Source organism: Azospirillum picis, assembly GCF_017876115.1.
GTDB lineage: Bacteria > Pseudomonadota > Alphaproteobacteria > Azospirillales > Azospirillaceae > Azospirillum > Azospirillum picis.
This window is the reverse complement of record NZ_JAGINO010000010.1, coordinates 1-109,689: the sequence shown is the minus strand read 5'-3', so window position 1 is coordinate 109,689 and position 109,689 is coordinate 1. Positions and strand designations below refer to the sequence as shown.

115 protein-coding genes, 1 tRNA gene and 1 riboswitch (1 of these 117 only partly in view) are annotated in these 109,689 nt (G+C 70.3%); of the genes, 40 read left to right on the top strand and 76 right to left on the bottom strand.

Translation table 11 applies throughout. The features are described from left to right. The 6 genes from J2850_RS15395 to J2850_RS15370 form a co-directional block, all read right to left on the bottom strand. Positions 1-661: the 5' portion of a ParA family protein gene (locus J2850_RS15395; RefSeq protein WP_209983145.1), read on the bottom strand. Its footprint begins 137 nt before the window's first position; the window shows 661 of its 798 coding nt (coding positions 1-661); it begins with the start codon at positions 659-661; its stop codon lies off the left edge, out of view. 62 nt (positions 662-723) lie between these two features. Beyond that, positions 724-1,338, bottom strand: coding sequence for a 16S rRNA (guanine(527)-N(7))-methyltransferase RsmG (gene rsmG / locus J2850_RS15390; protein WP_209983143.1), 615 nt, complete (start codon positions 1,336-1,338; stop codon positions 724-726). After that, a complete protein-coding gene (gene mnmG / locus J2850_RS15385) occupies positions 1,335-3,203 on the bottom strand; it encodes a tRNA uridine-5-carboxymethylaminomethyl(34) synthesis enzyme MnmG (protein WP_209983141.1) in 1,869 nt (622 codons plus the stop codon). The genes rsmG and mnmG overlap by 4 nt, the downstream gene beginning before the upstream one ends. 172 nt (positions 3,204-3,375) lie before the next feature. After that, positions 3,376-4,704 (bottom strand): tRNA uridine-5-carboxymethylaminomethyl(34) synthesis GTPase MnmE, encoded by a 1,329-nt coding sequence (gene mnmE / locus J2850_RS15380; RefSeq protein WP_209983328.1) that lies wholly within the window; start codon positions 4,702-4,704, stop codon positions 3,376-3,378. 45 nt (positions 4,705-4,749) lie between these two features. Continuing rightward, entirely contained in the window at positions 4,750-5,109 is a 360-nt protein-coding gene (locus J2850_RS15375) for a (2Fe-2S) ferredoxin domain-containing protein (protein ID WP_209983139.1), read from the bottom strand. Beyond that, complete coding sequence (locus J2850_RS15370; protein WP_209983137.1) at positions 5,106-5,357, bottom strand: DUF6489 family protein; 252 nt, start codon at positions 5,355-5,357, stop codon at positions 5,106-5,108. The genes J2850_RS15375 and J2850_RS15370 overlap by 4 nt, the downstream gene beginning before the upstream one ends. Before the next feature lie 170 nt (positions 5,358-5,527). Here J2850_RS15370 and J2850_RS15365 point away from each other — a divergent pair, with 170 nt between their 5' ends. From J2850_RS15365 to J2850_RS15355, 3 genes are read left to right on the top strand one after another with little or no spacing between them, the layout of a single operon-like run. Beyond that, positions 5,528-7,579 carry a thioredoxin domain-containing protein gene (locus J2850_RS15365; protein ID WP_209983135.1) on the top strand — a complete coding sequence of 684 codons (2,052 nt, stop codon included), beginning with the start codon at positions 5,528-5,530 and terminating at the stop codon, positions 7,577-7,579. 16 nt (positions 7,580-7,595) lie between these two features. After that, the gene (locus J2850_RS15360) at positions 7,596-8,108 is read left to right on the top strand and encodes a methylated-DNA--[protein]-cysteine S-methyltransferase (protein ID WP_209983133.1); all 513 of its coding nucleotides are present in this window, start codon (positions 7,596-7,598) and stop codon (positions 8,106-8,108) included. 32 nt (positions 8,109-8,140) lie between these two features. After that, positions 8,141-9,115 (top strand): quinone oxidoreductase family protein, encoded by a 975-nt coding sequence (locus J2850_RS15355; protein ID WP_209983131.1) that lies wholly within the window; start codon positions 8,141-8,143, stop codon positions 9,113-9,115. Positions 9,116-9,257: 142 nt separating this feature from the next. Here the strand turns inward: J2850_RS15355 and dnaQ are convergent, their stop codons facing one another. Genes dnaQ through J2850_RS15330 form a run of 5 tightly spaced genes read right to left on the bottom strand, consistent with a single transcriptional unit; the run spans position 9,258 to position 12,929 of the window. Then, positions 9,258-9,941, bottom strand: a complete 684-nt coding sequence (gene dnaQ / locus J2850_RS15350; RefSeq protein ID WP_209983128.1) for a DNA polymerase III subunit epsilon — start codon at positions 9,939-9,941, stop codon at positions 9,258-9,260. Further along, positions 9,934-10,587, bottom strand: a complete 654-nt coding sequence (coaE, locus tag J2850_RS15345) for a dephospho-CoA kinase (RefSeq protein WP_209983126.1) — start codon at positions 10,585-10,587, stop codon at positions 9,934-9,936. The genes dnaQ and coaE overlap by 8 nt, the downstream gene beginning before the upstream one ends. Before the next feature lies 1 nt (position 10,588). Further along, positions 10,589-11,467 carry a shikimate dehydrogenase gene (locus J2850_RS15340; protein WP_209983124.1) on the bottom strand — a complete coding sequence of 293 codons (879 nt, stop codon included), beginning with the start codon at positions 11,465-11,467 and terminating at the stop codon, positions 10,589-10,591. Next, positions 11,464-12,054, bottom strand: a complete 591-nt coding sequence (locus J2850_RS15335; RefSeq protein ID WP_209983326.1) for a Maf family protein — start codon at positions 12,052-12,054, stop codon at positions 11,464-11,466. Before J2850_RS15335 ends, J2850_RS15340 begins: the two co-directional genes overlap by 4 nt. Positions 12,055-12,089: 35 nt before the next feature. Next, entirely contained in the window at positions 12,090-12,929 is an 840-nt protein-coding gene (locus tag J2850_RS15330) for a pyruvate, water dikinase regulatory protein (protein WP_209983122.1), read from the bottom strand. 484 nt (positions 12,930-13,413) lie between these two features. Here J2850_RS15330 and hemE point away from each other — a divergent pair, with 484 nt between their 5' ends. The 4 genes from hemE to rho all read left to right on the top strand — a co-directional run bounded on the left by hemE (position 13,414) and on the right by rho (position 17,730). Next, entirely contained in the window at positions 13,414-14,439 is a 1,026-nt protein-coding gene (gene hemE, locus J2850_RS15325) for a uroporphyrinogen decarboxylase (protein WP_209983324.1), read from the top strand. Positions 14,440-14,537: 98 nt separating this feature from the next. After that, a complete protein-coding gene (gene hemH, locus J2850_RS15320) occupies positions 14,538-15,632 on the top strand; it encodes a ferrochelatase (RefSeq protein WP_209983120.1) in 1,095 nt (364 codons plus the stop codon). A gap of 38 nt (positions 15,633-15,670) precedes the next feature. Then, on the top strand, positions 15,671-16,099 hold the full coding sequence (hemJ, locus tag J2850_RS15315) for a protoporphyrinogen oxidase HemJ (protein ID WP_209983118.1): 429 nt from the start codon (positions 15,671-15,673) through the stop codon (positions 16,097-16,099). A gap of 374 nt (positions 16,100-16,473) precedes the next feature. After that, a complete protein-coding gene (rho, locus tag J2850_RS15310; RefSeq protein ID WP_209983116.1) occupies positions 16,474-17,730 on the top strand; it encodes a transcription termination factor Rho in 1,257 nt (418 codons plus the stop codon). A 116-nt stretch (positions 17,731-17,846) separates the two neighbouring features. Here rho and secB read toward each other — a convergent pair whose 3' ends face one another. Further along, positions 17,847-18,338, bottom strand: coding sequence for a protein-export chaperone SecB (secB, locus tag J2850_RS15305; protein WP_209983114.1), 492 nt, complete (start codon positions 18,336-18,338; stop codon positions 17,847-17,849). 178 nt (positions 18,339-18,516) lie between these two features. Beyond that, complete coding sequence (locus tag J2850_RS15300; protein WP_209983112.1) at positions 18,517-19,182, bottom strand: FxsA family protein; 666 nt, start codon at positions 19,180-19,182, stop codon at positions 18,517-18,519. Between the two features lie 293 nt (positions 19,183-19,475). On the opposite strand from J2850_RS15300, the gene J2850_RS15295 reads away from it, so the two are divergent. Then, entirely contained in the window at positions 19,476-20,156 is a 681-nt protein-coding gene (locus J2850_RS15295; RefSeq protein ID WP_209983323.1) for a Tim44/TimA family putative adaptor protein, read from the top strand. A 13-nt stretch (positions 20,157-20,169) separates the two neighbouring features. Beyond that, positions 20,170-21,372, top strand: a complete 1,203-nt coding sequence (mltA, locus tag J2850_RS15290; protein WP_209983110.1) for a murein transglycosylase A — start codon at positions 20,170-20,172, stop codon at positions 21,370-21,372. A 186-nt stretch (positions 21,373-21,558) separates the two neighbouring features. Here the strand turns inward: mltA and hslU are convergent, their stop codons facing one another. From hslU to J2850_RS15275, 3 genes are all read right to left on the bottom strand, one after another. Continuing rightward, positions 21,559-22,944, bottom strand: a complete 1,386-nt coding sequence (gene hslU, locus J2850_RS15285) for an ATP-dependent protease ATPase subunit HslU (RefSeq protein WP_246513105.1) — start codon at positions 22,942-22,944, stop codon at positions 21,559-21,561. Positions 22,945-22,949: 5 nt separating this feature from the next. Then, complete coding sequence (hslV, locus tag J2850_RS15280; RefSeq protein WP_209983108.1) at positions 22,950-23,513, bottom strand: ATP-dependent protease subunit HslV; 564 nt, start codon at positions 23,511-23,513, stop codon at positions 22,950-22,952. A gap of 98 nt (positions 23,514-23,611) precedes the next feature. Beyond that, entirely contained in the window at positions 23,612-25,231 is a 1,620-nt protein-coding gene (locus J2850_RS15275; RefSeq protein ID WP_209983107.1) for a serine protease, read from the bottom strand. 134 nt (positions 25,232-25,365) lie between these two features. Here J2850_RS15275 and hisB point away from each other — a divergent pair, with 134 nt between their 5' ends. The 7 genes from hisB (at position 25,366) to J2850_RS15240 (ending at position 29,611) form a co-directional block, all read left to right on the top strand. Further along, complete coding sequence (hisB, locus tag J2850_RS15270; protein ID WP_209983105.1) at positions 25,366-25,989, top strand: imidazoleglycerol-phosphate dehydratase HisB; 624 nt, start codon at positions 25,366-25,368, stop codon at positions 25,987-25,989. Positions 25,990-26,092: 103 nt separating this feature from the next. After that, positions 26,093-26,737: an imidazole glycerol phosphate synthase subunit HisH gene (gene hisH, locus J2850_RS15265; RefSeq protein WP_209983103.1), complete on the top strand. Its 645-nt coding sequence runs from the start codon at positions 26,093-26,095 to the stop codon at positions 26,735-26,737. Between the two features lie 3 nt (positions 26,738-26,740). Next, positions 26,741-27,286, top strand: a complete 546-nt coding sequence (locus tag J2850_RS15260) for a GNAT family N-acetyltransferase (RefSeq protein ID WP_209983101.1) — start codon at positions 26,741-26,743, stop codon at positions 27,284-27,286. A 13-nt stretch (positions 27,287-27,299) separates the two neighbouring features. Next, positions 27,300-28,046: a 1-(5-phosphoribosyl)-5-[(5-phosphoribosylamino)methylideneamino]imidazole-4-carboxamide isomerase gene (hisA, locus tag J2850_RS15255; RefSeq protein WP_209983099.1), complete on the top strand. Its 747-nt coding sequence runs from the start codon at positions 27,300-27,302 to the stop codon at positions 28,044-28,046. Then, complete coding sequence (gene hisF / locus J2850_RS15250; RefSeq protein WP_209983097.1) at positions 28,046-28,834, top strand: imidazole glycerol phosphate synthase subunit HisF; 789 nt, start codon at positions 28,046-28,048, stop codon at positions 28,832-28,834. Before hisA ends, hisF begins: the two co-directional genes overlap by 1 nt. Then, positions 28,827-29,231: a phosphoribosyl-ATP diphosphatase gene (locus J2850_RS15245; protein WP_246513104.1), complete on the top strand. Its 405-nt coding sequence runs from the start codon at positions 28,827-28,829 to the stop codon at positions 29,229-29,231. Before hisF ends, J2850_RS15245 begins: the two co-directional genes overlap by 8 nt. Before the next feature lie 11 nt (positions 29,232-29,242). After that, positions 29,243-29,611, top strand: a complete 369-nt coding sequence (locus J2850_RS15240; RefSeq protein ID WP_209983095.1) for a histidine triad nucleotide-binding protein — start codon at positions 29,243-29,245, stop codon at positions 29,609-29,611. Between the two features lie 132 nt (positions 29,612-29,743). Here J2850_RS15240 and J2850_RS15235 read toward each other — a convergent pair whose 3' ends face one another. From J2850_RS15235 to J2850_RS15090, 30 genes are all read right to left on the bottom strand, one after another. Next, a complete protein-coding gene (locus J2850_RS15235; RefSeq protein ID WP_209983092.1) occupies positions 29,744-30,142 on the bottom strand; it encodes a helix-turn-helix domain-containing protein in 399 nt (132 codons plus the stop codon). 24 nt (positions 30,143-30,166) lie between these two features. Beyond that, on the bottom strand, positions 30,167-30,742 hold the full coding sequence (locus J2850_RS15230; RefSeq protein ID WP_209983091.1) for a Smr/MutS family protein: 576 nt from the start codon (positions 30,740-30,742) through the stop codon (positions 30,167-30,169). A gap of 127 nt (positions 30,743-30,869) precedes the next feature. After that, entirely contained in the window at positions 30,870-31,691 is an 822-nt protein-coding gene (locus tag J2850_RS15225; protein WP_209983089.1) for a shikimate 5-dehydrogenase, read from the bottom strand. Positions 31,692-31,787: 96 nt separating this feature from the next. After that, positions 31,788-33,230 carry a c-type cytochrome biogenesis protein CcmI gene (gene ccmI / locus J2850_RS15220; RefSeq protein ID WP_209983087.1) on the bottom strand — a complete coding sequence of 481 codons (1,443 nt, stop codon included), beginning with the start codon at positions 33,228-33,230 and terminating at the stop codon, positions 31,788-31,790. Next, positions 33,230-33,697 carry a cytochrome c-type biogenesis protein gene (locus tag J2850_RS15215; protein WP_209983318.1) on the bottom strand — a complete coding sequence of 156 codons (468 nt, stop codon included), beginning with the start codon at positions 33,695-33,697 and terminating at the stop codon, positions 33,230-33,232. The genes ccmI and J2850_RS15215 overlap by 1 nt, the downstream gene beginning before the upstream one ends. Before the next feature lie 50 nt (positions 33,698-33,747). Continuing rightward, positions 33,748-34,287, bottom strand: coding sequence for a DsbE family thiol:disulfide interchange protein (locus J2850_RS15210; protein WP_209983085.1), 540 nt, complete (start codon positions 34,285-34,287; stop codon positions 33,748-33,750). Positions 34,288-34,314: 27 nt separating this feature from the next. Beyond that, positions 34,315-36,309 carry a heme lyase CcmF/NrfE family subunit gene (locus J2850_RS15205; RefSeq protein ID WP_209983083.1) on the bottom strand — a complete coding sequence of 665 codons (1,995 nt, stop codon included), beginning with the start codon at positions 36,307-36,309 and terminating at the stop codon, positions 34,315-34,317. A 7-nt stretch (positions 36,310-36,316) separates the two neighbouring features. Further along, positions 36,317-36,781, bottom strand: coding sequence for a cytochrome c maturation protein CcmE (ccmE, locus tag J2850_RS15200; protein WP_209983082.1), 465 nt, complete (start codon positions 36,779-36,781; stop codon positions 36,317-36,319). After that, entirely contained in the window at positions 36,781-37,011 is a 231-nt protein-coding gene (gene ccmD, locus J2850_RS15195) for a heme exporter protein CcmD (protein ID WP_209983081.1), read from the bottom strand. The genes ccmE and ccmD overlap by 1 nt, the downstream gene beginning before the upstream one ends. Positions 37,012-37,016: 5 nt before the next feature. Further along, on the bottom strand, positions 37,017-37,748 hold the full coding sequence (locus J2850_RS15190) for a heme ABC transporter permease (RefSeq protein ID WP_209983079.1): 732 nt from the start codon (positions 37,746-37,748) through the stop codon (positions 37,017-37,019). 259 nt (positions 37,749-38,007) lie between these two features. Continuing rightward, positions 38,008-38,511, bottom strand: a complete 504-nt coding sequence (locus tag J2850_RS15185) for an EVE domain-containing protein (protein ID WP_307354425.1) — start codon at positions 38,509-38,511, stop codon at positions 38,008-38,010. After that, positions 38,508-38,945, bottom strand: a complete 438-nt coding sequence (locus J2850_RS15180; protein WP_209983077.1) for a VOC family protein — start codon at positions 38,943-38,945, stop codon at positions 38,508-38,510. Before J2850_RS15180 ends, J2850_RS15185 begins: the two co-directional genes overlap by 4 nt. A gap of 109 nt (positions 38,946-39,054) precedes the next feature. Continuing rightward, positions 39,055-39,789, bottom strand: a complete 735-nt coding sequence (locus tag J2850_RS15175; protein WP_209983075.1) for a helix-turn-helix transcriptional regulator — start codon at positions 39,787-39,789, stop codon at positions 39,055-39,057. A gap of 226 nt (positions 39,790-40,015) precedes the next feature. Further along, positions 40,016-42,127 carry a polyribonucleotide nucleotidyltransferase gene (pnp, locus tag J2850_RS15170; RefSeq protein WP_209983073.1) on the bottom strand — a complete coding sequence of 704 codons (2,112 nt, stop codon included), beginning with the start codon at positions 42,125-42,127 and terminating at the stop codon, positions 40,016-40,018. 363 nt (positions 42,128-42,490) lie between these two features. Further along, positions 42,491-42,760, bottom strand: a complete 270-nt coding sequence (gene rpsO, locus J2850_RS15165; RefSeq protein ID WP_209983071.1) for a 30S ribosomal protein S15 — start codon at positions 42,758-42,760, stop codon at positions 42,491-42,493. A gap of 16 nt (positions 42,761-42,776) precedes the next feature. Further along, positions 42,777-43,715, bottom strand: a complete 939-nt coding sequence (gene truB / locus J2850_RS15160) for a tRNA pseudouridine(55) synthase TruB (RefSeq protein ID WP_209983068.1) — start codon at positions 43,713-43,715, stop codon at positions 42,777-42,779. Continuing rightward, positions 43,705-44,310, bottom strand: a complete 606-nt coding sequence (rbfA, locus tag J2850_RS15155; RefSeq protein ID WP_209983066.1) for a 30S ribosome-binding factor RbfA — start codon at positions 44,308-44,310, stop codon at positions 43,705-43,707. Before rbfA ends, truB begins: the two co-directional genes overlap by 11 nt. 252 nt (positions 44,311-44,562) lie before the next feature. Further along, positions 44,563-47,403, bottom strand: a complete 2,841-nt coding sequence (gene infB / locus J2850_RS15150) for a translation initiation factor IF-2 (protein WP_209983064.1) — start codon at positions 47,401-47,403, stop codon at positions 44,563-44,565. 21 nt (positions 47,404-47,424) lie between these two features. Next, complete coding sequence (locus J2850_RS15145; protein ID WP_209983062.1) at positions 47,425-48,186, bottom strand: RNA-binding protein; 762 nt, start codon at positions 48,184-48,186, stop codon at positions 47,425-47,427. Between the two features lie 60 nt (positions 48,187-48,246). Next, complete coding sequence (gene nusA / locus J2850_RS15140; protein WP_209983060.1) at positions 48,247-49,830, bottom strand: transcription termination factor NusA; 1,584 nt, start codon at positions 49,828-49,830, stop codon at positions 48,247-48,249. 162 nt (positions 49,831-49,992) lie between these two features. After that, complete coding sequence (gene rimP, locus J2850_RS15135) at positions 49,993-50,493, bottom strand: ribosome maturation factor RimP (RefSeq protein WP_209983058.1); 501 nt, start codon at positions 50,491-50,493, stop codon at positions 49,993-49,995. Between the two features lie 264 nt (positions 50,494-50,757). Further along, positions 50,758-51,468, bottom strand: a complete 711-nt coding sequence (trmB, locus tag J2850_RS15130) for a tRNA (guanine(46)-N(7))-methyltransferase TrmB (RefSeq protein WP_209983056.1) — start codon at positions 51,466-51,468, stop codon at positions 50,758-50,760. Positions 51,469-51,592: 124 nt separating this feature from the next. Next, positions 51,593-52,777 (bottom strand): methionine adenosyltransferase, encoded by a 1,185-nt coding sequence (gene metK, locus J2850_RS15125; RefSeq protein ID WP_211113929.1) that lies wholly within the window; start codon positions 52,775-52,777, stop codon positions 51,593-51,595. Positions 52,778-53,007: 230 nt separating this feature from the next. Further along, complete coding sequence (locus J2850_RS15120) at positions 53,008-53,502, bottom strand: helix-turn-helix domain-containing protein (protein ID WP_209983052.1); 495 nt, start codon at positions 53,500-53,502, stop codon at positions 53,008-53,010. A 130-nt stretch (positions 53,503-53,632) separates the two neighbouring features. Continuing rightward, positions 53,633-55,246: an apolipoprotein N-acyltransferase gene (gene lnt / locus J2850_RS15115; protein WP_209983050.1), complete on the bottom strand. Its 1,614-nt coding sequence runs from the start codon at positions 55,244-55,246 to the stop codon at positions 53,633-53,635. A 284-nt stretch (positions 55,247-55,530) separates the two neighbouring features. After that, entirely contained in the window at positions 55,531-56,487 is a 957-nt protein-coding gene (locus J2850_RS15110; RefSeq protein WP_209983048.1) for a hemolysin family protein, read from the bottom strand. Then, entirely contained in the window at positions 56,484-56,990 is a 507-nt protein-coding gene (gene ybeY / locus J2850_RS15105; protein ID WP_209983046.1) for an rRNA maturation RNase YbeY, read from the bottom strand. The genes J2850_RS15110 and ybeY overlap by 4 nt, the downstream gene beginning before the upstream one ends. Next, complete coding sequence (locus tag J2850_RS15100) at positions 56,987-58,093, bottom strand: PhoH family protein (protein ID WP_246513103.1); 1,107 nt, start codon at positions 58,091-58,093, stop codon at positions 56,987-56,989. The genes ybeY and J2850_RS15100 overlap by 4 nt, the downstream gene beginning before the upstream one ends. Continuing rightward, positions 58,090-59,505, bottom strand: coding sequence for a tRNA (N6-isopentenyl adenosine(37)-C2)-methylthiotransferase MiaB (miaB, locus tag J2850_RS15095; RefSeq protein WP_246513102.1), 1,416 nt, complete (start codon positions 59,503-59,505; stop codon positions 58,090-58,092). Before miaB ends, J2850_RS15100 begins: the two co-directional genes overlap by 4 nt. Before the next feature lie 216 nt (positions 59,506-59,721). Beyond that, positions 59,722-60,420: a GNAT family N-acetyltransferase gene (locus tag J2850_RS15090; RefSeq protein ID WP_209983044.1), complete on the bottom strand. Its 699-nt coding sequence runs from the start codon at positions 60,418-60,420 to the stop codon at positions 59,722-59,724. Between the two features lie 518 nt (positions 60,421-60,938). On the opposite strand from J2850_RS15090, the gene apaG reads away from it, so the two are divergent. The 3 genes from apaG (at position 60,939) to ybaK (ending at position 62,919) form a co-directional block, all read left to right on the top strand. Next, positions 60,939-61,331 carry a Co2+/Mg2+ efflux protein ApaG gene (apaG, locus tag J2850_RS15085; protein WP_209983042.1) on the top strand — a complete coding sequence of 131 codons (393 nt, stop codon included), beginning with the start codon at positions 60,939-60,941 and terminating at the stop codon, positions 61,329-61,331. 293 nt (positions 61,332-61,624) lie between these two features. Next, the gene (folE, locus tag J2850_RS15080; protein ID WP_246513101.1) at positions 61,625-62,329 is read left to right on the top strand and encodes a GTP cyclohydrolase I FolE; all 705 of its coding nucleotides are present in this window, start codon (positions 61,625-61,627) and stop codon (positions 62,327-62,329) included. A 107-nt stretch (positions 62,330-62,436) separates the two neighbouring features. Continuing rightward, on the top strand, positions 62,437-62,919 hold the full coding sequence (ybaK, locus tag J2850_RS15075; RefSeq protein WP_209983040.1) for a Cys-tRNA(Pro) deacylase: 483 nt from the start codon (positions 62,437-62,439) through the stop codon (positions 62,917-62,919). Positions 62,920-62,989: 70 nt separating this feature from the next. On the opposite strand, the gene J2850_RS15070 is transcribed toward ybaK, so the two are convergent. Both J2850_RS15070 and J2850_RS15065 read right to left on the bottom strand, forming a co-directional pair. Further along, positions 62,990-63,066: transfer RNA gene (locus J2850_RS15070), tRNA-Arg, on the bottom strand. A 57-nt stretch (positions 63,067-63,123) separates the two neighbouring features. Further along, entirely contained in the window at positions 63,124-63,921 is a 798-nt protein-coding gene (locus tag J2850_RS15065) for a sulfite oxidase-like oxidoreductase (RefSeq protein ID WP_246513100.1), read from the bottom strand. A 228-nt stretch (positions 63,922-64,149) separates the two neighbouring features. Here J2850_RS15065 and J2850_RS15060 point away from each other — a divergent pair, with 228 nt between their 5' ends. Then, positions 64,150-66,510, top strand: a complete 2,361-nt coding sequence (locus J2850_RS15060) for a mechanosensitive ion channel domain-containing protein (protein WP_209983038.1) — start codon at positions 64,150-64,152, stop codon at positions 66,508-66,510. Between the two features lie 89 nt (positions 66,511-66,599). Then, a complete protein-coding gene (locus tag J2850_RS15055) occupies positions 66,600-67,064 on the top strand; it encodes a low affinity iron permease family protein (protein WP_209983036.1) in 465 nt (154 codons plus the stop codon). Between the two features lie 87 nt (positions 67,065-67,151). On the opposite strand, the gene J2850_RS15050 is transcribed toward J2850_RS15055, so the two are convergent. Together J2850_RS15050 and J2850_RS15045 are read right to left on the bottom strand one after the other, a co-directional pair. After that, positions 67,152-67,718 (bottom strand): DUF2244 domain-containing protein, encoded by a 567-nt coding sequence (locus tag J2850_RS15050; protein ID WP_209983034.1) that lies wholly within the window; start codon positions 67,716-67,718, stop codon positions 67,152-67,154. 53 nt (positions 67,719-67,771) lie between these two features. After that, positions 67,772-68,224, bottom strand: a complete 453-nt coding sequence (locus J2850_RS15045) for a hypothetical protein (RefSeq protein WP_209983032.1) — start codon at positions 68,222-68,224, stop codon at positions 67,772-67,774. A 301-nt stretch (positions 68,225-68,525) separates the two neighbouring features. Here J2850_RS15045 and nth point away from each other — a divergent pair, with 301 nt between their 5' ends. After that, entirely contained in the window at positions 68,526-69,161 is a 636-nt protein-coding gene (gene nth / locus J2850_RS15040; RefSeq protein WP_209983030.1) for an endonuclease III, read from the top strand. 145 nt (positions 69,162-69,306) lie between these two features. On the opposite strand, the gene J2850_RS15035 is transcribed toward nth, so the two are convergent. From J2850_RS15035 to J2850_RS15020, 4 genes are all read right to left on the bottom strand, one after another. Beyond that, positions 69,307-70,236: a polymer-forming cytoskeletal protein gene (locus J2850_RS15035; RefSeq protein ID WP_209983028.1), complete on the bottom strand. Its 930-nt coding sequence runs from the start codon at positions 70,234-70,236 to the stop codon at positions 69,307-69,309. Between the two features lie 104 nt (positions 70,237-70,340). Continuing rightward, positions 70,341-71,036 (bottom strand): EI24 domain-containing protein, encoded by a 696-nt coding sequence (locus J2850_RS15030; RefSeq protein ID WP_209983026.1) that lies wholly within the window; start codon positions 71,034-71,036, stop codon positions 70,341-70,343. A gap of 111 nt (positions 71,037-71,147) precedes the next feature. Then, positions 71,148-72,404 carry a beta-ketoacyl-ACP synthase II gene (gene fabF / locus J2850_RS15025; RefSeq protein WP_209983024.1) on the bottom strand — a complete coding sequence of 419 codons (1,257 nt, stop codon included), beginning with the start codon at positions 72,402-72,404 and terminating at the stop codon, positions 71,148-71,150. Further along, a complete protein-coding gene (locus J2850_RS15020) occupies positions 72,401-72,886 on the bottom strand; it encodes a winged helix-turn-helix transcriptional regulator (protein WP_209983022.1) in 486 nt (161 codons plus the stop codon). The genes fabF and J2850_RS15020 overlap by 4 nt, the downstream gene beginning before the upstream one ends. Positions 72,887-73,070: 184 nt before the next feature. Here J2850_RS15020 and J2850_RS15015 point away from each other — a divergent pair, with 184 nt between their 5' ends. Continuing rightward, positions 73,071-74,078 (top strand): adenosine kinase, encoded by a 1,008-nt coding sequence (locus J2850_RS15015; RefSeq protein ID WP_209983020.1) that lies wholly within the window; start codon positions 73,071-73,073, stop codon positions 74,076-74,078. 90 nt (positions 74,079-74,168) lie between these two features. Here the strand turns inward: J2850_RS15015 and J2850_RS15010 are convergent, their stop codons facing one another. Next, positions 74,169-74,687, bottom strand: a complete 519-nt coding sequence (locus J2850_RS15010) for a hypothetical protein (protein ID WP_307354424.1) — start codon at positions 74,685-74,687, stop codon at positions 74,169-74,171. A 170-nt stretch (positions 74,688-74,857) separates the two neighbouring features. Here J2850_RS15010 and J2850_RS15005 point away from each other — a divergent pair, with 170 nt between their 5' ends. The 6 genes from J2850_RS15005 to J2850_RS14980 all read left to right on the top strand — a co-directional run bounded on the left by J2850_RS15005 (position 74,858) and on the right by J2850_RS14980 (position 79,474). After that, positions 74,858-75,382 carry a hypothetical protein gene (locus J2850_RS15005; RefSeq protein ID WP_209983018.1) on the top strand — a complete coding sequence of 175 codons (525 nt, stop codon included), beginning with the start codon at positions 74,858-74,860 and terminating at the stop codon, positions 75,380-75,382. 100 nt (positions 75,383-75,482) lie between these two features. Continuing rightward, positions 75,483-76,400 carry a sulfite exporter TauE/SafE family protein gene (locus tag J2850_RS15000; RefSeq protein ID WP_209983016.1) on the top strand — a complete coding sequence of 306 codons (918 nt, stop codon included), beginning with the start codon at positions 75,483-75,485 and terminating at the stop codon, positions 76,398-76,400. Next, positions 76,400-77,170, top strand: coding sequence for a TIGR02186 family protein (locus tag J2850_RS14995; RefSeq protein ID WP_209983014.1), 771 nt, complete (start codon positions 76,400-76,402; stop codon positions 77,168-77,170). Before J2850_RS15000 ends, J2850_RS14995 begins: the two co-directional genes overlap by 1 nt. Before the next feature lie 49 nt (positions 77,171-77,219). Next, positions 77,220-77,723: a universal stress protein gene (locus tag J2850_RS14990; protein ID WP_209983011.1), complete on the top strand. Its 504-nt coding sequence runs from the start codon at positions 77,220-77,222 to the stop codon at positions 77,721-77,723. Positions 77,724-77,939: 216 nt separating this feature from the next. Further along, the gene (locus J2850_RS14985) at positions 77,940-78,497 is read left to right on the top strand and encodes a NifU family protein (protein ID WP_209983009.1); all 558 of its coding nucleotides are present in this window, start codon (positions 77,940-77,942) and stop codon (positions 78,495-78,497) included. A gap of 89 nt (positions 78,498-78,586) precedes the next feature. Further along, positions 78,587-79,474: a DUF1848 domain-containing protein gene (locus J2850_RS14980; protein WP_209983007.1), complete on the top strand. Its 888-nt coding sequence runs from the start codon at positions 78,587-78,589 to the stop codon at positions 79,472-79,474. Between the two features lie 57 nt (positions 79,475-79,531). On the opposite strand, the gene ribB is transcribed toward J2850_RS14980, so the two are convergent. The 5 genes from ribB to J2850_RS14955 form a co-directional block, all read right to left on the bottom strand. Next, on the bottom strand, positions 79,532-80,218 hold the full coding sequence (gene ribB, locus J2850_RS14975) for a 3,4-dihydroxy-2-butanone-4-phosphate synthase (protein ID WP_307354423.1): 687 nt from the start codon (positions 80,216-80,218) through the stop codon (positions 79,532-79,534). Positions 80,219-80,355: 137 nt separating this feature from the next. Beyond that, positions 80,356-80,506, bottom strand: a riboswitch (FMN riboswitch). Positions 80,507-80,588: 82 nt separating this feature from the next. Continuing rightward, entirely contained in the window at positions 80,589-80,954 is a 366-nt protein-coding gene (locus tag J2850_RS14970) for a response regulator (protein ID WP_209983002.1), read from the bottom strand. A gap of 157 nt (positions 80,955-81,111) precedes the next feature. Beyond that, positions 81,112-81,732, bottom strand: coding sequence for a nucleotide exchange factor GrpE (gene grpE, locus J2850_RS14965; RefSeq protein ID WP_209983000.1), 621 nt, complete (start codon positions 81,730-81,732; stop codon positions 81,112-81,114). Positions 81,733-81,778: 46 nt separating this feature from the next. Beyond that, positions 81,779-82,819 carry a heat-inducible transcriptional repressor HrcA gene (hrcA, locus tag J2850_RS14960; RefSeq protein WP_209982998.1) on the bottom strand — a complete coding sequence of 347 codons (1,041 nt, stop codon included), beginning with the start codon at positions 82,817-82,819 and terminating at the stop codon, positions 81,779-81,781. Positions 82,820-82,955: 136 nt separating this feature from the next. Further along, positions 82,956-83,702 (bottom strand): creatininase family protein, encoded by a 747-nt coding sequence (locus tag J2850_RS14955; protein ID WP_209982996.1) that lies wholly within the window; start codon positions 83,700-83,702, stop codon positions 82,956-82,958. A 252-nt stretch (positions 83,703-83,954) separates the two neighbouring features. On the opposite strand from J2850_RS14955, the gene J2850_RS14950 reads away from it, so the two are divergent. After that, positions 83,955-85,499: a YifB family Mg chelatase-like AAA ATPase gene (locus tag J2850_RS14950; protein WP_209983304.1), complete on the top strand. Its 1,545-nt coding sequence runs from the start codon at positions 83,955-83,957 to the stop codon at positions 85,497-85,499. A 64-nt stretch (positions 85,500-85,563) separates the two neighbouring features. Here the strand turns inward: J2850_RS14950 and J2850_RS14945 are convergent, their stop codons facing one another. Continuing rightward, on the bottom strand, positions 85,564-87,111 hold the full coding sequence (locus J2850_RS14945) for an alpha/beta fold hydrolase (protein ID WP_307354422.1): 1,548 nt from the start codon (positions 87,109-87,111) through the stop codon (positions 85,564-85,566). Between the two features lie 287 nt (positions 87,112-87,398). Between J2850_RS14945 and J2850_RS14940 the strand changes: the two genes are divergently transcribed. Then, on the top strand, positions 87,399-87,623 hold the full coding sequence (locus J2850_RS14940) for a hypothetical protein (RefSeq protein ID WP_209982995.1): 225 nt from the start codon (positions 87,399-87,401) through the stop codon (positions 87,621-87,623). A 413-nt stretch (positions 87,624-88,036) separates the two neighbouring features. Then, entirely contained in the window at positions 88,037-88,474 is a 438-nt protein-coding gene (locus J2850_RS14935; RefSeq protein ID WP_246513099.1) for a helix-turn-helix domain-containing protein, read from the top strand. A gap of 49 nt (positions 88,475-88,523) precedes the next feature. On the opposite strand, the gene J2850_RS14930 is transcribed toward J2850_RS14935, so the two are convergent. From J2850_RS14930 to J2850_RS14920, 3 genes are all read right to left on the bottom strand, one after another. Further along, positions 88,524-89,180 (bottom strand): pyroglutamyl-peptidase I, encoded by a 657-nt coding sequence (locus J2850_RS14930; protein ID WP_209982992.1) that lies wholly within the window; start codon positions 89,178-89,180, stop codon positions 88,524-88,526. A gap of 27 nt (positions 89,181-89,207) precedes the next feature. Next, positions 89,208-90,206: a tryptophan--tRNA ligase gene (gene trpS / locus J2850_RS14925; protein WP_209982990.1), complete on the bottom strand. Its 999-nt coding sequence runs from the start codon at positions 90,204-90,206 to the stop codon at positions 89,208-89,210. A gap of 92 nt (positions 90,207-90,298) precedes the next feature. Continuing rightward, complete coding sequence (locus tag J2850_RS14920; RefSeq protein WP_209982988.1) at positions 90,299-90,667, bottom strand: cupin domain-containing protein; 369 nt, start codon at positions 90,665-90,667, stop codon at positions 90,299-90,301. 111 nt (positions 90,668-90,778) lie between these two features. Between J2850_RS14920 and J2850_RS14915 the strand changes: the two genes are divergently transcribed. Further along, complete coding sequence (locus tag J2850_RS14915) at positions 90,779-91,648, top strand: LysR family transcriptional regulator (RefSeq protein ID WP_209982986.1); 870 nt, start codon at positions 90,779-90,781, stop codon at positions 91,646-91,648. Positions 91,649-92,061: 413 nt separating this feature from the next. Here J2850_RS14915 and gshB read toward each other — a convergent pair whose 3' ends face one another. The 4 genes from gshB to rsmI form a co-directional block, all read right to left on the bottom strand. Beyond that, positions 92,062-93,009: a glutathione synthase gene (gshB, locus tag J2850_RS14910; protein WP_209982984.1), complete on the bottom strand. Its 948-nt coding sequence runs from the start codon at positions 93,007-93,009 to the stop codon at positions 92,062-92,064. Positions 93,010-93,112: 103 nt separating this feature from the next. Then, positions 93,113-93,967: a SirB1 family protein gene (locus J2850_RS14905; RefSeq protein ID WP_209982982.1), complete on the bottom strand. Its 855-nt coding sequence runs from the start codon at positions 93,965-93,967 to the stop codon at positions 93,113-93,115. A 40-nt stretch (positions 93,968-94,007) separates the two neighbouring features. Then, positions 94,008-94,376 carry a YraN family protein gene (locus tag J2850_RS14900; RefSeq protein ID WP_209982980.1) on the bottom strand — a complete coding sequence of 123 codons (369 nt, stop codon included), beginning with the start codon at positions 94,374-94,376 and terminating at the stop codon, positions 94,008-94,010. Then, entirely contained in the window at positions 94,373-95,221 is an 849-nt protein-coding gene (rsmI, locus tag J2850_RS14895) for a 16S rRNA (cytidine(1402)-2'-O)-methyltransferase (RefSeq protein ID WP_211113928.1), read from the bottom strand. Before rsmI ends, J2850_RS14900 begins: the two co-directional genes overlap by 4 nt. A 299-nt stretch (positions 95,222-95,520) precedes the next feature. On the opposite strand from rsmI, the gene J2850_RS14890 reads away from it, so the two are divergent. Then, positions 95,521-96,576 carry a penicillin-binding protein activator gene (locus J2850_RS14890; RefSeq protein WP_246513098.1) on the top strand — a complete coding sequence of 352 codons (1,056 nt, stop codon included), beginning with the start codon at positions 95,521-95,523 and terminating at the stop codon, positions 96,574-96,576. 124 nt (positions 96,577-96,700) lie between these two features. Here the strand turns inward: J2850_RS14890 and J2850_RS14885 are convergent, their stop codons facing one another. The 5 genes from J2850_RS14885 to J2850_RS14865 form a co-directional block, all read right to left on the bottom strand. After that, complete coding sequence (locus J2850_RS14885; RefSeq protein ID WP_209982975.1) at positions 96,701-97,390, bottom strand: ABC transporter permease; 690 nt, start codon at positions 97,388-97,390, stop codon at positions 96,701-96,703. Between the two features lie 4 nt (positions 97,391-97,394). Further along, positions 97,395-98,099, bottom strand: coding sequence for an ABC transporter permease (locus tag J2850_RS14880; protein WP_209982973.1), 705 nt, complete (start codon positions 98,097-98,099; stop codon positions 97,395-97,397). Positions 98,100-98,196: 97 nt separating this feature from the next. Next, entirely contained in the window at positions 98,197-99,057 is an 861-nt protein-coding gene (locus J2850_RS14875) for a lysine/arginine/ornithine ABC transporter substrate-binding protein (RefSeq protein ID WP_307354420.1), read from the bottom strand. 85 nt (positions 99,058-99,142) lie between these two features. Further along, positions 99,143-99,946, bottom strand: a complete 804-nt coding sequence (locus tag J2850_RS14870; protein WP_209982969.1) for an ABC transporter ATP-binding protein — start codon at positions 99,944-99,946, stop codon at positions 99,143-99,145. A gap of 123 nt (positions 99,947-100,069) precedes the next feature. Beyond that, complete coding sequence (locus J2850_RS14865) at positions 100,070-101,749, bottom strand: putative transporter (protein ID WP_246513097.1); 1,680 nt, start codon at positions 101,747-101,749, stop codon at positions 100,070-100,072. A 540-nt stretch (positions 101,750-102,289) separates the two neighbouring features. Here J2850_RS14865 and ccmA point away from each other — a divergent pair. Next, positions 102,290-103,054 (top strand): heme ABC exporter ATP-binding protein CcmA, encoded by a 765-nt coding sequence (gene ccmA, locus J2850_RS14860; protein ID WP_370878935.1) that lies wholly within the window; start codon positions 102,290-102,292, stop codon positions 103,052-103,054. After that, positions 103,051-103,716 (top strand): heme exporter protein CcmB, encoded by a 666-nt coding sequence (gene ccmB / locus J2850_RS14855; protein WP_209982965.1) that lies wholly within the window; start codon positions 103,051-103,053, stop codon positions 103,714-103,716. Before ccmA ends, ccmB begins: the two co-directional genes overlap by 4 nt. 25 nt (positions 103,717-103,741) lie before the next feature. Here the strand turns inward: ccmB and J2850_RS14850 are convergent, their stop codons facing one another. Beyond that, the gene (locus J2850_RS14850; RefSeq protein ID WP_209982959.1) at positions 103,742-104,317 is read right to left on the bottom strand and encodes a glutathione peroxidase; all 576 of its coding nucleotides are present in this window, start codon (positions 104,315-104,317) and stop codon (positions 103,742-103,744) included. A gap of 383 nt (positions 104,318-104,700) precedes the next feature. On the opposite strand from J2850_RS14850, the gene J2850_RS14845 reads away from it, so the two are divergent. The 4 genes from J2850_RS14845 (at position 104,701) to J2850_RS14830 (ending at position 107,822) form a co-directional block, all read left to right on the top strand. Further along, the gene (locus J2850_RS14845) at positions 104,701-105,081 is read left to right on the top strand and encodes a hypothetical protein (RefSeq protein ID WP_209982957.1); all 381 of its coding nucleotides are present in this window, start codon (positions 104,701-104,703) and stop codon (positions 105,079-105,081) included. Positions 105,082-105,690: 609 nt separating this feature from the next. Beyond that, a complete protein-coding gene (gene motA / locus J2850_RS14840; protein WP_209982955.1) occupies positions 105,691-106,551 on the top strand; it encodes a flagellar motor stator protein MotA in 861 nt (286 codons plus the stop codon). Between the two features lie 29 nt (positions 106,552-106,580). After that, a complete protein-coding gene (locus tag J2850_RS14835) occupies positions 106,581-107,552 on the top strand; it encodes a lipid II:glycine glycyltransferase FemX (RefSeq protein ID WP_209982953.1) in 972 nt (323 codons plus the stop codon). Between the two features lie 96 nt (positions 107,553-107,648). Continuing rightward, on the top strand, positions 107,649-107,822 hold the full coding sequence (locus J2850_RS14830) for a hypothetical protein (protein WP_209982952.1): 174 nt from the start codon (positions 107,649-107,651) through the stop codon (positions 107,820-107,822). A 36-nt stretch (positions 107,823-107,858) separates the two neighbouring features. Here the strand turns inward: J2850_RS14830 and J2850_RS14825 are convergent, their stop codons facing one another. Together J2850_RS14825 and J2850_RS14820 are read right to left on the bottom strand one after the other, a co-directional pair. Beyond that, the gene (locus J2850_RS14825) at positions 107,859-109,238 is read right to left on the bottom strand and encodes a M23 family metallopeptidase (protein WP_209982950.1); all 1,380 of its coding nucleotides are present in this window, start codon (positions 109,236-109,238) and stop codon (positions 107,859-107,861) included. Between the two features lie 211 nt (positions 109,239-109,449). Beyond that, positions 109,450-109,689: hypothetical protein (locus tag J2850_RS14820; RefSeq protein ID WP_209982948.1), on the bottom strand; the 240-nt coding region annotated here is incomplete at its 5' end.

Genomic DNA, 109,689 nt, shown 5'->3' with positions numbered 1-109,689 from the left:
GGATCACGGTGTCGTACACCTTCTCCCCGAAGAAGCCGCGGACGTCCGCTGCCACCATGTCCGACAGGTTGTTGCGCTTGTCGAACATCGTCAGCACGACGCCGTGGATGTCGAGGTTGGGGTTGAAGGTGCGCTTCACCCGCTCGATGGTGCGGACCAGGTGGCTCAGCCCCTCCAGCGCGTAGAACTCGCACTGGAGCGGGACCATGACCGCATGCGAGGCGACCAGGGCGTTCAGCGTCAGCAGGCCGAGCGCCGGCGGGCAGTCGATCAGGACGTAATCATATTCGAGCGCGCTGTTGGCGACCGCCTCGCGCAGGCGGAACTCGCGCCGCTCGGCATCCACCAGTTCGATCTCCGCGCCGGACAGGTCGACCGACGAGGTGATGATCGACAGGTTGGGGACGGAGGAGGGGATCGCCGCGGTCTCCAGCGGCACGTCGTCGAACAGCACGTCGTAGATGCCGACGCGGCGGTCCGAGCGCGGGATGCCGAGCCCGGTCGAGGCGTTGCCCTGCGGGTCGAGATCGATCACCAGAACCCGCTTGCCGATGACGGCGAGCGCGGTGGCGAGATTGATCGTCGTCGTGGTCTTGCCCACGCCGCCCTTCTGGTTGGCGATCGCAACCACACGGGCAAGGGGAGGATTGACGGCGGACATGGCGGCCTCTCGGGAGTCCGGTTGGCGGGAGGAGGGCGGGGGAACGGCGTCAGGCACGGCTGTCACACACGGTCAAGCTCGCTCACGCGCAGGATGGTGCCGGTCGGGTCGGTGCGGCTGTCGAATCGCTCGGCGCGCATTGTCCAATATTGCGTGGTGGCGGTCAATTCGTCGTCCAGCGCCGCACCCTTCAGGAACAAGGCCTTGCCGCGGCCGCCGATGAAGGGATGGGCCCAGGCCAGCAGGTCGGCCACCGGTGCCAGGGCACGGGCGGTCACCACGTCGGCGGCGATGCCGGACACGGCCTCGATCCGCTTGTTGTGGATGGTGACCGGCGCGGCGCAGAGCCTGGCCGCCTCGCGCAGGAACGCGCATTTGCGCGCGTCGCTCTCGATCAGGTGGACCTCGGGCACGCCGAGGATGGCCAGCACCAAGCCGGGGAAGCCGGCGCCGCTGCCGAGGTCGACCAGCACCCTGGTCCCCTCCGGCAGCAGCGGATGAAGCTGTGCGGAGTCGAGGAAGTGGCGCCGCCAGGTCTCCGCCAGGGTGGACGGGCCGACGAGGTTGATCCTCGGCTGCCACTTGCGCAGCAGTCCATCAAAGGCGTCCAGCCGGTCGAGCGTTTCACGTGAAACACCCGTTTCCTTGCGGAACGCGTCGGCGTCGAAGGCGCTCATTCCGCCGCTACCGCGTCGCGCCGCTTCACATGGCGCAGCAGCGCGACCAGCGCCGCCGGGGTCATGCCGGGGATGCGGGCCGCAGCTCCCAGCGTCGCCGGGCGCGACTGCCGCAACTTCTGGCGGACTTCGGCGGACAGGCTGCCGATACCGTCGACATCCAGATCCTCGGGCAGCGCCAGCGCCTCGTCCTTGCGGAAGGCACGGATGTCGGCTTCCTGGCGGCCGAGATAGCCGGCATATTTGCCGTCGATCTCAAGCTGCTCGGCAATCTCCGGGGCGATCGCCGCAAGCTCCGGCCACAGGTGGGAGAGGGCGGCGAGGTCGATGTCCGGATAGCGCAGCAGGTCGGCGGCGCTGCGGCGCACGCCGTCCTGGTTCACCGCCAAGCCCTGGCGGGCCAGCTCGACCGGCGTCGCCTGGAGCGAGGCCACCAAGGCCCGGCCGGCGGCCAGCGCCGCACTCTTGGCGGCGAAGGCATCGCGGCGTTCGCTTCCGACGCAGCCGATCGCGATGCCCTTGTCGGTCAGCCGCTGGTCGGCATTGTCGGCCCGCAGCAGCAGCCGGTATTCGGCGCGCGAGGTGAACATGCGGTAGGGCTCGTTGGTGCCGCGGCCGATCAGGTCGTCGATCAGCACGCCGATATAGGCGTCGGCACGGTCGAGCACGAAGCCCTCGCGCGTGCCGCCGGCGGCGAGCGCCGCATTGATGCCGGCCATCAGGCCCTGCGCCGCGGCCTCTTCATAGCCGGTGGTGCCGTTGATCTGGCCGGCCAGGAACAGGCGCGGCGCCCGCCGGGTCTCCAGCGTCGGCTTCAGCTCACGCGGATCGACATAGTCGTATTCGATGGCATAGCCGGGCCGCAGCATCACGACCTTTTCCAATCCCGGCATGCTGGCGAGGATGCCGAGCTGCACGTCGCGGGGCAGGGAGGTCGAGATGCCGTTCGGGTAGACGGTCGGATCGTCCAGCCCTTCGGGCTCCAGGAAGATCTGGTGGCGCTCCTTGTCGGCGAAGCGGACGACCTTGTCCTCGATCGACGGGCAATAGCGCGGCCCGGTGCCGGTGATCTGGCCGGAATACATCGGCGCGCGGTGCAGGTTGCCGCGGATCAGCGCATGGGCTTCCGGCGTCGTCCAGGTGATGGCGCAGTCGATCTGCGGGGTGTCGATCCGTTCGGTCAGGTAGGAGAAGGGCGGCGGCGGCAGGTCGCCCGGCTGCTTCTCCAGCGCGTCCCAATCGATGGTGCGGCCATCGAGCCGGGGCGGGGTTCCGGTCTTGAGCCGGCCGAGCGGGAAGCCCAGCCGGGCCAGCGTCTCGGACAGGCCAACGGATGGCGCCTCGCCGACGCGCCCGGCCGGGGTCCGCTCCTCGCCGATATGGATCAGGCCGCGCAGGAAGGTGCCGGTGGTCAGCACCACCGCACCGGCGGCGACGGTCTCGCCGGCACCGGTGACGACGCCGGTGATGCGCTGCCCGCCGTCGACGACCAGGTCTTCGGCGCCGCCGGCTTCGATGGTCAGGTTCTCCTGCTCCGCCAGCAGCGCCTGCATGGCCTGCCGGTACAGCTTGCGGTCGGCCTGGGCGCGCGGCCCGCGGACGGCCGGTCCCTTGCTGCGGTTGAGGATGCGGAACTGGATGCCGCCACGGTCGATGGCCTTCGCCATCACGCCGTCGAGCGCATCGATCTCCCGCACCAGATGCCCTTTCGCCAAGCCGCCGATGGCGGGATTGCAGGACATCTCGCCGATGGTTTCGATCTTGTGGGTCAGCAGCAGCGTGCGCGCACCCATGCGCGCCGCCGCGGCAGCCGCCTCACAGCCGGCGTGACCGCCGCCGACAACAATGACATCATAGCGTCGCATGCGCGGGACCATAGCCGAAGGGCGGGACGGATCCAAGAGGCGGGGCAACTAACCCACGCCTCGGGGGAGAGGATAAAGTCTGCGTAGCGGCGGCAGTCCCCTCTCCCGCGACAGCGGGGGAGGGTTAGGGAGGGGGCAATACTCCTCCCGCTGTTTCACGTGAAACGCGCCGTCACTTGCCGATGCAGAAGTCGCGGAAGATCACGTCGAGCAGATCCTCCACATCCACCCGCCCGGTGATCCGCCCCAGCGCCCGGCTGGCGAGCCGCACATCTTCCGCCGCCAGCTCAGGCAATGGCGCATCCAATGCCCGCAGCAGCGACTCCCGGCATTCCGTCAGGGCGGCACGATGGCGGGCGCGGGTGAGGGACGGGGCACTGCCGACGGCGAGGCGGTCGGCGCTGAAGATTGTCAACCGCTCCTCCAGCGCCTTCAGCCCGGCACCGGTGCGGGCGGAAACCGCAACCGCCGACAACTCGGGCCACAGGTCGCTCGCCGGCGCGAGGTCGCTCTTGTTGAACACCACCACGGTGTCGCCGTCGATCAGCGCCAGCGTCGCAGGGTCGAGGTCGGGCAGGGTGGTGGCGTCGAACACGGCGATTTTGACATCGGCGCGCGCGGCCCGGTCGCGGGCCCGGCGGATGCCTTCCTCCTCCACCTCGTCGGCGGCGGCCTCGCGCAGACCGGCAGTGTCGGCGAGCACCACCGGATAGCCGCCGAGGTCCAGATGCACCTCGATGATGTCGCGGGTGGTGCCGGCGCGGGCGGAGACGATGGCCGCCTCGCGCCGGGCCAGCGCATTCAGAAGGCTCGACTTGCCGGCGTTGGGGGCGCCGACGATGGCGATGTGCAGCCCCTCGCGCAGCCGTTCGCCGCGGCCGCCGTCATTGAGGTGGGCGGCGATCTCGTCGGCGAGGCCGGCGACCACCGGGCGCACCGCCTCGGCCACGCCCCCCGGCAGGTCGTCCTCGGCGAAGTCGATGTCGGCCTCGATGTGGGCAAGGGCGCGGGTCAGCCGCTCCCGCCAGCCGTCATAGAGCCGGCCGAGCGCGCCGTCCATCTGGCGCAAGGCCTGCCGGCGCTGGGCGGTGGTCTCGGCATCGATCAGGTCGGCGACCGCCTCCGCTTCGGTGAGGTCGAGCTTGCCGTTCTCGAAGGCGCGGCGGGTGAACTCGCCGGGCTCGGCCAGCCGCAGGCCGGGCAGCGCGCCAAGCGTTTCGATGATGCCGGTCACTACGGCGCGGCCGCCATGCAGGTGCAGCTCGACGACGTCCTCGCCGGTGAAGCTGGCCGGGGCGGTGAAGCGCAGCACCAGCGCATCGTCCAGGGCATCGCCGCTGACGGGATCGCGCAGGTGGGAGAGGACGGCGCGGCGCGGCGCCGGCAGCGGCCGGCCGGTCAGGGAGGCGAGGGCGGATCCGGCGGCCGGTCCCGAAATGCGAACCACCGCCACACCGGAGCGTCCGGGGGCGGTGGCGAGGGCGAAGATGGTCGCGGTCATGGGTGCCGGCCGGTCGACATGGTGGCTGGTCGACATGGCGGCCGGTCAGCCGCGCTGCTCGGGCCGCAGCTCCCGCTGCTCCGTCGCCAGCATCAGCCGTTCGACCCGCCGGCCCTCGACGAGATGGGTCTGCAGGATTTCGTCGACGTCGCCGGTGCTGTGATAGGTGTACCAGACGCCCTCGGGATAGATCACCAGCGTCGGCCCCAGTTCGCAGCGGTCGAGGCAGCCGGCGGAATTGATCCGCACCTTGCCGTCGAAGCCGAGTTCACGTGCGCGGGCCTTCATGTAGTCGCGCAGCTTCTCCGATCCGTGGGCGGCGCAGGAGCCGCGCTTGTGTCCGTCGGGGCGGCGGTTGGTGCAGCAGAAGACATGCGCTTCGAAATACGGCTTGGGATCGGTCACTTTCTTCCTTCCTGGCCCAGGGCGGACGCCATCTGGGACCAAAACATCTTCTGCATCTGTTCCATGCCCTGGAGCCCGGCGGGCAGCCAGGTCTTCAGCATGGTTTCCGGGTCCATCGCCTGGAGATTGGCGTGCATCCTGTCCTGGATCTCGCGCATCATGGCGTCCTGCATCGGCTTGACGTCGGGCAGGCCGAGGAAATGCCGGGCCTCCTCCGGGGTGCAGTCGATGTCGACGGTGATTTTCATGGCTGTCCCCCTTCTGACGGACCGCACCGGCGTCCGGCACCGGCGGCGGCGATTTTTTGGGGTTGAGCGCGGCGGCGGCCCATGCCCCACTATACAGATAGGATGCACTGGCGCAACGCCACCCCGGCGCCACCTATCTTTCATGACACACCAACCGATGGGAAACCGCCATGCCGGCCACACCGTTGGGCGCGAACCTGCTGAGCCGGGAGACGAGCCCCTATCTGCTGCAGCACAAGGACAACCCGGTCCACTGGATGGCGTGGGGGCCTGAGGCCTTCGCCCGCGCCAAGGCCGAGAACAAGCCGGTGCTGCTGTCGGTCGGCTACGCCGCCTGCCACTGGTGCCACGTCATGGCCCATGAGAGCTTCGAGAATCCCGCGATCGCCGCGCTGATGAACGAGCTGTTCATCAACATCAAGGTGGACCGCGAGGAGCGGCCGGACCTCGACACCATCTACCAGTCGGCGCTCGCGCTGCTCGGGCAGCAGGGGGGATGGCCGCTGACCATGTTCCTGACCCCGGACGCCGAGCCCTTCTGGGGCGGCACCTACTTCCCGCCGGCCCCGCGCTACGGCCGCGCCGGCTTCCCCGACGTGCTGCGCGGCATCGCCGGGACCTACGCGCAGGAACCCGACAAGGTCGCCAAGAACGTCGAGGCGCTGACGTCGGCCTTGGCGGGACTGGGGGAGAACCGGTCGGCCGGCGCCGTCGACGCCGGCGTGCTCGACCAGGTGGCGCAGCGGCTGCTGCGCGAGGTCGACCCGATCCACGGCGGCATCGGCAGCGCGCCCAAGTTCCCGCAGGTCCCGCTGTTCGAACTGCTGTGGCGCGCCTGGCAGCGCACGGGCCGCGAGCCCTTCCGCGAGGCGGTCACCCATACGCTGGCCAACATGGCGCAGGGCGGCATCTACGATCATCTCGGCGGCGGCTTCGCCCGCTACTCGGTGGACGAACGCTGGCTGGTGCCGCATTTCGAGAAGATGCTCTACGACAACGCCGAGCTGCTCGACCTGATGACGCTGGTCTGGCAGGAGACGCGCGATCCGCTGCTTGAGGCACGGATCCGGGAGACCGCCGGCTGGCTGCTGCGCGAGATGGTCGCCGACGGCGGCGGCTTCGCCGCGACGCTCGACGCCGACAGCGAGGGAGAGGAAGGACTCTTCTATATATGGAGGGAGGAGGAGGTCGACCGCCTGCTCGGCCCGGCGCTCGGCGAGGACGGGCTTTCCCTCTTCAAGCGGGTCTACGAGGTGCTGCCCCAGGGCAACTGGGAGGGCGTCACCATCCTCAACCGGCTTGGCGGCCTGACGCTCGCCGACGACGCCACCGAGGCGACGCTGGCCCGCGGCCGCGACCTGCTGCTGCGGGCACGGGCCAAGCGCGTGCGCCCGGGCTGGGACGACAAGGTCCTCGCCGACTGGAACGGCCTGATGATCGCAGCGCTGACCCATGCCGCCCTGGCGCTGGACGAGCCGGACTGGCTCGACGCCGCCGGCCGCGCCTTCGCCTTCGTCCGCGGCCGCATGGATGCCGGCGGGCGGCTCTGCCACAGTTGGCGCCACGGTCAGGGCAAGCATTCCGGCATGCTGGACGACTACGCCCACATGGCGCGGGCGGCCCTGGCGCTGCACGAGGCGACCGGGGATCCGGCGGCGCTCGACCAGGCGGAACGGTGGGTGGCCACGCTCGACGGGCATTTCTGGGACGATGCCGGCGGCGGCTATTTCTTCACCGCCGACGATGCCGAGGGACTGATCGTCCGCACCAAGAGCGTCCACGACAACGCCACCCCCAGCGGCAACGGCACCATGCTGGCGGTGCTGGCCACCCTGTTCCAGCGCACCGGCAAGGATGCCTACCGCGAGCGGGCCGATGCGCTCGCCTCCGCCTTCTCCGGGGAGCTGACCCGCAACTTCTTCCCGCTGACGACCTTCCTGAACGCGGTGGAGCTGATGCAGGCGCCGCTGCAGGTCGTCGTCGTCGGGCCGCCCAAGGCGCCGGAGACCGCGGCGCTGCGCCGGACCGTGCTCGACCATTCGCTGCCGAACCGCATCCTGACGGTGCTGGCGCCCGAGGCGGATCTGCCCGGCGATCATCCCGCGCACGGGAAGGGCATGCGCGACGGAACGGCGACCGCCTATGTCTGCCGCGGCATGACCTGTTCCGCTCCGGTGACGGCGGCGGCGGATCTGGCCGGGCTCCTGGCCTCGAAGACCTGATCACCGGGAGGAAACCATGCTTCGCACCGCTTCGCGTCTCAGCGTCGACAGCCCGCTCGGTCCCCTGATGCTGACCGGCGACGGGACCGCGCTCACCGGCGTCGGCTGGGGACGCTTCGACCGCGACGACCCGGACGCGGTGCTGGAGGAGACGGCGCGCCAGCTCGCCGCCTACTTCACCGGCCGGCTGCGGGTCTTCGACCTGCCGCTGAAGCCGGCCGGAACCCCGTTCCGCCGGAGCGTCTGGGACGCGATGCTGGCGATCCCCTACGGCGGCACCGCGACCTACGGCGGGATGGCCAGGCTGCTCGGCAGCGGCCCGCGCGCCGTCGGCGGCGCCTGCGGCGCCAACCCGATCCCGATCGTCGTCCCGTGCCACCGCGTGCTCGCCAGCGGCGGGGCGCCCGGCGGCTATTCCGGCCATGGCGGACTGGACACCAAGGCGTGGCTGCTGGCGCTGGAACGCCGGCACGCACCGGCAGAGGCGACGGCGACGGCGGAGCAGGCCGGACAGCTCGCGCTGCTTTGAACCAACCAGAGAAAAGAGGAAACCGATCAACGATGGTTCACGCGATCCGCATCCATGAACATGGTGGGCCCGAGGTTCTGCGCTGGGACGAGGTCGAGGTCGGCGAGCCCGGCCCCGGACAGGTCCGCCTCCGCCAGACCGCGGTGGGACTGAACTACATCGACACCTATCACCGTTCCGGCGCCTACAAGCTGCCGAACCTGCCGGCGGTCATCGGCATGGCGGGCACCGGCGTGGTCGAGGCGCTCGGCCCCGACGTGACCACCCTGAAGGTCGGCGACCGCGTCGGTTACGCCATGTCGATCGGCGCCTATGCCGAGAGCCGGCTGATCGCCGCCGACCGGCTGGTCCCGCTGCCGAGCTGGCTCGACGAGCAGGCGACGGCCGCCACGCTGCTGCAGGGCATGACCGCGCAGTACCTGCTGCGCAGCACCTATGTCGTCCAGCCCGGCGACACCATCCTGGTCCAGGCCGCCGCCGGCGGGGTCGGGCTGCTGCTGTGTTCGTGGGCGCGGCATCTCGGCGCCACCGTCATCGGCACCGTCGGGTCGGCGGAAAAGGCCGAGCTGGCGAAGGCCCATGGCTGCCACCACACCATCGACTACACCCGTGAGGACTTCGTCCAGCGGGTGAAGGACCTGACGGACGGGCAGGGCGTGCCGGTGGTCTATGACGGTGTCGGCAAGACCACCTTCCTTCCCGGTTTGGACTGCCTGCGCCCGCGCGGCCTGATGGTGCTGTTCGGTGCCGCCTCCGGCGCTCCGGCGCCGTTGGACCTCGGCCTTCTGTCGAGCAAGGGCTCGCTCTACGTGACCCGCCCGACGCTTGCCACCTACACCGCCAAGCGCGAGGACCTGATGGCGTCGGCCGCGGATCTGTTCGATGCGGTGAAGAACGGCGGGGTGACCTTCACGGTGAACCAGCGCTTCGCGCTGAAGGACACCGCCGAGGCGCACCGGGCCCTGGAATCGCGGGCGACCACCGGCTCGACCGTGCTGGTGCCGTAAGGTCCGGCTGCCCCCTCCTAACCTCCCCCGCTCTCGCGGGAGAGGGACTGCCGCCGCTCTGCTGATCGGTTCACGCCGACGAGCATCCTGCCCCCTCTCCCGCGAAGCGGGGGAGGGATGGGGAGGGGGAAAGCGGCGACCGCTACTCCATCGCCCAGAGCGGGTTCTTCAGCTTCTTCACCAACTCCGCATGGGCCGCCGCCTCCTCCTCGCTGACGGCGAAGACGCGGGCCTCGCGGAAGGGGCGGTCGATCCGCAGCGCGGCGGCGGATCCGGCCTTCGCCGCCGGGCCGCCGGCAAGCGCCAGGCCGGTCTGCCGGCCGCCCAGCAGCTCCAGATAGACCTCCGCCAGCAGCTGGGCGTCGAGCAGGGCGCCGTGCAGGGTGCGGTTGGAATTGTCGACGCCGAAGCGCTTGCACAGGGCATCGAGGGTGGCCGGCGAGCCGGGGAACTTCTGCCGGGCCATCAGCAGGGTGTCGACGGCGCGATCCTTCGGCATCACCGGATAGCCGGCGATCTTCAGTTCCCAATTCAGGAAGTGCATGTCGAAGGCGGCGTTGTGGATCACCAGCGGCGCATCGCCGATGAAGGCGACGAAGTCGGCGGCGACGTCGTTGAAGACCGGCTTGTCCGACAGGAACTCCGCGCTCAGCCCGTGGACGGCGAAGGCCTCCGGCGGCATGTCGCGCTCGGGATTGATGTAGACGTGGAAGCGCTCCCCGGTGGCGAGATGGTTGACCAGCTCGATGCAGCCGATCTCGACCAGCCGGTGGCCTTCCTCAGGCTTGAAGCCCGTGGTTTCGGTATCGAGGACGATTTCACGCATGATCGACTTGTCCAATCTGGCCCGGTTGATAGCCACGCGGCGGCCATTGTCGGCCCGGCCGCCGCGCCACGTCGCGCACAATGCCCTGAAGCGCCCGCCGCGTCACCAGCCGTCCCGACCCGGTCGGCACGACATAGTCGGCGCGGCGGCGCTTCTCGGCGTCGGGCATCTGGCGGGCGAGGATGCCGGCGAACTTCTCCGCCGTCATGCCGGGCCGGGCCATCACCCGCGCGCGCTGCACCGCAGGCGGGGCCGAGACGACGACGGTGGCGTCGACCCGCCGCTCGCCCCCGGTTTCGAACAGCAGCGGGATGTCGAGCACGGCGATCCCGGCGCCACGCCGTGCCGCCCGCGCCAGGAAGTCCCGCTGCGCCGCCTGCACCATCGGATGCAGGATCGCCTCCAGGCGCTTCAGCGCCGGCGGGTCGCGGAACACCGCCGCCCCCAGCGCCGCCCGGCTGACCGCGCCATCGACGACCGAGCCGGGAAAGGCGGCACCGATCGCCCCGACCGCGCGGCCGCCCTTGGCGAGCAACCCGTGGACGACGGCGTCGGAATCGCAGACCGGCGCCCCCATCGCCTTCAACATGCGGGCGGCGGTGCTCTTGCCCATGCCGATCGAGCCGGTCAGGCCCAGCACGATCATCTCAGCCTTCCAGGACGTAGCGGGTCAGGTCCGGCGTGACCTGCGGCTCGACGCCGAACCAGGCCCTGAATCCGGGACGCGCCTGGTGCAGCAGCATGCCAATGCCGCTCGCCACCGGGTTGCCGCGCGCCCGCGCCGCCGCCAGCAGCGGCGTCTCCAGCGGCACATAGACGATGTCGTTGACCAGGGCGGAGACGGGCAGGGCGCCGAGGTCGAGGTCGAGTGCCGGTTGGCCCGCCATGCCCTGCGTCGTGGTGTTGACCAGGAGTCCCGCCCCGTCGAGCGCCGTTTCACGTGAAACCCACTCGACCACCACAACCCGGCCGGCGAAGTCGAAGCGGGCCAGATCCGCCGCCATCTCCTCGGCGCGGGCACGCGTGCGGTTGACCAGACGGACCTCCGGGATGCCGGCGTCGAGCAGGGCGACGACCACCGCCCGCGCCGCGCCGCCGGCCCCGATCACCACCGCCGGGCCATGGCCCCCGCCTTGGCTGCCGCCTTCGCCGCCATTCCACTCCGGACACTCCGCACGCAGGTTCTCCAGGAAGCCGAAGCCGTCGGTGTTGCCGCCGACCAGCGCGCCGTCCTCGGCGACCACGATGGTGTTGACCGCACCGATGCGCCGCGCCGTCTCGTCCAGCCGGTCGACGCTGCGGTAGGCGATCTCCTTCAGCGGCACCGTGACGTTGCAGCCGCGGAATCCCAGCGCCGGCAGCGCCCGGATCGCCTGCTCGGCGCGCTCCGGCGCCACGGCCAGCGGCACATAGGCGCCGTCGATGCCGTACTGGTCGAGCCAGCGGTTGTGCAGCCGGGGCGAGCGCGAATGGCCGACCGGCCAGCCCATCACGCCGGCGAGCTTCGCCTTACCGGAGATCGTCATTCCCTGCCCACCCCATGCACCCGCAGGAACCCGAGCAGCGGCAGCAGCGGCAGCCCGAGAATGGTGAAGAAGTCGCCCTCGACCCGATGGAAGAGCTGCGCGCCGAGCCCTTCGAGCTGGTAGGCGCCGACCGATTGCAGCACCTCGTCGCCGGCACGGTCGAGATAGTCGTCGAGGAAGGCGTCGGAGAAACTGCGCATGGTCAGGCGGGCGCTGTCGATCCGGTGCCACATCCGTTGGCCGTCGCGCACCACGACGGCGCAGCTTATCAGCCGGTGGGTCCTGCCCCGCAGGGCCAGGAGCTGGTCGCGGGCGCCGGCGCGGTCGGTCGGCTTGTCGAACCAGCGGCCCTCGCACTCCAGCATCTGGTCGGCGCCGACCACCAGCGCGCCGGGATGGCGCCGGGTGATGCGCTGGGCCTTCAGCTCCGCCAGGGCTTCGGCCACGATCTCGGCGGTGACGTTTTCGGCGCGGCCGGCGGCCTTCACCTCGTCCTCGTCGACCGCCGGCCGGTCGAGCAGGGCGGTCAGGCCGGCGCGCTCCAGCATCGCCGCCCGCGTGCGCGAGCCGGAGGCCAGAACGAGCATCGGGGCGGGCGGAGAATCCGGATGGGAGAGGGTGCTCACGTCTTCTTTCCCTCGGGGCTGAACTTCGCGCTCTGGCGGCGGGCGAGCAGCATCATGATCTCCGCCGCCGTCTCCTCGATCGACCGTCGGGTGACGTCGATCACCGGCCAGCCGCGGCGGCTGAACAGGCGGCGCGCCTCCTGCACCTCCGAGCGCACCAGCTCGGGGTCGGCATAGCTGGAGCTCTCGCCCTGGTTCAGCAGCTTCAGCCGGTTGCGGCGAATCTGGACCAGGCGGTCGGGGTCCTTGGTCAGCCCGACGATCAGCGGCCGGGTCAGCAGGTCGACCTCGGCCGGCAGCGGCGTGCCGGGGACCAGCGGGATGTTGGCCGCCTTGATGCCGCGATTCGCAAGATAGATGCAGGTCGGCGTCTTGGAGCTGCGCGACACGCCGATCAGCACGACGTCGGCCTCGTGCAGGTCCCAGTTCGACTGGCCGTCGTCGTGCGACAGCGCGAAGTCGACGGCGTCGATGCGGCTGAAATACTCGGCGTCCAGCACATGCTGGCGGCCGGGCTGCCGCTGCGATTCCACGCCCAGGAAGACGGCGAGCGCGTTGATCAGCGGATCGAGCACCGGGATGCAGGGCACCTGCATCTCGCGGCAGAAATCCTGCAGCCGCCGGCGCAGCGTCTCGTCGACCAGGGTGAACATCACCAGCCCGTGGTTGTCGCGGATTCCCTCCAGCACGAGGTCGAGCTGGCGGTCGGTGCGCACCAGATTCCAGAAATGCTCGATCGGCCGGACGTCGTCGAACTGGATGACGCAGGCGCGCGCGACGCTGTTGATGGTTTCGCCCGTCGCATCGGATACGAGATGTAGATGGAACTCTTTCATCGGTCCCCAACATGCTGTGGAGAACCCGGCCCAGATCTGTGGACAACCGGATCCGCCTGCGTTTCACCCCAAGCGGCGGACTCCTCCTCCCCGCTACGGCCCCCTGCGGAACAACTCCGCCGACCGCTTCGGAAGACGGGCAGATCCGCCCCCGTCCGCCCTGTTATCCACGGGACTCCCGTTCGTACAGCTATAGCATTTCCGCCATTTCGGACGGTAGTGCTCCGAATCGTCCACAGATCCGCACACATGCCGCAAGGCCGTCCGGACTCTGTGGATAGATTCTCAAGAATCGGGGATCACCGTTATCCACAGGCACCCACCACCTCCTCTTCCTTTCTTCCTATAAAAAATATAGTGAAGAAGAGGGGAGAAACCCGACCCGGAATCTCGGCGTCGGACCCGATCAAAGCAACCCGACCAAGGGGAAGGCATCGTCTTGTCCGTCACCAGCACGTCCGACCGGAAATCCGCCCGCAAACCGATGCTCGCCGCCCTGGCGGGGGAGGCCTGCTCCCGTCCGCCCTTCTGGCTGATGCGTCAGGCCGGCCGCTACCTGCCGGAATACCGTGAGCTGCGGGCGAAGGCGGGCAGCTTCCTCGACCTCTGCTACAATCCCGACTTCGCGGTCGAGGTGACCCTGCAGCCGCTGCGCCGCTACGGCATGGACGCGGCGATCCTGTTCTCCGACATCCTGGTGGTGCCGCATGCGCTGGGCCAGCCGCTCGCCTATCTCGAAGGCGAGGGGCCGAAGCTGGATCCGGTGCGCGGCGTGGAGGACCTGAAGCGGCTGTCGCGCGACCGCTTCCACGAGACGCTCGCCCCGGTCTACGAGACGGTGCGCCGGCTCTCCACCGCGATCCCCGGGCAGACGACGCTGATCGGCTTTGCGGGGGCTCCCTGGACCATCGCCTGCTACATGGTCGAGGGTGCGGGCTCGAAGGAGTATGCCCACGTCAAGCGCTGGGCCTACGGCGACCCCGCCGGCTTTGCCCAGCTCATCGACCTGATCGTCGAGGTCACGGCCGACTATCTCTGCCGCCAGATCGAGGCGGGCGCCGAGACCGTGCAGCTCTTCGACAGCTGGGCCGGGGTCCTGCCGGTCGGCCAGTTCCGCCGCTGGGTCATCGAGCCGACGCGGCAGATCGTCGCGCGCGTCAAGGCGAAGCATCCCGACACCCCGATCATCGGCTTCCCGCGCGGGGCCGGCCATGCCTACGAGGATTATGTCGCCGGGGCCGGCGTCGACGCCGTCGGGCTGGACACCACGGTGTCGCCGGTGTGGGCGGCGCGGACGCTGCAGTCGAAGCTGCCGGTGCAGGGCAACCTCGACCCGATCATGCTGGCCGCCGGCGGCAGGGCGATGGCGGACGCCACCTGGGAGATCCTGGAGGCGATGACGCCGCGACCCTTCATCTTCAACCTCGGCCACGGCGTCATCCAGTCGACCCCGCCCGACCATGTGGCGGAGCTGACCCGGCTGCTGCGCGAGTGGCCGAACCGCGGCTGAGGCGGACGGGCCGCAGCCGGCCGAAAAGGCACGGTCCTGAAAAAGCCTTGGCGGGAGGTCTGGACAGAGAGGCTGCGACGCTCCAGTTTAGCGGCACCATGAGCCAGCAGCTTTCCCAGGCCTCCGCCGCACCGCACCACCCTCCGCGTCGCGTCGCGGTCGTCCTGTTCAACCTCGGCGGTCCCGACGCGCCCGAGGCGGTGCGGCCCTTCCTGTTCAACCTGTTCAACGACCCGGCCATCATCCGGCTGCCCAATCCGTTCCGCTTCCTGATCGCCAGCCTGATCAGCGGCCGGCGGGCCAAGCCGGCGACGGCGATCTACGCCCATCTCGGCGGCCGCTCGCCGCTGCTGGAGAACACCGAGGCCCAGGCGGCGGCGCTGGAGGGCAGGCTGGAGGCGGATCCGGCCCTGCCGGGGGCGGAGACCAGGGTCTTCATCGCCATGCGCTACTGGCACCCGATGAGTGCCGAGACGGCGGCGCGGGTGAAGGCGTACGATCCGGATCTGGTGGTGCTGCTGCCGCTCTACCCGCAATTCTCCACCACGACGACGGCGTCCAGCGCCAAGGTCTGGAACGAGGCGGCCCGCATGGTCGGGCTCGACGTGCCGACCAGGCTGGTCTGCTGCTATCCGACGCTGGCCGGCTTCATCGACGCCACGGCGGATCTGGTCCGGCCGCTCTACGAGGCGGCCAGGGCCCACGGCACGCCGCGGATCCTGTTCTCCGCCCACGGCCTGCCCAAGAAGGTGGTCGCCGGCGGCGATCCCTACCAGTGGCAGTGCGAGCGCACGGCGGAGTCGATCGCCGCGGCGATCGGCGTCGACCAGCTCGACTGGGTCGGCTGCTACCAGAGCCGCGTCGGCCCGATGGAGTGGATCGGCCCCAGCACCGACGCCGAGATCCGCCGGGCCGGCCAGGACGGCGTGCCGGTCCTGGTGGTGCCGATGGCCTTCGTGTCTGAGCATTCCGAGACGCTGGTGGAGATCGAGATCGAGTACCGCCACCTGGCGAAGGAGGCGGGCGTCCCGCATTTCACCCGCGTGCCGACGGTCGGCGCCCATCCCGGCTTCATCGACGGGCTGGCCGGGCTGGTGCGGCAGAGCGTCGCGGGCAGGGCGCCCATCTGCTCGCAGAAGGGCGACCGGATCTGCCCCGGCACCCAGTCCGGCTGCCCGCAGCCGCGCCGCTGAGCCCGGCGGCATGACGAAACCAAGGAGGGGAACCCCCGGTGCTGTATGAATGGATCAAGGCGCTGCACGTCATCAGCATCATCGCCTGGATGGCGGGGCTGCTCTACCTGCCGCGGCTGTTCGTCTACCATTGCCAGGCCGCCGCCGGATCCGAGGCGTCGGAGACCTTCAAGGTGATGGAGCGCCGCCTGCTGCGCGCCATCATGAACCCGGCGATGATCGCGGCCTACGTCTTCGGCATCGCCATGATCGTGCTGACGCCGGAGTGGATGAAGCAGGGCTGGCTGCACGCCAAGATCCTGTTCGTGCTGCTGCTGACCGCCAGCCACATGATGATGGCCCGCTGGCGCCGCGACTTCGCCGAGGACCGCAACACCCGGCCGCAGCGTTTCTACCGCATCGCCAACGAGGTGCCGACGCTGCTGATGATCGGCATCGTCATCTTCGTGATCGTGAAGCCCTTCTGAGAACCGGCGGGGGGTGGGATTTCCACCGGTCGAAAAAGCCGGGTTCCGCCACTTTCCCGCTTTCGCTTTCGTTTGACTTGCACGTGACGATCCGATAACCATGTCATGAACGCGGGGTTTTCTGCCCCGCGGCTTCCCACGCCCACATCTGCCGATCCGACGCTCTGCCCATGAGCCGGGCCTGGTGGCTGGCGATCCCGTTCCGTGCGTCCATCATCCGGCTGCCCGCGAACCCGTCGTCCGAACGCCACCCGCTGCCCACCCGACGCGGCCATCCACACTCCGCCGTCGGCAGGGATTCCAGGCACTTCCCCCGGCCGCTCGGCCAACCCCCAAGGTCTATTTCCCCGCATGACGATCTCACAGGCATTCCCATGCATCTCCAAGAGCTGAAGTGCAAAAGCCCCGCCGAACTGCTGGCGTTCGCGGAGGAGTTGCAGATCGAGAACGCGAGCACGCTGCGCAAGCAGGACATGATGTTCGCGATCCTCAAGCAGTTGGCCGAGAACGACATTCCGATCTTCGGCGACGGCGTGCTGGAGGTGCTGCAGGACGGGTTCGGGTTCCTGCGCTCGCCGGAAGCCAATTACCTGCCGGGTCCCGACGACATCTACGTCAGCCCCAGCCAGGTGCGCCGCTTCGGCCTGCGCACCGGCGACACGGTGGAAGGGCAGATCCGGTCGCCGAAGGACGGTGAACGCTATTTCGCCCTGCTGAAGGTCAACACCATCAATTTCGACGCGCCCGACAAGGTCCGTCACCGCATCAACTTCGACAACCTGACGCCGCTCTATCCGGAGGAACGCATCCGGATGGAGGTCGAGGACCCGACCAAGAAGAACCTCACCGGCCGCATCGTCGATCTGGTGGCGCCGCTGGGCAAGGGGCAGCGCGGGCTGATCGTGGCGCCGCCGCGCACCGGCAAGACGGTGATGCTGCAGAACATCGCCCACTCGATCGCCACCAACCACCCCGAAGCCTACCTGATCGTCCTGCTGATCGACGAGCGCCCGGAAGAAGTGACGGACATGGCCCGCTCGGTCCGCGGCGAGGTCATCAGCTCCACCTTCGACGAGCCGGCCACCCGCCACGTCCAGGTCGCCGAGATGGTGATCGAGAAGGCCAAGCGCCTGGTCGAGCACAAGCGCGACGTGGTCATCCTGCTGGACAGCATCACCCGCCTGGCCCGCGCCTACAACACCGTCGTTCCGTCATCCGGCAAGGTGCTGACCGGCGGCGTCGACGCCAACGCCCTGCAGCGGCCCAAGCGCTTCTTCGGCGCCGCCCGCAACGTCGAGGAGGGCGGCTCGCTGACCATCATCGCCACCGCGCTGATCGACACCGGCAGCCGCATGGACGAGGTGATCTTCGAAGAGTTCAAGGGCACCGGCAACTCCGAGATCGTGCTGGACCGCAAGCTCTCCGACAAGCGCACCTTCCCGGCCATCGACATCTCCAAGTCGGGCACCCGCAAGGAAGAGCTGCTGGTCGACAAGGGCACCATGTCGAAGATGTGGATCCTGCGCCGCATCCTGATGCCGATGGGCGTGACCGACGCGGTCGACTTCCTGGTCGACAAGCTGAAGCACACCAAGTCCAACGGCGAGTTCTTCGAAAGCATGAACCAGTAGTCGCCCTGGACCCGGATCCGGCCGCCTGTCGCCGGATCCGGGTCCAGATCCGGGCATGAAAAAGGGCGGGGGCCTGTCGGCCGCCCGCCCTTTTTATGGCTTCTTGTCCTGGCGGATCAGAACGGCGGCTGGCTGTTGGCCGGCTGCTGGCCCTGCGGGGCGGACTGGCGATGGTACAGCTCGGCGAAGTCGATCGGGTTGATCATCAGCGGCGGGAAGCCGCCCTCGCGCGTCGCGCTGGAGACGATGGCGCGGGCGAAGGGGAAGATCATCCGGGCGCCTTCGATCATCAGAACCGGGCGGTGATGCTCCTCCGGCAGGCCGGGGAACTGGAACAGCGCGCCGTAGGCCAGCTCGACGATGAAGGCCACGGCCTCACCCTGGCGGGCCTCGCAACGCAGGTTCAGCGTCAGCTCGTAGATGTCGTCGCCGACCTTCTGGCCCTGGACGTCGACGCCGATGTTGACCTGCGGCTGCGGCTGGTTGGGCAGCAGGCTCTGCGGTGCGTTGGGGTTCTCGAACGAGAGGTCCTTCACGTACTGCGCGAGGACATGCATCGGCAGCGAGGATGCCTGCTGCTCGGCGCCGTTGCTCATCTGATCGGACATAACGGACTCCTGAATGGCCGTCCCGGCCGGACCGGTCCCGGAAAAGGAACCGATCCGGCGAGCCGGCCCGGACATGGGGTGACGGGGGGTTGGTTCGCGACGGTCGTGCCTTCGCCCAGCGGGCTGGCTATCATGGATCGACCGTCCTGCCAACGGAAACCGCGGACGGAAAGGCTCCTCAGCGCCGCTCATCGGGGCTGGGCTTCCCCCATTGGGAGTCGCTCAGCCGCGGGGCTTCGCCGTCCGGCCGCCGGCCGCCGTTTTCGCGGCCATTGACCGGGCCGTCATCCCGACCGTTTTCCGGTGTGACGTCCTGGTAGTCGCCGTCGATCACGCCGGGCTGCGCACGGAAGGGATCGCCGCCGCGCGGACCGCCCCCCGCGCCGAAAGCGCCGCCGTCGGCGGTACCGGCTCCGCCCATCCCGCCACTCATGCCACGGCCGAACCCGTTCGGCCGCCCGAAGCCGGGATTGCCGGCGGTGAAGACCTGCAGGCCGCCGCCGAGCCGGCCCAGCAGCCAGCGGCCGATGCCACGGCGCAGGGCGGGGACCAGCAGCGCCAGCCCGAGCAGGTCGGTCAGGAAGCCGGGAATGATCAGCAGGATGCCGGCCAGCACGGCGCAGAAGCCGTCCAGCACCGTGCCGATCGGCGCCTCGCCGCGGGCCGCCGCCGCCTGCGCCCGCGTCAGCGAGGCCAGCCCCTGATGGCGCACCAGGAACACGCCGACCACCGCCGAGAGCGCCAGCAGGCCGATGGTCGGGCCGGCGCCGATCCAGTCGCCGACCTGGATGAACCCGACGATCTCCAGGATCGGCAGAAGAAGGATCAACAGCAGGGGATTCATGGTGTCCTTGCTCTTCGGGCCTGCTGGCCCTATCTAGGTTCGGATAGGTCGACCGGTCGAAGACCGGCCGTTCCACCCTTTGGGCGATTTGGCAATCGGCGTTTGGTCGGATGGGCAAGCAACACGTAATGCCGCTCGGCCGTGAGGTCCAGGGGTAGGGCGCCGCTTGAAGGTCTGGTAATCGGCGCGCCGCGTCGCCAAATGCACCCATGAGGCCGTGGCGCAAGCCCCGCTCCGGCCCGGGAAGCCGGGTCCGGTCATTCACCGCAAGTTCGTTTGGGAAGGAATTGATGATGGGAGACGGGTTCGTGTTCATCGAGATCGTCATCTTCGCGGCGATCGCGGCGTTCCTCGTCTACCGGCTGCGCAGCGTCCTCGGCCGCCGGACCGGCGAGGAGCGCCAGCGTTCCAACCCCTTCACCGCGGCACCGGGTCCGGCCAAGCCGGACAATGTGGTGACCCTTCCCGAGCGCGGCCGGCCGCGTCCCGATGCCGCACCGGCCTCCGACGAGCCGCTGTCGCTGGCCGCCTCGATCGACCAGATCCGCGCCGCCGACCCGACCTTCGACGAGAAGCATTTCCTGGAGGGCGCCAAGGCCGCCTTCTCCATGGTCGTCGACGCCTTTGCGCGCGGTGACACCGCGACCCTGCGCCCGCTGCTGTCCGACAGCGTCTATGACAGTTTCGCCCGCGTCATCCGCGACCGCCAGGCCGCCGGCGAACAGCACGAGGCCAGGATCGAGCAGGTCCGCGAGGCCGAGGTCGTCGAGGCGAAGCTCGACGCCGGCCGGACCGCGCTGGTGACGGTCCGTCTCGTCAGCGATCAGGTCAACGTGGTGCGCGACCGGGACGGCACGGTGATCGACGGCGATCCCAAGGCCCTGGTCGAGAATGTCGACGTCTGGACCTTCGCCCGCAACATCCGGGCCCGCGACCCCAACTGGGCGCTGGTCGAGGTCCGGCCGGTCCAGTGACGACGCGGTTGCGATGATGCGGTTCCGGCGTTTCGATTTCCGCGCCACCGCCCTTCTCGGGGCGGTGGCGCTGCTGTTTTCGGCCTGTGCGCGCAAGGAGGAGGCGCCGGCGCTTCCCGACGCGCTGACCCTGGCCCCGGTGTCCTTCGGCGACCTGCCGGGATGGAGCACCGATGCGGTGGCCGGGGCGGTGCCTGCGCTCGCCAAGTCCTGCGCCCGGTTCGGCACCCAGCCGCCCGGCCGCCCGGTCGGCCCCGGCGGTGTCGGCGGCACCGTCGCCGACTGGCAGGCGCCCTGCGCCGGTCTTGCCGCCCTGGCACCGGGCGACGATGCCGCGGCCCGCGCCTTCTTCGAGGCGAACTTCACCCCCTATGCCGCCGGCAACAACGGCAAGCGCGAGGGCCTGTTCACCGGCTATTACGAGGCCGAGCTGGAGGGCAGCGTCCGGCCGGATCCGGCCTATCCGGTGCCGCTCTACCAGCGGCCGCCGGATCTGGTGATGGTCGACCTCGGCGAGTTCGCCGACCGCTGGAAGGGCGAGCGGACCGCCGGCCGGGTGGTCGGCGGCCGGTTGAAGCCCTACGAGGACCGCGCCGCCATCGTCGGCGGCGCGCTGAAGGGCAAGGGGCTGGAACTGGTCTGGGTCAAGGACCCGGTCGGCGCCTTCTTCCTGCAAATCCAGGGGTCGGGGCGGATCCGGCTGGCCGGCGGCGACGAGATGCGCGTCGGCTATGCCGCGCAGAACGGCCACAAATACGTCGCCATCGGCAAGGAGCTGATCGACCGCGGCGAACTGAAGCGGGAGGAGGTGTCGCTCCAGACCATCCGCGACTGGCTGCTGGCCCATCCCGACCAGGCGGCGGCGCTGATGAACAGCAACCCGTCCTACGTCTTCTTCCAACGCCTGGAGGGCGACGGTCCGAACGGCGCCCAGGGCGTGGCGCTGACCCCCGGCCGCAGCCTCGCGGTGGACTCCAAGTTCATGCCCTACGGGGTGCCGGTCTGGCTGGATGCCGAGGACCCGCTTGACGCCTCGCAGCGCCTGCGCCGGCTGCTGGTGGCGCAGGACACCGGCGGCGCCATCCGCGGACCGGTGCGCGGCGACGTCTTCTGGGGGCATGGCGGGGAGGCGGAGCGGCGGGCCGGCGTCATGAAGAGCCGCGGGAGCTACGTGCTGCTGCTGCCGAAGACGGTGAAGGTGGCCGCGGCGGGGTAGGGGCCGGCACCGGACGCGGCAGGGCAGGGGAATGTTTCACGTGAAGCAGCGCAGTCTGCGCTCGCCCCCTCCCTGACCCTCCCCCGCGCTTGGCGGTGGAGGGAATCCGTTCCCCTCTCCCGCTTTCGGCCGACCGAAGGCCGGTCCGACAGCGGGGGAAGGTCGGGGAGTGGGCAAGCGCATCCCTTACAGGATGAACTTCGACAGGTCGGCGTTCTTCGCCAGGCCGCCGACCCGCTCGCGCACCAGGGCGGCGTCGATGGTGATGGTCTCGCCGGCGCGGTCGCTGGCGGCGAAGCTGATCTCCTCCAGCAGCCGTTCCAGAACGGTGTGAAGGCGCCGGGCGCCGATGTTCTCGACCGAGCCGTTGATCTCGGCGGCCAGGCGCGCCAGCTCGTCGATGGCGTCCTCGCTGAACACCAGTTCGACCTCCTCGGTCTTCATCAGCGCCTTGTACTGGCGGATCAGGCTGGCCTCCGGCTCCGTCAGGATGCGCCTGAAATCGTCCTGGCTCAGCGCCTTCAGCTCGACGCGGATCGGCAGGCGGCCCTGCAGCTCCGGCAGCAGGTCCGACGGCTTGGCGATGTGGAAGGCGCCCGACGCGATGAACAGGACGTGGTCGGTCTTCACCGGCCCGTGCTTGGTCGACACCGTGGTTCCCTCGATCAGCGGCAGCAGGTCGCGCTGCACGCCCTCGCGGCTGACGTCGGCGCCGCGGGCGTCCGAACGGGCGGAGATCTTGTCGATCTCGTCCAGGAAGACGATGCCGTTCTGCTCGACCGCGCGGATGGCCTCCGCCACGACCTTCTCCTGGTCCAGCAGCTTGTCCGACTCCTCGGCCATCAGCACCTGATGGCTTTCCGCCACCGTCATGCGCCGGGTCTTGGTGCGGCCGCCCATCATCTTCCCGAACATCTCGTTCAGGTTCATCATGCCCATCTGGGCGCCGGGCATGCCGGGGATGTCGAAGGTCGGCATGCCGGCGGTGCCGGTGTCGGCGACCTGCAGCTCGATCTCCTTGTCGTTCAGCGTGCCCTCGCGCAGCATCTTGCGGAATTTCGCCCGGGTCTCGGCACTGGCGGTGTCGCCGCACAGCGCGTCGAGCACGCGCTCCTCCGCCCGCAGCTCGGCCTTGGCGGCGACCTCCTTGCGCAGGCGCTCGCGGGTCATGCCGATGGCGGCCTCGACCAGATCTCGGACGATCTGCTCGACGTCGCGGCCGACATAGCCGACCTCGGTGAACTTGGTGGCCTCGACCTTCAGGAAGGGCGCCTGGGCCAGCTTGGCGAGACGGCGCGCGATCTCGGTCTTGCCGACGCCGGTGGGGCCGATCATCAGGATGTTCTTCGGCAGGACCTCTTCGCGCAGGCCCTCGGGAAGCTGCTGGCGGCGCCAGCGGTTGCGCAGCGCGATGGCGACGGCGCGCTTGGCGTCGTTCTGCCCGACGATGTAGCGGTCCAGTTCCGACACGATCTCGCGCGGGCTGAAGGAGGCCGTGTCGGTGGAGGCGTCGGCGGACCCCGGCTTGCCGGGGGCGGGGCTGGCGGAAGCGGAACCGGTCTGGGTGGTCATGGCGCTCACAGCTTTTCCAGGGTGACGTTCTCGTTGGTGTAGACGCAGATGCCGGCGGCGATCCTCATCGCCTTGCGCGCCACCGCCTCCGCATCCATCCCGTCGATGTCGATCAGCGCGCGCGCCGCCGACAGGGCGTAAGAGCCGCCGGAGCCGATGCCGATCAACCCGTCCTCGGGCTCCAGCACGTCGCCGTTCCCGGTCAGCACCAGGCTGACGGTCTTGTCGGCGACCGCCATCATCGCTTCCAGCCGGCGCAGGTAGCGGTCGGTGCGCCAGTCCTTGGCCATCTCGACGCAGGCGCGGGTCAACTGGCCGGGATACTGCTCCAGCTTGCCTTCGAGCCGTTCGAACAAGGTCATCGCGTCGGCCGTTGCCCCGGCGAAGCCGGCCATGACCGTGCCGCCGGCCAGCCAGCGGACCTTGCGCGCGTTGGCCTTCATCACCGTCGGGCCGACAGAGACCTGCCCGTCGCCGGCGATCACCACCTGACCGTTCTTGCGCACCGACAGGATGGTGGTGCCGTGCCACTGGATGGGATCATGGGGATTGGACGCTGGGTAGGTCATGCGGAAACCACGTCGGTAATGGGAAAGCCGCCCGCACCGCAGCGGGCGCACCGCCCGCGAGGCCGTCGTCACCGGATCGTTGCGGCCGGGCATCCGGTCTATGTGGGAGGGGCACCGTCGCCGTCAAGCGTCCCGCCCGGCCCGCCGTCCGGCTCCTCCTCCACCAGCCCGCGGCCGGCGGGTGCGGCACGGCGCGCCCCGCTCCCCACCGGATCCGCCCCCAGCCGGTCCAGCAGCGGACCGATCGGCAGGAAGTCGACCAGCCCTTCCGGAACGGCCGCCCGGGCCCCGGCGGAGCGGCCGGGCGGCGGCGCCACCCCGGCCAGGGCACCGCTTGCGTCCAGCAGCGGATCTCCCGCCTCGGTCGTGGCGGCGAACAGGGCGGCAGTGCCCAGATCCGCCCGGATCCGGGCCGGATCCGGGGGCACCCGGCCGGCGCCACCGCCCGGACCGTGGTTGCCCACATCGTCACCGCCCACATCGTCACCGGTGATCCCGCCGACGATGCCGGCAATCCCGCGCCCTCCAGCGCGCGGAGCCGCCAGCACCGGCTCGCTCACCCGCAACGCCGACAGGCGCAGCGGCAGGGCGGGAAGCCGCGCCGGCACCCGCAGCAGGGCGAAGCCGCTGGCGGCGTCGCGGCCGACCACCCGGCCCGTCAGTTCGACGCCGCGCGCCGGCCGCACGGCGACGGTCGGGTCGGATCCCGGGACCTGTGCCAGCACCACCGCCTGGCTCTCGCCCTCGACCAGGGTGTCGCCGACCACCAGCCCATAGCCGTCGCCGACGCGCAGCCGCGCCGACGAAACCCGGACGGCCGCGCCGCCGGCGTTCAGCAGCAGGCGGCCCGCGCCGGGGCCGGCGGCCGGCGGCGAGGCGGCCGGCAACAGCGCCACCGGGGCGGATCCGGCCCCCGCCTGCACCGGTATCGGCATCGGTGCCGGCATCGATGCCTGAACCGGCGCCGGCTCCGCCATGGGCAGCCGCGGCGATGTCGACGACGATGCCGGTGGCGATGCCGGTGGCGATATTGGCGGCGATGCACCGGACAGCAGGGCGCGGAAGCCGGGATCGGCGGCGAAGGACTCGGCCGCCGCGGCGAAGGCCTCTTCGACCAGCAGGGTATCGCCCTGCGGTACGCCCCGGTCCTGCTGCACCGCGCCGCTGGTGACCGCGCGGTGGACCATCCCGCCGCCGCGCGCGTCATAGACCGTCCACTCGACCTTGACGCTGCCGATGCCCGACGACCCCTTGTCGCCGCCGGTCAGCCAGTTGGTGCGGTGGCACAGTTCCAGCTGCACGTCGCGCAGGTCGCCCAGCACGGTGTAGCGGGCGCGGCTGCGGTTGCCGTCCGGGCTGTCGGGACCGCCGGGCCGGCCGACCACGTCGAAGCCGGCGGCGGTCATCACCTCGCTGAAGCGTTCCTCAAAGGTCGAGCCGCGCCGCATGTTGACGCCGCTGGTCCAGTGGACGTCGTCATAGGGCGGGGCGCAATCGAATCCCCAGACATAGCGCCCGATCTGCATCCCCCGGCGCATCGACCCGGTGGTCAGCTCGCCGAAGCGGAACGGCACGGTGCTGCCGGTGGCGACGGGCGGCGCCGTCCTTGCCGGCGGGGGAGGCGGCATGTCGGCGCAGGCGGCCGGCAACAGCGCGGCAGGCAGCAGGGCGACCAGGACGAGCGCCGGCGCGGCGGAAAAGCGCAGGTCGGTCTTCATATCGGGCTATGCAGTCAATGGTTGCAAAACATTCTACCCTGCACATCCCTGTACGACAATCGTCGGAATCGACAAGCGGCCGCCGCTCATGCCGCGCGCTGGCGCGTGCGCGTGCTTCCTGCTACAAAACCGGCATGGACCAGACCCCCACCAACGGCGGCCGCCGCGCCTCGATCGAGCGGAACACCACGGAGACCCGGATCCGGGTCGCGGTGAATCTTGACGGCAGCGGCGTCTACGACGTCAAGACGGGGATCGGGTTTCTCGATCACATGCTGGAGCAGCTGTCGCGCCACAGCCTGATGGACCTCACCGTCGTGGCCGACGGCGACCTGCACATCGACCAGCACCACACCACCGAGGACACCGGCATCGCCATCGGCATGGCGGTGGCGAAGGCGCTGGGCGACCGCAAGGGCATCCAGCGCTACGGCCATTCCTATGTCCCGATGGACGAGACGCTGACCCGCGTGGCGCTGGACTTCTCCAACCGGCCCTACCTGATCTGGAAGGTCGCCTTCACCCGCGACAAGATCGGCGACTTCGACACCGAGCTGTTCCGCGAGTGGTTCCAGGCCTTCGCCATGGCGGCCGGCGTGACGCTCCACGTCGAGACCCTGTATGGCGAGAACAACCACCACGTCGTGGAAAGCTGCTACAAGGCGCTTGCCCGCGCGCTGCGCGCCGGGGTGGAAATCGACCCGCGCAAGCGCGACGCCGTTCCCTCCACCAAGGGCACGCTGGGCGGATCGCTCTGACGGCCGGCTCCGCCACCCGCTGCCATCCGCCGCCGCCCGCCCGCCGCGCCCCGCGGGTCGTTCTTCTCGAAGAGCCGTTCTTTCTCGAAGGTTTGTCACGTCCATGGAAACGGTCGCGCTGATCGATTACGGCTCCGGCAACCTGCGCTCCGCCGCCAAGGCGATCGAGCGGGCCGCCGGTGAGGCCGGATCCTCCTTCTCCGTCCTCGTCACCTCCGATGCCGACGCCGTCCGGCGGGCCGACCGCGTGGTGCTTCCCGGCGTCGGCGCCTTCGCCGACTGCAAGCGCGGCCTGTCCGACGTTCCCGGCATGCTCGACGCGCTGGAGGAGGTGGTGCACCGGCGCGGCCGGCCCTTCCTCGGCATCTGCGTCGGCATGCAGCTGATGGCGGAGCGCGGGCGCGAATACGGCGTCACCGAGGGGCTGGGCTGGATCGGCGGCGAGGTGGTGAAGCTCGAGCCGGCGGATCCGGCCCTGAAGATCCCGCACATGGGCTGGAACGAACTGGACGTCCGCCGCCCGCACCCGGTGCTGGCCGGGCTGCCGCAGGGCGCGCACGCCTATTTCGTCCATTCCTACCAGTTCCGGCTGGCGGATCCGGCGGCGCTGATCGCCTCGGCCGATTACGGCGGACCCTTCGCCGCGGTGGTCGGGCGCGACAATCTGGTCGGCACCCAGTTCCATCCGGAGAAGAGCCAGGCGACCGGCCTGGCGCTGATCGCCAACTTCCTGCGCTGGAAGGCCTGAGCGATGGCCGAGATCGCCATCGAGAAGGTCGAGACGCTGAAGACCGCCGACCTGCACGACCTGTGCGACGCGGCCGACGACGCCATCCGCGCCGGCGGTGGCTTCGGCTGGGTCGAGCCGCCGCCGCGCGACGTGATGGAGCGCTACTGGAAGGGCGTGCTGGTGGTGCCGGAACGCATCATGTTCATCGCCCGCCTCGACGGCGTGGTGGCCGGATCCGCCCAGCTCGTCAAGCCGCCGCGCAACAACGAGGCGCAGGCCCACTCGGCCCAGCTCACCACCAGCTTCGTCGCCCCCTGGGCGCGCGGTCACGGCCTGGCGCGGCGCCTGACGCTCGCGGTGGTGGACGCGGCGCGCGACGCCGGCTTCCGGGTGCTGAACCTCGACGTCCGGGCGACGCAGGAGGCCGCCATCGCGCTGTACGAGTCGCTCGGCTTCAGGCGCTGGGGCACCCATCCCTTCTACGCGCTGGTGCAGGGCCAGCCGCTTGCCGGACATTTCTACTGCAAAGACCTTCAGCCCGCTCCGCAACAGCCAGCCACGCCATAGGACGACGCCCGCGATGATCATCTATCCCGCCATCGACCTCAAGGACGGTGCCTGCGTCCGCCTGCTGCGCGGCGAGATGAGCCAGGCCACGGTCTTCAACACCGATCCCGGCGAGCAGGCCCGGCTGTTCCAGGGCCAGGGCTTCGAATGGCTCCACCTGGTCGACCTCAACGGCGCCTTCGAAGGCAAGCCGGTGAACGGCGCTGCGGTGGAAAGCATCCTGCGGTCGGTGACCATCCCGGTGCAGCTCGGCGGCGGCATCCGCGACCTGAAGACCATCGCCATGTGGCTGGAGAAGGGCATCAGCCGCGTCATCCTGGGCACGGTGGCGCTGCGCGAGCCGGAGCTGGTGAAGGCGGCCTGCCGGGAGTTCCCCGGCCGGATCGCGGTGGGCATCGATGCGCGCGAAGGCTACGTCGCGGTGGCCGGCTGGGCCGAGACCTCCGACATCAAGGCGCTGGACCTGGCGCTGAAGTTCGAGGACTGCGGCGTCGCCGCCATCATCTACACCGACATCAACCGCGACGGCGCCATGGGCGGCGTGAACGTGGAATCGACCTCCGACCTCGCCTTCCACCTGACCACCCCGGTGATCGCGTCCGGCGGCGTCTCCTCCATCGACGACCTGAAGGCGCTGAAGGCCGAGGAGGACACCGGCATCGAGGGCGTGATCTGCGGCCGGGCGCTCTATGACGGCCGCATCGACCCCGAGGAGGCGCTGGCCCTGCTTTCCGCTCCTGCCGTCGAGGACGCCGACTGATGCTGAAGATGCGCGTCATCCCCTGCCTGGACGTCAAGGACGGCCGGGTGGTGAAGGGGGTCAACTTCGTCGACCTGGTGGACGCCGGCGATCCGGTGGAGCAGGCCCGCGTCTACGACCGCGAAGGCGCCGACGAGCTGACCTTCCTCGACATCACCGCCAGCCACGAGAACCGCGACACCATCTTCGACGTGGTGCGCCGCACCGCCGAGCAGGTGTTCATGCCGCTGACCGTCGGCGGCGGCGTCCGCACCGTCGACGACATCCGCAAGCTGTTGCTGGCCGGCGCCGACAAGGTGTCGATCAACACCGCGGCGATCCACCGCCCGGACTTCGTGCGCGAGGGCGCCGAGAAGTTCGGCGCCCAGTGCATCGTCGTCGCCATCGACGCCAAGAAGGTGGCTCCCGGCAGGTGGGAGGTCTTCACCCATGGCGGCCGCAACGCCACCGGCATCGACGCGGTGGAGTGGGCCAGGCGGATGGAATCGCTGGGGGCGGGGGAAATCCTGCTGACCTCGATGGACCGCGACGGCACCAAGAGCGGCTTCGACCTGGAACTGACGCGCACCGTCGCCGACAGCCTGCGCATCCCGGTGATCGCCTCCGGCGGCGTCGGCACGCTCGACCATCTGGTGGACGGCATCCGCGAGGGGCACGCCACCGCGGTGCTCGCCGCCTCGATCTTCCACTTCGGCACCTACACCATCGGCCAGGCCAAGGCGGCGCTCGCCGCCGGCGGCATCCCGGTGCGCCCGGCCGGCCAGCCGGCGGAGATCGTCCATGGGTGACAAGAAGGCGGCAGAGAAGGCGGCAGAGAAGGCCGCCGAGAAAGCTGCCGACAGGAGCGCGGCCGTCCCGTCCGCCGAGGTGCTGGACCGGCTGTTCGCCACCGTCCAGTCGCGCAAGGGGGCGGATCCGGAAAGCTCCTACACCGCCAAGCTCTACAGCCGCGGCACCGCCAAGATCGCCCAGAAGGTCGGCGAGGAGGCGGTGGAGGCGATCCTTGAGGCGGTGCGCGGCGACAAGGCGGCGCTCGCGTCGGAATCCGCCGACCTGCTCTATCACCTGATGGTGCTGTGGGCCGATGCCGGGCTGGATCCGGCCGAAGTTTGGGCCAAGCTCGCCCAGCGCGAGGGCACCAGCGGCATCGACGAGAAGAAGTCCCGCAAGCGGGACCCCAACTGAGGACGCACGCGATGGCCAAGAGCTACGACGACAGCAACGTGTTCGCCCGCATCCTGCGCGGCGAGATCCCGTGCAAGCGGGTGTACGAGACCGATCACGCGCTCGCCTTCCACGACATCGAACCCCAGACGCCGATCCATGTGCTGGTGATCCCGAAGGGCGCCTATGTCGACCTGGACGACTTCACCGCCCGCGCGTCGGACGCCGAGATCGCCGGCCTGTTCCGGGCGGTCGGCGAGGTCGCCCGCATGGTCGGCGCCGACGGACCCGGCTACCGCACCCTGTCCAACTGCGGCGAGGCGGCCCACCAGGAAGTGCCCCACCTGCACATCCACATCTTCGCCGGCCGCGACCTCGGCCGGATGATCGGCAAGGCGTAAGGCGCGCCCGGTCTTTTCCCCCTCCCCGACCCTCCCCCGCTTCGCGGGAGAGGGGGCCTTCTGCGAAGCGGCGGCAGTCCCCTCCACCGCCAAAGGCGGGGGAGGGTTAGGGAGGGGGCAGCGGTGTCCCGCCTACCGCCGCCGTCCCGCCGTCCGCCGCCGTCCGCCCTTCGGCGGCGGGACCGTGTCCAGGATCGCCAGGATGGCGGCGATCCCGTCCTCGTCCAGGTCGCCGATGCGCTCCGACAGACGGTTCGCCAGTTCGGTCGCCCGGGCGCTGAGGCCGGAGGTGTCGACCGTGACGCGCGGGTGGGACAGATCCGCCAGCCGCTCCAGCTCCTCCGCCTCGTCCCAGATGATGCCGAAATAGGCGCAGATCTGCCGGACGAGCTGCGGCGACGGCTGGCCGCGCTTGCCGTGTTCCAGCGCCGACAGGTAGGCGGACGAGATCGACAGGTCGGTCGCCATCTGCTTCAGCGTCACGCCCTTGGCGTCGCGCAGCGACCGGACCCGTGCGCCGAACGGGGTCATCGGAAAAGGTCCCTGAGGTTGGACTCAGTCCTTACGGTCGCGCCGCCGTTTGATCAAGACATAGAGCGCGCCGTCGCCGCCGTCCTTGGGGCGGGCCGGCTGGATCGCCAGCACCATCGGCCGCAGGGCCGGATCCGCCAGCCAGCGGGGGGTCGCCTGCCGCAGCACGCCGAGGCCGCCGAAGCTGCCCTTGCCGGTGATGACCAGCACGCAGCGCCGCCCCTCGTTCCACGCCCGGTGGACGAAGCCCGCGAGCGCGTGGTGGGCCTGCGCCTGGGTCATGCCGTGCAGGTCGATGCGGCCGTCGATCTCCAGCTCGCCGCGGCGGAAGCGGTCGCCGGTCCGGCGGTCGATGTTGGCGGTGGATCCGGGGGTCAGCGGGGCCGGATCCGGCTGGCTGCGCGGCAGTGGGGAAGACGGTCGCCTGGCCGACGGCGGCGGGGCGAGGCTGGTCGCCACCGGCTCCTCCACCAGCTCGGCCATGCGGGCGGCCGGCTCCGGCTCCGCCTCCAGCGCCCGGCCGGGCAACGGCTCGGCGTCGCGCATGGCGAGCCGCCACAGGCGCCGCTCGTCGGGCGTCGGCAGTCGTCTGCGGGTCATCGGCGCGGAACCTTCTGCGGGGCGGAAATCGGGGCGATGCCGCCGGATAAAGCCCGACGGCACGCCTGTGGTCAATGTGTGTCGCCGCCCGGCGAAGAAAAAGGGCACCGCCGGCGGGAATCGCGGCTCATGCCCGGGAATGGGCCGCCGCCGCGGCGACCTGCTCGTCGCTCGGCCGCACCCCGGTATAGAGCACGAACTGTTCCAGGGCCTGCAGCGCGATGACCGCGGCACCGGTGATCACCGGCTTGCCGGCGGCACGGGCGGCACGGATCAGCGGCGTCTCGGCCGGCATGGCGACGACGTCGAACACATGCGCGGCGGCCTCGACCAGCGCCGGTTCGAACGACAGCGTGTCGGCATCGAGTCCGCCGGCCATGCCCAGCGGCGTGACGTTGACCAGCAGCGATCCGGCGGGGATGCCGGCGGTGTCCGGCTGCCAGGGCAGGCCGTACTCCTCGGCCAGCCGGCGCCCGGTCCGCTCGTTGCGGGCGACCACCCTGCCGTCGGCGAAGCCGGCGTCGCGGATCGCGCACAGCACCGCCCGCGCCATGCCGCCGCTGCCGCGCAGCGCGAAGGGCAGGGAGCGCGGAACGGCGTGGCTGTCCAGGAGCGCGCGCACCGCGCTGTAGTCGGTGTTGTAACCGCGCAGCCGGCCACCGTCGTTGACGATCGTGTTGACCGACTGCAGCCCGGCGGCGGAGGGATCAAGCTCGTCGAGGAAGGGGATGCAGGCTTCCTTGAACGGCATCGAGACGCCGCAGCCGCGGATGCCGAGCGCCCGGATGCCGGTGATGGCACCCGGCAGGTCGTCCGTGGTGAACGCCTTGTAGACGTAGTCCAGGCCGAGCGCCTCGTAGAGGTGGTTGTGGAAACGCGTGCCGATGTTGCTGGGACGGCCCGACAGCGAGATGCACAGCCGGGTGTCCTTATTGATCCTGTTGGGCAACGGGGGCTCTCCTTCGGCCGTCCATGGGGGCGGCGAGGATAGCGGCCGCCCGCCTCCGGCGGGAAGCCCCGATGAGGTGCCCCGGTCGGGACCCGATCAGCCTCCCGCCTTCAACGCGTCCAGGCGCCCCTTCAGCAGACCGTATTCCGGCTCGTCGGGCTTGAACTGGGTGATCAGCCGGTCCCAATGGGCGACGGCCTCCTGCCTCTGCCCGGCGATCATCGCGTTGAGGCCGAGCAGCCACAGGGCGTCGCGGTTGTCCGGGTCGGCCTTCAGCGCCTGCTGCAGGGCGGTCGTCGCCTCCGCGGGGAAGGGCTTGGGCGTCTCGCTGCGCGGCTGGCCCTGCAGGACGGCGTTGGCGTAGACGACCTGCACGTCGGCGCGGTCCGGCGCCCGGTCGCGCGCCTTGCCGGCGGCCTCCAGCGCCTTGCCCGTCTCGCCCAGCACGCCGTAGGAACGCGCCAGCTTCAGCCAGCCGTCGATGTCGGAGGGGTCGGAGGCCAGCCGGGCGGCCAGGCCGTCGACCATGCCGCGGATCATCTCGTCCTGGCTCTGGCCGCTCCCCTGGCCGGTTCCCTGCCCATCCCCCTGGGCCATCGGTCCGGCTGGTGCGGCGTCCTTGCGTTCGGCCGGCAGCGGCTGCGGCGTCACCGCGGCGGGATCGAGATTGAGGGCGACCGCGGCCTCGCGGATCTGGTCGCGCAGCACCGGGACCCAGGGCGCGTCGGCCGGCGAGTCCGTCATCAGCGCGCGCCAGCGGTCCAGCGCCTCCTGCTTGTCGCCGGCCTGGAAGCGGGCGAGGGCGGCGAAGAAGCGGGCGCGCGCGTCCTTCGGGTCCTTGGCCAGCACCGCGTCGAAGGCGCGGGCCGCCTCCTCCGGCACCATGCCGTCGCCGGCGGACACCAGGGTCTCGCCGAACAGGCCCTGCAGTTCCGGATCGTCCCCGTTCAGGGCGACGGCATGGCGCAGGGCGTCGGCGGCATCGGCGTTGCGGCCCATCTTGACGTAGGCCTGGCCCAGGATGGTCCAGCCCTGGAGGTCGTTCGGAGTCTCGGCGAGCTGCGCCTTCAGCTTCTCGATGGCGGCCAGCACGCTTTTGGGCGGCCCGCCGCGCTCCTGTTCCAGGTTGCGCGAGGCGAGCGGCTGGGCCGGCAGGCCGGGACGGCCCATCGTCCCATAGACCGCGAGTGCCCCGACCGGCACCAGCAGGGCCAGCAGCACGGCCAGCAGCCTGGCGCTGCGGTGGCCGGCGCCGGCGGGCGCCGCCTTGGCGCCGTCCGCGCCGTCGCGCTTCTCGGCGGTCGCCAGCATGCGCCGCGCGATCTCCGCCCTGGCGGCACCGGCCTGCGCATCGTTGATCAGGCCGCGGGCACGGTCGCGCTCCAGCTCGTCCAACTGGTCGCGGTAGACTTCGCGGTCGAAATCGTCGCGGCCCGGCACGTCCGGCCCGGAGGCGGATCCGGCCTGCCGCAGCAGCGGCGGGACGATCAGCAGCAGCACGGCCGCGGTCATGACGGCGGCGAGGATCCAGAACAGCATCAGTCGTCTTTCCGCAGCAGGGCATCGAGCCGCCGCTGCTCATCCGCGCTCAGGGGAGCGGTGTCGGCGGTGGCGGCCGCGCCGCGCCGCCCGCGCAGGAACAGGAAGGTGCCGACGGCGCCGAGCGCCAGGACGGCGAAGGGGCCGAGCCACAGCACCAGCGTCGTCGCCTTGAAGGGCGGGCGCAGCAGCACGTAGTCGCCATAGCGGTCGGTGACGAACTCCATCACCTTCTCGTCGCTGTCGCCGGCCTTCAGCCGGTCGCGCACCAGCAGGCGCAGGTCGCGGGCGAGCGGGGCGTTGCTGTCGTCGATCGACTGGTTCTGGCAGACCAGGCAGCGCAGCTCCTGGCTGATGGCGCGCGCACGATGCTCCAGGCCCGGATCCGCCAGCACCTCGTCCGGCTGGACCGACAGGGCGGGGGAGGCGGCGGACAGGGCCAGGATGCCGCCCAGCACAACGCCCATGGCGCCGCCCAGGACACCTCTGCGGAGGCCGCCGGAAAGGACGCGCGTCATCAGCCCTGCCTCAGATGCTTGACCATGGGAAGGATCTGCTGGTCGATCACCTCGGGCGTCAGCGGGCCGACATGCTTGAAGCGGATCCGGCCCTGGCGGTCGATCAGGTAGCTTTCCGGCACGCCGTAGACGCCCCAGTCGATCGACACCCGGCCGTCCTGGTCGGCGCCGATGGCGGCATAGGGGTCGCCGTTGCGCGACAGCCAGGTCCGCGCGTCCTCCGGCTTGTCCTTGTAGTTGATGCCGAAGACCGTCACCCCCTTCTCGCGCGAGAGCCGGGTGATGACCGGATGCTCCGCCTTGCAGGGGATGCACCAGGAGGCGAAGACGTTCACCAGCGTCACGTCGCCGGTCAGCCTGGCCGAGGACAGGCCGGCGCTGGCCGGCAGGCCCTCGATCGGCGGCAGCTCGAAGACCGGTGCCGGCTTGTCGATCAGGGCCGACGGGATGTCGCGCGGATCACGCTCGAATCCCAGGTAGAAGGCGACGCCCACGCCGATGAACAGCAGGAAGGGCAGCAGATAGAGAAGACGGCGCATGGTCGTGTTCGTCCTTGTTCCCGCCGCTCACTCGGCGGGCAGCGGGGCGGTCTTGCCGGCGGCGCGGCGGCGCTCCGGCGCGCCGATGCGGAAGCGGCGGTCGGTCAGGCTGACCAGCCCGCCCAGCATCATCCCGACGCCGCCGATCCAGATCCACGGCACCAGCGGGTGGTGGTAGATGCGGACGATCCAGGCGGTGCCGTTCTGCGTCGGGTCGCCCAGCGCCACGTAGAGGTCGGAGAAGACGGTGGTGTGGATCGCCGATTCCGTAGTGGTCATGCGGGTGGTGCTGTAGCTGCGCCGCTCCGGCTCCAGCGTCGCGACCGGCTTGCCGTCGCGGGTGACGGTGAAGACGCCGCGCTCGGCCTGGAAGTTGGGGCCGGTCACCAAGCCGACGCTGTCGAAGCGGAACTCGTAGCCCGCGACCTCGGCACGGTCGCCCGGCTTCATCGCGGTGATCGACTCCGTCTGCCAGGCCGAGGTGCCGGTCATGCCGAGGATCGACAGGCCGAGGCAGGCATGGGCGATGGTCATGCCCCAGGCGCTGCGCGGCAGGTGCACCGCCCGGTTCCAACTGTTCCGGAACGAGGTGCGGAACAGGCCGATGCGCTCGGCGAACTCCGCCAGCGAGCCGACGAAGGCCCAGGCGGCGAGCGCCACCCCGACCAGGGCCAGCAGCGGCCCGCCGCCGGCCTTGACGTAGGCGGTGACGGCGACGGCGACCACCACGGCGACGCCGGCCGCCCACAGCCGGGTCAGCGCCGAGCCCAGATCCGCCCGCTTCCAGGACAGGAAGGGGCCGACCACCATGGCGACCACCATCGGGATGGCGACCGGCACGAAGGTGGCGTTGAAGAAGGGGGCGCCGACCGACACCTTGCCCAGCTTCATGATGTCGAGGAACAGCGGGTAGAGGGTGCCGATGAACACCGTCGCCGTCGCGGTCGACAGCAGCAGGTTGTTCAGCACCAGCGCGCCCTCGCGGCTGATCGGCGCGAACAGGCCGCCGGCCTTCAGCGTCGGTGCCCGCAGGCTGTAGAGCAGCAGCGAGCCGCCGGTGGCGATCGCCAGCAGCACCAGGATGAAGACGCCGCGCTTGGGATCGACCGCGAAGGCATGGACCGAGGTCAGGATGCCCGAGCGCACCAGGAAGGTGCCCATCAGCGACAGCGAGAAGGTGACGATCGCCAGCAGGATGGTCCAGCTCTTCAGCGCGTCGCGCTTCTCCACCACGATGGCGGAGTGCAGGAGGGCGGTGCCGGCCAGCCAGGGCATGAAGCTGGCGTTCTCCACCGGGTCCCAGTACCACCAGCCGCCCCAGCCGAGTTCGTAGTAGGCCCACCAGGATCCCATGGCGATGCCCATGGTCAGGGTCGACCAGGCGGCGAGCGTCCAGGGACGCACCCAGCGCGCCCAGGCGGGATCGACCCGGCCCTCGATCAGCGCCGCGACGGCGAAGGAGAAGGCCATCGAGAAGCCGACATAGCCGGCATAGAGGAAGGGCGGATGGAAGGCCAGCCCCGGATCCTGCAGCAGCGGGTTCAGGTCGTTGCCGTCGAGCGGCGCCGGCATCACGCGGATGAAGGGGTTCGAGGTGATCAGGATGAACAGCAGGAAACCGACCCCGATCAGCCCCTGGACCGCCAGCACCCGCGCCTTCAGCGTCGGCGGCAGGTTGCGCCCGAACAGGGCCACGGCGGCGCCGAAGATCGTCAGCATGACGATCCACAGCATCATCGAGCCCTCGTGGTTGCCCCAGACGCCGGAGACCTTGTAGAGCATCGGCTTCAGCGAGTGGCTGTTCTGGACCACGTTCAGGACGCTGAAGTCGGACACCACATGGGCCCAGGTCAGCGCGCCGTAGGCGATCAGCACCAGCATCATCTGGGCGAGGGCGGCGGGGACCGCCACGTTCATCCAGGCGGCGTTGCGGGTGGCGGCGCCGATCAGCGGCGGCACCGACTGCACCAGCGCGACGAACAATGCCAGCACCAGGGCATAATGGCCGAGTTCGGGGATCACGGTCCCGCTACTCCTTCTTCGCGGTCTTCGTCTCGGACTCGGCGGGGTTCTTGTAGACGCCGGCCTGCTTCAGCGCCTCCGACACCTCCGGAGGCATGTATTTCTCGTCGTGCTTGGCCAGGACCTCGCGCGCGACGAAGACGCCGTTGGCCATCCTGCCCTCGGCCACCACGCCCTGGCCCTCGCGGAACAGGTCGGGAAGCTGCCCGCGGTAGCTGACGTCGACGGTGTGCGCCGTGTCGGTGACGCGGAAGGCGGTGGTGACGCCGTCCGGCTGCTTGTGCACGCTGCCTTCCTCGACCAGGCCGCCCAGGCGGAAGTTGCGGTCGCCCACCTGCTGCGTCTGGAGCTGGCTCGGGCTGTAGAAGAAGACGATGTTGTCCTGGAAGGCGGTCAGCGCCAGGGCGGTCGCCGTGCCCAGCCCGAGAAGGGCGAGGCCCAGCATGGTGAGGCGGCGTTTCTTTCGGGTCATCACTCGCTCGCTTCCGCCGGGGTCCCGGCGCTCTTGTCGGACGGCCGCTGGCCGGCCGCCCGTGCGCGGCGGCGTCCGGGATGGGCGCTTTCCAGCGCCTTCAGCGTCGCCTCGGCGTCGCGCAATCCCTTCCAGGTGGCGGCCAGCAGCCCCAGCAGGACGATGGCGGCGATGCCATAGGCCGGCCAGACGTAGGCGGCGTAGCCGCCCATGTGGAAAAACTCGCTCATCGTCCTTACCCCCGCGTCCCGTCGGCGGCGGCCGACAGCCGCAGCGTCTGGATCTTGCGCTGATTGATCTCCGTGCGCAGCCGCAGGAAGACGACCGACAGGAAATAGGCGGTGAAGGCGCCTGCCATCGCCAGCAGCGGCGCCAGCATGCTGGGATCGATGGATGGTCCGCCCATCCGCATCACGCTGGCCGGCTGGTGCAGCGTGTTCCACCAGTCGACCGAGAACTTGATGATCGGCACATTGACGATGCCGACCAGCAGAAGGACGTTCCCGGCCTTCATGCCGCGCTGCGGATCGTCGAAGGCGTTCACCAGGGCCATGTAGCCGAGATAGAGGAAGAACAGGATCAGCACGCTGGTCAGCCGGGCGTCCCACACCCACCAGGTCCCCCACATCGGCGCGCCCCACAGCGACCCGGTCACCAGGCACACGAAGGTGAAGCCGGCGCCGATCGGTGCCGCGGCCTTGGCGAACAGGTCGGCGAGCGGGTGCTTCCACACCAGCCCCACCGCGGCGGCGACGGCCATGTTGGTGTAGACGAACAGGCTCATCCAGGCGGCGGGGACGTGGATGTACATGATCCGCACCGTTTCGCCCTGCTGGTAGTCGGGCGGCGAGCCGAACAGGCTGAGCCATAGCCCGAGAATCATCAGGATCACGGTCGCTCCGGCGCACCAGGGCAGCAGCGCGGCCGAGAGGCGCAAAAAGCGGGCGGGATTGGCGAAGCGGTGCATAGAACGATGGCCCCGGTTCTGGATGACCTTGGTCAGGCTTGCGGACGATATAGGCTCATGTATGGCGGACTGCGAGGGCTTTCGCCTTGATCTCGGTCATGGAGCCTCGCCATTCATTCGTACTCTTACACCAAGGTATCAGGCGGCCCGACACGTGCCTGTCGCCGTCTCCCGCCGTCCTCTCGACGCCGGGAGCGGGGCTTTTCATCCCCGCCTGCCGCGCCGTCCGCTGGCCCGCCCGCCGGTGACTTTATCGGGATCAGGCCGCCGTCGCGGTCGGCGGGGCCGCCCGCATCGCCCCGGCGATCAGGTCGAAATCGCCAGGGGTGACGGGCAGGATGCCGAACCGGAAGCGATACCCCCAGTTCCGCACTCCCGCGGTCAGTTCCAGCCGGTCGAGCAGCGGCCGGACCGGGGCCTCCTCGGCCGGCCACCAGGACACGTCGCGCCGGAAGGGGACGAAGCCGCCGGCCATCACGGCCTGGTAGGGCTCGCCCGCCAGGACGGTGCCGATGGCGGTGAAGGACTTCAGCCCGTCCGCCGCGCCGAATCCGTCGGTCGGGGAGTAGTAGACGACCCGGTCGCCCGGCCGGATCCGCCGCAACGGGGCCGCCTTGCCATGGCAGACCTGCATGAAGCCGCCGGCCCGGCCGAGCCGGACATGCTCGGCGCCGGCGACCGCGATCCAGGTTTTCGTCCGGGCCGCCTCCCGACCCCCCGCCAGGTCCGCGGACCCGGCGCCGGCATGGTTGCCGCCGCTCACGACCGCACCTCTTCCGGGCGCACCTGTTCCGGCTGGGCTTCGTCCTGGCTGGGGGCGAACACCCGGAGGCGATGGCCGTCGGGGTCCTGTGCAACGAAGGTATGACCGAAATCCATCCTGGTCGGCGGCTGCAGGATGGCCAGGCCGCGGGCGCTCCAGTCGGCGTGAAGGTTGCGCACCGCCGCCTCGTCGGCGACGCTGAAGGCGATCTCGCTGCCGCCGGGCGCGGTCGCCGCCGGTTCGACCGTGTGCCGCGACCACAGGCCGAGCATCAGCCCGTCGCCGGCCTTGAACAGGGCGAAGGTCGGCGACTCCTCCACCGGCTGCCGTCCAAGCAGGCCGGCATAGAAGGCGGCGCTGGCGGCCGGGCTGTCGACATGGAGCAGGACGAAATTGAGGGCGAGGGCGGCAGTGGCGGCGCTGGCGGCGGTCATGGCGGGCTCCGGTCTTGACGGGGAAGGGTGGGGCGGTCGATCCGTTCGCCGCCCTCACCGGCACAGCCAAGGCTAGGCCCTCATGCTGACAGTTTCCGTCAGCATGCCGTCAGCGCTGCGGGATGCCCTCGGCCGTGCGCCATTCCTTCAGCATCGCCTGGCGGCGGCGGGGATAGCGGCTGTCGCTCGCGGTCAGGGCGAGGATGCGGTCGGTGCGGAAATGCCGGAAGGACTGGCGCAGCTCGCACCATGCCACCACCACCCGCACCCGGTCGAAGAAGCCCAGCGCGAAGGGCCAGACGATGCGCCGGCTTTCCGATCCGTCGCGGTCGCGATAGGCGATCTCCAGCTTGCGCTCGCTGCGGATGGCGCTGCGGATGGTCGCCAGTTCCGCATCCCCGGCGGCCCCCTTCGCATCGCTTCCGACGATGGGCGTTCTATCGCCTGCGGCGATGGGGGCACCCGGTCCGACCAGAAGGGTGGAGCCGTCCAGCCCTTCCCGCTTGTCGGGCGGCAGCACCGCGGCGATCTTGGCGAGCGCGTCGCGCGCCGCACCGCCCAGCCGGCTGTCGCCCCGCTCCACCACCCAGCGCGATCCCAGCACCAGCGCCTCCACCTCCTCCTCCGTGAACATCAGCGGCGGCAGCAGGAAACCGGCGCGCAGCAGGTAGCCGACCCCCGGTTCCCCCTCGATCATCGCGCCCTGCGCCTGCAGCGTGGCGATGTCGCGGTAGAGCGTGCGCAGGCTGACCCCCAGCCCGTCCGCAAGCGACTTGCCGCTGACCGGCTGGCGATGGCGCCGCAGGACCTGCATCAGATCGAGAAGACGTTCGGCGCGCGACATCGGGTTGGGGAGGATCGTTGTTGAGAACGGCCTTCATAGCATGGGGCTTGAAGGTATGGATGCCGATCGGTGGTCATCTCGGATCGGGGAGCGCGGGGCGGGCTGCCGCCTCATGCCGACCGCACCCGCCCAAAAGAAAAAGGCGCCTTCCCCAGGGGGAAGACGCCTTTTTCCCGACCCCGGCGGGGGAAGGGCCGAAGCCCGTCCCGCCGCCGGTTCCGGCAGATCACTCCGCCTTCTTGGTCAGGTCCTCGCCGGTGGCCTGGTCGACCTGCTTCATCGACAGCTTGACCTTGCCGCGGTCGTCGAAGCCGATGACCTTGACCTTCACCTGATCACCTTGCGACACGACGTCCGACACCTTGCCGACGCGCTGCTGCGCCAGCTCGGAGATGTGGACGAGGCCGTCGCGCGAGCCCAGGAAGTTCACGAAGGCGCCGAAATCGACGACCTTCACCACCTTGCCGGTGTAGACGACGTTCATCTCCGGCTCGGCGACGATGCCCTTGATCCACTCGATGGCGGCATCCGACTTCTTCTGGTCGACCGCCGACACCTTGACGGTGCCGTCGTCCTCGATGTCGATCTTGGCGCCGGTCTGCTCGACGATCTCGCGGATCACCTTGCCGCCGGAGCCGATCACGTCGCGGATCTTCTCCTTCGGGATGTTGATCACGGTGATGCGCGGGGCGTTCTCGTTGACGCCTTCGCGGGCGCCGGTCAGCGCCTTCGACATCTCGCCCAGGATGTGCAGGCGGCCGTCCTTGGCCTGGCCCAGCGCGATCTTCATGATCTCCTCGGTGATCGAGGTGATCTTGATGTCCATCTGCAGCGCGGTGACGCCGACCTCGGTGCCGGCCACCTTGAAGTCCATGTCGCCCAGATGGTCCTCATCGCCGAGGATGTCGGACAGGACGGCGAAGCCGCTGTCTTCCTTGATCAGGCCCATGGCGATGCCGGCGACCGGACGGGCCAGCGGCGCGCCGGCGTCCATCAGCGACAGCGAGGTGCCGCAGACGGTGGCCATCGAGGAGGAGCCGTTGGACTCCGTGACTTCCGACACCACGCGCAGCGTGTAGGGGAAGTCTTCCTTCTTCGGCAGCAGCGGGTGGATGGCGCGCCACGCCAGCTTGCCGTGGCCGATCTCGCGGCGGCCCGGGCTGCCCATGCGGCCGGCTTCACCCACCGAATACGGGGGGAAGTTGTAGTGCAGCATGAAGTGCTCGCGGTACTCGCCTTCAAGCGCGTCGATGATCTGCTCGTCCTGGCTGGTGCCGAGCGTGGTGACGACCAGCGCCTGGGTTTCGCCGCGGGTGAACAGGGCCGAGCCGTGGGCGCGCGGCAGCACGCCGACTTCCGACACGATCGGGCGCACGGTCTTGGTGTCGCGGCCGTCGATGCGGCGGCCGGTCTTCAGGACGGCGCCGCGCAGGATGTCGGCCTCAAGCTCCTTGAACTCGAAGCCGATCGACTGGGCGTCGAATTCCTCGGCCAGCGTCTCGAGCGCCTTCGCCTTGGCGGCGCCGACCTTCTCGTAGCGGACCTGCTTGACCGTCTCGGTGTAGGCGGCCTCGACGTCCGGACCGACGGTCGCGCGGAGGCGGGCCTTCAGGCCGGCACGGTCATAGGCCGGCTCCGGCAGATCCCACGGCTCCTTCGCGGCTTCCTCGGCCAGGTCGATGATCATCTCGATCACCGGCTGGAAGTTCTTGTGGCCGAACATGACGGCGCCGAGCATGACCTCCTCGGTCAGCTCCTTGGCCTCGGACTCGACCATCAGCACGCCCTCGGTCGTGCCGGCGACGACCAGGTCGAGGTCGCTGTCGTCGATCTCGTCCATCAGCGGGTTCAGCACATACTCGCCGTTCCGGTAGCCGACGCGGGCGGCGCCGATCGGACCCAGGAAGGGGATGCCGGAAATGGTCAGCGCGGCCGACGCGCCCACCATCGAGACGATGTCCGGATCGTTTTCCAGGTCATGGCTCAGGACGGTGCAGATGACCTGCGTCTCGTTGCGGAAGCCATCGGCGAACAGCGGACGGATCGGACGGTCGATCAGGCGGCTGACCAGCGTTTCCTTCTCGGTCGGACGGCCTTCGCGCTTGAAGAAACCGCCGGGAATCTTGCCGGCCGCGAAAGCCTTTTCCTGGTAGTTGACGGTCAGCGGGAAGAAATCGATGCCCGGCTTCGGCGCCTTGGCAGCGACGGCGGTGCACAGGACGGTGGTGTCACCATAGGTGACCAGGACCGCGCCATTCGCCTGACGGGCGATCTTGCCCGTCTCCAGGACCAGCTTGCGCCCGCCCCATTCGATTTCTTTGCGATGAACAGTGAACATTGAGTCTTTCCTTCCATCCGACACCCTGGTTCGGCCGGATTGCCGTCCAAGGCCGGGGTCATCGGTCGTAGAACCCCGCGAGACTGGGTTTGATGTGGTCTTCGACAACAGCAGTAAACGAAGCAAGATAGAGGCGCGGCGGATGCAAAAAAGGCCGGTCCCCGAATGACCGGGCCGGCCTGTCCGTCACGAAACGCTCGAGATCGAGTTTCTATTGCCAGTAACCAATGAGATTTTCCGAAACAGACAGGTGAGGAAGCCGGATGGTGCCGGCGATCGTGCCGGGAGCCGAAGCCCCGGCCGGATCGCCGGCCGGGGCTTCGGTTCCGTCACCGGAACGGCACGCTCATCGGCAAATGCCGATCAGCGGCGCAGGCCCAGGCGCTCGATGAGCGCGGCATAGCGGCTGTTGTCCTTCTTCTTGAGATAGTCAAGAAGGCGACGACGCTGGCCGACCATCACCAGCAGGCCACGGCGGGAGTGGAAGTCCTTCTTGTGGCCCTTCAGGTGTTCCGTCAGGTTGCTGATGCGCTCCGTCAGGATCGACACCTGGACCTCGGGCGAACCGGTGTCGTTGGTGCCACGGGAAAATTCCTTGATCAGCTCCTGCTTGCGCTCGGGCGTAATCGACATCGGGGTCTCCTGATATTCAAAGGTTGAGGACGCGCACCGGACGGACCTCCGCCCCCTCGACACGGGCAAGCGCCACCGGCGTTCCGCCGAAAAGCGCAATGACGGTGCGATCCCCGCCGTCAGGTCCCTGGACCGCCATCAGGCGGTCACGGTCCTGCCGGGTGAGGAGAGCCACCGTCTGGCCATGTCTCAGTCGGTGCGCTTCCGCTTCCGTCAGGGCCAGCGCCGGGATGTCGTCCAGCGCGGTCTCTATCGGCAGCAGAAGTCGTTCGACCGCCGCACCTTGCTCCATGGCGGCAAGTTCGTCCAGGGAAATCGCGCGGTCGAGCGTGAAGGAGCCGACGCGCAGGCGCCGCAGCAGCGCCACATGGCCGACCGTTCCCAGCGCCTCGGCGAGGTCGCGGGCCAGCGACCGGACATAGGTGCCCTTGCCGCAGTCGACCTCGAAGACCGCATGGTCGGCGTCGGGCTGCTCGACCAGCTCAAAGCGGTCGATGCGCACGGTGCGGGCCGCCAGATCCACCGCGTCGCCTTCGCGGGCGATGTCATAGGCGCGTTCGCCCCCGACCTTGATCGCGCAGAACTGCGGCGGAACCTGGTCGATCTCGCCGAGGAAGGCGGGCAGGGCGGCGCGGATCGCCTCGGTGGACGGCCGCAGGTCGGAGCGGTCGATCACCTCGCCCTCGCGGTCGTCGGTGCTGGTGCGCTCGCCCCAGCGGACGGAGAAGCGGTAGGTCTTCGACCCGTCCATCGCGTAGGACACCGTCTTGGTCGCCTCGCCCAGCGCGATCGGCAGGATTCCGGTCGCCAGCGGGTCGAGCGTGCCGCCATGGCCGGCCTTCTCGGCGTTCAGCAGGCGGCGCACCCTCGACAGCGCCTGGGTGGAGGTCACCCCTTCCGGCTTGTCCAGCACGACCCAGCCGTGGATCGGCGTGCCCTTGCGCTTACGAGCCACGACGGTGGCCCCGGTTCCCGTCCTCATCCCCGTCGTCGGGCACGGCGTCGTCGTCGAGGTCACCGTCCTCGTCACCATCCATGTCGGCGTCCTCCTCGCCGTCCTCCTCGCCGTCCTCCTCGCCGTCGTCGTCCTCGTCCCAGGCATCGTCCTCGTCATGGTCGTCGTCGCCATTGACGCGGCCCAGCGGGTGCCCGCTCAGGTCGCGGGCGACCTCCGGGCTGTGCAGGATGCTGTCGATGCGGTGGGCGTAGTCGAAGGAGGTGTCGCCCTCGAAGGTCAGGGTCGGGGCATGGCGCAGGTTGACCATGCGCGCCACCTGCCCGCGCAGGAAGGCGGCGGCCCGCTTCAGCGCGACCTGCGCCTCCTCCATCCGCTCGCCGCCCAGCGTCGAATAGAAGACGGTGGCATTGGACAGGTCGGGGCTGATCCGCACCTCGGTGACCGTGACGTTCAGCGAGGCCAGCTCCGGATCGTGGAAGTCCCCGCGGCGGAACAGGTCGGCAAGCGCGTGGCGCAACTCCTCGCCGACGCGCAGTTGCCGTTGGGACGGGGGCTTGCCGGCGATGAACGCGCCGCGCTTCTTGCTGGCCATGGTACGTGTCTTTCGTCGATGTCACTGGGCCGGGCCGCTTCAGCTCTCCGGCCGATCACACACAAAGGGGAGCTGCCGAGGGAGCTTCGAGAGTCTCCCATCCTGACCACTGCCCGCCGGGCAGAGGCAAGGCGGTGGCGATCACCCCAATATAGGAACAGGGCGCAGGACAGATCCCGCGCCCTTCAAAGCGAAAAAGGTCACCCGATCCATCCCGGCGGGTGCCGGAAGGGATCGGGTGAACCTGAAAGGTCAAAGCTCGCGAGCGATTTCCTCGATCTCGAAGGCTTCGATCTGATCGCCGGCCTGGATGTTGTCGTAGTTCTCGAAGGCCATGCCGCACTCGTAACCCTCGCGCACTTCCTTGACTTCGTCCTTGAAGCGCTTGAGCGTCTTGAGCGTGCCCTCGTGAATGACGACGTTGTCGCGCAGCAGGCGGACGCCGGCGCCGCGCTTGACGGTGCCCTGCGTGACCATGCAGCCGGCGACCTTGCCGACCTTCGTGATGTTGAACACCTCGCGGATGGTCGCGTAGCCGATGAAGCGTTCCCGCAGCGTCGGGGACAACAGACCGGTCAGCGCCGCCTTCACGTCGTCGATCACGTTGTAGATGATCGAGTAGTAGCGGATCTCGACGCCGTCGCGCTTGGCGAGGTCGCGGGCCTGCGGGTTGGCGCGGACGTTGAAGCCGATGATCATCGCGTTGGACGCATTGGCCAGCGTGATGTCGGATTCGTTGATCGCACCGACCGAGTTGTGCAGGACGCGGACCTTGACCTCGGTGTTCTCGGCCGTGAGCTTCTCCAGCGAGCTGGCGATGGCTTCGATCGAGCCCTGCACGTCGCCCTTGATGACGACCGGCAGTTCCTTGGCCTCGCCGGCCTGGATGCGGCTGAACATGTCCTGCAGCGAGCCGCGGGCCGAGGCCGCCACCGCCGCTTCGCGCTTCTTGCGCTGGCGGAACTCGGCGATCTCGCGGGCACGGGCCTCGGACTCGACGACGGTGAAGTCGTCGCCGGCCATCGGCGTGCCGTTCAGGCCCAGCACCTCGACGGGAACGGCCGGGGCCGCCTCGTTGACGGTCTGGCCGCGGTCGTTGATCAGGGCGCGGACACGGCCCCATTCGGCGCCGGTCACGAACACGTCGCCGACCTTCAGCGTGCCGCGCTGGACCAGCACGGTGGCGACCGAACCGCGGCCACGCTCCAGCTTCGCCTCGATGACGACGCCTTCGGCGGCCCGCTCGGAGTTGGCCCGCAGCTCCAGGATTTCGGCCTGGAGGAGGATGGCCTCTTCCAGCTTGTGCAGGTTCAGCTTGGCCTTGGCCGACACCTCGACGTCGAGCACGTCGCCGCCCATCTCCTCGACCACCAGCTCGTGCTGGAGCAGTTCCTGGCGGACGCGCTCCGGACGGGCGTCCGGCAGGTCGCACTTGTTGATGGCGACGATGATCGGAACCTTGGCCGCCTTGGCGTGGCGGATGGCCTCGATCGTCTGCGGCATGACGCCGTCGTTGGCGGCGACCACCAGCACGACCACGTCGGTGACGTTGGCGCCGCGGGCACGCATCTCGGTGAAGGCGGCGTGGCCCGGCGTGTCGATGAAGGTGATCTTCGCACCCGACGCCAACTGCACCTGGTAGGCGCCGATGTGCTGGGTGATGCCGCCGGCCTCGCCCGACACCACGTCGGTCTGGCGCAGCGCGTCGAGCAGCGAGGTCTTGCCGTGGTCGACGTGGCCCATGATGGTGACGACCGGCGGACGCGGCACCAGGATGGCGCCCTCTTCCTCGGTGGCACGCAGGCCGATCTCGACGTCGGACTCCGACACGCGGCGGACGCGGTGGCCGAACTCCGTGATCAGCAGCTCGGCGGTGTCGGCGTCGATGGTCTGGTTGATGGTCGCCATCACGCCCATGCGCATCAGCGCCTTGATGACGTCGGCGCCACGCTCGGCCATGCGGTTGGCCAGCTCCTGGACGGTGATGACCTCCGGCAGGACGACGTCGCGGGTGACCTTCGCCGTCTCCTGGCGGCTCATCTGCCGCATGCGCTCACGCTCGCGGGCACGGCGGACGGCGGCGAGCGACCGGGTGCGGTCGGTGCCGTCGTCGCTGAGCGCCTGCGAGACGGTCAGCTTGGTGCCCTTGCGGCGGTCGGCGCCGGCAGGAGCCTTGGCGGCCGGCCGGGCCGGCGCGGCCTTGGCGGGGGCGCCGCCGCGGCCGCCCTTGCGGCGGTTGTCGTCCTCTTCCTCGACGCGGGCCGGCGGGGCTCCGGCACCCGGCAGGGTGCGGCCGGGAGCGGCGTCGGCGGCCGGGCGGGCGGCGGCGCCGCCCGGGCGCTGGTCGCCGCCCGGACGGGCACCGGCGGGGCGGGCGCCGTCGCGGGCGGCGCCATCGCGGCCACCGTCGCGACCGCCGTCACGGCGGGCGGCCGGCTCGGCCTCGCGGCGCTTGGCGTCCTCGGCTTCCTTGCGCTTGGCCTCTTCCTCCTTGCGGCGGCGTTCGGCCTCCTCGGCGATCTTGCGATCCTCCTCCTGGATGGCGCGCATCTCCTCCAGCTCGCGCTGGCGGAGGGTTTCGGCGTCCAGGATGACGGGGGGCATGTCCGGCTCGGGCGCGGCGGGCGCGGCGGCCGGCGCATCGGCTTCGGCGGGAGGGGGCTCGTTGGCGGCGCGTTCGGCCGCCTCGGCGGCGCGGGCATCGGCCCGTGCGGCTTCTTCCTCGGCCTCGATCCGGCGCTGCTCTTCCATCGCGGCGGCGCCGCGAAGCGCGCGCAGGCGCGATTCCAGCTCCTCGCGGGTCAACTGGCGGCCGGCAGGCGCTCCGCCGCGCGGACGCTGGCCGGAGTTGCCGCGCATGGGCAGTCCCTGGGCGGCCTGACGGGCGGCGGCGCCACCGTCGGCCACGCCGGGGACGGCGCCCTTTTCGACATGACGCTTGCGCTTGACCTCGACGGTCACCGCTTTTGACCGGCCATGGGAGAAGCTCTGCCGGACCTGGGTCTCGACCGGCTTCTTCGACTCCAGCTTTCCTTTGCTGGCGCCGGTTAGGTGCAAGACTTTCTTCTGGTCCTGGTCGTTGCTATCGGTCATCGGTTCCCGAATGGTCAGACGTTACATCGCAGGCCGGCCGGCCGTATTGCCGACTCCCCAGCCCTTATCAGATGACTCGCTCCCCGGGGAGCCTGCGGGCGCATCGCCCTTCAGCCCCTTGAGACGAGCCGCGTCGCGGGCCAGCCCGTTGGCCAGCCTGCCCCGCGCCACCACGGCATGCACCGCGTGATCGCGCCCCAGCGCCGCGGCGAGAGCCGGGGACGCGAAGAGGTCGATCACCGGCAGCGACGGCGCGAGCGCCGTCACCTTGCCGCGCTGGTCCAGCGAGCCGTCGGCGGCCTCGACCAGCAGGGCCGGCGGGGGACCCGCACGACCGACCTGGTTGGCCTTCAACGCCTCGCGCACCTTCTCGTATCCCGCCAGGACGTGGCCGGCACGGCGGGCAAGGCCCAACGCGTGCAGACACCGCCGTTCCAGCAGCCGTTCCAGCCTTTCGGCCAGATCGGGCGGTACTTTCACCGCCCGGCGGGCCGCCTTGGCGAAAACGGATTTGCCCATGGCCTTCGCCAGGGCGGTCCTGTCGGCCGTGACCCAGAGGCCACGGCCCGGCAGACGTTCCTCCAGGTCGGGAACGACCTCGCCGTCGGGGGCGATCACGAAGCGGATCATGCCCTCCTTCGGCTGGACCGTGCCGGACGCGATGCAGCGGCGCAGGGGCCCCTTCTCGTCGTCGGCCGGCAGTCGTTCCGTCTCCGGCATCTCCTCGTCCGGCACCGCCTCCGCGGTGGCGGTCGGTGTCCGTTCGTCGTTCCGTTCGGTCATCCGATCGTCATCCGCTCACGCGGTCCCAGACCATTGTTCCTGTCGGCATCCCCGGCCCCATCAGGCCTGGGCGCCGCGCCCCTCGGCGGAGCCGTCGCCGGACCCGCCCGCCTGGGCCGAGCCCGCGGCGGCGTCCCCGCCTTCTCCACCTTCCTCACCCTCGAACCAGTGGGCGCGCGCGGCCATGATGATCGCGTTCGCCTCCTCTTCCGAGGGAGCGTCCTTGGCGCCGTCCTTGCCCAGGATCTCGACCAGCTCGTCGCCGGCGAGGTCGGCCAGGTCGTCCAGCGTCTTGACGCCGTTCTCGCCCAGCTTGACAAGCTGCGTGGCGCTGAAGCCGGTCAGCTCGGCGACGATGTCCTCGACGCCCAGTTCCAGCCGGCGCTCGTTCGCCTGCTCGTCCTGCACTTCCAGGAAGGCCAGGGCGCGCTGCTTCAGCTCGTCGGCGACCGACTCGTCGAAGCCCTCGATCTCGGCCAGTTCCTCGGTCTCGACGAAGGCGATCTCCTCGACTGAGGTGAAGCCTTCGGCGACAAGCAGGTGGGCGATCACGTCGTCGACGTCCAGTGCCTGCATGAACAGGCCGGAGCGGCTGTGGATCTCCTCCGACCGGCGCTCCGACTCCTCCTGCTCGGTGAGGATGTCGATGTCCCAGCCGGTCAGCATCGAGGCGAGGCGGACGTTCTGGCCGCGGCGGCCGATGGCCAGCGAGAGCTGGTCGTCGGGCACCACCACCTCGATGCGGTGGTTGTCGTCGTCGAGCACCACCTTGGCGACCTCGGCCGGGGCGAGCGCGTTGACGACGAAGGTCGCCGCCTCGCCCGACCACGGGATGATGTCGATCTTCTCGCCCTGCAGCTCGCCGACGACCGCCTGGACGCGGCTGCCGCGCATGCCGACGCAGGCGCCGACCGGGTCGATGGAGCTGTCGTGGCTCAGCACGGCGATCTTGGCGCGGCTGCCGGGATCGCGGGCGACCGCCTTGATCTCGATGATGCCGTCGTAGATTTCCGGCACTTCCTGGGCGAACAGCTTCGCCATGAACATCGGATGCGTGCGCGACAGGAAGATCTGCGGCCCGCGGGGCTCCTCGCGGACGTCGAAGATGTAGGCGCGGACGCGGTCGCCGTTCTTGAAGTGCTCGCGCGGCAGCAGCTCGTCGCGGCGCAGGATCGCCTCGGCGCGGCCGAGATCGACGGTGACGTTGCCGTACTCGACGCGCTTGACCAGGCCGTTGACGATCTCGCCGTTGCGGTCCTTGTACTCGTTGAACTGGCGCTTGCGCTCGGCGTCGCGCACCTTCTGGACGATGACCTGCTTGGCCGTCTGCGCGGCGATGCGGCCGAAGTCGATGGGGGGCAGCGGGTCGATCAGGAAATCGCCGAGCTTGGCGCCGGGCTTGCGGCGCTGGGCATAGGCCAGCGACACCTGCGTCGCCTCGTTCTCCACCTCCTCGACCACCTCGAGGAAGCGGCTGAGATGGATGTCGCCGCTCTTGCGGTCGATGCGGGCGCGGATGTCGTGCTCGTGGCCGTACTTGGAGCGGCCGGCCTTCTGAATCGCCTGCTCCATCGCCTCCAGGACCTCGTCCCGGTCGATGTTCTTTTCGCGGGCGACCGCGTCAGCGACTTGCAGCAGTTCCATCCGTTACACTTCCTGGGTCGGTCTAGCGTGATGCCGGTCTGGCGTGATGCCGGTCCGGCGTTTGGCCCGGGCGGGTCGGCGGGGTCGGCGAAGGAACGTTCGGCCGGACCATGGTTCCGGCCCGTCGGTCGTGCCGGGAGGCTGTCCCGGCCGGCCGGACCGTCAGTTCTGCGGACCCTCCTGCTGCTCCTGGCTGGCACGGATCAGATCGTCCGTCAGCACCAGCTTGGCGCGCAGGATGTTGTCGAACTCCAGCCGGGCGGCTCCCTGTTCGGTGTCGATGCAGACGAGGCCGTCTTCCACGCCCCGCAGCAGCCCCTTGAAGCGCTTGCGGCCGTCGAGGGCCTGCCGGGTCTCCAGCCGGGCTTCGAAGCCGGCGAAGCGCTCGAAATCCTTGAGGCGGGTCAGCGGCCGGTCGATGCCGGGCGAGCTGACCTCCAGCGTGTAGGCGTCGCGGATCGGATCTTCGACGTCCAGCAGGGCGGATACCGATCGGCTGATGTCGGCGCAATCCTCGACGGTCATGGACGCGCCGTCGGCGCGTTCCGCCATGATCTGGAGTATCGCGCGTTGGCCACCGGAGATCTGGACGCGCACGACCTCGTAGCCCATGGCTTCGACCGACGGCGTGATGATCTGTTCGATGCGACCTGTAACGTCCATTCCACCTGACCTGAGCCTGCGGCCGGGATCGAACCGGACGAGGTTACGACTACACGAGGTTTCAAAAACGTGTGTCGCCACACGCCGATAAAAAAATAAGTGGGCAAAAGCCCACCCGCAAAGCGTCTCGCCGGCCCGGTTTCCCGGGCCGCCGATCCGTATGGGTTCACACCGGGTGAATATAGTCATTCCGTCCGATGCCGCAAGCCTTTTCCGGGATGCGTCATGCACGGCCGCGCGATCGCCTGCGCCGGCGGGTGGCCGTCAGCCCCTCGGCTTGCGGACGAAGCGCAGGAAGACGGGCTTGCGCCCGGCGGCGATGGCCTTCTCCTCGTAGCGGGTGGGCGGCCAGTCGTCGGGGCGGTTGCGCCAGTCCGAGGGCCCGCGCGCCGTCCATTCGAAATCGGGATGCCGTACCGTATGTTCAAGCATCCAGCGCACCAGTCCCATGTCGTCGCTGGCCAGCCGCAGCTCCGCGCCGTCCTTCAGCACGCGGGCCAGCCGCGGCAGGTTCTCCGGCCCGACGAAGCGGCGGTCGGCGTGGCGCTTCTTCGGCCAGGGGTCGGCGAACAGCACGAAGGCGCGGCCGATCGAGGCGTCGGGCAGGGCGTCCAGCAGGGGCCGGGCGTCGTCGGGAAGGACGCGCACATTCTCCAGGCGGTCGTCATCGACCATGCCGAGCAGGGCCGCGACGCCGTTGACGAAGGGTTCCGCGCCGATGATGCCGACGTCCGGGTTGCGGCCGGCCTGCCAGGCGAGATGGTGGCCGCTGCCGAAGCCGACCTCCAGCCAGACGTCCGTCACGGCCCCGCCGAACAGGCCGGCCGGGTCGACGCGGTCGCCCGGCTTGGGCACCGGCAGCTCGAGGCGCGGCAGCAGGCTGTCAATCAGTTCCGTCCGGCGCTTGCGCAGCGGCCGGCCCTTGCGGCGCCCGAACAGGCGGTTGGAGCTTTCGGGGGCGGGCTGGTCGGTCATGGTGGGGCGCTGTGTCGATGGGGAGGGAGGCGTCAAAAGAAAGCAGGGGCCGTCGCCGGCCCCTGCGGTACCCGCTTGTCCGGACGGCGCGGGACGCCCGACGGCCTCCCGCGCCGGACGGCGCTTACAGGAAGGCGCTGCGCAGGTCGCCGACCAGGTCGGTCTTCTCCCACGAGAAGCCGCCGTCCACCTCCGGCTCGCGGCCGAAATGGCCGTAGGCGGCGGTGCGGGCATAGATCGGCCTGTTCAGGCCGAGATGCGTGCGGATGCCGCGCGGGCTGAGGTCGACGAGCTGCTGCAGCACGTCCGACAGGCGGTCCTCGTCGACCCGGCCGGTGCCGTGGGTGTCGACATAGACCGACAGCGGCTTCGACACGCCGATGGCGTAGGACACCTGGATCGTGCACTTCTCCGCCAGCTCGGCCGCGACGACGTTCTTGGCGAGGTAGCGGGCGGCATAGGCGGCCGAGCGGTCGACCTTGGTCGGGTCCTTGCCGGAGAAGGCGCCGCCGCCGTGCGGGGCGGCGCCGCCGTAGGTGTCGACGATGATCTTGCGGCCGGTCAGCCCGGCGTCGCCGTCCGGGCCGCCGATGACGAAGCGGCCGGTCGGGTTGACGTACAGGTTCTTCGCCTCGCACATCCAGCCTTCCGGCAGGCAGTTGACGATGTGCGGCAGCACGATCTCGCGCACGGCGTCCTGGTCCAGCCCCTCGGCATGCTGGGTCGACAGCACGATGGCGGTGGCGCGGGTCGGCTTGCCGTCGACGTACTGCAGGGTGACCTGGCTCTTGGCGTCGGGGCCGAGCTGCGGGGCGGCGCCGGAATGGCGCGCCTCGGCCAGCGACTTCAGGATGGCGTGGGAATAATAGATCGGGGCCGGCATCAGCGCCGGGGTCTCGCGGCAGGCATAGCCGAACATGATGCCCTGGTCGCCGGCGCCTTCATCCTTGTTGCCGGCGGCGTCGACGCCGACCGCGATGTCGGCCGACTGGGAGTGGACGAGGCACTTGACGTCCATCTTCTCCCAATGGAAGCCGTCCTGCTCGTAGCCGATGTCCCTGACCGCGGCGCGCGCGGCCTCGACAAGCTGGTCGGCCTTGACGCTGTCCGGCCCGCGGACCTCGCCGGCCAGGACGATCTGGTTGGTGGTCGCGAGCGTCTCCACCGCCACGCGGGCGTAGGGGTCGTGCGAAAGATACAGATCGACGATGGCGTCGGAAATACGGTCGCAGACCTTGTCGGGATGACCCTCCGACACGGACTCGCTGGTGAAGACGTAGTTCAGCTTTGCCACGGGAAACCTCGGCATTCGGCGGCACGCTATTTCATGAGCCGAAACGGCAGACCGGTACAGCGGCCGCAGACACCGGTCCAAAACCGGTTTTGACAAGGAATCACACCGGGGTCAAGCGCGCTACCGGCGGTGGGGGGACTTACAGGACGGAGGCGGTGCCACCCGAAGGGGGAGCGCGGTCGAGCCGCGCAGTCCCCGTTCGGTGGGCATTCGCGTCCCGGGCGGCGGATGCCGCCCCGGCGGGATCACTCGGCCGCGTCGGCGACGGCGGCGCTGGCAACGGCCTTGGTCAGCTCGAACAGGCGCTTGCGCACCGACGGGTCGCTGATCTTGTAGTAGGCGCGCACCAGTTCCAGCGTCTCGCGCTTGGCCATCGGGTCCGGCTCGTAGGCGCTGCTGGACCGCTCGTCGGAGGCGGCGCCCTCCTCGTCGTCGTCGACGCGGGCGGCGGCGGCCTCGGCCGGCATGTCGTCGAAGAAGAAGGACACCGGGACGTCCAGCACGCGGCTAAGGTCGAACAGGCGCGACGCGCCGATGCGGTTGGCGCCGCGCTCGTACTTCTGCACCTGCTGGAAGGTCAGGCCGATCGCCTCGCCCAGCTTCTCCTGGCTCATGCCGAGAAGGGTGCGGCGGAGACGGACGCGGGATCCGACATGCACGTCGATCGGATTCGGCTTTCCGGTCTTCGGACGGCCGGCGCCCGCACGGCGCCCGCGCGGCGCTCCTGTTTCAGTCTGCATCTCGTTTATCCCTGTAACGGTTGTGCAACCTAGTTAAGACATATCCACGTATGCAGTCAAGCCCGGTTGGTTCATACCCGAAGCAAGAATTTGTTCTGCAGGTGGAGGGCGCAAAGCCCGTACTGGTGCCTTAGGAGCGGTGTCGCGAGGCCATCGACGCCAGGAAGCCGGCCAGAAGCATGATGCAGAAAATCCAGTCGCCCATACGGGCATAGGGTGTGACCCCTTCCGGCGCTTTCGGCAACGTGGTATCGATGAAGCCTCTCTCACCCAGGCCGAGCAAGTGTTGCACACGGCCGTATGCATCCACCACCCCGGAAATTCCCGTATTGGCGGCACGCACCAGCGGCACACCTTCCTCGACGGCGCGGACCTGGTTGATCGCGAAATGCTGGTGGGGGCCGGCGGTGCGTCCGTACCAGGCGTCGTTGGTAAGGTTCAGCAGCCATTGCGGGCGGTCGGCGTGGTCGACCACCGCGGCCGGGAAGATGCTCTCGTAGCAGATGAGCGGGCTGAAGGCCGGGATGGCGCCCAGGTGCAGGGTGCGCGGCCCGGGGCCGGGCGAGAACTCGGCGCCGTTGCCGGCGATGGCCCCGACCGGCAGCCAGGCGCGCAGCGGCATGTATTCGCCGAAGGGCACGAGGTGGAACTTGTCGTAGCTGGCGACCGCCGTGCCGCTGCCGTCCACCGCGACCATGCCGTTGTAGTAGCGCCGTTCGCCGTCGGCCCCGAGATCGGTGCGCGGCGCGCCGGTGATCAGCAGGCCCCCGGTCGGGATGACCGAGGCGATGGCCTGGCGGACGCGCGCATCGTCCTCCACGAAGAAGGGGACGGCGGTTTCCGGCCAGATGATCAGGTTGGGCGGCGGGGCCGGCCGCCCCGACGGCAGATCGGTCGGCGGCGCCGCGGACAGGGCGAGGTGGCTCTGGAAATTCTGCATGCGCTCGCTCGGCGCCCATTTCAGGCGCTGGTCGATCGCCGCCTGGACCAGGCGCAGGCGCAGCCCGGGCACCGGCTCGTCCACCGCGCCGGCCAGCCGCCAGGCTCCCCAGCCGCCGAGCACCGCCAGCAGGGCCAGGCCGGTGGCGAAGCCGGTCCAGGCCCGGCGGCGGGTGGTGTCGGGATCGGGCAGGGCGGCGGGAAGCGACGCCACCAGCACCGTCACCAGCGTCAGGCCGTAGATGCCGACCAGCGAGGCGGTCTGCAGCACCGGCAGCACCCCGACCCAGCCATAGCCGATCAGGTTCCACGGGAAGCCGGTGAAGACATGGCCGCGCAGCCATTCCCACAGGCACCAGCAGGCGGCGAACAGCAAGGGCCGCGCCAGCCCGGCGCCGATGCCGCGCCGGCGCAGCAGGTGGAAGGTCAGGGTGGCGCCGCCGCAGAACATCGCCATCAGCACCGGCAGCCCGGCCGCCGACAGCGGCAGCGCCCACCAGAACCGCTCGATGTCGGTGAACAGCGCGGCGCTGACCCAGTAGAGCCCGAGCAGGTGGTGGCCGAAGCCGAAGAACCAGCCGACGGCGAAGGCGCCCTTGCGGGTCCGGACGCCGTCCAGCAGCCAGATCAGGCCGGGAAAGGCGACCAGCAGCACCGGCAGCAGGTCCGCCGGGGGCAGGGCGAAGGTGGCCAGGCCCCCCAGCGCCGCGGCCGCGGCCAGCCGGCGCCAGCCGCCCAGCGCCGCCAGGCGCAGGGAGACACGGCCCAGCCGGGCGGGGACGGGCAGCGTGTCGGTGGCGGTCAAGGCGTGAACTCCGGCAGCGGAAGGCAGGCGGCGCCATACGTAGTGCGGCCGGGCAGGGGCGCCAAGGTGCTTATGGGCGGGGCTGTGTTGTGGAACCGGGAAATCGGGTCCTGCCGCTCCCGGTGTCTTGCCCTGCCGTGCCCCACGCCGGCCGGCAGGCGGACTGCGGGCCCGCCGGGAGAGGATCGGCACAGGGGCCAGCGATCCGTCCCTGGCGAACCATCCCCGGCAAACCAGGGCGACCGGACGGCAGCGGGCGGACCGGAAGGAACCGGCGCCGGCCGCTACGCCGTCTCCGCCAGTTCCGTGCTGTTGGCCGGGACGTTGTGGACGCGCAGCCGCTTCAGGCGGCGGGAGTCGGCATCGACGATCTCGAACTCCAGGCCGGACGGATGGCTCAGCCGTTCTCCGGGACCCGGCACGCGGCCGGCGATCGAGACCACCAGCCCGCCGAGCGTGTCGATGTCCTCGCGTTCCTCGTCGGTCAGGACCGGGCCGACGCGCACCTCGAAATCCTCGATGGGCAGGCGGGCGTCGGCGATCAGGCTGCCGTCGGGGCGCTCGACCAGGCGCGGCGCCAGCGTTTCGTCGTGCTCGTCCTCGATCTCGCCGACGATCTCCTCGACCAGATCCTCGATGGTGACGAGGCCGTCGATGCCGCCGAACTCGTCGACCACCAGCGCCATGTGCTGGCGGGTCTGGCGCATCTGCACCAGCAGGTCGAGCACATGCATGGAGGGGGCGACGATCTTCGCCTCGCGGATGATGCCGGTGAGGTCCGGCTTCTGCCGCAGGCCGGCGGGCGACGCGGCCTGCGCGGCCAGCATCGTCAGCACGTCCTTGATGTGGATGATGCCGACGACGTCGTCGAGCGTCTCGCGGAACACCGGCAGGCGGGAATGGCCCTCTTCGGCGACGCGCTGGACCAGGGCCGGGAAAGGGGTGTCGATATCGACGGCGACGATGTCGGCGCGCGGCACCATGACGTCGGCGACGCTGCGGTCGCGCAGCTTGAGGATGTTGGTGAGCAGCGCCCGCTCGCCGGCCCCCAGCGCATCGCCGCCGTCATCGCCGGCGGCGTCGTCCAGGCCGGCGATCAATTCCTCGATCGTGCCGCGCAGCGAGGTGTCCTCGCGGCCGCCCCAGACGGTGCGGAGCCAGCCCTTGAACAGGTGGCCCAGGGAATGGTCTTCGGCCCCGTGGTCTTCACGGGGCGTGCGACTGTCGGATATATCGCTCATCGGTCCGGCGGTTGGTGGTTGGCGGCATAGGGGTCGGCGATGCCGAAGGCGGCGAGCAGCCGGGTTTCCAGCGCCTCCATCTCCTCGGCCTCGTCGTCCGTCTCGTGATCATAGCCCAGCAGATGCAGAACGCCATGCATCACAAGGTGAGTCATGTGGTCTTTGAGGCTTTTCCGCTGCTCGGCAGCCTCGCGGGCGACCGTCTCCCAGGCCAGGATGACGTCGCCGAGCATCACCGGCACGCCCTCCTCGGGCTCGGGCTCCTCGGCTTCGGTCAGGGCGAAGGACAGCACGTTGGTCGGCTTGTCCTTGCCGCGGTAGTCGCGGTTGAGCTGCTGCACCAGCGCGTCGTCGGCCAGCACGACCGACAGCTCCGCCGGTCCCTCGCCGTCGTCGTAGGCGGCGCCCAGCGCCGCCAGGGCGGCGCGCTCCGCCAGCCACTCGGCGTCCTCGGCCCAGTCGCCGGCTTCACGTGAAACAGTCACATCGACGGCGCTGGTCATTCCGCCTCTCCAACGATCGGCTGCGTCCCAGCGGTCGTTTCGGCTGCGGCATCGATGTCGGTATCCGCCACCGCCTCGACGCCCCGGCGGCGGGCGTCGGCGCGGGCATCGGCGCGATCGTAGGCGCGGATGATGCGGGCGACCATCGGATGGCGGACCACGTCGGCGTCGGTGAAGCGGACGAAGCGCACGCCCTCGACCCCGCGCAGGATCTCCAGCGCGTCGCGCAGCCCCGAGCGGGTGCCGGACGGCAGGTCGATCTGCGAGATGTCGCCGGTGACGACCATCCGCCCGCCCTCGCCGAGGCGGGTGAGGAACATCTTCATCTGCATCGGCGTCGTGTTCTGCGCCTCGTCCAGGATGACGAAGGCGTTGCCGAGCGTCCGGCCGCGCATGAAGGCCAGCGGCGCGATCTCGATCTCGCCGCTCTCCAGCCGCTTCTTCACCTGCTCGGCCGGCAGCATGTCGTGCAGCGCGTCGTAGAGCGGCCGCAGGTAAGGATCGACCTTCTCCTTCAGGTCGCCGGGCAGGAAGCCCAGCCGCTCGCCGGCCTCGACCGCCGGCCGCGACAGCACGATGCGGTCGACCTGGCCGGTGGTCAGCAGCGCCACCGCCTGCGCCACCGCCAGATAGGTCTTGCCGGTGCCGGCGGGTCCCAGCCCGAAGACCAGCTCGCTCTCGGCGAGCGCCTGGAGATAGGCCGCCTGGGTCGGCGTGCGCGGGGTGATCGGCCCGCGCCGGCGGGTGCGCAGCGAGATGCCGGCATGGGTGATCGCGGCTTGGCCGCCCTGGCCGCTTTGGCTGTCGGCCGGCGTCTCTCCGCCAGCGTCGGCGTTGGCCATGCGGACGGCGCCGTCGACCTCGCCGCTGTCGATCGCCTGGCCGCGGGTCACCCGGTCGTACAGGCTGCGCAGGGCCGCCTGCGCCGTCTCGGCGGCGTCGGGCGGGCCGGAGATGGTCAGCGTGTTGCCGCGCGAGATCAGCGACACGCCCAGAAGGGATTCGATGCGCGAGAGGTGGCGGTCATGCTCGCCATACAGCATCGGCAGCAGCCGGTTGTCGTCGAATTGAACGTCGATTCGCCGTTCGGGAAGACCGTTCAAGCGCTGGCCTCCAAGGTTTGGGCAAGCTGGAAGGAAGGGGAGGGCGCGTGGCCGCCGGCCGTGACGGCGCCGTCCACGGTCGCCACCGTGCCGGCGAGGCTGTTGGCGAGGGCCGCGTCGACCCTGACCTCGACGATGCGGCCGAGCAGCCGCGGGTTCGCTTCGGCGTGGACCGACTGCATCCAGGGGCTGCGGCCCAGCAACTGGCCGTCGCGGCGGCCGGCGCGGTCGAACAGCACCGGCACGCTGCGGCCGATGAAGCCGTGGTTGAAGGCGACCTGCTGGGCGTTCAGAAGCTGCTGCAGCGCCGACAGGCGGTCTTCCTTGACCTCTTCGGAGAGCTGGGCGCCGTCGACGGCCGCCGGGGTGCCGGGACGCGGGCTGTATTTGAAGGAGTAGGCCTGGGCATAGCCGACGTCGCTCACCAGCTTCAGCGTCGCGGCGAAGTCGGCGTCGGTCTCGCCGGGGAAGCCGACGATGAAGTCGCCGGACAGCGCCAGGTCGGGCTTGGCGGCGCGCAGCCGGTCGACCAGGCGGCGGTAGTCGTCGGCGCTGTGCTTGCGGTTCATCGCCGCCAGGATGCGGTCGGACCCGGACTGCACAGGCAGATGCAGGTAGGGCATGAGCTGCGGCACCTCGGCATGGGCGCGGATCAGCTCGTCATCCATGTCGCGCGGGTGCGAGGTGGTGTAGCGGATGCGCTCCAGCCCGTCGATCTCCGCCAGCGCGCGGACCAGCCGGCCGAGGCCCCAGGTCCCGCCGGCCGGCCCCTCGCCGTGCCAGGCGTTGACGTTCTGGCCCAGCAGGTTGATCTCGCGGGTGCCGGCGGCGACCATCCGCCGGGCCTCGGCGATGATCTGGGCCGCCGGACGGGAGAATTCGGCGCCGCGGGTGTAGGGGACGACGCAGAAGGTGCAGAACTTGTCGCAGCCCTCCTGCACCGCCAGGAAGGCGGACACGCCCTGGCCGTCGGCCTCCTCGGGCAGGAAGTCGAACTTGGATTCGGCCGGGAAGTCGGTGTTCAGCACGCTGCCGGCGGCCCGGCTGGCCTTGGCGACCATCTCCGGCAGGGTGTGGTAGGTCTGCGGGCCGAAGACCATGTCGACGAAGGGGGCGCGGGCGACGATCTCCTCGCCCTCGGCCTGGGCGACGCAGCCGGCGACCGCCAGGATCATCCGGCCGTCCTCGGCCTCGGCCTTGCGGTCCTTCATCTGGCGCAGCCGGCCCAGCTCGGAGAAGACCTTCTCGGCCGCCTTCTCCCGGATGTGGCAGGTGTTGAGGATCACCATGTCGGCGCCATCCGGCTCCTCGACCGGCCGGTAGCCCAGGGGTGCCAGGACGTCCGCCATGCGGGCGGAGTCATAGACGTTCATCTGGCAGCCCCAGGTCTTGATGAACAGCTTCTTGGTCAACCCGCACCCTTCCACTCAGAAAGACCGGCGCCGCGGACCTCTCCGGGCACCCCTGACATAAACGAAGATCCGGCAAAGACGAACAGCGCGCTCACGGCATCGGCGTGGCGCGCGGCACGCCGTCCGGCCGGCGTCGCTCCTGGAGAGATGGTATCGCGTGCGGGGCGAATCGAGTCAATGCCGCTTCGCCCCGCCTTTCTGCACGCTTCCGGCGGATCACGCCGTGCCGGCCTGCAGCCCGCCGCGCCAGAACCAGTCGGTCCTTACCCGGTCGGTCCAAACTCGCTCACTCCCCGTCCGCCTGAACAGCACGCCGAAAGGGGCGGCGGCGTCTCCCGTCCAGGACGGAGCGGAAAGGCCCTGGGGGGCCAAGCCCTCCGGCACCGGCACCGCGGAGGCGAGGGCGTCGGCCCGGGCCGCCCGGCCGATCATGCCGGTCACGCCGTCCAGCGCGCCGTCGACCAGTTCGAGGGCGAGGAGCCGGTTCATGTCGACCGGACCCGGCATCTCCATGCCCAGCGTCAGCGCGCGGGAGAAGCCGAACCGCTCGTAATAGGGGGCGTCGCCGACCAGGATGACCGACTGGTGGCCGAGCGCCACCGCCTTGTTCAGGCTCATCCGGATCAGCTTGCTGCCCAGCCCGCTGCCCTGCAGGTGCGCGGCGACGGCGATCGGGCCGAGCAGCAGCGACAGGGTGGCGCCGCCGACCAGGATCGGCCAGTAGCGGATGGTGCCGACCACGATCTCCTGGCCGTGCTCGTCATGCTCGATGGCGACGAGGTTCAGCGCGGGAATGGAGTCGACGCCGTCGCGCAGCCGGTAGGCGGTCTTGCCGAAGCGGTCGGGGCCGAAGGACATGTCCAGCAGGGCTTCGATGGCGGCGGCGTGCTTGGGCTCTTCGACGGTGATGATCATGCGTGGGGCTCCCGGCGGGAAAAAGACTTCGGTGAAGCGTCTTTTGAGGGCGGATCGCGCCGCCGCCGGAAGGTCCGGGGTGTCAGGTTCCCGGAAGGCCTCTGGCGTCCGCACGCGACCCAAGGACGGCCGCAACCGCAATGCGCGGTGCGAGGCTCCGTCGTCGGATGCGAAGAGCGTGCGAACGAGACATGGAGGAGGCTCATGAGCCGTTTCAGATGACTTGCGCATATATCATCGACCCTCCCCCCTCGCAAGTCCATGGAGCCCCCGGGTGACTGCATGACTGTATCCATCACAATGCGTGCAGGTCATGGGAATGCCCGGCCCGCCTTTCCGGTTCGTGCAGGCGCGGTTTGTGCGGCCCCTGCCCCGGCGGGGATCGCCGTCCCGCGGGGCGCAGGCTCCAGGTCCCCCCGGTTCTGGACAGTCAGCGGGGGTGACTTTATCCTGCCCCGATCCAACCGACCGGCTGCCGGAAGCCGGTCGCCGGACCGTCTGCAACCGGATCCCGCGCCATGTACACCGCCGTCACCAACGATATCCGCGTCACCGTCCAGCCCGTGTTCCTGGAGGACCAGTCCGCCCCGGCGGACGGGCGCTATGTCTGGGCCTACCATGTGCGGATCGAGAACGAGGGGCGGGAGACGGTGCAGCTCCGGACCCGCCACTGGCGCATCACCGACGCCATGGGGCGCGTGCAGGAGGTGCGGGGGCCGGGCGTGGTCGGCGAACAGCCGGTGCTGGAGCCGGGCGGCCATTTCGAATACACCAGCGGCACGCCGCTCGGCACGCCGTCGGGCATCATGGCCGGCAGCTATGGCATGGAAGGGGCGGACGGCCGCTCCTTCGATGTCGCCATCCCGGCCTTTTCGCTCGACAGCCCGCACCAGCCGATGCGCCTGAACTGAGCCGCACCCCGGCTTCCTCCGGCCCCGGCCGTCTTTGACAAGCCGCATGGCTGCCCCTACCTTGAAGGCCATAGGGCGGGAACCATCTTGCGACTTCCGGAGGGCCGGTGCCGGCGGGCAAGAGGCCCGGCAGGGTGCCGCCATCCGGCTCACGGGCCGGTTGCACGGGCCGGCTGCACGGCCGGTCGGTTGATCCGTCCATGCCCCGGCTCCGTACAGCCTCTACCCACAGACGGGCGCGTTGCGCGAACGCCGCCTGAAGGCGCCGCCCAGCCATGGAAAGGATGTCTCCCTTGACGGCCAACAAGACCCCGCTTGCCGGAACCGTGCTCGACGCCGGGCAGAATGGCGCCGGGCAAGACGGCGGCGGGCAGACCCGGTCCGCTGCTTCCGTCTCTCCCTCCGCGGGTGCCCGCCCGTCGCGCGCGGAGGCCGAGGACGCCGTACGCACGCTGATCCGCTGGGCCGGCGACGATCCGGGGCGCGAGGGGCTGGCCGGCACGCCGGACCGCGTCGTCCGGTCCTACGAGGAGTTCTTCGCCGGCTATGCCGTCGACCCCGTGGAGATCCTGTCGCGCACCTTCGAGGAGACCGACGGCTACGACGAGATGGTCGTGCTGCGCGACATCCGCGTGGAGTCCTACTGCGAGCACCACATGGTGCCGATCATCGGCAAGGCGCACGTCGCCTACCTGCCGAGGCGCCGCGTCGTCGGCATCTCCAAGCTGGCGCGGCTGGTCGAAGCCTACGGCAAGCGCCTGCAGATCCAGGAGAAGATGACGGCGCAGATCGCCAACACCATCGACGAGGTCCTGCAGCCGGAAGGCGTGGCCGTGGTGGTCGAGGCGCAGCACCAGTGCATGACCACCCGCGGCGTGCACAAGACCGGCGTCACCATGGTGACCAGCCGCATGCTGGGCGCCTTCCGCACCGACCCCTCGACCCGCCGCGAGTTCCTGACGATGATCGGCAACCCGACCTCGCGCGGGATGGAGTGACGGCCGAAGGGGCCGGCCTCCCGGCCCCGCCCGCTCCCCGGGGCTTTACACCCCTTGCGCCGGCTGCCAAGCTCGCGGCCGCTATTTGTCAGTGAGCGGTGCGGGACATGGCGGCGAAGGTGACACCGGCGGTGAATGCGGCGAAGGCGGCGGGCGTGGCCTTCCGGCTGCTGGAATACGCGTACGACCCCTCGGCCGACGCCATCGGCCTGCACGCCGCCGAGTCGCTGGGGCTCGACCCCGCCATCGTCTACAAGACGCTGATCGTGCAGCTCGAGCCCAGGGGACTGGCCTGCGCCGTCATCCCGGTCGCCGCCAAGCTCGACCTGAAAGCCATCGCCGCGGCGGCCGGGGCGAAGAAGGCCGATCTGGCCGATCCGGCGCTGGCGGAGAAGACCACCGGCTTCCTGGTCGGCGGCATCAGCCCGCTCGGCCAGAAGAAGGCGCTGCCGACCTTCATCGACGCCAGTGCCGGCGGATTGCCCGAAATGGTGGTGAATGGCGGGCGGCGCGGCCTGCAGATCGTGCTGGCGCCGGCCGACCTGGCGACGGCGGCGAAGGCGACGGTCTGCGCCATCGTCGCGCACTGACATCGTCGCGCACTGACCTGGTGCGCGCCCATCGGTTGCGCACCCGTACCCGATGAACAGGGGCGGACGGTGGTGACCCCGGCAGGACTCGAACCTGCTGCCTCAAGTTTAGGAAACTCGCGCTCTATCCTGATGAGCTACGGGGCCACTTGCGCCGCACCTTAACGGTTTCGTCCGCGCCGTGAAAGGGGCTTTCGCCGCCGGTCAGTCCGAATAGCGCTCCTCCAGCCAGGGGTCGGCGTGGTTGTTGTAGCCGCGCACCTCCCAATAGCCCTTGCGGTCGCTGTCCAGCAGCTCGATCCGCTTCACCCACTTGGCGCTCTTCCAGAAATACAGCTTGGGCAGCACGACGCGCACCGGCCCGCCATGGTCGCGGCTGATCGGCTGGCCTTCCCAGCGCGTCGCCAGCAGCACGCCGTCGTCGTCGAAATCCGACAGCGCCACGTTGGTGGTGTAGCCGTCGAAGGAATGGAAGACGACGAAGCGGGCTTCCGGCTTCGGCCGCGCCAGCTCCAGAAGCCGGCGGGCGCCGACCCCGTCCCAGCGGTTGTCGTAGCGCGACCAGGTGGTGACGCAGTGGATGTCGGAGACGAAGCGCTCCTGCGGCTGCGCCTGGAAATCCTCCCAGCGCCAGGACAGCGGGGTCTCGACCAGCCCGTCGACCGTCAGCGTCCAGTTGCCGGTCGTCACCTTCGGCGTGACGCCGAGGTCCAGCACCGGCCATTCGGTGACCAGCCGCTGGCCCGGCGGCAGCCGGTCGCGTGCCGGGTCGCCGGCATGGCCGGTCAGCGCGCGGCCGTCGCGCGCCCACTGCTCCTTGGTGGCCACCAGCTTGTCGCGGACCGCGCCCTCGCGCTCGATCCCGCTCCCGGCCTCGCTTTCGATCCCGCCTTCGATCTCGCCTTCGATCTCGCCTTCGATCTCGCCTTCGATCTCCGGGCGGGGCTCCGGCCCCTTGCCATCGCCGGATCCTGTCGGCGTGCCGGTCGGTGTATCGTTCATGGCATATCCTTGTCTCAGCGGTTCGGGCGGCGGCTGCGTTTAAAAAAGGTTCGGGCGGCCGGGTTGGCAAGCGCAAGCGCGAGAACTAACTTCCCGAAGCCCCGCTTGTTGGAGCCGCGGTCCCGCGACATAGTCGGGCAACCCGGCTCCGGGCCGGCCGCCCAGGCCGGTCCGCCCAAGCCGCTCCGCCCCCGCCCGATTGTTCAAGACCACCCGAGTGATGAGTCGATGATCCGGTCCGTTACGTCCGTCGCACGAGCCTGGCGCTTCCTGCTTTCCACCGGCCTTGCCGTTCTGCTGCTGGCCGTGGTCGCCGCCGGGCCGGGCGGGCCGGCCCTGGCCGCCGCCCCGGTCCCCGGTGTGGCGGCTCCCGCCGCCGCCCCCGCCGGAGGTGACGCCGCGGGGACCGCCGCCCCGGTGGTGGTCGACGAGGCGACGGTGCAGCAGCTCGAGGCGCTGGTCGGCACGCTGGAGAACCAGGACGCGCGCACGCAACTGGTGACGCAGTTGCGCAACCTGATCACCGCGCAGCGCGGGCTGGCCCAGGCCAAGGCCGACGAAGGCGAGGCGGCGCTGCCGCAGACCATCGGCGCCCGGGCGCTGGCCTTCCTGGCGGCGCGGATGGACGTGGTCAGCCGCCAGCTCGTGCAGGTCGCCAACGTCTTCTCCGACCTGCCCGGCGCCCTGTCCTGGGTGCAGCGGCAGGCCAGCGACGACACCGCGCGCGAACGCTGGGTGCAGATCGCCATCCAGCTCGCCATGATCCTCGGCATCGGCGCGGTGGCCGCCCGCGGCATCACCTGGCTGCTCAGCCGGCCGCGCCATGCGCTGGCGGCCCGGCATGTCGGCTCGGCGCTGCTGCGCATCCCGATGCTGCTCGGCCGCGCCGTGCTGGAGCTGGCGCCGATCGTCGGCTTCATCGTCGTCGCCTACGCCATCCTGTCGGTGACGGAGCCGGCGCCGCGCGTGCGGCTGGTCGCGCTGGCGGTGGTGAACGCCACCGTCATCACCCAGGCGCTGCTGATCGTGGTGCGGATGCTGTTCGCGCCGGATGCCGCCAACCTGCGGCTGGTCCACACCAGCGACGCCGGCGCGCGCCGCTGCTACGTCTGGTCGCGCCGCCTGATCGCCGTCGCCGTCTACGGCTATTTCCTGGCGGAAGGCGCCTATGTGCTGGGCCTGCCGCTCGGGGCCTACGGCGCGCTGCTGAAGCTGCTGGGCGTGGTGATCGCCGGCATGCTGATCGCGCTGATCCTGCAGAACCGCGTCGGCGTCGCCGAATGGATGCGCGGCAACCCGCTGTCGGGCGACGGCGACCCGCTGGCGACCGCGCGGCGCGAGGCCGAGGGGCAGGGCGCCGTCCTGCGCACCGCCCGCCGCCGCTTCGCCGAGATCTGGCACGTGCTGGCCATCCTCTACGTCGTGGTGACTCTCGGCGTCTGGGTGCTGAACGTCTATGGCGGCTTCGAATTCCTGGCCCGTGGCACCGCGGTGACCATCGTGGCGGTGGTGGTGGCGCGCCTGCTGGTCGGCGGCCTCAACCGCGCGCTGCGCCGCGGCCTGACCATGAACCGCGAGCTTGCCGGCAACCTGCCGCAGCTCCACACCCGCGCCTTCCATTACCTGCCGATCGTGCAGCGCATCGGCAAGGCGATCATCTGGCTGGTGGCGCTCGGCGCCGCCCTGAACGGCTGGGGCATCGACACGCTCGGCCTGGTCGAATCCACCGCCGGCCGCCGCATCGTCGGCAGCACCATCTCCATCGGCCTGCTGCTGGCCGGCGCCATCGTCGCCTGGGAGGTGGTGAGCGCGCTGATTGAGCATTTCCTGCGCACCACCGACCGCAACGGCACCCGCATCGAGCGCAGCGCCCGCATGCGCACGCTGCTGCCGCTTCTGCGCAACGCCTTCCTGATCCTGCTGGTGACGATGGTGTCGCTGATCACCCTGTCGGAACTGGGCGTCAACATCGCGCCGCTGCTGGCCGGTGCCGGTGTCGTCGGCCTGGCCATCGGTTTCGGGTCGCAGACGCTGGTCAAGGACATCATCACCGGCCTGTTCATCCTGTTCGAGGACACGGTGTCGGTCGGCGACGTGGTGGACGTCGGCGGCGGCCATTCCGGCACGGTGGAGGCGATCTCCATCCGTTCCATCCGCCTGCGCGACGGCGCTGGCGCCGTGCACTCCGTGCCCTTCAGCGCGGTGACCACGGTGAAGAACATGAGCAAGGACTTCTCGGTCACGCTGTTCAACGTCACGGTGTCCAACCGCGAGGATCCCGACCGCATCATCGCCGTCCTCAAGGAGACGGGGGCCGAGGTGCAGGCCCAGCCGCAGTTCGCCGCCGACATCCTCAACCCGCTGGAGGTGCTGGGCGTCGACAAGCTGTCGGACACCGGCATCAACATCCTGGCCCAGTTCAAGACCCGGCCGACCCGCCAGTGGGGCGTCAGCCGCGAGTTCAACCGCCTGCTGAAGAAGCGGTTCGACGAGCTGGGCATCAGCATGCCGACCCAGTCGATGCAGCTCGTCGTCGGCCAGAACACCCACGACCGCGCGCTGGCCGAGGTGTTGAGCCAGGGCTCCTGACGCGCGGGAGGGCAAGCGGACTCAGGTGGAACCGCCCGGCTCGGCCGGGCGTTTCCCTTCCGGGGGGCCCGAACCGGAGTTCGAGACCGATGATCAGCGACGCCTTTTCCCGCTTTGCCCGCTGGATGGAGCGGCAGTCCGGCCGGCCGGGCGCTTTCGTCACCGCCTTCGCCGTGGTCCTGGTCTGGGCGGTGACCGGACCCCTGTTCCACTTCTCCGACACCTGGCAACTCGTCATCAACACCGGGACCACCATCGTCACCTTCCTGATGGTGTTCATCATCCAGAATGCCCAGAACCGCGACACCCAGGCCATCCACCTGAAGCTGGACGAGCTGATCCGCGCCACCCACTCCGCCCGCAACGGCATGATCGACCTGGAGGAGATGTCGGAGGCCGAACTGGCCAAGGTGAAGAGCAGCTTCGAGAAGCTCGCCAAGGCCGCCGACTGCCTCGACCACCGCATCGACGAAAAGGTCGAGCGGGCGGTGGAGCGCGAAGTCGACGAGGAGCTGGACGAACGCGGCCTGTCGGACGCCAAGGCGTCGCGCTGACCTCGCCGGGCGATCGGCAGGCGCCCCCCACCCCGCGGTCTGCCGCCATCATGCCGCCGCCCTCATCCTGCCGTCATCCAGCCGCCGTCATCCCGCCGGTGCCGGCGGGCAGGGTGGACGGCGCCAGTCGCGCAAGGCGTCGCCGAGCGCCCGCGCAAAGGTGGAGCGCTCCTGCGGCGACAGGAAGGAACCGACCCCGACCGACTGGCCGTGCGAGGTCAGCGTGACCTGACCGGCCGGGCCGCGGCGGGCATGGTCGGCCCGTTCGTCGTGGCTGATCCGCAGCCAGTAGGGATGGAAGCTCCAGCGCCGCTCCGGCACCTTCCAATGGACGCGCTGGACGGTCAGCGCCCGGTCGGTCAGCCGCACCCGCTCGTACTGGCGGGCCGAGCGGTAGCTGACCCGGAAGGCCAGCCACAGGGCCAGCACGTCGAGCCCGCAGAAGGGCACCACCGGCCAGGCTCCGTTGGCGACGAAGATGCCGGCGACGATCAGGTTCATCAGGATGACGACGCCCATCAGGATCCGGAACCCGGCCCGCCCCAGGCTGCGGTGCGGGTGGAGGATGGCGTCGAAGAAGACGCGCACGGCGCCGGGCTCGCTGCCGGCGTCGCCGCCGGTCCCGGTGGGATCTTCGGGGGCACGGATGGGCATGCCCCCCAGTCTAGCGGACCCGGAGGCCCCTGCAAATGGCGGGAAAGGCTGGGTTATGCCGCCTTCGAGACCATCGGCACCGCCCCGCCGTGGAGAACCCAGGCCATGGCGCCGTCCAGCCCGGACAGGTCCTCCCGGCCGTGCCCGCCGTCCGCCCGCCGCACCGCCTGGACGAAGATGCGGACCTGATCGTCGGTGCCGGCGGTGATCATGGCGTCGGCCATCGCCGAGGCCCAGTGCCAGTCCGTCATCACCACGGCGCTGCGCTGGTGCCCGCAGCGGCGGGCCAGCCGCATCAGCGCCACCACCATCTCCGGCCGGAAATCGTCGGCCTCGAAATGGTCGAACTCGATCAGGCTGCTCCACGGCTCGTTGCCGACGGCGAATTCGGCGCAGTGGTCTTCGATCCGGCGCACGATGCCGTCGCGCTGCTCGCGCGCGAGTGCTCCCTGCAACCTGACATGCAGGCCCCACTCGGCCCTTTTCACGAAATAGGACGCCGTCATCCCCCGTAACCCCATGTGGCGGGCCGTCGCCGCCATTGACGCCGGCAAGGCCCTATTGCAGGCATAGCGTTCTTTTTTGAATTGGAGATAAATCATAGCGTGGGCCTGGCCGTCAGAGAAGTCGCAAACGGTGGTCTTCTTCAACCTGAAGACGGCCATTTTCTTGTCTGTCTGCAGCAATTCGCGTCTATTCATTGCATTTGGCGCCGACAGCGGCCGGACCGCCGGGCCGGGACAACCTCCGCGGTCGCCCGCAGGCTGCCACTGGCGCCATGCCGGCGGTTGCGGCTATGGTGGCGCGATGAAGCCCGCCGCCGTCCAGGAATTCTTCCGCCGCCTGTCCGCCGCCAATCCGGAGCCCCGGAGCGAGCTGGAATACGTCAATCCTTACACGCTGCTGGTCGCCGTCGTGCTGTCGGCCCAGGCGACCGACGTCGGCGTCAACAGGGCGACCGGGCCGCTGTTCGCGGTCGTCACCACGCCGCAGCAGATGGTGGCGCTGGGCGAGGAAGGGCTGCGCGGGTACATCAAGACGATCGGCCTGTTCAACACCAAGGCGAAGAACGTCATCCGCCTGTCGGAACTGCTGATCGAGCGCCATGGCGGCGAGGTGCCGCGCGACCGCGAGGCGCTGGAACAATTGCCGGGCGTCGGCCGCAAGACGGCGAACGTGGTGCTGAACGTCGCTTTCGGCGAGGAGACGATCGCCGTCGACACCCACATCTTCCGGGTCGGCAACCGCACCGGCCTCGCCCCGGGCAAGACGCCGGACGCGGTGGAGGCGAAGCTGCTGAAGGCCGTGCCGAAGCTCTTCCGCCGCCATGCCCATCACTGGCTGATCCTGCACGGCCGCTATGTCTGCAAGGCGCGCAAGCCCGACTGCCCGATCTGCCCGGTCGCCGACCTCTGTGCCTACAAGGACAAGGTGATCGCCTGAGACAAGGCGATCGCCCGGCCGCCGTCGGTTCCCGCCGGGGCCGGAAGACGGACGGCCTCAAAATGGCCTGCCCGGAAATGGAACGCCCGGCGCGGCGGCAGCCGGCCGGGCGTCCTTTCGGGCGTCCTTCTGGAGCGGGTGCCGCTCAGACGGCTTCTGCCGCCGGTGCGGGGGCCGGCTCCGCCGCGACCGGCGCCGGGGCGGCCGGACGGGCCGCGGTGGCGGCGGCGGAATAGAGCTGGATGTCGCCGATCAACTGGCCGCCGGCATCGACGGCCAGTTCGCCGAAGCGGATGGAACCGGTGATCTTGCCGGTGGCGCGCACGGTCAGGCGGCCGCGGACGATGATGTCGCCTTCGAAGCGGCCGGCGATGTCGGCTTCCTCGATCTCCACCGATCCCTTGAACAGGCCGGTTTCGGCGATCTCGACCGAGCGGCCGTCGCGCAGCTTGGCTTCCACCGTGCCCTCGACCACCACCACGTCGCAGGACCCGATCTCGCCCGACAGCGAGATGTCGCGGCCGACGATCAGCCGGCGCTGCTCCGGCATCGCCGGGACATGGGCGGCCGGCTGGACCGGGGCGGCGGGCACCGGGGCGGCCTGCATCCCGGCGGCCTGCATCCCGGCGGCCTGCATCCCGGCGGATGGGATCGGGGCGGCGGGCTGGCGGACGGCCGAACCCGGCAGGTCGACGACGCGGCGCGGCACGTCGGGCTTGAAGCCGGCGCCGGGCACGCTCGGTGCGGACGGGGGCTTGGGAATGCTGTTCATGTCGGGTCCCTTCGAGGCGGAAGGCATATCGGGATAGGCCGGGTAGGCCGGCTGCGCGTCGGACAGGGCCTGGGCCATGGTTGGGGCCATGCTGCTGGGGGCCGGGATTCCGGCCGCGGCGGCCGGCGCATGGGCGCCGGTCGGCGGCCCGCTCATCGGGCCGCCGGGCTGCGCGTTCAGGGAGGCAAGCGGCGACATGGAATTGCCCGCTTCGCCGGCAGTGAACGGCCGGGCGCCCGGCTGCGGTGGGGTGGGGCTGTCGGCCTTGGGAGCGGCGGGCGGAGTCTTTCGTCCGAACAGCATTAGCGGTTCCCCCAATCTGGACTTACGGGTGGCGGGATGGGCCGGATGGCGAGAGGTCCGGTGCCGCGAGGGTGCCGCCGGGCAGGCGGGTGCGGCCGTGCCGCCTAGCGGCGTATCACGGTCGTCCGGCCCGCCGCAAGGGGAGCCGACATGGACTGTAGGACATGAACCATGAAGGCGCTGGCGACGACCGGGACCAGCAAATTGACGAAGGGGATGGTCGAAAGAAAGGCAATGGCGACGCCGGCCAAAAAAGGTTTCAGCGGCCGCGCCCGCCGCAGCGCCCGCGCTTCGCCGCGGCCGAGACGCCGGTGCGCCACCATCTCGAAATACTCCCGTCCGAGCAGGTAGCCGTTGACGGTATAGAAGACGGCGAGGTTCAGCCCGGGTGCGAAGATGTAGAGCGGAAGCGCCGCCAGATTGATCGCCAGCACCAGCAGCAGGAAGCGCAGCGCGGTCGCCAGCTCCTCGATCCAGCCGACATGGCGCGGCGCCGGAAGGGCCGGGTAGTGACGCGCCTCCACCCGTTCCACCACCTCGTCCAGGAAGAAGCTCGACACCGTGCCGACGGTGGCCGGGAACAGCAGCCAGGCCAGGACCAGAATGCCCAGCCCGCCCATCACGTCGATGATGCCGTCGAGCCAGCCATAGCCGGTCATCGGCGTCACCGCCAGGATCCACCAGACGCCGCCGGCCAGCAGCAGGTAGGCGAGGATCGAGGCGAGCACCCCGATCCAGACCACCCGGCGGACGCGCGGATCGGAAAGCTGGGCGAAGGCGAGGACGAGGGCGCGGATCATCGGCGGGTCCGTGGCGGGGAGGCGACGCCCGCATATCTACGGTGCCTCGCGCCCCGCTTCCAGCCCCCGGCGGGAATGGCGCTGCGGCCGGCCGGAAAGGACGCAGTCCGGTCAGGGCGCCGGGCTGAAGACCAGCGCCGCGTTGGTGCCGCCGAAGCCGAAGCTGTTGGACAGCACGTGGCGGATGCGCCGCTCCTTGGGCTGCAGCGGCACGAGGTCGAGGTCGCAGCCCTCCGACGGCGACTCCAGGTTCAGGGTCGGCGGCGCCACCTGGTCGCGCAGCGCCAGGATGGCGAAGATCGCCTCGACCGCGCCGGCCGCCCCCAGCAGGTGGCCGGTCGCCGACTTGGTCGAGGACATCGACAGGCCGGCGGCGGCCGGCCCGAACAGCCGCTTGACCGCCGCGATCTCCACCGGGTCGCCGGCCGGGGTCGAGGTTGCGTGGGCGTTGACGTAGTCGATGGCGTCCGGCGCCAGCCCCGCCCGCTTCAGCGCCGCCTGCATGGCGCGGCGGGCGCCGTCGCCGTCCTCCGCCGGGGAGGTGATGTGGTAGGCGTCGCCCGACAGGCCGTAGCCGGTGACCTCGGCATAGATGCGGGCGCCGCGGCGCCTGGCATGCTCCAGCTCCTCCAGCACCAGCACGCCGGCGCCCTCGCCCATGACGAAGCCGTCGCGGTCGCGGTCCCAGGGGCGCGAGGCGCGGCCCGGCTCGTCGTTGAAGCCGGTCGACATGGCGCGGGCGGCGCAGAAGCCGGCCAGCCCCAGGCGGCAGACCGCCGCCTCGCTGCCGCCGGCCAGCATGACGTCGGCGTCGTCCAGCGCGATCAGCCGCGCGGCATCGCCGATGGCATGCGCGCCGGTGGCGCAGGCGGTGACCACGGCATGGTTCGGCCCGCGGAACCCGTAGCGGATCGACACATGGCCCGACGCCAGGTTGATCAGGATCGACGGCACGAAGAAGGGGGAGACGCGGCGCGGCCCCTTCTCGTTCAGGGTCAGCGCGGAGTCGGCCAGCCCCGGCAGCCCGCCGATGCCGGAGCCGATCATCACGCCGGTGCGCTCCAGCGCCTCCTCCTCGGTCGGACGCCAGCCGGCGTCGCCGACCGCCTCCTCCGCCGCGGCGAGCGCCAGCAGGATGAAGCGGTCCATCTTGCGCTGGTCCTTGGGCGGCACCACCGCGTCGGCGTCGAAGGCGTCCTCCCCCGTCACCGGAACCTGTCCGGCGATGCGGCAGGGCAGGTCGGCGGCGTCGACGTCCCGCAGGGCGCGGATGCCGCTCCGCCCCGCCAGCAGGGCGCGCCAGCTCGGGGTGACGCCGGCGGCAAGCGGAGTGACCGCTCCCAGCCCGGTGACCACGACTCGTCTCATTCGGGATGTTCCTCGGAAGTGGGGGCGGCGGCGGGCGGTGTTCCTGCGGCCGGCATTTCGGAGCGGATGCCCTCCAGCCGGATGGCCCGGCCGGTGTTGCGGTCGATCAGCAGCGGGTCGACGGTCCTGCCGGTCTCGCGGTCGACCAGCCGGAAGGCGCCGTCGGGCATCAGCCAGCGGTTGCCCCAGTCGGCCATGGCGACCAGCACCGGCAGGAAGTCGCGGCCCTTGGCCGTCAGGTGATAGGCGTGGCGCGGCGGCCGCTCCTGGTAGGGCCGGCGCTCCAGCAGCCCGGCCTCCACCAGCGTCTGCAGCCGGCGGGCCAGCATGTTGGTGGCCAGCCCGATGCTGCGCTGGAACTCGTCGAAGCGGGTCAGGCCGCGCATGGCATCGCGCAGGATCAGCAGCGACCAGGATTCCGCGACCTCGTGCAGGCCGCGGGCGATCGGGCAGGGGGCGTCGGTCAGCCGGGTGCGTCGCATGGCGGCGACTGTCGCACGGTGACTTTCATCATGCAAGCCACTGCCATCATGCAAGTCACTGCTGCCAAGTCACTGCGGCGCGGGCATCCGGATTGCCCACCGGGGCGGCGCTTGTGAAGCGGCCGGCGGCGGCTATACTCGCGCCGCGACAATCCCCTCGCCGCCAGACCTGTCAGGAGAGCCCATGGCCACGTCCATCCACGATGCCGCCTACGACGTCACCGGCATCGGCAATGCCATCGTGGACGTGATCGCCCACGCCGACGACGCCTTCCTCGCCGCCAACGCCATCGAGAAGGGGGCGATGACGCTGATCGACGCCGCCCGGGCGGAGGAGCTCTACGGCCGCATGGGGCCGGGCGTGGAGATGTCGGGCGGCTCGGCCGGCAACACCATGGCGGGCATCGCCATGCTCGGCGGGCGCGGCGCCTACATCGGCAAGGTGGCGAGGGACCAGCTCGGCGACGTCTTCCGCCACGACATCCGGGCCGCCGGCGTCGCCTTCGACAGCCAGCCGCTGACCGGCGGCGCCCCGACCGCCCGCTGCCTGATCCTGGTGACGCCGGACGCCCAGCGCTCGATGAACACCTATCTCGGCGCCTGCGTCGAGCTCGGTCCGGAGGACATCGACGAGGCGGTGATCGCCGGCTCGCAGGTGACCTACCTGGAGGGCTACCTCTGGGATCCGCCGCGCGCCAAGGAGGCTTTCCGCAAGGCGGCGGAGATCGCCCACGCCGCCGGCCGCAAGGTGTCGCTGTCGCTGTCGGACAGCTTCTGCGTCCACCGCCACCATGCCGAGTTCGTCGAGCTGGTGGAGGCCCACGTCGACATCCTCTTCGCCAACGAGCACGAGATCGGCGCGCTCTACGGCACCGACCGCTTCGAGGACGCGCTGGCGGCGGTGACGCGGCTGGGCAAGACCGCGGCGCTGACCCGCAGCGAGAAGGGGGCGGTGATCGTCGACCGCGGCACGGTGGTCGAGGTGGCGGCCGAGCCGGTCGAGCGGGTGGTCGACACCACCGGCGCCGGCGACCTCTACGCCGCCGGCTTCCTGTTCGGCCACACCCGCGGCCTGGAGCCGGCGCTCTGCGGCCGGCTCGGCGCCATCGCCGCGGCGGAGATCATCAGCCATGTCGGCGCCCGCCCGGAGGTGGACCTGCGCGCGCTGGTCGCCGCCAAGGGCGTGCTGTAACCGCGTTTCGCGCGTCAATTTGCGAAACCGGAGAGGCGCCGGCGCATTCTGCAACGGCGTCCTCCCCGACCGGCCAGGCCGGACGGGGTGTCAGTCGAGCTGCCCGTTCAGCGCCGGGCGTTCCGGTGACGGGACGGTTTTGGCCAGAAGCGCCATAGCCGCCCCGCTGTCGGCCGCCGCCACCGCCCAGCAGTCCGGCCGGTCGTCCTGCGGGCCGGTGCGCGGGCCGGTGCGCGGGATGGTGAGCAGAAACAGCCGGTCGCCGTCGCCGAAGCGTTCGCTCAGCAGCCGGTACTCGCGCGGCCCGTCGAGCTTGAGCTTTTTCAGCGTCGCCTGCAGGTCGGCGACCTCGGCCTGGCGCACCTCCAGCGACTGCGCGGTTTCCTGCAGCTCGCCTTCGATCCGGCGTTGGTCGCCGCGCAGCGACTCGATGGCCGTCGCCGTCTCGGCGCGGTCCCGGTCCAGCTTCCGGCGGCAGCGGCCGACCGTCGCCACGCGCCGGCCCGCCTGGATCGCCGACAGCGCGGTCCAGCTCAGGAGCGCGATCAGGATCACCAGCTCGATCAGCAGCAGCAGCGGGTTGTTCGTCGGCATCGGAATGATCGTCACGCTGTCCCCGTCCCCCCGGTCATTACGCCGCCCCATGGCGCCGCCCCATGGCGTGATCCGGCATGGTCCTTGCTGGATCGCAGGCGTCGATGATGAGCAACCGCCGTGCCAGCGTGCCAGCGTGCCAGCGTGCCGGCCGCCGGGGGACGTGAAGGGAGGAGACGAGGGTGATGGAGTCGGTTCACGCCATTCTGGGATCGGCGGTGCCCCTGGCCGGGGCGGTGGCCGTCCTGCTCCACCTCTGCTGGGTCGGCGTCCGCCGCGGCTGGGGCAGCCTCACCGGCCTCGACCGGATGAAGAAGACGATGCAGCCGCTGAAGGATCGTCGGCGCCAGGAGGAGGAGGCCCTCGCCGACGCCGCCTGCCGCCTGGACGAGGCGAAGGAAAAGCTCGGCGCCGCCGAGAGGCGCATCGAGCAGCTCCGCAAGGAGATCGCCACCCTGGAGCGGGCGCCGCCGGTCTTCCATCACCGGCTCGCCGCCGCCGGCAATGCCGAGCGCCGCTTCCGGGCCGAGGTCGCCTTCGACGCCACGGCGGCGCGGGCCGCCGGGCGGCCCGTCAACCCGGCCTGGCGCTACGCCAACCGCCTGACGGTCCATGCGATGGACCTGGCGGCCGCCCGGCGCGAGGCCGACCACATCTTCCCGCAGAAGGCCGGCTATACCGTCTATTTCCACGGGCCGGCCGGCCACTGACCGCGGACGGGGCGGTTGCGGGCTTCCGCCGCTGCGGTGGCTCGGGTAAGCTGCCGCTCCCGCCGCCATCCCGCCGCCGCAGCCGACGACACGTCCTCCCATGCAAGTCTACCTGCCGATTGCCGAGATGTCGGTCAACGCGCTGCTTGTGCTCGGCATGGGCTGGCTGGTCGGCTTCCTGTCGGGGATGTTCGGGGTCGGCGGCGGCTTCCTGATGACGCCCCTGCTGATCTTCATCGGGGTTCCGCCGGCCATCGCCGTCGGCACCCAGGCGAACCAGCTCGTCGCCGCCAGCGTGTCGGGCGTGCTCGCCCACTGGCGCCGCGGCAACGTCGACGTCAAGCTGGGCGTGGTGATGCTGGGCGGCGGCGTGCTCGGCACGGCGGTGGGCGTGTGGATCTTCAACATCCTGCAGCGGCTGGGCCAGATCGACATCGCCATCACCCTGTCCTACGTCTTCTTCCTGGGCACCATCGGCGGCCTGATGCTGGTCGAGAGCAGCCGCGCGATCCTGCGCCGACGCGCACCCACCGCCAAGCGCGGCAAGCTGCACCGCCACATCTGGCTGCACGGGCTGCCCTTCAAGATGCGGTTCCACCGCTCCAAGCTCTACATCTCGGCCCTGCTGCCGGCGGGGATCGGCGCGGTCGGCGGCATGCTGGTGGCGATCATGGGCATCGGCGGCGGCTTCCTGCTGGTGCCGGCGATGATCTACCTGCTGAACATGCCGGCCGGCCTGGTGGCCGGCACCTCGCTGTTCCAGATCATCTTCACCACCGCGGCGGCCACCCTGCTGCAGGCCGCGACGAACCAGACCGTCGACGCCATGCTGGCGCTGCTGCTGCTGGTCGGCGGGGTGATCGGCGCCCAGTTCGGCACCAGGGCGGGCAGCCGGCTGCGCGGCGAGACCGCGCGGCTGGCGCTGGCGCTGATCGTGGTGGCGGTGGCGCTGAAGCTGGCCTGGGACCTGTTCTCCCGTCCCGACGACCTGTTCACCCTGACGATGGGGCTCCGGTGATGGCGATGCCGTCGAAGCGCCGGCTGGCGCAGGGAATCGCGGCGCTGGCCGGGCTGCTGGCCGGTGGGACGCTGGCCGCCACGGTCTGGGCGCAGCAGCTCGTCGCCGACCTGTCCAGCCATCTGGTCGCCATCACCACCGGCTTCACCGGAACCGAGGTGGTGCTGTTCGGCACCACCGACGGACCGGGCGACGTCGCCATCGTCGTCACCGGTCCGCGCGGCACGGCCACCGTCCGCCGCAAGCAGCGGGTGGCCGGCATGTGGATGAACACCGACAACGTCCGTTTCGAGCAGGTGCCGAGCTTCTACACGGTGGCGGTCAGCCGGCCGCTCGACCAGCTTCTCGGCCGCGGCGTGCTGGAACGCCACCAGCTCGGCCTGCCGCAGCTCCAGTTCCCGGCCGACGTCGGCCTCCTGCCGCCGGAGGAGCAGGCCGCCTTCCGCGCCGCCCTGATCCGCAACAAGCAGCGCGAAGGACTCTATGCCATCAGCCTGGGGCAGGTGGCCTTCCTGGGCGAGCGGCTGTTCCGCACCAACATCTATTTCCCCGCCAACGTACCGACGGGGCTTTACAATGTCGAAGCTTTGCTGATTCGTGATGGCGACGTGGTCAGCGCCCAGACCACGCCGCTGGTGGTGTCCAAGATCGGCTTCAGCGCCGAGCTGTCGGACTTCGCCCGCAATCGCCCGATCACCTACGGGGTGGCAGCCGTCGTCGGCGCCATCGCGGCCGGCTGGGCGGCCGGCGCAGCGTTCCGCCGGGTTTGAGAGGCCGCCGGGATCCCCCGCGCGGCCGGCCGAGCCGAAAGGGGCCGAGATGACCGACACGACGCAAATCCCAGACTCCCAGCCGGCCAAGCCGGTCCGCATCTTCCTGGTGGTGGTCGACGACAGCGAGGAACTGAAGGTCGCCCTGCGCTACGCCTGCCTGCGCGCCCGCAAGTCCGGCGGCAAGGTGGCGCTGCTGTCGGTCATGGAGAAGGGCGAGATGCAGCACTGGCTGGCGGTGGAGAACCTGATCCGCGAGGAGCAGCGCGCCGAGGTGGAGCAGAAGCTCCAGAAGCTGGCGCGCGAGGTCAACCAGATCACCGGCACCCTGCCGGCGCTCTACGTCCGCGAGGGCAACCGGACGGAGGAGGTGCTGGGCCTGATCGCCGAGGAGCCGAGCATCTCCATCCTGGTGCTGGCCGCCGGAACCGACCCCGAGGGACCCGGTCCGCTGATCTCCTACTATACCGGCCGCGGGCTTGGGCGGCTGCGCATCCCGCTCACCATCGTGCCGGGCGGCCTCGGCGACGAGGAGCTGGACGCCATCACCTGAGCGGCGATCGCCGGAATGCGATTACCTGAGTTGCGCGCTGTGGAATGCCCGCACGGATCGGGTCCTTGATCCGGCCGGCGTTTCGGCCCAAATTTGGCTCAATCGTGCAAAAGCCCAATCCCGGGCGCGCCGGCCGTTCCGCGGATGCCCGTACGGGTATCCGCAGCGATATCCGCAGGCGGGCATCCGCCGCCGGCGCCGATGGAGGACCAGACCATGTTCATCCAGACCGAGCAGACGCCCAACCCGGCGACTCTCAAGTTCCTGCCGGGGCGTGACGTGCTCGGACGCGGCACCGCCGACTTCACCGGCGCGGTGGAGGCCGCCCGCTCGCCGCTCGCCCAGCGCCTGTTCGAGATCGACGGCGTGACCGGCGTCTTCCTCGGCGCCGACTTCATCACCATCACCAAGTCCGACGCGCGCGACTGGTTCCTGCTGAAGCCCTCGATCCTCGGCGTCATCATGGAGCACTTCACCGCCGGCCGCCCGGTGCTGCTGGAGGACGGCGGCGACGGCCATGCCGCCGCCGCCAGCGCCGACGACGAGGAGATCGTCGAGCAGATCAAGGAGCTGCTGGACACCCGCGTCCGCCCGTCGGTCGCCCAGGACGGCGGCGACATCACCTTCCAGGGCTTCGAGAAGGGGGTGGTCTATCTGGCGATGAAGGGGGCCTGCTCCGGCTGCCCCAGCTCCACCGCCACGCTGAAGCACGGCATCGAGAACATGCTGCGCCACTACATCCCGGAAGTGGTCGAGGTCCGCGCGGTCCAGTAACCCGCGCCGCTGTTCGCCGGCCATCCTTACACGCCCGTTCCCGCCGGCCCGCCCTTGATGGCGCGGGCCGGCGTTCCCATCTGGGCGCGGTGATCATCTCCGCCAGCTACAAGACCGACATTCCCGCCTTCTACGGGCGCTGGTTCCTGAACCGGCTCGCCGCCGGCCATTGCCGGATGGTCAATCCCTATGGCGGCCAGACCTACCGCATCGACCTGAGCCGTCCGGCGGTCGACGGCTTCGTGTTCTGGACCAAGAATCTGGGTCCCTTCCTGGACGCGCTCGACCATGTGTCGGACCGCGGCCATCCCTTCGTCGTGCAGTACAGCGTCACCGGGCTGCCCACCCTGCTGGAACGCTCGGTCCCCGCCTGGGAGACCGCGGTCGGCCACATGGCGCGGGTCCGCGACCGCTGGGGACCGCGGGCCGCGGTGTGGCGCTACGACCCCATCGCCGTCACCGACGCGACCCCGCCCGGCCATCACCTCGCGGCCTTCGCCGCGATCGCCCGCGCGCTGCGCGGCGTGACCGACGAGGTGGCGGTGTCCTTCCTCCAGCCCTACCGCAAGACGGCGCGCAACCTCGCGGCCGCCGGCATCGGCTGGCGCGACCCGGAGGCGGAGGAGAAGCGCGCCCTGCTGGCCGACCTCGCCGCCGTCGCGGCGGGGGAGGGGATGGCGCTGACCCTGTGCACGCAGCCCGAACTCGCCGGCATCCCCGGCACCGCTCCGGCCCGCTGCATCGACGCCGCCCGCCTGTCCGACGTGGCCGGGCGGCCGGTGGGGGCGCGGGAGAAGGGAAACCGTCCCGGCTGCCTGTGCGCGGAAAGCCGCGACATCGGCGACTACGACAGTTGCCCGCACGGCTGCGTCTACTGCTACGCCGTGGCCGACCGCGCCACCGCGCAGCGCCGCTTCGCCGCCCACGACCCCGAGGGCGAATTCCTCGTGGCGCGGCCCGGCCATCCGCAGCGCTGAGCTCCGGTCCGGCGAGGCGGGCGTCCCCCCTCGCCGGGCCGCTGGCCTCGGGCGGCCTCAGGCGACGGTGCGCAGCCGGTGGTCGCCGGCAAGGTCGGCGATGCTGACCACCGGCATGCCCTGTTCCAGGGCGAACGCCACCAGCTCCGGCAGGCGGGCCATGGTGCCGTCCGGGTTCATCACCTCGCACAGGACGCCCGCCGGCTTGCGGCCGGCCCGCCGCATCAGGTCGAGGGTGGCCTCGGTGTGGCCGCGGCGGACGGCGAGCCCGCCGGGGTTGGCGCGGATGGGGAAGACATGGCCCGGCCGCGCCAGATCCTCCGGCCGGCAGCCGTCGGCGATGGCGGTGCGGATGGTGGTGACGCGGTCGGCCGCCGACACCCCGGTGGTGACGCCCTCGCGCGCCTCGATCGACACCGTGAAGGCGGTGCCGAAGCGGGCGCTGTTGGCCGCCACCATCGGCGGCAGGTCGAGCTGCCGGAGGCGGTCGTCCGGCAGGATCAGGCAGACGATGCCGCTGCAGGTGCGGATCATCAAGGCCATCTGCTCGACGGTGATGGCATCCGCCGGATAGATGATGTCGCCCTCGTTCTCGCGGTCGTCGTCGTCGACGACGATGACCCCGCCGCCCTGGCGGATGCGGTCCAGCGCCCGGGCGACGCGCTCGTCCGGCGTGCCGAAGCGGGAAAGAAGGCTGTCCTGGGTGGTGGGCTGGGTGGTGTGCTGGGTATCGGTCTGATTCACGGTTCTCACTCCAAGGATTGGGCGAGCCTGAATCAGGGCGCAAAAGAGATCCCGCGGCGCGGCGGCGGCGAAGCCCCCGGCACCGGCGCAGGCCGACGCCGGCGTTCCCGCAGTCGCGGGGACGCTGGTGGCGGCCGGCTCATTCTCTTCCATCCGGACTGTAACCGTCGGCCCCGGCCTCTCACCGGGTCTGCTGTCCCCGCGGCATGGGCCGCGGGCGCTCGCGGGCTCCCCTTCCGCAGAAGGGATACCGCCGGTCGGGAGTTTCACCCTGCCCTGAGAACAAGCATGTGCTGCCGTCCCGGTCGGGACGGCACGCCCAGCTTCGGCAGCGGACCGGGCGCTGTCAAGCGGCGGCTTGCGGGACGGCTTACGGACAGACCTTGCGGACCGTCTCCACCAGCTTTTCCGGGTTGAAGGGCTTGACCAGCCAGCCGGTGGCTCCGGCTTCGCGGCCGGCGGTCTTCTTGCTCGGGTCGGCCTCGGTGGTCAGCAGCAGGATCGGGGTGCTGCGGTTGGTGGCGGAGCCGCGGATGGCGCGGGTCAGGGCCAGGCCGTCCAGGCCGGGCATGTTCAGGTCGGTGATGATGCAGTCGAACTTGCGCTGGTTGACCAGGGCCAGTCCGGCATTGCCGTCGGCCGCTTCCGCCACGTCGTAGCCGGCGCTTTTCAGCGTGAAGCCGACCATGTCGCGGATGGTCTTGGAATCGTCGACGGTCAGGATGCTTCTGGGCATGGCAGGCGGCTCCGGTTGCTCGGCCGAAAGGATTGCTTCAAAGGCGTAGGGGCTTTCCCGTCGCGCGTCAACCGGTGGCCACCCTGAGGCGATGCATCGGCAACGCTCCCGGCCTGCCGCTGTGCGCGGGGCCGGGAGCGTTGCCGGTCAGAGACCGTTACGCCTTCGTATCGACGTGCTGGCCGCCCGTCTCGCCGCCGCCCTTGGCGACGCCGACCATCGCCTCGCGCAGCAGGCGGCCGTGGATGGTGTAGCCGGGCTGCAGCACCTGGACGACGGTCCCGGCGGCCTTGCCGGTGTTCTCGATCTCGAACATCACCTGGTGGAAGTTCGGGTCGAAGGGCTCGCCGGTCGGGTCGATCTTCTTGATGCCGGCGCGGTCGAAGGCGGCGAAGAGCTGGCGCTCGGTCGCCTCGACGCCGACGGCGAGGCCCTTCAGCATCTCGTCCTGCTCGCGGCCCTCGGCCGGGACGGCCTCCAGCGCGCGGCGCAGGTTGTCGGCCACCGACACCAGCTCCTTGGCGAAGCTGGAGACGGCGTATTTGCTGGCGTCCTCGCGGTCGCGCTGGGCGCGGCGGCGGGTGTTCTCGGTCTCCGCCATCGCGCGCAGGAGCTGGTCCTTCAGGCCGGCGACCTCGGCTTCCAGCTTGGCGACGCGGTCCTCCCCGGACGCGGCGTCCGGGGCGGCGGCCTGATCGGCGGCCTGGTTGGGCGTCTGGGTGGCGGCCTCAGTCGGCTCCACCGTGGCGTCGGCGGGCTTGTTGTGCTCTTCGCTCATGGCTTTCTCAATTCTTGCTTCGTCGATTGAGGCGGGGGAAGGGCGCTCAGCCGATCAGGCGGCTGACCACCTTGGCGGTGTAGTCCACCAGAGGGATGATGCGGGCGTAGTTGATGCGGGTCGGGCCGATGACGCCGATGGCGCCGATGACCTGCTCGCGGCTGTTCTGGAAGGGGGAGATGATCATCGAGCAGCCCGAATGGCTGAACAGGACGTTCTCGGCACCGATGAAGATCTGCACGCCGTCGCCGCGGCCGGTGGCGTCCAGCATGCGCAGCATGGTCTCCTTGGTCTCCAGCGCCTCGAACAGCGAGCGCACGCGCTCCAGGTCCGACAGGGCGGTGACGTCCTCCAGCAGCTTGGACTGGCCGCGGACGATCAGTTGCCCGGCGTTCGACCCGGCGCTGCCGGCCCAGGTGGCCAGGCCGGCGGAGACGACCTTGCGCGACAGCTCGTCCAGCTCGGTGCGCTGCTCCTCGATCTCCTGCAGCACCTCCTGGCGCGCCTCCTCCAGCGTGCGGCCGGCCAGCCGGGCGCTGAGGAAGTTGGACACCGTCTGCAGGGTCGAGGCCGGCAGGCCGACCGGCACCTCGATCACCCGGTTCTCGACCAGCCCGGTCTCGTTGACCAGCACGACCAGCGCCCGGCCGGGACCGAGCGACACGAACTCGATGTGCTTGAGCGGCCGGTCGCTCTTGGGCGCCAGCACCAGCCCGGCGCAGTGCGACAGCCCGGACAGCATGGTCGAGGCCTCGCTCAGCACGTCGGAGAAGGCGCGGCCGGACGCCGAGCATTTCGCCTCGATGGAGGCGCGCTCGTCCTCGGTCAGCGACCCGATCTCCAGCAGGCCGTCGACGAACATCCGCAGCCCGGCATCGGTCGGGATGCGGCCGGCGGAGGTGTGCGGGGCGTAGAGCAGTCCCTGTTCTTCCAGGTCGGCCATCACGTTGCGGATGGTCGCCGGCGACAGGGCCATGCCAAGCCGCCGCGAGATCGTGCGCGAACCGATGGGTTCGCCGGATGCCACATAGGCATCGACGATCAGCCGGAAAATCTCGCGCGATCGCTGGTTCAGCTCGTTGATCATGGACTGGCGGCCGGTTCTGACTGGGCCGGCGCGGTCGGGTGACCGCGCCGCCGGGTCCGAATTTAGGCAGGTCCAACCGCCGAATCAACGTGCGGGGCGAAGAAGCCCGGTCGGACTGCGACCGGGACGCGCTTGCTTACGGTTCCGCCAGGAAGCTGCGGTACTGGGCGGAAATGGCGGCGACCGCCGCCTCGTACAGGCGCTGGCCGTGGTCGGGCCGGGCCAGCCCGGGGGCGGAGCCGATGCGGCCGTCGGGATAGCGGCGCCGGAAGTCGCGGGCATCGTGGAAGCCGCCGGCCGGGGCCTGCTCCGGCTCCAGCGCCGCCGTCTTGATGTGGTCGGGATAGGCGTACTGGGTCAGCGACACCTCGCTGGGGGTGGCGTGGGATCCCTCCTTGCCCTGGTACAGCTCGCGCGACAGCCGGGCCACCTCGGCGTTCTCCCACCAGCTCACCAGGGCGCAGCGCAGGTCCGGCGCGTCGCGGCCGCGCAGCGCCCGGTTCTCGGCATGGATCTCGTAGAAGGCGGCGCGCACGGTGGCGATGTTGCCGCCATGGCCGTTGACGAAGAAGAAGCGCTCGAAGCCGTGCTCGGACAGCGAGCCGACATAGTCGCGCAGCAGCGCGATCAGCGTCGACGGCTTCAGCGTCATCGAGCCGGGGAACTCCATGTGGTGGACGGCCATGCCGACCGGGATGGTCGGGCCGACCAGGGCGCCGGTGGCGTCGCCGACGCCCCGCGCGATCACCTCGGCGCAGATGGCGTCGGTGCCGACCAGCCCGTTCGGCCCGTGCTGCTCGGTCGAGCCGATCGGCAGGATGACGCCCTTGGAGGACTTCAGGTAGGTCTCGACCTCGGGCCAGGTGCTCAGGTGAAGCTGCACGGTGGCGGATCCTCTTCGATAAACAGGATTGGGGCCGGGGGGCCGGCCAAGGGGACCGGGCCGGCATGGTCCGGGCGCTCCCGCCGGCCGGCCTTCATGTTAGGCGCCCCGCCGGCGCCGACAACCGCTCGCTGCGCCGGGCGGGCATGACGCCGCGCCGGGACGCCTCATCCCAGGCTGGCGCTGGTGCGAGGCAATGACTACAATCGCGTGTATCTCTTCTTCTCCGTTGTCCGTTCCGGGGTGTTCTTCGTGGTCGCACGCGTCAGCACGGTGGCGTTCCAGGGCATCGAGGTGCTGGGGATCGACGTCCAGGTCCAGATGTCCGGCGGACTCGTCGCCTTCACCGTCGTCGGCCTGCCCGACAAGGCGGTGGCGGAAAGCCGGGAGCGGGTGCGGGCGGCGCTGCACGCGCTCGGGCTGGCCCTGCCGGCCAAGCGCATCACCGTCAACCTCGCGCCGGCCGACGTGCTGAAGGAGGGTAGCCACTTCGACCTGCCGATCGCGCTCGGCCTGCTGACGGTGATGGGCGTGCTGCCGGATGCCGAGATCGCCCGCTACGTGGCGCTCGGCGAACTGGCGCTCGACGGGATGCTCAGCCCGGTGGCCGGCGTGCTGCCGGCGGCGATCGACGCGCTGGCGCGGGACCGCGGGCTGATCTGTCCGGGACCCTGCGGCGGCGAGGCCGCCTGGGCCGGACCGGGGCTGGAGGTGCTGGCGCCCGTCAACCTGCTGGCGCTGATCAACCATTTCAAGGGCACCCAGGTGCTGACCCCGCCCAGGCCGCGGATGCAGGAGCCGGAGGCGCCGCCGCCCGACCTGCGCGACGTCAAGGGCAACGAGACCGCCAAGCGCGCGCTGGAGGTCGCCGCCGCCGGGTCGCACAACCTGCTGATGATCGGGCCGCCGGGCTCCGGCAAGTCGATGCTGGCCGCCCGGCTGCCCGGCCTGCTGCCGCCGCTCGACCCGGCGGAGGCGCTGGAGGTGTCGATGATCCACAGCGTCGGCGGCCTGCTGGAGGACGGCCGGCTGCTGCGCCGGCGGCCCTTCCGGGCGCCGCACCAGTCGGCCAGCCTGCCGGCGCTGGTCGGCGGCGGCTCCCGCGCCCGGCCCGGCGAGATCTCGCTGGCGCACCAGGGGGTCCTGTTCCTCGACGAGCTGCCGGAATTCCCCCGCGCCCTGCTGGAGGCGCTGCGTCAGCCGCTGGAGACCGGCAGGTCGGTGGTCAGCCGCGCCAACCACCACGTCACCTATCCGGCGCGGGTGCAGTTGGTGGCGGCGATGAACCCCTGCCGCTGCGGCCATCTCGACGACGCCGCGCTGGCCTGCGCCCGCGCGCCGAAATGCGCGGCGGACTACCAGTCGAAGATCAGCGGCCCGCTGTTCGACCGCATCGACCTGCACATCGACGTGCCGGCGGTCAGCCCCGCCGACCTGAGCCTGCCGCCGCCGGCGGAGGGCAGCGCCGACGTCGCCGCCCGTGTCGCTCTCGCCCGCGCCATCCAGGCGGAACGCTACGCGGCGCCGGGCCACCACTCCTCCGGCCAGCCCCCCGGCCATCCGGTGCGGACCAACGCCGAGGCCGACGGCGAACTGCTGGAAAGGGTCGCCGCACCCGACGCCGCCGGCCGGGCGCTGCTGACCGAGGCGGCGGAGCGGCTGAAGCTGTCGGCGCGCGGCTACCACCGCGTCATGCGCGTCGGGCGCACGCTGGCCGACCTCGACGGGGCGGACGGGGTGAGGCGCCGGCACATCGCCGAGGCGCTGAGCTACCGGCGGATCGCCCCGGGACGATGAGCGTTCAGGCGGAGAGCGTCATCGTTCACGGCCCCCGCTCCCGGCCCCCGCTCCCGGCCCCCGCTCACGGTCCCTCGAACACCGGCGGCTTGGCCGCACCCGGGCAGACGGTCACCGGCACCGTTTCCTGTTCCACGAAGCTCACCGCCGCGGCCATGGCGCAGTCCTCGCTGGAGGTGACGATGTGGCTGGCGGCGCGGAAGACCAGGTGGCGGCTCTTCGGCAGGGTGGCGGCGGCGCGGTCCCCCCATTCGGCCGGGGTCACCGGGTCGTAGGCACCGGACAGCAGCAGGACCGGCGCCTGGCTCGCCACCGGCAGGCGTTCGGCCGGCTCCTGCCGGCCGGCCGGCCAGCGCCGGCAGATGCGCCGGCCGGGATCGTCGGCGGAGACCATGCCGTAGGGGGGGAACCGGCGGGCGCCGTCGGCACGCTTGGCCGGGTCGGCCGGATTGACCGACTCGCGGCATTCGATGGAGAAGGCCAGCCCGTCGGCGATCTCCGGATCGCCCAGCCAGCTCACCGGCGCCCACTCGGCCAGCGCGGCATATTGGCCGCGGGCGGCGCGGTCGATCAGCGCCGGCACCGCCGGGACCGCCTCGCTCACCGCCATCGCCTCCAGGCCGGCCGAGATGACCGAGGTCCCGGTCAGGCGCAGGGGGCGGCGCGTCTCGTGGTCGCCGACCACGATGTTGACCGGGTTGCGCTCCAGCCGCTCGACCAGGTCCAGGAAGCGCTTTTCCAGGTCGGGATAGGCGGCGCGGCAGGCGCGGTTCGCGGCACAATCGTCGAACAGGCGGCGATAGGCGCGCTGGGCCAGCCAGGCCGCCTCCTCCTGCGCGTTCACGTCGGGCGGGTAGACGCTGTCGAACACCGCGGTGCGCACCCGGTTGCCCTGGCGGTGCAGGATCTCCAGCCCGACCCGCGTGCCGTAGGACACCGCGAACAGGTTGAAACGCTCCGCACCCAGTGCCGTGACGACGTCGACCGCGTCCTCCGCCGCCACGGGGGTGGAGAACTGGGTGGTGTCCAGCCCGGCGGCTTCCAGCCTCGCGGCGCAGGCGGCGACCGCCTCGCCTTCCGCCGCCGCCTGCTGGTCGCGCGTCGGCGGCCGGGCTTGGCGGTCGGCGCCGAGGGCGTCGAACTCCGGGCAGTCGGTGTCGGGTTCGGCGCGCCCGACTCCGCGCGGATCGAAGAGGATGAGGTTGCGAGTGCGGCGGAAGGGGGCCGACAGCTCCCACCACACCTCCATCCGCTCCTCCGTCGCCGGGCCGCTGCCGAACGAGGAGGCGCCCGGCCCGCCCTCCAGGAACAGCACGGGATCGGGCGCGGGCTGGCGCGCGGTGCTCAGCAGCACGGCGACCGGGAGGCGCAGGCTGCGGCCGGTCGCCCGGTCGCGGCGTTCCGGCACCGCGACCGTGCCGCACAGGGCGGCCTCGCCCTCCGGCACGGTGAACCAGCAGGGGCCGGGGGTGAAGCGCGCCGCGGCGGCGGCCGGCATCGCGGCCAGCCCGGCCGTCACCAGCCCGGCCGCCATCACTCCCGCAGCCATCAGCGCCTGGAGGAGGGCACGGGACGCCCGCGGGGGCCGCGCGGTGTGGGAGGGAGTCTGCACGGGTGCTCGGAAGAAAGGGGCGGAGTACCGCCGATGGCCTTCTTTGACCGACTCGTCCCTGGTTGTCCAGAACAGCCGGGGCCGGCCCGGCCTCCGGGCGAAACCATGCGGGACCGATGCCGATCTGCAACAGATGTTGGGCTTTCGCCACGCTCGGCGTCGGCACTCACGCGAACCCGGTGCGGAAATCCGGATCGGCGGCTTGACGGAACGCATCCGCATACGGAAATATTTCGGCACTGGAGGCTTGGCCATTCCGGCCGGCCGAGGAGAAAGGACACTGACCCATGCCGACCTTGTGGACCGCGCTGCGGTGCCGCTGGCTCGACGCCGGCGGGCGCACCGGACCGGATCGCCTGAGCGACCGTCTGCGGCGCGATATCGGGCTGGATGGCGGGCTGGAGGAGGCCGAAGGGCCGTCCGGCCCGTCGCACCGTCCGTCACCCGAACACATCCGCCTTCGGAACCTATCGGACGCGCGGACATTTTTGACCTTGCAACCGTATCGCTGAACGGCGATACCGGATCCGCCGGCTTCCAAGCCGGCTCACTTCAATTCTGGAGAGTTTCGATGAAAGCCATCGTAGCCACCGCCTGGACTCGCCGATCGGGCGATCCGGCCATGTCCGCCCGCCATCCGGCCGCCAATCGCACCCCGGCCCAACCGAATCTTGGCCGTCCTGCATCTTTCGAACGTGAATTCCGGATAGGGAGAGGATCCCATGTGTGTCTTTCTGGGCTTTTGCGGTCATCGCCTCTTCGTTGAACACGCCCGCTGGGCCTCGCCGGCCGGGTCCTTCGACCTGCGGCGTGAAAACGGGGAAATCATCCTATGGCTCGGACGCCTGAACATCATCTACACACCGGCCCGCTGGGGACCACCTTCCCGCGCTGCATAGCGCGCGGCGCCGCGGAGACCTGCTGAATGCCGGCCCGCGTCCGTCACGACGAGGTGCTCACCATCGTCCAGGTGCTTGAGGCGTTCCGCAAGCTCGACCCCGACCTGCCCATCCAGTATGCGCTGAGTTTCATGACCATCGCGCAGAGCGAAGGCATCTCCATCGGCGAACTGGCGGAACGCCTGGGCATCGCCCAATCCTCGGCATCGCGCAACGTCGCCGCGCTCAGCCGCTGGCACAGCTTCGGCAAGGCAGGGCTCGACCTGGTGCAGGCGCAGGAAGACCCGCGCGAACGGCGCCGCAAGGTCGTCACCCTGACCGACAAGGGCCACGCGTTCCTGGCAGACCTGCGCGCCATCATCAATCCGGCCGCCCAAACCGCCCAAACCCAGCTTCCCCGGGTTTCCCAGGCCCCGCAGGATGCGGCCCCGGTCGCCCCGCGCCGCGCCACCGGATCGGCCTAGACGCGCCATCCTTACCTGCCCATCACCGGCCGGCGACGGTCGAGCGCCGTCAGGCGATCCCGTCCAGCGCGTTCTGCAGCATCCTTACCAGCGTGCGCACCGCCAGCTCCTGCCGTTCCAGCGCCAGCCCGCCCCTCTTGCGCAGGCTTTGCGCCCGCTCGGGCAGCGGCGGCATGTGGAAGAAGCCGAAGGGCACGTCCAGCCCGGCGCTCTCGATGTGGTGGCGGGCGCGGTAGAACAGGTGGTTGCCGAGATAGCCGCCGGAAAAATCGCCGAAGGTCACCGGCAGCCCGGCCATCGCCAGCTCGCGCATCACCCGCGGCACCGGCAGGGTGCCGCCATGGGCGGCCGGCCCGCCGGGAACGATGTCGGCGGCGTCGCGCACCGTGCCGGCGGCGTCCGGCAGCGGGCTCTCGTCGCGGTTCCAGGCCAGCCGTTCGACCTGGATCGAATCGCTGGACTCCAGATAGCCGAAGGCGAGCGCCGCCTTCGGCCGGTGCCGTTCCAGAAGTTCGGCGAACGCGTCGCCGCACGCGTCGTAGAGGGGGGGAAGGGTGGCGGCGACGACCCCCGGCTCGCCGGCCAGCCGGTCCATCAGCAGGGCGGTGGGATCGCCTGCCCAGGGATGGTCGGGCATCCGGTCCGGCCCGCCGTCCGGGAGGGTCCCGAACGGCGCGAAGCCGGTGAGCAGGATGGGAGCCGTCACGGACAGGGCATCCTTGCGGCCGTGTCCCTACGGCCGCAGCAGGCCGATGATGTCCTTGACGTCGTTCAGGTTCTTCTCGGCGATGGCGGCCGCGCGCTCGCCGCCCTTCTTCAGCAGCCGGTCGATCTCGGCCTTGTCGCCCAGCAGTTCCTTCATGCGGCTGGTGATGGGCGCCAGCTTGTCCACCGACAGGTCGACCAGCGACTTCTTGAAGTCGGAGAACTGGGCTCCGGCGAACTGCGCCAGAACCTGCTCGCGCGACTGGCCGGCGAGCGCGCCGTAGATGGTGACGAGGTTGTCGGCCTCGGGCCGCGCCTCCAGCTCGGTCACCGTCTCCGGCAGCGGCTCCGGGTCGGTCTTCGCCTTGCGGATCTTCTGGGCGATGGTGTCGGCGTCGTCGGTCATGTTGATGCGCGAATATTCGGACTCGTCCGACTTCGACATCTTCTTCTTGCCGTCGCGCAGGCTCATCACCCGCGTCGCCTCACCCAGGATCTGCGGCTCGGGCAGCGGGAAGAACTCGGTCTCGTAGCGGCGGTTGAAGGCGCCGGCGATGTCGCGCGCCAGCTCCAGATGCTGCTTCTGGTCCTCGCCCACCGGCACGTGGGTCGCCTTGTAGAGCAGGATGTCGGCGGCCATCAGCGTCGGGTAGGCATAGAGGCCGAGGTTGGCCATGTCCTTCTGCTTGCCGGCCTTCTCCTTGAACTGCGTCATGCGGTTCAGCCAGCCGAGCGGCGTGTGGCAGGACAGGATCCAGCTCAGCTCGGCATGGCCGGGGACGACCGACTGGTTGAACAGGATGTTCTTGTCCGGGTCGATGCCGGCGGCGATGTAGGCCGCGGCGACCTCGCGGATGTTGTTGCGCAGGACCTCCGAATCCTGGTCGATGGTCAGCGCGTGCAGGTCGACGACGCAGAAGATGCACTCGTAGCTGTTCTGCAGGTCCACCCAGTTGCGCAGCGCCCCCAGATAGTTGCCGAGGTGAAGCTGCCGGGTCGGCTGCATGCCGGAGAAAATGCGGTTCACGGGTGGTCTCGCTCGAAAACTCTGGGAGGCGGCAGTTATCGCCCCCCCACGCCCACCGGTCAAGGCACGCCGCGCCGCAGCCGCGCCCGCCGTCAGGCCAGTTGTTCGGCGATGGACCGGCTCCTCGGCGTCTCGACGTCGCCGGTGTGCTTGGTGGTCACCGTCTCGACCAGCAGGATCGCACACTCCTCCTCGGCAACCGGGCGGTGCATCACCCCGCGCGGGATCACGCACAGCTCGCCCGGCTCCAGCACCGTCTCGCCGCCATCCTCGAACTGGAGGCGCAGCCGGCCGCGGACGACCTGGAACAGCTCGTCCTCGTCGTCGTGGCGGTGCCAGACGAACTCGCCCTTCAGCTTGGCGACCTTCACATACTGGTCGTTCACCCGGGCGACCACCTTGGGCGACCAGTGGTCGGTCAGGGCGGCGAGCGCCGCGTCGATGTTGATGGCGGGGATCATGGGTGCGTTTCTCCGGTCGGGATCGTTGCGGTGCCGACCGGGATAGCGCCGGTGCGGGACCCGTGAAACCTAATTCTGGAGATATCGCGGATTAGCATCGATAATGGAGGGATGGCCCGGAACCTCGACACCACCCTCCTGCGCAGCTTCGCTGCGGTCGCCGACCACGCCAGCATGACGGCGGCCGCCCAGGTCCTGAACCTCACCCAGGGGGCGGTCAGCCAGCAGATCGCGCGGCTGGAGGCGCTGGCCGGCGGCCCCCTGTTCGTGCGCGACCGCAGCGGCCTGCGCCCGACGGCGCTGGGCGAGCGGCTGCTCGGGAAATCCCGCCGGCTGCTGGCGCTGAACGACGAGATCTGGGCCGACATCACCGGCGGCGCCGTCGACGGGCCGGTGCGCATCGGCGTGCCCTACGACCTGGTCGGCCCCTGCGTCGCCCCGCTGCTGCGCAGCTTCGCCGCCGCCTGCCCGCAGGTCGAGCTGTCGCTGGTCTGCGCCTCCTCGCCGGAACTGGCGGCCCGCGTCGCCGACGGCAGCCTCGACCTGGCGGTGGTGGAGGAGCCGGCGGAGGCGGCCCGCGGCGAGCATCTGATGACCGACCGCCTGGTCTGGGTCGGCGCCCGCGGCGGCACCGCCCATGCCGCGACGCCGCTGCCGCTGTCGCTGGTGGTCGAGACCTGCGTCTTCCGTCCGGTAGTGACGGCGGCCTTGCACCGGCAGGGGCGGGACTGGCGCAGCATGTTCGAGAATGGCGGGCTCGATGCCACCTTCGCCACGGTGCGGATGGATCTCGCCGTATCGGCGTGGCTCGCCTTCACCGTGCCGCCCGACCTGGAAATCCTGCCGTCGGACAGCGGCCTTCCCGAGCTGCCGTCCTTCGCGGTCACCCTGCACCAGCCGGCCCGCCCGCCCTCGCTGGCAGCGGCGGAACTTGCCCGCCACCTCCGCGACGGTTTCGTCCGGCTCAGGCGGACGGGCTGACCATTCCCGCGGCATCGGCGACGGCGGAGCGTTCCGCGCGGATCGTCGCGGATGAAGTGGTTTGGTTGTATTGAATGCGACCGTGTGCTACCGCCACGATCGTGTGGTTGGGAGGGGGCGGACAGGCCGCCCCCTCCCAACCACACAAGAAGGTGATGAAGGATGAAAGAGATCCTTACCCTTCTGGTCCTGATCCTGGAGATCATCAAGCGGCTGCTTGATATCCTCCGCGGTTAGGCTGGACCAGGGAGCGGCGGGGTACCAGCCAGTCGCTCCCACGGTTCAAGATAAGCCCGATCCTGCTCGCCCGCAAGGGCAGGCGGCGGTCGTTTTCCCGGAAGGAGTGCAGAACCCCCGTCACGCTCCCGCGCGGCGGCGCCGGTTTTTATTTTCCCGCGCGGCGGCGCCGGTTCTTATTTCCCCGCGCGGCGGCGCTCGATGGCATCCCACAGCAGCGATTCAAGCTGCACGCCGTCCAGGCGGTTGATCTCTTGGATGCCGGTGGGGGAGGTGACGTTGATCTCGGTCATGTAGTCGCCGATCACGTCGATGCCCACGAAGACCAGGCCCTTCTCGCGCAGCACCGGGCCGATGGCGGCGCACATCTCGCGCTCGCGCGCCGTCAGCTCGGTCTTCTTCGCGCTGCCGCCGGCGTGGAAGTTGGCGCGGGCCTCGCCGTCCATCGGCATGCGGCTGACCGCGCCGGCCGGCTCGCCGTCGATCAGGATGATGCGCTTGTCGCCCTGGCGGATCTCCGGCAGGTAGCGCTGGACGATCACCGGCTCGCGGTAGAGCTGGGTGAACAGCTCCAGCAGCGAGCCGAGGTTCTCGTCGTCCGGCTTCAGGTGGAAGACGCCGGCGCCGCCGTTGCCGAACAGCGGCTTGACGATGATGTCCTTGTGCTCGGCGCGGAAGTCCAGGATGGCCTGCCTGTCGCTGGTGATCAGCGTCGGCGGCATCAGGTCGGGGAACTTGGTGATGAACAGCTTTTCCGGCGCGTTGCGCACCTCGGCCGGGTCGTTGAGCACCAGCACCTTGGGCTGGACATGCTCCAGCAGGTGGGTGGAGGTGATGTAGGCCATGTCGAAGGGCGGGTCCTGCCGCAGCAGGATGACGTCCATCGTCGACAGGTCGGTCGCCACCGGTTCGCCCAGCGTGTAATGGGCGCCGCGCTGGCGCACCACCGTCATCTCGCGGACGCGGGCGGTCAGGCGGTTGCCGGTCAGGATCAGGTCGCGCGGGTGGTAGTGGTACAGGCGATGGCCGCGCTTCTGCGCCTCCAGCGCCATCATGAAGCTGGAATCGGTGTCGATGTTGATCGACTCGATGGGGTCCATCTGGAACGCGACGGCGAGGCTCATGGCGGGTCTCCGGCCCTCCAACAGGGCGTTCGGTTCAGGGGCTTGCAGTTCAGGGGCTTGCAGTTCAGGGTTTTGCGGTTCTGGAGCTGGCGGTTCGGGGCACTCAGTTCAGGCGGTTCTTCAACTGCTGGATCAGCGCCGCGGTCTGGTGGCGCTGGCCCTCGTCGCCGGTCAGCGCCATGAAGGTCTCCAGCGCGGTGACGGCGTCCTTCAGTTTGCCGGCATGGGCCTCCAGCAGGCCGGTCTCCCGCCACAGCGACGGCTCGTGCGGGGCGAACAGGCGCATCGCCTCCAGCACCTCCAGCGCCTTCGGCACCTCGTGCGCCGAGAGGTGGCGCAACTTGATGTTGTTCTGCAGGCGCAGCAGCACGTCGCGGTTCGACACCGGCCGGTAATGGCCGGGCTCCAGCTCGGCGGCGCTGCCGGCGGTGGCCTTCAGCAGGTCGCGCAGGTCGACGACGCTGCGGGTCTGGCCGTCGTTGAAGGGGTCGAGGATGGCGCGGGCGCCGTCCTTCTCGATGCGGACCAGGAAGTGGCCGGGGAAGTTCAGCCCGACCATCGGCCAGTCCTGCGACCGCGCCAGGTGCATGTAGAGGATGCCGAGCGCCACCGGCAGGCCGCGCCGGCGGTCGATCACGCGCAGCAGGTTGGCGTTCTGCAGGTCGTCGTAGGTGTCGTGGTCGCCGGAATAGCCGTGGCGGTCGCCGATCACCGCGTGCAGGTGCGCGATGCGCGCCTCCAGGCCGTCGTCCGCGCCGGCATCGGCCCCTGCCCCTGCGGCGACCCGTGCGGCGAGGTCGTCCTTCAGTGCCTGCAGATGGGCGCGGTAGGGCGCGAGGTCGGCGTTCGGATGCTCCAGCGCGCCGAGCGCCAGCGCCGCCTCGGCCATGTCGATCTCGTCGTCGGGCTGGTCGCCGATCCGGCTGAGGATCTCGCGGGCTTCCGCACGGTTGCTCAACTGCTCAGGTCCTTTCAGGTCCGACCTTCGGATCCGCCCTTCAGATCCGCCAGGCGTCGACCAGGTGGCGGGGCCAGGCCCAAGGGGTAACCAGCATCACGTCGAAGCGCAAGACATAGCCGGCATAGTGCGGGTTGGCCGCCAGGAAGGCGTGGGCCGCCCGCGCCAGCCGTCCGCGCTGGCGGGCGCTGACCGCCTCGTTGGCGGTGTCCCAGTCGCCCCGCGCCTTCACCTCGACGATGGCGATGGTGCGGCGGCGGCGGGCGACGATGTCGATCTCGCCCATCGGCGTGCGCAGGCGGCTGGCCAGAATGCGGTAGCCGCGCAGCCGCAGCGACAGGCGGCACAGCGCCTCCGCGCGGCGGCCCAGGCTCTCGGCGCGCAGGCGCCGCGCATCCAGGTCGGTCATCGCCCCTCGTCCTCCCGGCCGGCCCGTTCCTCCCGCGACAGCTCCAGCGCGCGGGCATAGACGGTGCGCTTGTGCTGGCCGGTGCGGGCGGCGACGTCGGCGGCGGCGTCGCGCACCGACAGGCGGGCCAGCGCCTCGCGCAGCAGGGCGTCGACGTCGGCCTCGCCGGGCGTGGCCTCCTCCCCCGGCGGGCCGATGACCACCACCACCTCGCCCCGCGGCGGGCCGGACTCGGCATAGTGCGCGGCCAGCTCGGGCAGGGTGCCGCGCCGCACCTCCTCGTACAGCTTGGTCAGCTCGCGCGCCACCGCGGCCTCGCGCGGGCCGAGGATGTCGGCGAGGTCGGCCAGCGACTCCGGCAGGCGCTGCGGCGATTCGAAGAAGACCAGGGTGGCGGGGACGCCCTTCAGCTCGCCGGCGGCGGCGCGCCGCGCGCTGCTCCTGTTCGGCAGGAAGCCCGCGAACAGGAAGCGGTCGGTCGGCAGGCCGGACAGCACCAGGGCGGCCAGCGGCGCCGAGGCGCCGGGCAGGGTGGTCACCGCCACGCCCTCGGCCACGCACTCCCGCACCAGCTTGTAGCCGGGGTCGGAGACCAGCGGCGTGCCGGCGTCGGTGACCAGCGCGATGGCCTCGCCCTTTTTCATGCGGTCGATCAGGACCGGACGCATCCGTGCGGCGTTGTGCTCATGGTAGGAGACGAAGGGGGTGTGGATGGCGTGGATGCCCATCAGCTTGGCGGTGACCCGCGTGTCCTCGCAGGCGATGGCGTCGGCGCGCTTCAGCGTGTCGAGCGCGCGCAGCGTGATGTCCGCGGCATTTCCGATCGGAGTAGCCACCACATACAAGCCGGCCGCGAGTTTACTTGGCGCGGCGAGGGGGCTACCTTGAGCGCCACTTTGGTCCGCGCCGCCCCGGGCCGGGCCGGCCTGGGTCATGTCCCGGCTCTCGCCTTCGGTTCCGGCGGCTGTTTCAGCAGATGTGGAGACGATTGGTGGCACGCTTGGCAACAGCTTTCTCACAGGGTCTGAAACGTCACGGCGTGGCAGCCTTGCTGGTCGCCGGCCTGTTGTCGGCCTGCTCGACTGTAAGCGCGCCGCAGCAGACGGCACAAGGCCCGCAACCGGCCCCCGCTCCGGTGGCGCCCATGCCCGAGGCGCAGGGCCCGGTGAAGGTCGCCGTCCTGGTGCCGCTCAGCGGCCAGGCGGCCCCCGTCGGCCAGGCGATGCTGGACGCCGCGCAGATGGCGCTGTTCGATATGGCCGGCGACCAGCTCCAGCTCCTGCCGCGCGACACCAAGGGCACGCCCAACGGTGCCGCCGACGCGGCGCGCCAGGCGCTGGCCGAGGGCGCGCGGCTGATCATCGGCCCGCTGTTCGCCGCCGACGTCGCCGCGGTGCGGCCGATCGCCCGGAACGCTGGCGTCGACGTCCTCGCCTTCACCAACGACAGCAGCCAGGCCGGCGACGGCACCTACGTCATGGGCTTCGTGCCCGGCGACCAGGTCGGCCGCGTCGCCGGCTTCGCCCGTTCGCAGGGCGTCACCCGCTTCACCGTCCTGGCGCCGCGCTCCCCCTATGGCGACGCCGTCGTCGGCGCCATGCAGTCGATCGCCCCGACCCTCGGCGGCGCCACCGCCCAGGTCGAACGCTACGATCCGGCGGTCACCGACCTGACGCAGCCGGCCAGGCAGGTGGCGCAGGCGGCGCCGGCGCCGCAGGCCGTGCTGCTGGCCGAGGGCGGGCAGCGCGCCCAGGGGATCGCCCAGGCGCTGGCCGCCGGCGGCCTGCAGCCGCAGCAGGTCAAGCTGCTGGGCACCGGCCTGTGGGACGACACGTCGCAGGCGCAGGTCCTCGGGCAGGAGCCGGCGCTGGTCGGCGCCTGGTACGCCGCCCCGGCGCCGCAGAACCGCGCCCGCTTCGAGTCGCAGTTCGAGCAGGTCTACGGCCGCAAGCCGCCGCGCATCGCCACGCTGGCCTATGACGCCACCTCGATCGCGGCGGTGCTGGCGCGGACGGGCGGGCCGGTGCCCTTCGACCGCATGGCGATGACCAACCCCAACGGCTTCGAGGGGCTGGACGGGCTGTTCCGCCTGCGGGCCGACGGCCAGGTCGAGCGCCGCCTCGCGGTGATGGAGATCACCCCGGCCGGCGCCCGCGTCGTCGACCCGGCCCCGCCGACCTTCGAGACGCTGGGCCAGTAAGGGCCCCCGCGCCCACGCCTAGGCGCCGGAATTGCCCCCACCTGACCTCCCCCGCTGGGCGGGGGAGGTCAGGTGGGGGGCCGTCTTGCCCAGGTCGCACGCCCGCCGTAGGGCGCCCGAGTCCTTACGCCCGCGCCCGCAGGTAGGGGGTCAGGCGCCATTCGGCGAACTTGATCAGGCGGGACGCGATGAAGTTCAGCACCAGGTAGATCGCCCCGGCGACGATGAACAGCTCGAAGACCGCGAAGGTCTGGGCGATCATGCGCCGCGCGATGCCGGTGACCTCCATCAGCGTGATGGTGCTGGCGAGCGAGGTCGCCTTGACCATCAGGATCACCTCGTTGCCGTAGGCCGGCAGCATCTGGCGGATCGCCACCGGCAGCACGATGCGGCGGAAGGCGAGGGGCCGCGACATGCCGCAGGCGCGGGCCGCCTCGACCTGCCCCAGCGGCACCGACAGGATGGCGCCGCGCAGCACCTCGCTGGTGTAGGCGCCGGTGTTCAGCGTCAGCGCCAGGATGGCGCACCAGTAGGGCTCGCGCAGGAAGGGCCACAGGAAACTGTCGCGGATCAGCGTGAACTGGCCGAGCCCGTAATAGATCAGGAAGATCTGCACCAGCAGCGGCGTGCCGCGGAAGACGAAGACGTAGGCCGCCGACAGCCATTCCGCCACCCGGTTGCCCGACAGCCGCAGCAGGGCGACGGCGAAGGCCACCACCGCGCCGAGCGCCAGCGAGCCGACGATGAGCTGGAGCGTCAGCGACAGCCCGCCCAGCATCCGGGGCAGGCTGTCCCACATCAGTTGCCAGTTCATCGCCTCAGGCCCTCCGGACGCCGCGGTTGGCGGACAGTTCGGCGCGGTTGAACAGCGCCGTCGAGATGGTGGTCAGCAGCAGGTACAGCGCCGCCGCGGCGCTGTAGAACAGGAAGGGCTCGCGCGTGGCGCCGGCGGCCAGATGGGTGACGCGCATCAGCTCGGCGAGCGCCGTCACCGAGACCAGCGCCGTGTCCTTCAGCGTCAATTGCCAGACGTTGCCGAGGCCGGGCAGGGCGAAGCGCATCGTCTGCGGCACCAGCACCCGGCGCAGGATCAGCCAGCGGCTCATGCCGCAGGCCTTGGCCGCCTCGATCTGGCCGAAGGGGACCGACTGCACCGCGCCGCGGATCACCTCGGTCGAATAGGCGCCGGAGATCAGCCCGACCGCCAGAACGCCGATGGTGAAGGCGTCGAGATCCACCCGCCCGTCATAGCCGAAGGCGCGGGCGATCGCCGTCGCGACCCCGCTGCCGCCGAAGAACAGCAGGTAGATGACCAGCAGCTCGGGCACGCCGCGCACCACTGTGGTGTAGACGTCGGCGATCGTGTTCAGGACCAGGCTGTGGCTCAGCTTGGCCGAGGCGCCGAGCGACCCGACGACGATCCCGAAGGCGAAGGCCGACACGGCGACCGCGACGGTCATCGCGGTACCCAGCAGAAGCTGGCCGCCCCAGCCGTTGGGGCCGAAGGAAAGAAGTTCCAGCATTGGCACGCCCGGAAAAAGCGCCGGCCGGATGCCGAGGCACCCGGCCGGATCCATTCAGACCGGCGCCCGCCCGGTCAGGGGCGGGCCGCCGTTCCACTCACTTCGGGGAGATGTCGTACCCGAAATGCTGCGTGCTCAGCTTCTTGACGGTGCCGTCGGCCAGCGCCTCGCCGATGGCCTTGTCGAACATCGCCTTCAGGTCGGCGTTGTCCTGGCGCAGGCCGACGCCCATGCCCTCGCCGATCACCCCGCCGATGAAGTTGGGGCCGACGACGCTCATCTTGCCGGCATCGTTCTTGACGATGGCCTCGACCACCGACCGGTCGCCCAGGACGGCGTCGACGCGGCCGGACGTCAGGTCGATGCCGGCGTTGTCGATCTTGTCGTAGGTGCGCATCTCCACCTTGGGCAGATGCTTGTCCATGAAGTCGGCCTGGATGGTCGACACCTGGACGCCGACGGTCTTGCCCTTCAGCGCGTCTGCCAGCTTGTCCAGCGTCGGCTTGGCGGCGGCCTGGTCGTTCAGGTCGACGCGGTCGGCGCCGAGGTTGAGCGCCTTGCCCAGCGGCGAGCTGTTCAGCACCGCGAAGACCGACGGCTCGGTGCCGTAGGGGACCGAGAAGGCGATGACCTTCTTGCGCTCGTCGGTGATGGTCATCGCCGACATGATGGCATCGTACTTGCCCTGCTGCAGGGCCGGGATGATGCCGTCCCAGTCCTGGGCGACGAACTCGCAGGTGACCTTCATGCGCTTGCACAGGTCATTGGCGAAGTCGACCTCGAAACCGGTCAGCTTGCCCGAGGTGTCGGTGGAGTTCCACGGAGGATAGGCGCCCTCGCTGGCGATGCGGACCGTCTTCCATTCCTTGGCACCGGCGGTGCCGGCGGTCGCGACGGCTGCGGCGGCCATCATGGCGCCGAGCGCCAGGGCCGAAACGATCTTCTTCAACGAACACACTCCTCTGTTCGGTTTGCCCTTTTGGCACCCTCGCGCGGGGCGGGCTGGTTTGGACGGGTCCGGTACCGCTCCCTGCCGCTTCCCCTCACGCCGCACCGGACAGGTGGCGGGAGAGGAACTGCCGCACCCGGTCGGAGTCCGGATCGGTCAGCACCTTGTCGGGTGACCCTTCCTCCTCGATCCGGCCCTGGTGCAGGAAGACCACCTTGGACGCCACTTCGCGGGCGAAGCCCATCTCGTGCGTCACCAGAATCATCGTGCTGCCCTCGTCGGCGAGCTGGCGGATGACGCGCAGCACCTCGCCGACCAGCTCGGGGTCGAGCGCCGAAGTCGGCTCGTCGAACAGCATCACCTTGGGCTGCATCGCCAGCGCCCGCGCGATGGCGGCGCGCTGCTGCTGGCCGCCCGAAAGCTGGACCGGGTAGGCGTCGGCCTTGGCCAGGATGCCGACCTTGTCCAGCAGCATGCGGGCGCGGTCCACCGCCTCGGCCTTCGGCACGCCCAGCACGTGGACCGGCGCCTCGATGACGTTCTGCAGGATCGTCATGTGGGTCCACAGGTTGAAGCTCTGGAACACCATGCCGAGCCGCGTGCGCAGGCGCTCCACCTGGCGGGCGTCGGCCGGCACCGTGTTGCCGCGCTTCTTCTTCAGCGCGATGGCCTCGCCGCCGATGACGATGCGGCCGTCGTCCGGGATCTCCAGCATGTTGATGCAGCGCAGGAGCGTGCTCTTGCCCGAGCCGGACGAGCCGATCAGGGTGATGACGTCGCCTTCCCGCGCTGTCAGCGAAACCCCCTTCAGCACCTCCAGCTCGCCGAACCGCTTGTGAAGATCCTCCACGACGACGGCGGCGGTGGCGGTGTCGCTGACGGGCGGGTGGCGATTCATGCGGGAAAACCGGGGGGTTGTGGGCTGACCGATGCGGCACAGGCTAGACCGGCGCGTGTGGGTTCCGCAACGCGGATTTCACAGCCGGCGCCGGTTGTGCGTGTTGTGTCGGCGGGCAATCGCCTACCACAACAAAAGTACCAGAATCTGCGGCCCCAGGATACGCAGGCACATCGCCAGCGGGTAGACGGTGGCGTAGGCGAGCGCCGGCGCCTCCGACGCGACCAGCGCGTTGGCGTAGGCCAGCCCGGGCGGGTTGGTCTGGGCGCCGGCCAGGACGCCGCAGATGGTCAGGAAGTTCAGCTTCATGACGCCGCGGGCGACCAGGCCGGTCAGCAGCAGCGGCACCATCGTCACCAGCACCCCCCACAGCATCCAGGGCCAGCCGGCGCCGCTGGCCAGCGTGTCGACGAAGCGGTCGCCCGACGCGATGCCCAGCACCGCCAGGAACAGCACGATGCCGATCTCGCGCAGCGCCAGGTTGGCGGCCGGCGGCATGAACCAGACCAGCGGCCCGACATGGCCGACGCGGCCGAGCACCAGCGCCACGATCAGCGGGCCGCCGGCCAGCCCCAGGCGCAGCGGCGCCGGCATGCCCGGCAGGTAGAAGGGGATGGCGCCCAGCGCCGCGCCCAGCGCGATGCCGATGAACAGCGGGATCATCTCGACCTGCTGCAGGCGGCGGGTGGAGTTGCCGAGGATGCAGCCGACGGCGATCAGGCTCTCCGGCCGGCCGATGACGGTCAGGATGTCGCCGAACTGCAGCTTCAGCGCCGGGGTCGGCACCAGCTCGACGCCGGCGCGGTTGACGCGGCTGACCACCACGTCGTGGACGTCCTGCAGGTTCAGCGCGGCGATCGACTTGCCCAGCACCCCGTTGCTGGTGACGACGATGCGCTCCCACTTCAGGTCGGTGCCCTTGGTGGTCAGCGGCCGGTCGAACTCCTGCCCGAGCAGGGCGCGCACCTGCTCCAGCTTCGGCCGCGGCCCGACGACGTGCAGGACGTCGCCCAGCTTCAGCAGGGTGTCGTCGTGCGGGACGCACAGCGTGCCGTCGCGCAGCAGGCGGGACGCGACGATGCCCAGGCCGCACATCGGGGCGATGGTCCCCAGCGCCTTGCCGTCCAGCTCCGGGTTGCGGACCGCCAGGTCCATGGTCTCCAGCGTCTGCACCTCGGCGCGGCGGCAGGCCTCGAAACGGGCGGCCTCGGCCTCCGGATCGATGCGGAACAGGATGCGCACGGCGGCCATGGCGAACAGGTTGCCGGCGATGCCGAAGGGATAGGTGACGGCGAAGGCGAGGCCGGGCAGCGCCATCACCCCGGCGCCGGCGCCGACCTCGGTCAGCACCTGCTGGGTGGCGGCGAGCGCCGGCGCGTTGGTGACGGCGCCGGCGAAGACGCCCAGCGAGGAGCCCAGCGACACCGCCCCCGACGACACCAGCGCCGCCGTCAGCAGGATGCTCGACACCACCATCAGCAGCGCCAGCGCGTTCAGCGCCAGCCCGGTGCGCCGCAGCGCGGCGAAGAAGCCGGGACCGACCTGGATGCCGATGGTGTAGACGAACAGGATCAGGCCGAAGTCGCGGATGAAGTCCATCATCTCGGGATTGAAGGCGATCCCCAACTGGCGGGCGACGTGGCCGCCGGCGATGCCGGAGAACAGCACGCCGCCGATGCCGAGGCCGACGCCGCGGATCTTGATGTGACCGAGCGCGACCCCGGCCGCGGAGACCAGGCCGAGCATGAGGACCACGCGCGCGATCGGCGGCATGGCCTGGAGGACGTCTGCAAAGGCCGACATGACGAACATTTCCCGAACAGCATGGGCAGATCACCGGCACGCCCGGGGAGGGCGCGCCCGCCTTCCCATGGGAAGGTGGTGCCACACTGCCGCAAGCCGCGGCACAACGCGTTGATTCAGAACAACTGGCAACCGCGAGGCCGTGACATCGGCGGTCCTGCCGCCGCCTTTCATGGAGCCGGCGGCCAAGGCCGGCCACCTGCCCCGGGTAATGCCCCGGCGCGCGGCCGATGCGAACTCCATCCAAATTTTGCCATTTTTGTTTCCTATACATGGTCTCAAGCAACCGGCCCCACCGGTCGCGCAGCCGGCGCCCCCCCTAGCGCCGACGCCGCGACGGACAAGGGCCGTTCGACCGAGCATCGTCCGGCCGGACCCGGCTGAGCGAGAGGCCATCGCGAGAACCCCCTCGCGGTGGCCTTTTCTTTGTCCGCCGCGCGGCCTTCGGTGCTTTCCTTACGCGACCTTCGGCGCTTCCTTACGCGACCTTCGGTCGCGGCCTCCGCCATTCTTGTTCCGGCATCGCCGCCGCCTTGTGCTATAGCAGCGCCTCCCTCAACCGGATCGCGACCTGCCGCCATGCCCGTTTTCACCGGAACCGAGCTGACCTGCCTGCGAGGGGACCGCCTGGTCTTCACCGGGCTGGACTTCCGCATCGGCCCCGGCGGCGCGCTGGTGCTGCTCGGCCCCAACGGCAGCGGCAAGTCCAGCCTGCTGCGGGTGATGGCCGGCCTGCTGAAGCCGATCCGCGGCCAGCTTGCCTGGGACGGGGTGCCGGTGCCGGAGGATCCCGACGGCCACCGCGCCCAGGTCCAGTATGTCGGCCATCTCGATGCGGTGAAGCCGGTGCTGACGGCGGCGGAGAACCTCGCCTTCTGGGCGGCGCTGGCCGGTGCCGCGGATCCGGCCGCCAACGCGCTGGCGGCGCTCGACCGGCTGGGGGTGCCGCACATCGCCGGGGTTCCCGGACGCTACCTGTCGGCCGGGCAGAAGCGCCGGCTGAACCTGGCGCGCCTGCTGGCGGCCCCGGCCGCGCTCTGGCTGCTCGACGAGCCGACGGTGGCGCTCGATCGTGCCGCCATCGCCCTGTTCGAGGGGCTGATCGCCGAGCACCGCGCCGAAGGCGGCATGGTGGTGCTGTCCACCCACACCGACATCGCCACCCCCGGCGGCGACGAGCTCCATCTCGACGAATTCGCGCCCTACGGCGAACCTTACGCCGAGGATGACGGGGCAGAGGGCGGCGAACCGGACACCGCCCCGGACCTTGCCCCGGATACCGCTGGAGAGAGGGCCGCGCCATGAGCCGTTTCCTGCGACTGGTCGGGCGCGACCTGCGGCTGGCGCTGCGCCAGGGGTCCGACGCCACCATCGCCGTCATGTTCTTCGTGCTGTGCGTCGTGCTGTTCCCCTTCGGCGTCGGGCCGGAGCCGAACATCCTCGCTCGCATCGCCGCCGGCGTGATCTGGGTGGCGGCGCTGCTCGCCTCGCTGCTGTCGCTGGAGCGGCTGTTCCAGACCGACTACGAGGACGGCTCGCTGGAACTGCTGTCTCTGTCGCCCCTGCCGCTGGAAGCGGCGGTGCTGGCCAAGACGCTCGCCCATTGGCTGGTGACCGGCGTGCCGCTGATCGTCGCCGCCCCGTTGCTCGCCGTGCTGCTGAACATGGATGCCGCCGGCTTCGGCGTGCTGGTGCTGACCCTGGCGCTCGGCACCCCGATCCTCAGCCTGATCGGCGGCATCGGCGCCGCGCTGACGCTGGGGGCCAGGCGGGGCGGGGTTCTGCTGTCGCTGCTGATCCTGCCGCTCTACATCCCGGTGCTGATCTTCGGCGCCGGCGCCATCGATGCGGCGCTGAACGGGCTGACCCCGCGCCCGCACCTGCTGCTGCTGGCCTGCATCCTCGCCGGCGCCCTGCCGCTGGCCCCGTGGGCCGGTGCCGCGGCCCTGCGGCAGGCGGTGGAGTAGGCGAGGGGGGAGCGCATGCCCCGCCTCAGGACTTCGGGGGCGCCGGCTGCGGCAGCAGTTCCTCGATCGCCTCGCGCACCCTCTCGGCTTCCGGGTCGGTGATGGTCGAGAACCACGAGACCAGCCGTCCGTCCGGGCCGATCAGGTATTTGTGGAAGTTCCAGCGCGGTTGGGCCAGGACGCCCAGCTCGTCGGCCGCCCAGCGGTAGAACGGGTGGGCGCCGCTGCCGGAAACCACGGTCTTGTCGGCCATCGGGAAGTCGATGCTGTAGTTGACCTCGCAGAAATCCTTGATCTGGGACGCGTTGCCGGGTTCCTGCCCGCCGAAATCGTCCGACGGCACGCCCAGCACGACCAGCCCGCGGTCGCGGTAGCGCTGCCACAGCGCCTCCAGGCCTTTGTATTGCGGGGTGAAGCCGCATTGCGAGGCGGTGTTGACCACCAGGACCGTCTGGCCCCTGAACTGGGACAGCGGCAGCGGCTTGCCGTCGATGCCCTGGAACGTGAAGTCGTAGGCGCTGGCGGCCATGGCGGAGACGGCGCCCATCATGGAGATGGCCGCCGCCGCGGCGGCTGCGATGTATCGGTTGCGCAGGCTCATCGGGCGGCTCCTCTCCGGGGGCGGGATTGATGGCGGCGGTGGGCGGCGGCTGGACCGCGACCGTTCCCCCGATGATACGCCCTGCGGCGGCGTTCGGATCAGCGATGCCGCGGCAGGCCGGATCCCTGCCCCGCAGGCTTGCGGCTGCTTCCGGCCTACCCCCATCGGATGGATAGCCTTGGCGGCTTGGCATCAACAGTTTCAGGAGGAGGCGGCCGGCGACCCGGCACCGCCGCCCGGTCCGAACTGACGAAAGCGCCCGAAAAATGTCCCACCCGGTTCAGCGTCAGCCTGAGCATAAGAGCCGGCACGATCGATATGGGTACCGGCAGGCCGGCCGCGTCCGGCAGTCCGCCGCCACCCAGCCTCAGGAGAACAGGCCGATGACCTCCGGTTCCGCCATGCAGGACCTTCCGTTCGCCGCAACCCGCCGGCATGGGATGGTTTCCCTGGCTGGCAAGGCTGCGGGCATCGCCCTGTCGGCTCTGCTGCTGGGCGCCGCGCTGTCGGCACCGGCGGCCGCCGACCCCGGCGGCCATGGCCGCGGCCATGGCTGGGGCCATCACAAGCATCACGATCGCGACCAGCCGCCGGTCGTCGTCTACGAGGCGCCGCCCCCCGTGGTGGTCGTTCCCGCGCCGCCGCCCCGTGTCGTCCATGTTCCGCCGCCGGCGGTCGTCTATGCCCCGCCGCCCGCCGTCATCTACGCCCCGCCGGCCCCGCCGCCGGGCGTCAGCGTCCAGATGAACATCCCGCTCCGCTGAGCGCGCATCCGGTCGACGTCCCTCCTCCCGGCCACGGCAATCGCATATGGCAATAATCGCCCTCTCCCGCCCTGGGAGAGGGAGGGGACCCACGAAGTGGGGAGGGTGAGGGGTGTTCCAAGACCCCAGAACCGCAGGGTTTCTTGCATCACCCCTCACCCTTCCCATGCTCCGCATGGGCCCCGAGGTCGCTCGCAAGGCTCGCGACCGCATTCCACCTACGACTGCCTTGCAGTCGTCCGGCCTGCGGCCGTCGGTTCCATGCCCTCTCCCGGGGCGGGAGAGGGAGCCATATGCGATGGCCGTGTCCCCCCGGCCGGGGGCCTGTAACCTTCCTGTGTCCTTGCCGGGACCCATGCCCGCTTTTTCTGCGCCGGCGTCCGGGTGTCCCGGCGCCGCGCGGTTCCCATCGGGGGTGGGACGTGGCTGGAAACCCTGACTCTTCAGTCCTTTCGTGACACGAACCCGCCCTAGCGGATAGGATCGCTCGCCCCGTCGCGGAGGCGGTAGGCCGTTCGGGTGATTCACGGAAACTAAACCGGCGTCCGGCCATCTGTCGGCCGGGCGGCGAAGGTGCCCGGGGTCGGTAGCGGGGAAGGGAGAGACCGAATGTTCGTGATCGTCGGCTTCGGCATCGTGGTTTTCAGCGTGTTCGGCGGCTACATCCTGGGTGGCGGCCATATGGGCGTGCTGTGGATGCCGTTCGAGTTCATGATCATCCTGGGCTCGGGTGCCGGCGGGTTCTTCATCGCCAACCCGAAATCGGTGGTCACGCACACCGGCAAGGAGCTCGGCCACCTCTTCAAGGGGCCGAAATACAAGAAAGAGGATTTCCTGGAGATCCTCACCATGATGTACCAGGTCTTCAAGATCGCGAAGACCAAGGGCCTGCTGGCCCTGGAGCAGCACATCGAGAAGCCGGAAGACTCGCCGCTGTTCCAGCAGTTCCCGAAATTCTACGGCGACCACCATGCCATCGCCTTCCTCTGCACCTATCTTCGCCTGATGTCGCTCGGCGCCGACAACCCGCACGAGCTGGTCGACCTGATGGACGAGGACATCGAGACGATGCATCACGAACACCAGCGCATCGCCGACGCCATCCAGGCGGTGGCCGACGCGGTGCCGGCGCTGGGCATCGTGGCGGCGGTGCTGGGCGTCATCCACACCATGGGATCGATCACCGAGCCGCCGGAGGTGCTGGGCAAGCTGATCGGCGGCGCGCTGGTCGGCACCTTCACCGGCATTCTGGTGGCCTATGGCTTCCTCGCCCCCATCGCCAGCGGCCTCAAGGGCATCTACCACGCCGAAGGCAAGTACTATCAGGCGATGAAGACCGGCCTGATCGCCCATCTGTCCGGCTATGCGCCGGCCATCTCGGTGGAATACGCCCGCAACGTGCTGGAACCGGAATACCGGCCGTCCTTCGCCCAGGTGGAAGAGGCGACCTCCGCCCTGCCACCCGCCTGATCCGCCCGCCTGATCCGCCGGAAGAGCCGATGCCCGAGATCGACATCGCCTGGAACGAGGGTACCGTCGGCGACTGGGATGCGCTGTTCGCCCGCGTTCCCCGTTCGACCCTGCTGCAGAGCTTCGCCTACGGCCGCGCCATGGGCCGCACCTACGGCCATGTCCCGCGGCTGGGGGTGATCCGCCGGGAGGGCAGGCCGATCGGCGTGGTCCAGACGCTCGACCGCCGCATCATGAAGCTGTTCCACGACCGCCAGTGCCACCGCGGCCCGCTGTGGCTCGACGGCGCGGTTCCCGATGCCGACACGCTGGAGGCGGTGTTCCGCCGCCTGCGCCGCGCCGTGCCGCGCTCGCCGCTCGGCCGCGCCAGCCTGTTGCCGGAACTTCCGGCCGGGGCGGAGAGCGAGGCGCTGCTGGCGCGCTGCGGTTTCCGCAAGGTCGGGCCGGGCTACCAGACCGTCTGGTTCGACCTGACCCGGACCGAAGAGGCGATGCGCGCCGGCCTGGCCCGCGACTGGCGCAAGCGCCTGCGCGGGGCGGAGAAGGCCGGGCTGACGCTCGATGTCGACTGGCAGGCCAACAACCTGCCCTGGCTGATGAAGCAGGAGCACGACCAGGCCCAGGCCAAGGGGTTCCGGCCGATGACCGGTCCGCTGGCCGTGCGGCTTCGCAATGCCATGGTCAAGGGCGGCAGCCCGAACGACGGGGCGGTGATGGTGACGGCGCTCGCCGACGGCCAGCCGGGCCGCCAGCCGGTCGCCTGCTGCCTGTTCCTCCGCCACGGCGCTGCCGCCACCAGCCAGATCGGCTGGGCCAGCGACGCCGGACGGCAGGCCCACGCCATGCGGCTGGTCCTGTGGCGGGGCATGCAGGAGCTGAAGCAGCGTGGCGTGCGGGTCCTCGACCTCGGCGGCATCAACCCGGAGGCCGCGCCCGGCGTCACCGAATTCAAGCTCGGCACCGGCGGCGAGGTGGTGGAAACCGTCGGCCAATACCGCTGATCCCCCCGCTGCCTGACGATGGCCCTGCCGGATCAGGCTATCCTTACTTGCGTCCCTACTTGCGCGGCAATTCCCGATCCGAGAGGCAAGACCATCATGGCCGATCTCGAACCCTTGAAGCCCGGCGAGGCCGACCTCGCCATCGAACGCGCCTTGCAGCAGAAGCCCAAGGCGATGATCATCCGCGAGAAGCTGCAGCAGATGCTTGGCGACGAGAACACCGCCCGCCAGTTCGTCGGGGCGCTGCGCAACATGATGAAGCAGGAGTGACGGGCCGGCGGCCCCTGCGGCCGACCCGTCCCGCGGTCAGCAGCTCGTCGCCTTGTTGCAGGTCTTGTCCTCGGCGGGGGTCCGGGCGAGTTGCAGGCCGCCGCGCGACTCCTCGAACAGGCGCTCCAGGGAGCGGCGGGCCTGCTGGAATGCCTGAAGCTCGCGCCCGTCCAGCTTCTCGCCGGTCGGCAGGTCGATGGAGCGCGGATTGACCTGGCGGCCCCCCTTCAGCACCTCGTAGTGCAGGTGCGGGCCGGTGGCGCGGCCGGTGGACCCGACATAGCCGATGATGTCGCCCTGCTCGACCCGCCCGCCGCGGCTGATGGATTTGGCGAAGCGGCTCATATGGGCGTAGGCGGTGGTGATCTCGGTGTTGTGGCGGATGCGGACATAGTTGCCGTAGGAGCTGGAGCGCTGCGCCAGTTCCACCACGCCGCGGCCGGCGGCATAGATCGGCGTTCCGGCCGGCGCGCCGAAATCGACGCCTTGGTGCATCTTGCTGAAGCCCAGGATCGGATGGCGGCGCATGCCGAAGCCGGAGGTGATGCGGGCGCCGTCGACCGGGGTGCGCAGCAGGGCGCGCCGGATGCTCTCGCCGTCGCCGTTGTAATAGTCGACGCGGCCGTCGCGGGTCTTGTAGCGGTAGATCGGCATGTCCTCGCCGCTCAGCGTCAGCGAGGCGTAGAGCACGTCGCCGTCGCCGGCGGCGACGCCGTCGCTGGTGACCAGCTTCTCGTACAGGATCTCGAAACGGTCGCCCGGCTGCAGGTCGCGCTGGAAGTCGACGTCGTAGGAGAAGTCCTGGATGAAGGACATCATCACCCCGACCGGCACCCCGGCCTCGGCGGCGGCCTCGAACAGGCTGGAGCGGATGACGCCCTGCGCCGCCACCGGCTTGCGGGTCACCGTCTTCTCCACCTGGGTGGAGGTGAAGCCCGAGGCTCCCTTGCGCGCGATCGACACCGAGCGCAGCGGGTCGGGGGCGAACTCCAGCCCGACGAACTTGCGGGTCCCGCTGCGGCGCGGCTCGAACAGCACGGTCACCTGCTGTCCGGCCTGCAGGCGGCGCGGGTTGTAGACGTCGCGCAGGGCGGCCACGGCATCATGGGCGTCGTTGGCCGGGACCTTGGCCTGGGCCAGCAGATCCATCAGCGTGTCGCCGCGTCCGATCGACAGGGTCCGGCGGTCGATCGGGCCGGCAGGGGCGTCCTGTGGATCGGTGCCGTCCGTCTCTTCGGCGTGCTCGGCGGCATCCTCCCCTCCCGTCGTCGGCTTCACGGCCGGCTTGCGGGCATGAACGTCCCGGCCTTCCGGCGCGACGGACGTCCGCGCGGCGGCAATGGTCGGTGTCAGCGCTCCGGCCGTCATGATGGCAAGCAAGGCGAGCGTGGGAAGGCGGGATAGCCTCGAACGCACCGTCGTCCTCCTCCTGTAACCCATGGGGCGGGCCTCGTGGGGCGTCGGGTCGGTCCTAACATAAGGTGTTAAGACCATCGATCGGACGGTGCGGGACCGGTCCGACCCTGTCAACCCGACGGAAGGCCGCAGGGATGAACCCCATGGAAACACTATGGATTGGCGGACCGGGATGGAGTCCGGCCGCGCCGCGGTTGGTGGGTTCGATCCCTTACACTGAATCCGCCACCGGCTCCGTTGAAAAACGAACTGTCAGGAATTTTTCATCGAAAGATAAAAAAGCGCTTGCGCGTCGGCGGGGGAGGCGCCTATAAACCGCTCCACCGACGGCGGGGCGCTGAACGAAGCGCGGCGCTGGCGGAGAAAACGGAAGCGATAACAGCAGGTTAGCGGTTACGGCTTCCGGGATCGACAGAAATTCCTCCGGCCATCGCGGCACACTCCCTGAAGA

What these genes read in the sequence shown, in the direction of transcription:
- grpE (WP_209983000.1), bottom strand. Translation starts at nt 81,732, where the DNA reads ATGAGCGAAGAGCACAACAAGCCCGCCGACGCCACGGTGGAGCCGACT.
- J2850_RS15110 (WP_209983048.1), bottom strand. Translation starts at nt 56,487, where the DNA reads ATGAGCGATATATCCGACAGTCGCACGCCCCGTGAAGACCACGGGGCC.
- secB (WP_209983114.1), bottom strand. Translation starts at nt 18,338, where the DNA reads ATGTCCGATCAGATGAGCAACGGCGCCGAGCAGCAGGCATCCTCGCTG.
- J2850_RS15190 (WP_209983079.1), bottom strand. Translation starts at nt 37,748, where the DNA reads ATGCACCGCTTCGCCAATCCCGCCCGCTTTTTGCGCCTCTCGGCCGCG.
- J2850_RS15300 (WP_209983112.1), bottom strand. Translation starts at nt 19,182, where the DNA reads ATGAATCCCCTGCTGTTGATCCTTCTTCTGCCGATCCTGGAGATCGTC.
- J2850_RS15230 (WP_209983091.1), bottom strand. Translation starts at nt 30,742, where the DNA reads ATGACCCGCAGACGACTGCCGACGCCCGACGAGCGGCGCCTGTGGCGG.
- J2850_RS15030 (WP_209983026.1), bottom strand. Translation starts at nt 71,036, where the DNA reads ATGATCCGCGCCCTCGTCCTCGCCTTCGCCCAGCTTTCCGATCCGCGC.
- J2850_RS15370 (WP_209983137.1), bottom strand. Translation starts at nt 5,357, where the DNA reads ATGAAAATCACCGTCGACATCGACTGCACCCCGGAGGAGGCCCGGCAT.
- J2850_RS15055 (WP_209983036.1), top strand. Translation starts at nt 66,600, where the DNA reads ATGATCAGCGACGCCTTTTCCCGCTTTGCCCGCTGGATGGAGCGGCAG.
- rpsO (WP_209983071.1), bottom strand. Translation starts at nt 42,760, where the DNA reads ATGTCGATTACGCCCGAGCGCAAGCAGGAGCTGATCAAGGAATTTTCC.
- hemE (WP_209983324.1), top strand. Translation starts at nt 13,414, where the DNA reads ATGCTCGCCGCCCTGGCGGGGGAGGCCTGCTCCCGTCCGCCCTTCTGG.
- J2850_RS14940 (WP_209982995.1), top strand. Translation starts at nt 87,399, where the DNA reads ATGCCGACCTTGTGGACCGCGCTGCGGTGCCGCTGGCTCGACGCCGGC.
- nth (WP_209983030.1), top strand. Translation starts at nt 68,526, where the DNA reads ATGAAGCCCGCCGCCGTCCAGGAATTCTTCCGCCGCCTGTCCGCCGCC.
- gshB (WP_209982984.1), bottom strand. Translation starts at nt 93,009, where the DNA reads ATGAGCCTCGCCGTCGCGTTCCAGATGGACCCCATCGAGTCGATCAAC.
- J2850_RS15260 (WP_209983101.1), top strand. Translation starts at nt 26,741, where the DNA reads ATGGCCGAGATCGCCATCGAGAAGGTCGAGACGCTGAAGACCGCCGAC.
- rho (WP_209983116.1), top strand. Translation starts at nt 16,474, where the DNA reads ATGCATCTCCAAGAGCTGAAGTGCAAAAGCCCCGCCGAACTGCTGGCG.
- J2850_RS15275 (WP_209983107.1), bottom strand. Translation starts at nt 25,231, where the DNA reads ATGAAGACCGACCTGCGCTTTTCCGCCGCGCCGGCGCTCGTCCTGGTC.
- J2850_RS14850 (WP_209982959.1), bottom strand. Translation starts at nt 104,317, where the DNA reads ATGAGCCTGCGCAACCGATACATCGCAGCCGCCGCGGCGGCGGCCATC.
- J2850_RS15060 (WP_209983038.1), top strand. Translation starts at nt 64,150, where the DNA reads ATGATCCGGTCCGTTACGTCCGTCGCACGAGCCTGGCGCTTCCTGCTT.
- hisH (WP_209983103.1), top strand. Translation starts at nt 26,093, where the DNA reads ATGGAAACGGTCGCGCTGATCGATTACGGCTCCGGCAACCTGCGCTCC.
- metK (WP_211113929.1), bottom strand. Translation starts at nt 52,777, where the DNA reads ATGCCGAGGTTTCCCGTGGCAAAGCTGAACTACGTCTTCACCAGCGAG.
- J2850_RS15360 (WP_209983133.1), top strand. Translation starts at nt 7,596, where the DNA reads ATGCTTCGCACCGCTTCGCGTCTCAGCGTCGACAGCCCGCTCGGTCCC.
- ccmD (WP_209983081.1), bottom strand. Translation starts at nt 37,011, where the DNA reads ATGAGCGAGTTTTTCCACATGGGCGGCTACGCCGCCTACGTCTGGCCG.
- ybeY (WP_209983046.1), bottom strand. Translation starts at nt 56,990, where the DNA reads ATGACCAGCGCCGTCGATGTGACTGTTTCACGTGAAGCCGGCGACTGG.
- J2850_RS15180 (WP_209983077.1), bottom strand. Translation starts at nt 38,945, where the DNA reads ATGACCGCCGCCAGCGCCGCCACTGCCGCCCTCGCCCTCAATTTCGTC.
- rbfA (WP_209983066.1), bottom strand. Translation starts at nt 44,310, where the DNA reads ATGGCCAGCAAGAAGCGCGGCGCGTTCATCGCCGGCAAGCCCCCGTCC.
- infB (WP_209983064.1), bottom strand. Translation starts at nt 47,403, where the DNA reads ATGACCGATAGCAACGACCAGGACCAGAAGAAAGTCTTGCACCTAACC.
- J2850_RS15355 (WP_209983131.1), top strand. Translation starts at nt 8,141, where the DNA reads ATGGTTCACGCGATCCGCATCCATGAACATGGTGGGCCCGAGGTTCTG.
- fabF (WP_209983024.1), bottom strand. Translation starts at nt 72,404, where the DNA reads ATGAGACGAGTCGTGGTCACCGGGCTGGGAGCGGTCACTCCGCTTGCC.
- ccmI (WP_209983087.1), bottom strand. Translation starts at nt 33,230, where the DNA reads ATGCTGTTCTGGATCCTCGCCGCCGTCATGACCGCGGCCGTGCTGCTG.
- J2850_RS14915 (WP_209982986.1), top strand. Translation starts at nt 90,779, where the DNA reads ATGGCCCGGAACCTCGACACCACCCTCCTGCGCAGCTTCGCTGCGGTC.
- J2850_RS15065 (WP_246513100.1), bottom strand. Translation starts at nt 63,921, where the DNA reads ATGAACGATACACCGACCGGCACGCCGACAGGATCCGGCGATGGCAAG.
- mnmG (WP_209983141.1), bottom strand. Translation starts at nt 3,203, where the DNA reads ATGCGACGCTATGATGTCATTGTTGTCGGCGGCGGTCACGCCGGCTGT.
- J2850_RS14845 (WP_209982957.1), top strand. Translation starts at nt 104,701, where the DNA reads ATGACCTCCGGTTCCGCCATGCAGGACCTTCCGTTCGCCGCAACCCGC.
- coaE (WP_209983126.1), bottom strand. Translation starts at nt 10,587, where the DNA reads ATGATCGTGCTGGGCCTGACCGGCTCGATCGGCATGGGCAAGAGCACC.
- J2850_RS15365 (WP_209983135.1), top strand. Translation starts at nt 5,528, where the DNA reads ATGCCGGCCACACCGTTGGGCGCGAACCTGCTGAGCCGGGAGACGAGC.
- motA (WP_209982955.1), top strand. Translation starts at nt 105,691, where the DNA reads ATGTTCGTGATCGTCGGCTTCGGCATCGTGGTTTTCAGCGTGTTCGGC.
- J2850_RS14870 (WP_209982969.1), bottom strand. Translation starts at nt 99,946, where the DNA reads ATGAATCGCCACCCGCCCGTCAGCGACACCGCCACCGCCGCCGTCGTC.
- J2850_RS14900 (WP_209982980.1), bottom strand. Translation starts at nt 94,376, where the DNA reads ATGACCGACCTGGATGCGCGGCGCCTGCGCGCCGAGAGCCTGGGCCGC.
- J2850_RS15005 (WP_209983018.1), top strand. Translation starts at nt 74,858, where the DNA reads ATGGAGTCGGTTCACGCCATTCTGGGATCGGCGGTGCCCCTGGCCGGG.
- nusA (WP_209983060.1), bottom strand. Translation starts at nt 49,830, where the DNA reads ATGGAACTGCTGCAAGTCGCTGACGCGGTCGCCCGCGAAAAGAACATC.
- ccmE (WP_209983082.1), bottom strand. Translation starts at nt 36,781, where the DNA reads ATGACCCGAAAGAAACGCCGCCTCACCATGCTGGGCCTCGCCCTTCTC.
- trmB (WP_209983056.1), bottom strand. Translation starts at nt 51,468, where the DNA reads ATGACCGACCAGCCCGCCCCCGAAAGCTCCAACCGCCTGTTCGGGCGC.
- J2850_RS15340 (WP_209983124.1), bottom strand. Translation starts at nt 11,467, where the DNA reads ATGACGATCTCCGGTAAGGCGAAGCTCGCCGGCGTGATGGGCTGGCCG.
- J2850_RS15120 (WP_209983052.1), bottom strand. Translation starts at nt 53,502, where the DNA reads ATGCAGACTGAAACAGGAGCGCCGCGCGGGCGCCGTGCGGGCGCCGGC.
- dnaQ (WP_209983128.1), bottom strand. Translation starts at nt 9,941, where the DNA reads ATGCGTGAAATCGTCCTCGATACCGAAACCACGGGCTTCAAGCCTGAG.
- hisB (WP_209983105.1), top strand. Translation starts at nt 25,366, where the DNA reads ATGGACCAGACCCCCACCAACGGCGGCCGCCGCGCCTCGATCGAGCGG.
- J2850_RS15175 (WP_209983075.1), bottom strand. Translation starts at nt 39,789, where the DNA reads ATGTCGCGCGCCGAACGTCTTCTCGATCTGATGCAGGTCCTGCGGCGC.
- J2850_RS15035 (WP_209983028.1), bottom strand. Translation starts at nt 70,236, where the DNA reads ATGCTGTTCGGACGAAAGACTCCGCCCGCCGCTCCCAAGGCCGACAGC.
- J2850_RS15330 (WP_209983122.1), bottom strand. Translation starts at nt 12,929, where the DNA reads ATGAAAGAGTTCCATCTACATCTCGTATCCGATGCGACGGGCGAAACC.
- J2850_RS14830 (WP_209982952.1), top strand. Translation starts at nt 107,649, where the DNA reads ATGGCCGATCTCGAACCCTTGAAGCCCGGCGAGGCCGACCTCGCCATC.
- J2850_RS14935 (WP_246513099.1), top strand. Translation starts at nt 88,037, where the DNA reads ATGCCGGCCCGCGTCCGTCACGACGAGGTGCTCACCATCGTCCAGGTG.
- J2850_RS15235 (WP_209983092.1), bottom strand. Translation starts at nt 30,142, where the DNA reads ATGACCCCGTTCGGCGCACGGGTCCGGTCGCTGCGCGACGCCAAGGGC.
- J2850_RS15295 (WP_209983323.1), top strand. Translation starts at nt 19,476, where the DNA reads ATGGGAGACGGGTTCGTGTTCATCGAGATCGTCATCTTCGCGGCGATC.
- J2850_RS15090 (WP_209983044.1), bottom strand. Translation starts at nt 60,420, where the DNA reads ATGATCATCACCGTCGAAGAGCCCAAGCACGCCGCCGCCATCGAAGCC.
- mltA (WP_209983110.1), top strand. Translation starts at nt 20,170, where the DNA reads ATGATGCGGTTCCGGCGTTTCGATTTCCGCGCCACCGCCCTTCTCGGG.
- J2850_RS14835 (WP_209982953.1), top strand. Translation starts at nt 106,581, where the DNA reads ATGCCCGAGATCGACATCGCCTGGAACGAGGGTACCGTCGGCGACTGG.
- J2850_RS14990 (WP_209983011.1), top strand. Translation starts at nt 77,220, where the DNA reads ATGACCGACACGACGCAAATCCCAGACTCCCAGCCGGCCAAGCCGGTC.
- hslV (WP_209983108.1), bottom strand. Translation starts at nt 23,513, where the DNA reads ATGACCTACCCAGCGTCCAATCCCCATGATCCCATCCAGTGGCACGGC.
- J2850_RS15245 (WP_246513104.1), top strand. Translation starts at nt 28,827, where the DNA reads ATGGGTGACAAGAAGGCGGCAGAGAAGGCGGCAGAGAAGGCCGCCGAG.
- ybaK (WP_209983040.1), top strand. Translation starts at nt 62,437, where the DNA reads ATGGCGGCGAAGGTGACACCGGCGGTGAATGCGGCGAAGGCGGCGGGC.
- pnp (WP_209983073.1), bottom strand. Translation starts at nt 42,127, where the DNA reads ATGTTCACTGTTCATCGCAAAGAAATCGAATGGGGCGGGCGCAAGCTG.
- J2850_RS15215 (WP_209983318.1), bottom strand. Translation starts at nt 33,697, where the DNA reads ATGGGCGTTGTGCTGGGCGGCATCCTGGCCCTGTCCGCCGCCTCCCCC.
- J2850_RS15020 (WP_209983022.1), bottom strand. Translation starts at nt 72,886, where the DNA reads ATGCGACGCACCCGGCTGACCGACGCCCCCTGCCCGATCGCCCGCGGC.
- J2850_RS14985 (WP_209983009.1), top strand. Translation starts at nt 77,940, where the DNA reads ATGTTCATCCAGACCGAGCAGACGCCCAACCCGGCGACTCTCAAGTTC.
- hslU (WP_246513105.1), bottom strand. Translation starts at nt 22,944, where the DNA reads ATGACCACCCAGACCGGTTCCGCTTCCGCCAGCCCCGCCCCCGGCAAG.
- J2850_RS14885 (WP_209982975.1), bottom strand. Translation starts at nt 97,390, where the DNA reads ATGAACTGGCAACTGATGTGGGACAGCCTGCCCCGGATGCTGGGCGGG.
- hisF (WP_209983097.1), top strand. Translation starts at nt 28,046, where the DNA reads ATGCTGAAGATGCGCGTCATCCCCTGCCTGGACGTCAAGGACGGCCGG.
- J2850_RS14970 (WP_209983002.1), bottom strand. Translation starts at nt 80,954, where the DNA reads ATGCCCAGAAGCATCCTGACCGTCGACGATTCCAAGACCATCCGCGAC.
- J2850_RS15240 (WP_209983095.1), top strand. Translation starts at nt 29,243, where the DNA reads ATGGCCAAGAGCTACGACGACAGCAACGTGTTCGCCCGCATCCTGCGC.
- J2850_RS15210 (WP_209983085.1), bottom strand. Translation starts at nt 34,287, where the DNA reads ATGCGCCGTCTTCTCTATCTGCTGCCCTTCCTGCTGTTCATCGGCGTG.
- J2850_RS14890 (WP_246513098.1), top strand. Translation starts at nt 95,521, where the DNA reads ATGCCCGAGGCGCAGGGCCCGGTGAAGGTCGCCGTCCTGGTGCCGCTC.
- J2850_RS15015 (WP_209983020.1), top strand. Translation starts at nt 73,071, where the DNA reads ATGGCCACGTCCATCCACGATGCCGCCTACGACGTCACCGGCATCGGC.
- J2850_RS14865 (WP_246513097.1), bottom strand. Translation starts at nt 101,749, where the DNA reads ATGTCGGCCTTTGCAGACGTCCTCCAGGCCATGCCGCCGATCGCGCGC.
- rsmG (WP_209983143.1), bottom strand. Translation starts at nt 1,338, where the DNA reads ATGAGCGCCTTCGACGCCGACGCGTTCCGCAAGGAAACGGGTGTTTCA.
- J2850_RS14920 (WP_209982988.1), bottom strand. Translation starts at nt 90,667, where the DNA reads ATGATCCCCGCCATCAACATCGACGCGGCGCTCGCCGCCCTGACCGAC.
- hrcA (WP_209982998.1), bottom strand. Translation starts at nt 82,819, where the DNA reads ATGATCAACGAGCTGAACCAGCGATCGCGCGAGATTTTCCGGCTGATC.
- hisA (WP_209983099.1), top strand. Translation starts at nt 27,300, where the DNA reads ATGATCATCTATCCCGCCATCGACCTCAAGGACGGTGCCTGCGTCCGC.
- J2850_RS14880 (WP_209982973.1), bottom strand. Translation starts at nt 98,099, where the DNA reads ATGCTGGAACTTCTTTCCTTCGGCCCCAACGGCTGGGGCGGCCAGCTT.
- J2850_RS15050 (WP_209983034.1), bottom strand. Translation starts at nt 67,718, where the DNA reads ATGCCCATCCGTGCCCCCGAAGATCCCACCGGGACCGGCGGCGACGCC.
- J2850_RS14995 (WP_209983014.1), top strand. Translation starts at nt 76,400, where the DNA reads ATGGCGATGCCGTCGAAGCGCCGGCTGGCGCAGGGAATCGCGGCGCTG.
- hemH (WP_209983120.1), top strand. Translation starts at nt 14,538, where the DNA reads ATGAGCCAGCAGCTTTCCCAGGCCTCCGCCGCACCGCACCACCCTCCG.
- ccmB (WP_209982965.1), top strand. Translation starts at nt 103,051, where the DNA reads ATGAGCCGTTTCCTGCGACTGGTCGGGCGCGACCTGCGGCTGGCGCTG.
- J2850_RS15145 (WP_209983062.1), bottom strand. Translation starts at nt 48,186, where the DNA reads ATGACCGAACGGAACGACGAACGGACACCGACCGCCACCGCGGAGGCG.
- J2850_RS15335 (WP_209983326.1), bottom strand. Translation starts at nt 12,054, where the DNA reads ATGCTCGTTCTGGCCTCCGGCTCGCGCACGCGGGCGGCGATGCTGGAG.
- apaG (WP_209983042.1), top strand. Translation starts at nt 60,939, where the DNA reads ATGTACACCGCCGTCACCAACGATATCCGCGTCACCGTCCAGCCCGTG.
- rimP (WP_209983058.1), bottom strand. Translation starts at nt 50,493, where the DNA reads ATGGACGTTACAGGTCGCATCGAACAGATCATCACGCCGTCGGTCGAA.
- J2850_RS15000 (WP_209983016.1), top strand. Translation starts at nt 75,483, where the DNA reads ATGCAAGTCTACCTGCCGATTGCCGAGATGTCGGTCAACGCGCTGCTT.
- J2850_RS15045 (WP_209983032.1), bottom strand. Translation starts at nt 68,224, where the DNA reads ATGACGGCGTCCTATTTCGTGAAAAGGGCCGAGTGGGGCCTGCATGTC.
- mnmE (WP_209983328.1), bottom strand. Translation starts at nt 4,704, where the DNA reads ATGACCGCGACCATCTTCGCCCTCGCCACCGCCCCCGGACGCTCCGGT.